The organism is Streptomyces sp. NPDC055287 (genome assembly GCF_053646035.1).
On sequence record NZ_JBSHNE010000008.1, the window covers coordinates 1 to 88,084 of the forward strand.

An 88,084-nucleotide genomic window follows, 5' to 3' on the forward strand; every position below is an offset into this window, starting at 1 on the left:
GGGCACGGAAGCGGCCGTGGAGGCCTCACCGGCGAAGGAGCCGGCCCTCACCTCCTGACCCGCGACTCCTGTACGGCGCCCGTGTCCCTCGGACACGGGCGCCGTCGCCGTACGGGCCCGGATGTGCCCACTCGTGCCCGAATCTGTTTACATGCGCGCAACCTGGCCGTACTCTGCGAGATAAACCACAGGTTCGGGCATCGAACGGATGTAATCCCACATGTACGCACCGGAGCGCCAGCAGGAGATCCTCCGCCTCGCACGCGAGAGCGGACGGGTGGACGTGCTCTCCCTCGCCGACACCTTCCAGGTCACCGCCGAGACCGTCCGCCGCGACCTCAAGTCCTTGGACCGTGCGGGTCTCCTGCGCCGCGTGCACGGCGGCGCCATCCCGGCCGGCCGCCTCGACTTCGAGCCCGACCTGGCCGAGCGCGAGTCCACCGCCGCCGACGAGAAGGACCGCATCGCACGCGCCGCCCTCGCCGAACTGCCGGAGACCGGCAGCGTCATCCTCGACGCCGGCTCGACCATCGGCCGCCTCGCCGCCGACGTACCGCTGGAGTGCGGCCTCACCGTCGTCACCCACGCGCTGCCCGTCGCTGCCCGGCTGGCCGACCACCCGGGCATCGACCTGCACCTCGTCGGAGGCCGGGTGCGGCACCGCACGCGCGCCGCCGTCGACGCGTGGGCGCTGCGGGCGTACGGCGAGATCCGCGCCGACGTCGCCTTCCTCGCCACCAACGGGTTCTCGCCCCCCGGCGGCCTCACCACCCCCGACCTCGCCGAGGCGGCCGTGAAGCGGGCGGTCGTCGCGGGCGCCCGCCGCATCGTCCTGCTGGCCGACTCCGCCAAGTACGGGCAGGAGCACTTCGCCCGCTTCGGCGGCCTGGCCGACGTGGACCTGCTCATCACCGACACCGGCCTGAGCCCCGAAGACGCCGACGCCATCAGGGCCGGCGGCACCGAAGTCCAGTGTGTTTAGGAACCACATGATCCTCACCGTCACCCCGAACCCCAGCCTGGACCGGACGTACGAAGTCCCCGCCCTGGAGCGCGGGGAGGTGCTGCGCGCCACCGCCGACCGGATGGACCCGGGCGGCAAGGGCGTCAACGTCTCGCGCGCCGTCGCGGCGGCCGGCCGCCGCACCATCGCCGTCATGCCGCTGGGCGGGGCGCCGGGCGCGCTCATGGCGGAGCTCCTGCACAAGGAGGGCATCGAGGTGGCGCCGGTGCGGGTAGCCGGCCACACCCGTTCCAACATCACGATCGTCGAGCCGGACGGCACCCTGACCAAGATCAACGCACCGGGCCCCGCGCTCTCGCCCGCTGAATCCGAGTCGCTCCTCACCACGACCCGGAGCCGGTCGGCGGGCGCGTCCTGGATCGCCTGCTGCGGCAGCCTCCCGCAGGGCCTGGCCCCCGAGTGGTACGCCGAACTCGTCGCCCGCGCGCACCGGGCGGGCGCCCGCATCGCCCTGGACACCTCGGGCGCGTCCCTCCTGGCGGCACTCCGCGAGCGCCCGGACGTGGTGAAGCCCAACGCCGAGGAACTGGCCGAGGCGACCGGCCGCCCCCTCGCCACGGTCGGCGACGCCGTCAGGGCGGCGCGGGAACTCCGGGACGCCGGCGCGCGCACGGTCCTGGCCAGCCTCGGCGCCGACGGGCAACTGCTCCTGGGCGACGAGGGCACGTATTACGCCACCGCGCACGTCACCCGGGTGCGCAGCAACGTCGGCGCGGGCGACGCCTCCCTCGCCGGCTTCCTCACGGCGGGCGGCGAGGGCCCGGACGCCCTCGTCTCGGCCGTAGCGCACGGCGCCGCCGCCGTACGACTCCCGGGCAGCGTCATGCCGACGCCCGCCGACCTCGACCCCGCCGCGGTCACGGTGACCGCCGACATCCCCCTCGACCGCGCGCTGGCGGAGCCGGCCGCACGACCCCCACGAAGGAGCCCGCGATGAGCCAGATGATCACCGCGGACCTGGTCGACCTCGACCTGGCCGCCGCTACGAAGGAAGAGGCGGCACGCTCGCTGGCCGCGCGCATGGTGGCGCTCGGCCGTGTGACCGACCTCGACGGCTTCCTCGCCGACGTCGCCGCGCGCGAGGCGCAGATGCCGACCGGCCTGGACGGCGGCATCGGCATCCCGCACTGCCGCAGCGCACACGTCACCGAGCCGACGCTGGCCTTCGGGCGCAGCGCCCAGGGCATCGACTTCGGCGCCCCCGACGGCCCGGCGGACCTGATCTTCCTGATCGCGGCCCCGGCGGGCGCGGACGACGCGCACCTGACGATCCTGTCGGCCCTGGCCCGCCACCTGATGAACGAGGACTTCACGACGGCCCTTCGCGCGGCCGAGGCTCCGGAGGACACGGCGGCCCTGATCCGCGGCGACACCCCGCCGGGCGCGCCCGGCGCCGGTTCGCGGACCGAGGCGCCGGGAGGGGGTGTACCGGGGCGCTCCCCGCAAGGTACCGAACGCGACGAGCCCGGAGATCACGCAGCGGTACCCGAACCTCCGGCACCCGAGGAGACGCCCGAGCGCGTCACCGCCCCCGAAGCCGGCGCTCCCCGGGCCACCGCCGCCGAAGGCACCACCCCACCGGCCGGCCCTGGCCCGGTGCCCCGCTTCAAGATCGTCGCCGTCACCTCCTGCCCCACCGGCATCGCGCACACGTACATGGCCGCCGAGGCGCTGGAACGGGCCGCGACAGCCGATGACATCGAGCTGACCGTGGAGACCCAGGGCTCAGCAGGCTTCACGCGCCTGGACCCCGCCGTGATCGCCGCGGCGGACGGCGTGATCTTCGCGCACGACGTGCCCGTGCGCGACAAGGAGCGGTTCGCCGGCAAGCCGACGGTCGACGTGGGCGTCAAAGCGGGCATCAACCGCCCGGCCGAACTCATGACCGAAGTACGCGCCAAGGCAGAGCGTGGCGAGGTCACCTCACCGGCCAAGGGCTCACCGGTCGACGAGGCCGGAGCCCCGGGCGAAGGCTATGGAACAAAGCTCCGCAAGTGGCTGATGTCCGGCGTGAGTTACATGGTCCCGTTCGTGGCAGCGGGCGGCCTGCTCATAGCCCTGGGCTTCGCCATCGGCGGCTACGAGATCGACAAGGCCCCGTCGGTCATCGAGCACTTCGCCTGGGCGGACACCACCAGCTGGGCCGCCCTGATGTTCCAGATCGGCGGCCTGACCTTCGGCTTCCTGGTCCCGGTCCTGGCCGGCTATATCGCGTACGGGATGGCGGACAGGCCAGGATTGGTCCCCGGTTTCGTCGGCGGCGCGATCGCCGTGGCCATCAACGCCGGTTTCCTGGGCGGCCTGGTCGCCGGTCTGCTCGCCGGCGCGGTGGTGATGGCGATCCAGAAGCTGAGGATCCCCACACCCCTGCGCGGCATCATGCCGGTCGTCGTGATCCCCCTGATCTCGTCGATCGTCGTCGGCTTCCTGATGTTCCTGGTGATCGGCGAGCCGATCGCCAGGCTCCAGAGCGCGCTCACCGACTGGCTGTCCGGCCTCTCCGGCGCCAACGCGATCATCCTCGGCGTCATCCTCGGCCTGATGATGGCTTTCGATCTAGGCGGCCCGCTCAACAAGGTGGCGTACGCCTTCGCGGTGGGCGGCCTCGCCCACCCCAACGAGGGCAGCCTCAAGGTCATGGCCGCCGTGATGGCGGCAGGTATGGTCCCGCCGCTGGCGATGGCATTGGCCACGTCCGTACGCGGCAAGCTGTTCACCAAGACCGAGCGCGAGAACGGCAAGGCGGCCTGGGTACTGGGCGCTTCGTTCATCACGGAGGGCGCGATCCCGTTCGCCGCGGCGGACCCGCTGCGGGTGATCCCGTCGGCGATGGCGGGCGGCGCGGTCACCGGCGCCCTGTCGATGGCCTTCGAGTGCACGCTGCGCGCCCCGCACGGCGGCATCTTCGTGGTCCCGCTGATCGGCAACCCGTTCCTCTACCTGATCGCCGTCCTGGCCGGTACGGCGGTCAGCACGGCCCTGGTCGTCGTCCTGAAGGGCCTGCGCAAGCCCGGGACAACCCTCACGCCCAGCGAGCCGGACGAGCCCAGGGTGGCCGTGGCCGCCTGAGCGGCACCACCCTCAAAGCACCCTTGCCCCACCCTCAAAGGACCCTTGCCTCACCCTCACCCTCACCCGCGCCCGCAGGCCCCCACTCTCAACGCACCCGCCCGCGAAGCTCCATGGCTTCGCGCGCGGCGCGCTCCGTCTCGTACACCTCGCACATGTGACGGCCGTCCGGCGTGGCCGTGTGCTCGACCTCCCAGAGGCTGGCCTCGCTGTGGTCGTGCAGCAGGAACGCGTGCTCGTACAGCGAGAAGCCGGCGTCCCGGCCCTCCACGCTGCACTGCCGCCCGAAGGCCTGGGTGATCTGGTGGGCGACGGCCCCGCTCAGCCGCAGTGCGGTCTCCGGTCCCGGCCGGTCCGCGTTCTCGGCGCGGCGCAGCACCCGGCGCGCGTGGTCGGCGGAGTTGTCCGGGATGAAGATGCGCGGCGCCGTGGACGGCCGCGCCGCCATGAGCGCGGCCAGGATCTCGAGGTCGGTGTCGAGCCCCGTGTCCCCGCCCTCAGGGTCACGCCCGTCCGCATCCCCGCCGGACAGGCCGAACGCATCGCTGCCACCCGGACGAGGCAGTCTGGAGGCGGCGAGCCGGACCTCGTCGGCGTCCGTGTAGAGCTCGTGCTGCGTCGTGCCGTCGCGTCCGGCGTTGTGCGCCAGCTCCCACAGGGTGAGCGAGCTGCCGTCGGACAGCAGGAAGGCATGTTTGAACGTCTCGCGGTGCAGCCCCGCGCTGTGGTGCGAGGAGTGCAGGGAGGTGCTGTGGGCCAGCGCCGATTCGAGCAGCTCGACCGTGGCGTCGGGCAGGTCGAACGAGTTGAGTGCGCGCCCCAGGAGTCGCTCGAGGTGCTCCTCGGTTGTCTCGTACGGATCGCTCAAGGGTTTCTCCAGGCCGTCGCCGCTTGTTACGTGCCGAGTGCTCAACGTAGCCCCTGGGTCTGACAACGTCGCCGGGGTTGAGCAAAACGAAGGGGGCGCACCCGAGGTTCCCGCGCCTCCTGACCAACTCGCCGTGCCAGTACGTCAGTAGAGGTCCCGGTACGCCGGGTAAACACCCCCGGGTCCCTCGACACCCTCCGCCGCCAGCACGGCTTTCACCACCGCACGGGTCAGCGCGTCGGCCCCCGCCCCCAGCACCTCATTGAGCGCGGCAGCCCCCGCCTGCACCGCGAACGCGGGCTCCGTCGACGTGTCCACCAGCGCCTTCGCGCCGGTGGACAACGCGAAGACAGTGTCCCCGTCGGTGAGCAGATGCACCGGCCGCACCGCGCGCGCGAGCCCGTCGTGCGCGGTCCCGGCGAGCTTCTGCGCCTGCGCGCGCGTCAGCTCCGCGTCGGTCGCTACGACAGCCAACGTGGTGTTCAGCGGGGGGAGCGCGGCGCCCGCCGAGCGCCGCTGGGTCTCCGCCCGCGCGTCGGCCAGCGTGAGCTGCGCCGCGGCGTGCACCTCGGCTGTCGGGTACGCGGTCCGGCCCTGGAAGTAGCTGCCGTAGAGAAGGCCGGTCAGCGGATCGACGGTGGAACCGGCGGCGTTGACGACGACGAGCGCCCCCACCGTGATGCCCGAGTCGAGCACGACGGAGGCTGTTCCCACGCCCCCCTTCATCGCACCGGCGACCGCACCCGTCCCCGCGCCCACCCCGCCCTGGGCCACGGGCGCGCCGATGCCGGTACGGGCGGCGTCCTCGGCGGCGGCCCGCCCCGTCGCGGCGTCCGGCCTGGCCCGCCATTCGCCGCCGCGCCCCAGGTCGAAGAGGCAGGCAGCCGGCACGACCGGCACCACCTGAGCCGGGTCGGGCCCGACCCGGAAGCCCCGGCCCTGCTCCTCCAGCCAGGCCATCACCCCGGACGCGGCGTCCAGACCGTAGGCGCTGCCGCCCGTCAGGACGATCGCGTCGACGCGCTGCACCAGATTGCGGGGGTCGAGGGCGTCCGTCTCGCGCGTGCCCGGCCCGCCTCCCCGCACATCCACGGCCGCTACCGCACCGCCCTCCGGCGCGAGCACGACGGTGGTGCCGCTGAGTGCCCGCTCACCCGGCACGCGCGCGTGGCCGACCCTCAGTCCGGCCACATCGGTCAGGGCGTCAGCCCTCGTCTGGTGTCCCATGAAGTCCTGCGTATCACGCGGGAATCCTTATGAGGCAGGTCGCGGAGACTGCCGGGGCTCCAGGACCGGCCATCCGCCGTACCCTGGGAACATGAGCACCGCCCCCGCCCACGGACCGCGAGATCCGGAGCAGACGACCGAGCAGAAGGCCGAGCGCAAGCCGCGGCCGAGGCCGGCGCTGGACTTCGGCGATCCGCTGGACCAGCAATCAGCGGACGACACGGACCGAGGGTGGGGAGAGCGGCCTCCCGGCAGTGGCGGCAGCGCGGCCGACCTCGCCCGGTTCCTGGACGAGAAGCCGCCGCACCACCTCTGAGCGGCCCGGGCTACGGCGTCTTGTCGTGGCCCGATCCGCGCTGCGCGACCAGCGCGTCCCTGATCTCCTTCAGCAGCTCGATCTCGGTGACCTCCATGACTTCCTCGGTCGCTTCCTTCGCCTTGTCCCGCGCCGCGCGCCGCGCCAGGTACTTGGCCATGGGGAGCACCATGAGGAAGTAGACGACCGCCGCCGTGATCAGGAAGCTGAGGACCGCGCTGAGGACGAGCCCCCAGTTGATCGGAATGCCCTGCATCACGCCGTTCGCGTCGGCCTTGCACGGCTGCTTCAGGCAGGAGCTGTACTTCTCCAGGTCCTGCGTGCCGAACGCACCGACCAGCGGGTTGATCACGCCCTTGACGATCGAGTTCACGACGTTGGTGAACGCGGCGCCGATGACCACCGCGACAGCCAGGTCGATCACATTGCCGCGCATCAGGAAGGCCTTGAAGCCCGCCAGAACGCTCTGCTTCTGCTCCTCGCTCACGAATGAGCCTCTTTTCACATGTACCGACGGCGGAACAAACAGTTCCGAAACCTACGTCAGCAGGTGACGGCCCTGTCCAATCGCCGCCCACGTACTGATGACATGAGAGCGCGTCAGTTCTAGTCAGCACAGCGTCACCGCCAGTTGGGACGTCGCGCCCACACCGGCCAGCGCCGCGGCCGTGGTTCGCGGTACGGACAGGACGACCAGCGCCCCGCCACCGTCGGCCGCCGAAGTCCCGTGCGCCTTCGGCACCTCGGCCACGCGCACGCCGGCGGCCACCACCCGGGCGTCCGGGGCCTCCCCGCCCACCGTCGGGGCGCCGGCGGCAGCGATCACGTCGACCCTGTCTCCCCGGCGCAGCAGCCGCACCGTGGCGGCGTCCGCGATACGCACCGGCGCCGACACCATTTCCACCGGCGCCCGGCCGCGCCGCGGCGCCCCCACCGCGTCAGCCTGCTCCCGCCCTTGCCCCTGCTCCTGCTCCTGCTCCTGCCCCGGAGCCTGGGACCGCGCCTGGGTCGCGCCACCCGCGCGCCCCGCGTCACGCGCCCCGGAGGCGGCCAGCGCGGCGGCGGTCATCGCCAGCCCGGCCGCCATCGCCCGCCTCCTGCGGCGCACCGCACGCCGGAGCCGATGCCTGCCCCCGTGCACCCGCAGCGGGGCGAATTCGGGCACCCCGCAGGGATCCGGCCCGGGAACGGGCGTCGGGGGAGTGGGGACGTAGGGATAGAGGGACACGGTGACCACCGCCTGCCACGAGGAGTTCCAACTGAACACTCCTCACGGTCCTCGGTCCGCCCGGATCCCGCCGAGCCCTGTGGACAACCCAGGCCCTGTGGACAACCCGGTCACCCGCACGCCCGGCTCGCAGGCCGGTCCGAGACCGTCACGCAGCCCGGTCCGCGCCTGTCACGCAGCGGGTCCACGCCGCGCCCCCGCCCGATCCGCGCCGGCTACGGCAGCTCGATCCCCGTGTCCAGCCCGTCCAGCGCGCGCGAGCACAGGCAGTCGCGCGCCTCGTCCGCGGGCAGCCCCGCCACCGCGTCGAAGAGCACATCGCGCAGCCGGCCCACATTCGCCCCGAACACCCTGAGCACCTCTTCGTGGGAGACGCCCTCGCCCGTCTCCGCGCCCGCGTCCAGGTCGGTCACCAGCGCCAAGGACGTGTAGCAGAGCCCCAGCTCCCTGGCGAGCACGGCCTCCGGGTGCCCGGTCATGCCGACCACCGACCAGCCCGCCGCCGCGTGCCACCGAGACTCCGCCCGCGTCGAGAAGCGTGGCCCCTCTATGACGACGAGCGTCCCGCCGTCCACCGGCTCCCACGCACGCCCGCGCGCCGCGGCGAGCGCCGCCCTGCGTCCGTCGGGGCAGTACGGGTCCGCGAAAGCCACATGGACGACCTTCGGCAGCTTCCCGTCCACCGGCGTCTCACCGTCGTAGTACGTCTGCACGCGCGCCTTCGTACGGTCCACGAGCTGATCCGGTACCAGCAGAGTCCCCGGCCCGTACTCGACCCGCAGCCCGCCCACCGCGCACGGCCCGAGCACCTGGCGCGCGCCGACGGAACGCAGCGCCCACAGGTTGGCGCGGTAGTTGATGAGGTGCGGCGGCAGGTGATGACCGCGCCCGTGGCGGGGGAGGAAAGCGACCCGCCGCCCCGCTATCTCACCGAGGAAGAGCGAGTCGCTCGGCTTGCCGTAAGGGGTGTCCACCTCGACCTCGGTCACGTCCTCCAGGAAGGAGTAGAAGCCGGAGCCGCCAATCACGCCGATCTCTGCGTTCGCGTTCGCCATGGCGGTCACAGTAGCCGGGCGGAAAAACGCCGAGGACCCCGCCGTCGGAAACGGCGGGGTCACCCAGAAGCGCGGGGCCTAGGCGGCCGAGGTGCTGCTGGAAGAGCTGCTGGAGCCGGAGCTCGAGGACGAGCTCGACGACGCGGCGGCGGGCTTCGAGTCGGATCCCGAGGACGACGAGGACGTCGACGCACCGGCCCCCTTCGAGGACGACGTGGCCGGCGTGCTGCTCGACGAGGAGCCGCGGCTGTCGTTCCGGTAGAACCCGGAACCCTTGAAGACGATGCCGACGGCGGAGAACACCTTCTTCAGGCGTCCCTCACAGCCGGGGCACACGGTCAGTGCGTCATCGGTGAACTTCTGCACCGCCTCGAGGCCTTCGCCGCACTCGGTGCACTGGTACTGGTAGGTCGGCACTTGCTCCTCCTGGCACTCTCACTCAATGAGTGCTAACGACGTTCAATAGTGACGTATTCCGCTCGATCAGTCCACCGTCACAGGCACTCGGTGACTCACGCCACGTGCGGCGACCCGTCCGGGTGTCTTCGGTGCGAGCCGCGAACGCAGCGCCACCAGGGTGGCCAGCGCGAGCGCGGTGCCCACCAGCGGCACCAGGAACCCGGCGCTCGCCCCGTTGGCGTCCGCCAGCCGTCCCGCGACCGTGACCCCCGCGGCCTGGCCGAGCGCGACCGCGCCGGTGAGCCACGTGAAGGCCTCGGTACGGGCCGAAGCCGGCACCAGCGTTTCGACCATCGTGTAGCCGGTGATCAGCGCGGGCGCGATGAACAGTCCGACCACCAGCCCCAGGCCTGCGAGCAGCGGCACGGAGTGCACCGCCCACAGCCCGGAGGCGGCCAGCGTCAGCCCCGCGTACCCCACGATCAGGCGACGGCGGGGGCCGGTCTTCCAGGCGATCGCGCCGCACGCGACACCGGCGAGCATGTTGCCCGCGGCGAACGTTCCGTAGAGCAGACCGTTCACGCCGGGATTGCCGATCTCCTCGGAGAACGCGGTCAGCGACACCTGCATTCCGCCGAAGACGGCGCCGATGCCCAGGAAGGCTCCCGCGAGCACCCGTATGCCGGGCACGGAGAGGGCGGAGGCGCGCGGCCCGTCGGACAGGGACAGGCGTCCCGCCTGCGGCTGCGTACGCCGCTGCACGGCGAAGAACAGGCCGCCGACCAGGGTGAGCGCGGCCTCGGCGATCAGACCGGCCGCCGGGTGCACACCCGTGCACAGCGCGGTCGCGAGGACCGGTCCGACCACGAAGGTGAACTCGTCCGTCACGGACTCGAAGGCCGCGGCGGTCGACATCAGGGGCGAGCCCTCGAGCTTCGCGGCCCAGCGGGCGCGCACCATCGGGCCGATCTGCGGAACGGACGCACCCGTGGGAACGGCCGCTGCGAAGAGTGCCCACATGGGCGCTCCCGAGAGCGCCAGCACCGTCAGCGTGACGACCGAAGCGGTGTGCACGAGAACGCCCGGGATCAGAACGGCGCTCTGTCCGAAGCGGTCGGCCAGCTTGCCGCTCTGCGGAGCGAACAGCGCCATGGAGACGCCGGTGACGGCGGCGACAGCGCCGGCGCTGCCGTACGACCCCGAGGTGTGCTGCACGAGCAGCACGATGCCGATGGTCAGCATCGCGAAGGGCTGCCGTGCCAGGAACCCGGGCAACAGGTACGTCCAGGCTCCAGGGGTGCGGAGCAGTTGGCCGTAACCGGGGCGGGGGGTGGTGACCGTGTCGGACACGGTCCTTGCCTTTCTGCCGCCTGGTGACGCTCCCCTGTGCACGCGTTGGTGAGCGTGCGGGAGCCGCCGAGAGCTGTCCTCTTGCGCAGGACCGGCGGTAGATACCAGGACACCCACTGCGAGGGGGCCGGCCGCCGTACGGTCGCGCCAGCTCTGCGTCAGGCAGAGTTGGTCGATCAGTAGACCTTTATGTTACAGGGCATCTGGCGTGGTGCACCTGTGATTGCGTACGGAATACGTCACACCGCCTGCGAACAGTCCGACCGCAGTCGGTCAGTCCAACTGTGCAGTGCGGCTTCGGTCCGCCCGACCGCTTCGCTCAGTGGTTGCCGTTGCCGCCCGTGCCCAGCCACCCCGCCAGCTTGCCGCCCTGACCGACTGCCCGCAGCCGTCGCTCGGCGGCGTCCCGTACCGGATCGGTCGCCACTACGAGCAGCTCGTCGCCGCGCCGCAGCACGGTCGTCGGCAGCGGTACGAAGCTGGTCCCGCCCCGCACGACCAGGGTGACCGCGGCGCCGTGCGGCAGCCGCAGCTCGGCCACCTCCACGCCGTGCATCCGCGACTTCTCCGGGATCCCGACGGACAGCAGGTGCCCGCGCAGCCGCTCCAGCGGCGCGGACTCGATGCCCAGGTCGGCGGCCTCGGACGGGTCGTCGCCGAGCCGCAGCCACTTCGCCAGCCAGGGCAGCGTCGGCCCCTGCACGAGGGTGTAGACGACCACCAGGACGAAGACGATGTTGAAGATCCGGTCGCTGCCCTCGACGTCCGACACCAGGGGGATGGTCGCCAGGATGATGGGCACGGCGCCGCGCAGCCCCGCCCAGGACATCAGGGCCTGTTCCTGCCACGGGAAACGGAACGGCAGCAGGCTGACCAGTACCCCCAGCGGTCGCGCCACCATCGTGAGCACCAGGCCCACCATCACCGCCGGCCAGAAGTCGGCCAGCAGCTCGTGCGGTGTCACCAGCAGTCCGAGCAGGACGAACATGCCGATCTGCGCGAGCCAGCCGAGCCCGTCCGCGAACCCGCGCGTGGCCGGCCAGTGCGGCAGCTTGGAGTTGCCCAGCACCACGGCGGCCAGATAGACGGCGAGGAACCCACTGCCGTGCGCGATGGCCCCGGCGGCGTATGCCGATACGGCGATGGCCATGACCGCGATCGGGTACAGGCCGGACGCGGGAAGCGCCACATGACGCAGTCCGTACGCTCCGAGCCAGCCCATCGCGATACCGATGCCCGCGCCGATCGCCAGCTCCAGGGCGATCTTGCCGACCAGGACGTACCAGTCGTCCACCGGACCGACCGTCGAGAAAGCGACCACCAGGATCACTACAGGGGCGTCGTTGAAGCCCGACTCCGCCTCCAGCACACCGGTGATCCGGGAGGGCAGCGGCACCTTGCGCAGTACGGAGAAGACCGCCGCGGCGTCGGTCGACGAGACGACCGCGCCGATGATCAGTGACTGCCGCCAGTCGAGACCGACGAGATAGTGCGCACCGGCCGCCGTGACGCCCACGCTCACCGCGACGCCGACGGTCGACAGCACGGCCGCCGCGGGCAACGCGGGTTTGATCTCCTTCCACTTCGTACCCAGGCCGCCCTCGGCCAGGATCACCACGAGCGCGGCATAGCCGATCACCTGCGTCAGTTCGGCGTTGTCGAACCTGACGTCGAAGATGCCGTCCTGCCCTATGGCGATCCCGATCCCGAGGTACAGCAGCAGGCTGGGGAGCCCACTGCGGGACGAGATGCGTACCGCCGCGACGGCGATGAGCAGAACGAGCGAGCAGATGAGCATGAGTTCATTGAGCTGGTGGACAGTCAGCGGCCGTTCCTTCCCTCGCACGCCTGCCGGATCGTTCCTCCGGCGGCCGGTACTTCGTTACCTTACCTAATCTTTAACGTTTCCTTGACGCCCGGGACCATCCGTACGATCGTCGTTCAGTGGCACCGCGTCCGGGGCGCCAGAGCGCTGCGCCTATGGTTGCTCCAGCACTCAAGGACCACCCTGCCCCTCGAAGGACAGCGATGCCCGCCAACACCACCGCCTCTTCCGGCAAGAAGAAGAAGGGGCGCCGCGCCCGCCTGATCGTGATCGTGCTGGTGTTGGCCCTTGTCGCGGGTGTCGGCTACGGCACGTACTGGAGCATCAGCACGGTGCGCGCCTCCTTCCCGCAGACCACAGGGTCGATCGAGCTCGACGATCTGTCGGGGCCCGTCGACGTCAAACGCGACAGTTACGGCATTCCGCAGATCTACGCGGACACCGACGAAGACCTCTTCCGCGCCCAGGGGTTCGTCCAGGCGCAGGACCGCTTCTACGAGATGGACGTCCGCCGTCACATGACGTCGGGCAGGCTGTCCGAGATGTTCGGTTCCGACCAGGTCGACACCGACGCCTTCCTGCGCACGCTCGGCTGGCGCCGGGTCGCGCAGGAGGAGTACGACACCAAGCTGTCGCCGGAGACGAAGAAGAACCTCCAGGCGTACGCCGCGGGCGTCAACTCCTACCTCGAGGGCCGCGAGGGCAAGGACATCTCCGTCGAGTACGCAGCTCTGGGCTTCGTGAACGACTACAAGCCCGAGAAGTGGACACCCGTCGACTCGGTGGCCTGGCTCAAGGCCATGGCCTGGGACCTGCGCGGCAACATGCAGGACGAGATCGACCGTTCGCTGATGACGAGCAGGCTGAGCGCGAAGCAGATCAAGGATCTGTACCCGGCCTATCCGTACGACCGCAACAAGCCGGTCGTCGAAGAGGGCGCGGTCGACGAGACGACGAAGAAGTACGACCCGACGGCATCAGCCACGTCGGGCACGGGCACCGCGTCCAACCCCGGTACGGGCACCGCGTCAAACCCCGGTACGGGCGTGGGCACGGGCGCCGCCGGCAACTCCGCCGCCAACGCCACCCAGGGCTTCCAGGCCCAGCTCTCCGGCATCTCCGACGCCCTCGACGAGATTCCCGCGCTGTTCGGCCCGAACGGCAGCGGCATCGGCTCCAACTCCTGGGTCGTGTCCGGCCAGTACACGACGACCAGGAAGCCGCTGCTCGCCAACGACCCGCACCTCGCGCCGCAGTTGCCGTCGCTCTGGTACCAGATGGGCCTGCACTGCCGGAAGGTCTCCCCGACCTGCAAGTACGACGCCGCGGGCTACACCTTCTCCGGCATGCCGGGCGTGATAATCGGCCACAACGAGAACATCGCCTGGGGCTTCACCAACCTCGGCGCCGACGTCACCGACCTCTACCTCGAGAAGGTCTCCGACGACGGCTACCTCTACGACGGCGGTACGAAGCCCTTCACGACCCGCGAGGAGACCATCAAGGTCGCCGGCGGCAAGCCGAAGAAGATCACCGTCCGCTCCACCAACAACGGCCCGTTGGTCTCCGACCGCAGCGACGAGCTCCGGAAGGTCGGCGAGAAGGCCCCGGTCAACAACGCCGCCCCCGACCGCGGTGAGGGCTACGGGATCGCCCTCAAGTGGACCGCGCTGATGCCCGGCAAGTCCATGGACGCCGTGTTCGAGCTGAACCGGGCGGCGGACTTCAAGAGCTTCCGCGCCGCCGCCGCCCACTTCGAGGTCCCCTCGCAGAACCTCATCTACGCCGACACCAAGGGCAACATCGGCTACCAGGCACCCGGCCGCATCCCGGTCCGGGGCGGGGGCCACGACGGCACCGTGCCCGCCGCCGGCTGGGACTCCCGCAACCGCTGGAAGAGCTTCATTCCGCAGGCGGAGCTGCCGTACGAGTACAACCCGGAGCGCGGCTACATCGTGACCGCCAACCAGGCCGTGATCGACAAGAAGAAGTATCCCTACCTCCTCACCGAGGACTGGGGCTACGGGGCCCGGAGCCAGCGCATCAACGACCTCATCGAGTCGAAGATCGCCGACGGCGGCAAGATCTCCACCGACGACATGCGCACCATGCAGATGGACAACAGCAGCGAAATCGCCAAGCTGCTCACGCCGCACCTGCTGAAGATCGACGTCGACGACCCGAACGTCCGTGAGACGCAGAAGCTCCTCGAAGGCTGGGACTACACCCAGGAGCCGGACTCGGCGGCCGCCGCGTACTTCAACGCGGTGTGGCGCAACGTCCTCAAGCTCTCCTTCGGCAACAAGCTGCCGAAGGAGATGCGGGTCGAGGGACAGTGCCTCAGCGTCCGCCCCGCCGACAGCACGGGCCCGCTCGACGACCTCGACGAGCGCGTACGCGAATGCGGACAGCGGGCCAAGGACTCGGCGCAGCCGGACGGCGGCGACCGCTGGTACGAGGTCGTCCGCAAGATGCTCAAGGACGAGAAGGACGAGTGGTGGCAGACGCCGCGCACCCGCCTGGACGAGGCGACCGACACCCGTGACGAGCTGCTCGCCCGCGCGCTGAAGGACGCCCGCTGGGAGCTGACCGCCAAGCTCGGCAAGGACGTCGACTCGTGGAGCTGGGGCCGTCTGCACCAGCTGGAGCTGAAGAACCAGACGCTCGGTACGAGCGGTCCCGGCCTCGTCCAGTCGCTGCTCAACCGCGGCCCCTGGAACCTGGGCGGCGGCGAGGCCGCGGTCAACGCCACCGGCTGGAACGCGGCCGGCGGCTACGAGGTCATCTGGGTGCCCTCCATGCGCATGGTCGTGAACCTCAACGACCTCGACAAGTCCCGCTGGATCAACCTCACCGGCGCCTCGGGGCACGCGTACAGCGCGCACTACACCGATCAGACCGACATGTGGGCGAAGGGCGAGCTGCTCGACTGGTCGTTCAGCGACGAGGCGGTCGAGAAGAACACCACCGACAAACTGGTCCTCAGGCCGTAGGGGTCAGGCCGTAAAACGCCTGACACCGCCCGGCGTCACCACGGCGCTCACGGGGTGGTCGTGCGGTTCCCTCGGGACCCGCGCGACCACCTCTTCGTCGTACAGGAGAACCACCAGGTGAGGCCGCGCGCCCGCCGCCTCCAGCCGGGCGAGCACCCGGTCGTACGAGCCGCCTCCCCGCCCGAGCCGCGTCCCGCGCCCGTCCACGGCGAGCCCCGGCAGCAGCACCGCGCCGGCCTCCAGGACGGCCCGTACGCCGAGCCGCGCGCCTCCCGGTTCGAGCAGCCCGAGCCGGGCGCGCACCAGCCCCGCCGCGCCCTCGTACTCGGCCCAGTCCAGATCGTTGTCCGCGAGGAGCACGGGAAGCAGCACGCGCACGCCCCGAGCGCGCAGCGCGTCCAGCAGCGCGCGGGTGCCGGGCTCACTCCCGATGGAGACGTACGCGGCGACCGTCCCGGCGTCCGCGAGCTCCGGGAGCTCCAGTGCCCTGCGGGCCAGAACCGCCCCGGCCTTCTCGACGTCATCCCTGGTCAACCGGGATCTCATGGAGAGGAGTTCTCCTCGCAACCCTGCTTTGTCAGGCTCGTCACACATCACATTGGCTCCACAAACGCCTCGTATGAGAATTTATTGACCGGAGCCTAATCTTCCGCCCATACGCAACGGATATCGTTCTGACCATGACTCAGTCGCACTCCGGGATCAGCAAGGCTGTCATCCCTGCCGCCGGCCTCGGCACCAGGTTCCTCCCGGCGACAAAGGCCACTCCGAAAGAGATGCTGCCTGTCGTCGACAAGCCGGCCATCCAGTACGTGGTCGAGGAGGCCGTGACGGCGGGCCTCTCCGACGTCCTCATGGTCACCGGCCGCAACAAGCGTCCGCTCGAGGACCACTTCGACCGCAATTACGAGCTGGAGTCGGCACTCGGCCGCAAGGGCGACGCCGAACGCCTCGCCCGGGTGCAGGAGTCGAGCGACCTCGCCACCATGCACTACGTCCGCCAGGGCGACCCCAAGGGCCTCGGCCACGCCGTTCTGTGCGCCGCGCCGCACGTCGGCGACCAGCCCTTCGCCGTACTCCTCGGTGACGACCTGATCGACCCGCGCGACCCCTTGCTGTCCCGGATGATCGAGATCCAGGGGCAGTACGGCGGCAGCGTCATCGCGCTCATGGAGGTCGACCCCTCCCAGATCCACCTGTACGGATCCGCGGCCGTCGAGCCGACCGCCGAAGGCGACGTCGTACGGATCACCGGCCTGGTCGAGAAGCCCGCCCCGGCCGACGCGCCGAGCAACTACGCGATCATCGGCCGCTATGTGCTGGACCCGGCCGTTTTCGACATACTGCGCAAGACCGAGCCCGGTCGCGGCGGCGAGATCCAGCTCACCGACGCCCTCCAGCACCTGGCCGAGGACGAGAAGGTCGGCGGCCCCGTGCACGGCGTCGTCTTCAAGGGCCGGCGCTATGACACCGGTGACCGGGGCGACTATCTGCGTGCCATTGTCAGACTCGCATGCGAACGTGAGGACCTTGGGCCGGAGTTCCGGACCTGGCTCCGCAGTTACGTGACCGAGGAGATGTAGGCACCTTGAGCAGCACGATCTGGTCTGTCGACGAGCACCTTGAGGACATCCTCGCCGCGGTGAAGCCGCTCGAGCCCATCGAGCTGCAACTCCCCGACGCGCAGGGCTGTGTCCTCGTCGAGGACATCACGGTCCAGATCGCGCTGCCTCCCTTCGACAACAGCTCGATGGACGGGTACGCCGTCCGTACGAGCGATGTCGCGGGCGCCAGCGAGGAGTTCCCCGCCGTCCTCACCGTCGTCGGTGACGTGGCGGCGGGCAGCGGCGGGACGATCGAGGTCGGACCCGGCGAGGCCGCCCGGATCATGACCGGCGCCCCGCTGCCGCCCGGCGCCGAGGCCGTCGTCCCGGTCGAGTGGACCGACGGGGGCACGGGCGGGGGACCGGCCGCCACGATGCGCGCCGCGAGCGGCGCCCCCGAGGGCGCGTCCGGCGAGGTCCGCGTCCACCGTTCCGTCGAGGCCCGGGCGCACGTCCGCGCGCGTGGCAGCGACGTCCAGGCCGGCGACCTGGCCCTGGAGGCCGGTACGGTCGTGGGCCCGCCCCAGATCGGCCTGCTCGCCGCCATCGGTCGCGCCACCGTCAAGGTCCGCCCGCGCCCCCGGGTCGTCGTCCTGTCGACCGGCAGCGAACTGGTCCAGCCCGGCGAACAGTTGGCCGCGGGGCAGATCTACGACTCCAACAGCTTCGCGCTGACCGCCGCCGCCCGCGACGCCGGAGCCATCGCCTACCGTGTCGGCGCCGTCACCGACGACGCCGACACGCTCCGCGCGACCATCGAGGACCAGCTGATCCGGGCCGACATGATCGTCACCACGGGTGGCGTCAGCGTCGGCGCGTACGACGTCGTCAAGGAAGCACTGTCGTCGGTCGGCGACGAGGACGAGCCCGGCAGCGGCGTCGACTTCCGCAAGCTCGCCATGCAGCCCGGCAAGCCCCAGGGCTTCGGCTCCATCGGCCCCGAGCACACCCCGCTGCTGGCCCTCCCGGGCAACCCGGTCTCCTCGTACGTCTCCTTCGAGCTCTTCGTGCGGCCGGCGATCCGTGCCCTGATGGGCCTGAAGGAGGTGCACCGCCCGACGGTCCGCGCCACCCTGAGCGCCGACAAGCCGCTCGGCTCCCCGGCCGGAAAGCGCCAGTTCCTGCGCGGTACGTACGACGAGGCTGCGGGCACCGTCACCCCCGTCGGCGGCGCCGGATCGCACCTGGTCGCGGCCCTCGCCCACGCCGATGCCCTGATCATCGTTCCGGAGGACACCACCGAGGTGGAGCCCGGCGCCGAGGTCGGCGTGGTCCTGCTCCGCTGACCGGGGCCCGGTGGGGGTAGCGTGTCTGCCCTCACAGGCCCTGACCGGGAGCGCCACACGTAATGAGTACGCACGAACGGCTCACGCACATCGACGAGGCGGGGGCTGCCCGCATGGTCGACGTCTCGGCCAAGGACGTCACCGCGCGCACCGCTCGCGCCAGCGGACGCGTCCTTGTCGCGCCGCGCGTCGTCGAGCTGCTGCGCGGCGAGGGTGTCCCCAAGGGCGACGCCCTCGCCACCGCCCGCATCGCGGGCATCATGGGTGCCAAGCGCACGCCCGACCTGATCCCGCTCTGCCACCCCCTCGCGCTCTCCGGCGTGAAGCTGGACCTCGTGGTGGCCGACGACGCCGTCGAGATCGCCGCGACCGTGCGTACGACGGACCGCACGGGTGTCGAGATGGAGGCCCTGACCGCCGTCACGGTGGCCGCGCTCACCGTGATCGACATGGTGAAGGCGGTCGACAAGGGCGCGGTCATCACCGACGTACGGGTCGAAGAGAAGACGGGCGGCAAGTCCGGCGACTGGAGCCGGGAATGAGCCCGCGCGCCGGAGAGGTCTACAGCCACAGCCACGAGCCGGCGGCCGAGCCCGCACCGGGCGCCGGCGGGGCGCAGGCGCCGCGCCGCGCCCTGGTGGTGACGGCCTCCAACCGCGCCTCCGCCGGCGTCTACGCCGACCGGGGCGGCCCGATCCTCGCCGAGGGCCTGCGCGGCCTGGGCTTCGAGGTCGAAGGACCGCAGGTCGTCCCCGACGGCGACCCGGTGGAGCAGGCCCTGCGCGCCGGGGTCGCCGCGGCGTACGACGTCATCCTGACCACGGGCGGCACCGGCATCTCGCCGACCGACCGCACCCCCGACGCCACCCGCCGCGTCCTGGACTACGACATCCCGGGCATCCCCGAGGCGATCCGCGCCGAGGGCCTCGCGAAGGTCCCGACCGCCGCGCTGTCCAGGGGGCTCGCCGGTGTCGCGGGCCGGACCCTGATCGTGAACCTGCCGGGTTCCACCGGCGGTGTACGGGACGGGCTCGCGGTCCTGGAACGCCTCCTGCTCCACGCCGTGGACCAGATCAGGGGCGGCGACCACCCCGGCTCCGGATCCGGCTCGCCCCGACCCGGGAGCCCGAGCTGAACGTCTCGTCCTGGCCCGTCGAGCTGGTGGACGGCGATGTCACCCTCCGCCCGATAAAGCTTCGCGACCAGCGGGCCTGGCGCGAGGTGAACCGGCGCAACCGCGACTGGCTGCGCCCCTGGGAGGCGACCATCCCGCCGCCCGCGCCGGCGGGCCCGGTGGCCCAGCGCCCCACGTACCGTCAGATGGTCCGTCACCTGCGGTCCGAGGCGAACGCGGGCCGGATGCTGCCCTTCGTCATCGAGTACCGGGGGCAGCTGGTCGGCCAGTTGACGGTCGCCGGGATCACCTGGGGGTCGATGTGCTCCGGGCACGTCGGTTACTGGGTGGACCGTGAAGTGGCGGGCCGGGGCGTGATGCCGACGGCCGTCGCCCTCGCTGTCGACCACTGCTTCCGTACGGTCGGCCTGCACCGCGTCGAGGTCTGTATTCGGCCCGAGAACGCACCCAGTCGCAGGGTCGTGGAAAAGCTCGGATTCCGCGAGGAGGGGCTGCGTCCCCGATATCTCCACATCGACGGCGGGTGGCGTGACCATCTGGTCTACGCGCTCACGGCGGAGGAAGTACCGGAGGGGATGCTGAACCGCTGGCACCGGGCACGACCCGGTACATCGCGTAAATGAAATAAGTGTTCGAATTCAATCGGCTGCTGACCGTAAAGGCACCCACTAAGCAGCCTGTTGATCCGATCAGTCACAAAAAAAGTTCGAGTTATCAGCCAGATCGTGCGACACACCGGCTCAATTGGCGGATGGGCTTGCGCGAACCCCTCTACGGTGTGGGGTGTGAGCAGCAGCGGCCTGATTTACGCAGTCATTGTCGGGGCCTGGGCCGCCTACTTGGTGCCGATGTGGCTCCGCAGGCAGGACGAGCTCAACGAGGCCCGTCCGACGGAACGCTTCAGCACCGCCATCCGGCTGCTGTCCGGACGGGCGGCAATGGAGCGCCGATACGCCAGGGAGCTGCGGGACCGCGCCGCGGATGAGGCGGAGCCCGACGTGGACCCGGACGCCGTGACGGACCGATTGAGTGTCGTCGACGTCCGGGCCTTCGCCGTGCCCCCGACGCAAGCGACCGAACGTCCTCCTGTGCGGGAGGACGAGCGGGAGCAGGCGCGCGAGAGCGCCCGGGACAAGGCGCGGGAGGAAAGGCGCCTGCGCACAGCCGGCGCCGCCGCCGAACGCGCGCGGCGTTCGAAGGTCCTCGCGCGCCGTCGGCGCACCACCGTGATCCTCTTCCTCGCCTTCACCCTCGGCGCGATCGTCGCGGCGGTCGGCGGGCTGCGGTTCCTCTGGGCGCCGGCCGTCCCCGCCGTGCTGCTGAGCACGTACATCGTGCATCTGCGGACCACCGAGCGGCGGCGCTTCGCCTTCACCATGGACCGTCGCAGGGCCGAGGCGGCGGCGCAGCGGCTGCGCGAGCGCCGCCCGCATCCGGGCCGCCGACCGGCGTCCGCGGAGCCGGACGAGGAGTCTGTCGTACGCCCGGAACCCGAGCCGGCGCCCGCGGTCTCACCGCAGGAGGCGGGCCGCCGCGCGCTGGTGGAGCAGACGGACCACGCGGAGTGGGTGGACCACCAGCGCGAGCGTGAGCGCGGCGCTGCCCGGGGCGAGAGCTGGGACCCGGTCCCGGTCCCGCTGCCGACGTACGTCACCGCTCCGGTCGCCCCGCGCGCCACCGGCAGCGTGGACTTCGGCGACCCGGGCACCTGGAGCTCGGCCCGCTCGAGCACCGCCGAGCCGACGTCCGCGGCCGAACCCCCGCCCGCCGCCGACCCGCCCCCGGGCCGCCGGGCGAACCCCGGCCGCCGCGACCGGGGCCGGGGCCGCACGCCCCTCTTCGATCAGTACGAGGACGGGGAGCGGCCGCGGGCGGCCAACGAGTGACCTGCGAGTAACGGATTACCGAGCACCCCGATCGAGGTGCTAAAGTTTCACTCGTTGCAAGGGCCTGTGGCGCAGTCTGGTAGCGCACCTCGTTCGCATCGAGGGGGTCTGGGGTTCAAATCCCCACAGGTCCACCGCAGCTCAGAGCCCCAGTCGGAGAGATCCGGCTGGGGCTCTTTGGCGTGCGGCGGCAAGGGGCGCGTCGAAGCAGCCGTACGAAGCAGCCGTACGGCGCAGGAGATGTTGCGGCCGGGCGGCAGAGGACTTGAAGTTGAGCGGGATGCCACCGGATCACCAGTGAGCGCGGACGGATCCGTGCAGATCGCGGTGTGCGAGGAGAGCCTGCGATGCGCATGATGATGAAGGCCCGCATGGACACCCAGATCTCGAATCAGGTGACGAAGGGCGGAGCGATTCCCCAGTCGGTGCGGGGAGCCATCGAGCGGCTGAGGCCGGAGGCGGCCTACTTCACTCCCGAGGGCGGCCGCACCATGATCCTCGTCTTCGATATGCAGGACAGCTCGCAACTGCCGTCCGTCGCAGATCCGTTCTTTCAGGAAATGGGCGCGGATGTGACCTTTCAGCCGGTGATGAACCTCGAGGAGCTGCAGCGAGGCCTCGCTGCCCTGGAGTAGCCGAGGGGAAGCGCCGCACGTCGGTGCCTCACGTCAGCGCCTCTTGAACTCCACCGGGCCGCCGTTCATCTCGATGGTGCCGTCCGCGTGCAGAACCGGGCGGCGTTCCGCGCTGTAGGCCTCGATGTGGCGGATGGCCGCCCCGTCGGGGTCGGTGAAGTCGACGAGGGCGATCACGACCCAGCCCGGTCCACGCCGGGAGGCAGGGCGGCCGGGTGCACTTCGACGCGTTCAGGGCCTTCGGCGTCAGCGGGGAGGTGGCGAACCGCACCGGACTCGGCGACGGGCTGGTTGCAGAACACCATGTCGTCGTCGGACCTGACCTTGCCGTCCGCGCCGATCAGCAGGGCGCCGAGGTCGACGGGGGCGCCCACGCGGTGCAGTGCGGCGGTGATGCGCCCCTCGCCCACGGTCGTGTTCCCGCCCTTGCCGAGCTCCGGCAATGCCCGTCCACCTCCGCGCGCGTTCCCTGACTGGCCTAGGTCACCTTGTCACGCCGTGCCGGGCCCGGGCGCCGTGCCTGCCGGCTCCGGTGGGTCCGCCGGACCCGTCACGGCTCCAGTGGCTTGGCGAAGCAGCGGCTGTCCTCGTACTCGCGGAAGTGGCCGAATTTCCCCGTAGGGGTGTAACCGCTCGACAGGTAGAGGGCGATGGCCTCCGGCTGCTCCGTGCCCGTCTCCAGGACCATCCGTCTGCGGCCGGCCGCGCGGGCGTCGTCCTCCAGGGCGGCGAGGATGCGGCGGGCCAGCCCGATGCCGCGGTTCCCGGGCCGCACGTACATGCGCTTGATTTCGGCGTCGCCGTCCGAGTAGCCCTCGCCGTTCGCGTCCTGGGTGCGCCAGGCGCCGGTGGCGACGGGGCAGTCCTGGTCGTCGTACGCGACGAGGAAGAGGCCGCCCGGCGGCCGGAACATGGCGGGGTCGAGCGGCGTCGTGTCGCCTTCGCCCTTGTAGCGCTCGATGTACTCCTGCTGCACCTCGGCATCGAGTTTCACGGAGTCGGGGTGGTCGTAGGGGCGCGGCTGTATATTCATGCGGGTTAGCGTACTTCTATGCGAGGTTCGGTGTCGGGAGATTTCCGGTGTCTGTATTGTGCCGGGATGCTCACTGTGACCTCCGTGAATGTTAACGGCCTGCGCGCCGCCGCCAAGAAGGGCTTCGTGCCGTGGCTGGCCGGGACCTCGGCCGATGTGATCTGCCTCCAGGAGGTACGGGCCGAGCCGCAGCAGCTCCCGGAGGAGGTCCGCGACCCGGAGGGCTGGCACGTCGTACACGCCCCGGCGGCCGCCAAGGGGCGGGCGGGTGTCTCGCTCTTCACCCGGCGTGAGCCGGAGCGGGTGCAGGTCGGATTCGGCAGCACCGAGTTCGACGGGAGTGGGCGGTACGTCGAGGCGGACCTGCCCGGGGTCACGGTCGCCAGCCTGTATCTGCCCTCCGGTGAGGTCGGCACGGAGCGGCAGGACGAGAAGGTGCGGTTCATGGACGAGTTCCTGCCGTACCTGAAGGGGTTGAAGGAGCGCGCGGCGGCGGACGGGCGCGAGGTGCTGGTCTGCGGCGACTGGAACATCGCCCACCAGGAGGCCGACCTCAAGAACTGGAAGGCCAACCGGAAGTCCTCCGGGTTCCTGCCGGAGGAGCGGGGGTGGCTGACGCGGGTGTTCGATGAGGCGGAGTACGTCGACGTGGTGCGCGCGCTGCATCCGGAGCAGGAGGGCCCGTACACGTGGTGGTCGTACCGGGGGAAGGCCTTCGACAACGACTCGGGCTGGCGCATCGACTACGCGGTGGCGACGCCGGGGCTGGCGGGCCGGGCGGTCAAGGCGTACGTCGAGCGGGCGGCCGGCTATGACCTGCGCTGGTCGGACCACGCGCCGGTAACGGCCGTCTTCGAGCAGCCGCTGGGGGGCTAGGCGTTCGGGGGAAGTGCCTCTGGCGGCTGCGCGCCCGGACGGTGGACGGTGGCGTCCGTGCGTCCGAGTGGCCAGGCGTCCTTCTCGGCTCTGATCAGGCGGTCCAGGGCCATCGAGAGCTCCGCCTCGACCACGCTCTTCGCGAGCGGGCGCAGGCGCTCCAGGGGCGCGGTGTCCCGAGCACCCGGGTCCGCCGCGTCCTGGTCCGTTGCGTCCTGGTCCGCCGCGCCCCGGGCCCTCGGGTCGTGGTCTTCCGCGCCCTGCTTGCCCCGGCCCGCCTCCTCCTCGCCCAGGTGGGAGCGGACCATGGCCGCGAAGATCTCCGCCATGGCCGTGGTGTGCTTCCGTACCTCCCGGCCCGCTTCGAGTACTGCGGCCAGCGGCACTCCCTCGCGGACCAGGGCCGCCGACACGTCCAGCAGCCGGCGGCTGATGTGGACGATCTCCTCGCCGTCGGTGGCGAGATAGCCGAGGTCGAGCGCCGCGGCGAGGTTCTCCGTGGTGACCTCGCCCGCGAAGTGGTCCGCGAGGTCCTCGGGGGTGAGCCGGACCGGCGTCTCCTCGGTCCAGGTGGCAGGAGTGGCGTCTTCGCCGACGCCGAACAGCTCGCCGACACCGCGGCCGCTCTCGAAGGTGGTGGCGAGATCCGCGATGCCGTTCAGGGTGTGGCCGCGCTCCAGCAGGGCGGCGATGGTGCGCAGCCGGGCCAGGTGGTGGTCGTCGTACCAGGCGATACGGCCCTCGCGGCGCGGTGGTGGCAGCAGTTTGCGTTCGCGGTAGAAGCGAAGGGTGCGCACGGTGATGCCGGCCTCCCTGGCCAGGTCCTCCATACGGTACTCGCGGGCTCCTGCGGCTTTGTCCACGGGAGAAAGCCTATGTTGTACCGACGGTAACTTTCTGCCGTCCGCCCCCTACCCATGAGTACGCCACTGCTCTACTCTCCGAATCGTGCCAGTGATTGCTGGCAGAGTCGTGGGACCGCGGGAGGCGTCGGCATGGCCGAGCACGAGCACGTACGAGTGGCGGTGATCGGATCCGGATTCGGCGGCCTGGGCGCCGCGGTCCGGCTGCGCCGCGAGGGGATCACCGACTTCGTCGTCCTGGAGCGCGCCGATTCGGTGGGCGGCACCTGGCGCGACAACAGCTACCCGGGCTGCGCGTGCGACGTACCGTCCCATCTGTACTCGTTCTCGTTCGCGCCCAACCCCGACTGGCCGCGCACCTTCTCGGGGCAGGAGCACATCAGGGCGTACCTGGAGCACGTCACGGACACCTTCGGGCTGCGGCCGCACATCCGGCTGAACCACGAAGTGAAGATGATGCGCTGGGACGGCGACGGCCTCCGCTGGGAGATCGAGACCGCGCAGGGGACGATCGCCGCGGATGTGGTCGTGTCCGCGACCGGGCCGCTGTCCGACCCGAAGATTCCCGAGATCCCGGGCCTCGACAGCTTCCCCGGCAAGGTCTTCCACTCGGCGAAGTGGGACCACGACTACGACCTGCGCGGCAAGCGCGTCGCGATGATCGGGACCGGCGCGTCCGCGATCCAGATCGTGCCGTCGATCCAGCCCGACGTCGCGAAGCTGACGCTCTTCCAGCGGACACCGCCCTGGGTGATGCCGCGCATGGACCGGGCGATCACCGGGCCGGAGCGCTGGCTGCACCGGCAGCTGCCGTTCACCGGGAAGGCGCGGCGCGGACTGCTCTTCGGAATACGGGAGTTGCAGGTCACCGCCTTCACCAAGCACCCCAACCAGCTGGGGGCCATCGAGTCGCTCGCCAAGGCCAACATGGCCAAGGCGATCAAGGACCCGGAGCTCCGGGCCAAGCTGACACCCTCGTACCGGATCGGCTGCAAGCGCATCCTCCTGTCGAGTGCGTACTACCCGGCACTCGCGGAGCGCAATGTGGATGTGGTGGCTTCAGGGCTCAGGGAAGTGCGCGGCTCCACCGTCGTGGCGGCCGACGGGACCGAGGCCGAGGTCGACGCGATCGTCTTCGGTACGGGCTTCCATGTCACCGACATGCCGATCGCCGAGCGGGTGGTGGGCGCGGACGGCATCACGCTCGCCGAGGCGTGGAAGGACGGGATGGAGTCGCTGCGCGGCGCGACGGCGGCCGGCTTCCCCAACTGGATGACGATCATCGGGCCGAACACCGGGCTCGGGAACAGCTCGATGATCCTGATGATCGAGTCGCAGCTCAACTACCTGGCCGACTACCTGCGGCAGTTGCGGGTCCTGGGCGGCAGGGCGGCCCTCGGGGCGCGGGCTTCTGCCGTGCACGCCTGGAACCGGCGGGTGCAGGACCGGATGAAGCGGACCGTGTGGAACACGGGAGGCTGCGACAGCTGGTACCTGGACGCGAACGGGCGCAACACCACCATCTGGCCGGGCACGCCGAGCGAGTTCCGGCGTGCGACGCGGGAGGTGAATCTCGCGGAGTACGAGGTCATCCGGGCACGCGCGGAACAGGAGACGGCCGGCGACAAGGCCGGCGCCGCGGAGGTCGTCGCATGAGCCGGCTGATGAAGGTCGCGGGCGAGCCGCTCGTCGCCTCGCGCGAGCTGACCGCCGTCTCCGCCGACGGATCGCGCCTGCATGTCGAGGTGTACGGGCCCGAAGGCGCCCCCGCGCTCGTCCTGGCGCACGGCTGGACCTGCTCGACGCTGTTCTGGTCGGCGCAGATTCGGGAGCTGGCAGGCTCCGGCGAGTACCGGGTCGTGGTCTACGACCAGCGGGGGCACGGGCGTTCGCCGGCCGTCGGGCATGACGGCTACAGCACCGACGCCCTCGCCGACGACCTCGAAGCGGTGCTCGCCACCGCACTCGCGCCGGGCGAGCGGGCCGTAGTGGCCGGGCACTCGATGGGCGGCATGACGATCATGGCCGCCGCCGGGCGGCCGGGCTTCCGCGAGCACGCGGCGGCCATTCTGCTGTGCAGCACGGGCAGCGCACGGCTGGTGGCCGAGTCGCTCGTACTGCCGATGCGGCCGGGGCGGCTGCGGACGCGGATCACGCGGGCGGTGCTGGGGGCGCGGGCGCCGCTGGGGCCGGTCACGCCGCTCTCGAAGAAGATCCTCAAGTACGGGACGATGGGGCCCGGGGCGTCACCGGAGCGGGTGGCGGAGTGCGCTCGTATCGTCCACGCGTGCCCCAGGGCGTCGCGGGTCGCGTGGTCGCATGTGCTCGCGGAGCTCGACCTTGCCGCGGGGATAAGTGAGTTGACCGTACCCACCGCCGTCATTGCGGGGACCGCCGACCGGCTGACGCCGCGCGTGCACGCCCGCGAGATCGAGGCCGCGCTGCCGCACTCGCTGGGCCTCACCGAGCTGACCGGCGTCGGGCACATGACGCCGGTGGAGGCCCCGGAGGCTGTCACGGCGAAGCTGCGGGAGCTTGTGAACGAGTACGTTGCCGTCCCGGCTGTGGTGAGTGCGGAAGAGAAGGAGCAGGCCGTATGAGCAACAGGCAGAGCCTCGAAGGACAGGTCGCGGTCGTCACGGGCGCGGCACGGGGGGTCGGCGAACTGCTGGCCCGCAAGCTGTCGGCGCGTGGCGCGAAGGTGGCACTGGTCGGCCTGGAGCCGGACGAGCTGAAGCAGGTGGCGGGGCGGCTGCACTCCGAGGCGGACTGGTGGTACGCCGACGTCACCGACCACGAGGCGATGGCGCAGGTCGCGCGGGAGGTGAAGGAGCGGTTCGGGAAGGTCGACATCGTCGTTGCCAACGCGGGCGTCGCTTCCGGGGGGCCGTTCGTCGACTCCGATCCGGTCGCGTGGCGGCGGGTCATCGAGGTCAACCTGATCGGCGGGGCGGTGACGGGGCGGGCGTTCCTGCCGGTACTCATGGAGAGCCGGGGCTACTTCCTCCAGATCGCGTCGCTGGCCGCGATCACGCCGGCGCCGATGATGACGGCGTACTGCGCGTCGAAGTCCGGCGTCGAGGCGTTCGCCCATTCGCTGCGGGCCGAGGTCGGATACCGCGGGGTGCGGGTCGGGGTCGGGTACCTGTCCTGGACCGACACGGACATGGTGCGGGGCGCGGACGAGGACGACGTGATGCGGGAGCTGCGGCAGCGGCTGCCGTGGCCCTCGAACCGGACGTACCCGCTCGGTCCGGCCGTCGACCGGATCGTCGCCGGGATCGAGCGGCGCTCGTCGCACGTGTACGCGCAGTGGTGGCTGCGCGGGATGCAGTCCGTGCGGGGGTACTTGCCGGCTCTCATAGGGGCGGTCGGGCAGCGGGAGATGAAGCGGTTCGAGCCCCGGCTGGCGGGGGTCTCGAAGGGGCTCGTGGGGGCGGGGGGCGAGGCGGACGAGAAGGCGCGTACGCAGCGTAACTGATCGAAATGCGTTGTATGTCCGGTCGTGTCAGTCTGGTCGAGGCCCAAGGGGCGACACCGCCCCGCATCCCCCTCACACCCCAGTAGGAGTGAACCTCATGGGTATCAAGGACCAGTTCAAGGACAAGGCGCAGGAGATCGCCGACCAGGCGAAGCAGGCCAAGCAGGCGAAGCAGGGCGGCCAGGGCGCTCAGCGCGCTCCCGGCGAGCGGACCGCGCGCGGTGCGCAGGACGAGTCGTCGGAGCGACTGCGTCGGGCCCGGGAGGACCGGGACCTGGGGATGGGGCAGGGCCAGGACACGCTGGACGACGAGATGGGCGAGGGTCCGGAGCGCTACCGGGCCTGACGCGGGTCGCGTTGCCGCGTCTTCGTGGAGTAGGGAGAGCGCACCCGGTCGTCGCCGGGTGCGCTCTTTCGTGTGTGCGCGGGGTTGAGTGCGGAAGTGGGGTGCCGCCGCTGCGCGGGGCGGGCGGCGCGGGGCTTCGCCCCGGCCCCCGAGCGACGCTGCGCCGCGCGCCGGGCACCCTTTCCCACTCCGCCCGCCCGTCGGGGCCGCCCTGGCCCACCCGCCCGCCCGTCGGGGGAGAGCTGCGGAAGTCTTCGCCTCCGCAGCCTCTTTCGACGGGTGGGCGGGGTGGGCCAGGGTGGGCAGGTTCGGCGCGAGTCGGCGCGTTCGCCCGCAGGCCCGCAGTCGTCGGCGGTGCCGGCCGTCCGGCCGGGGGCCCGCCCCCGCAGCGGAGGCTCTCGCTGCCCCGTTACTCCGGCCTCGGCGGCAGTTCCGGGCGGGACTTGTCCGGGACGTTCGTGTACGTCGGGGGAGTCGCCGCCGGGCGCTCCGCCAGGAGTTCCAGCGCCACCTGGACCGCGTCGCCCAGCTGCGCCTGACGCCCCTCCGCCCAGTCGAGCGGTGTACGCAGCACCGCTATGTCCGGCTCCACGCCGTGGTTCTCCACCGACCAGCCGTACGCGTCGAACCACGCCGCGTTCATCGGCACCGTGATCACCGTTCCGTCGCCGAGCGTGTGGCGGCCGGTCATGCCGACCACCCCGCCCCACGTGCGCTGGCCCACCACCGGTCCCAGGCCCAGGAGTTTGAACGCCGCCGTGATCATGTCGCCGTCCGACGACGTCGCCTCGTCGGCCAGCGCGACCACCGGCCCCCGGGGGCCGTTCGACGCGTACGACACCGGTTCCGCGTCCCGCGTCAGGTCCCAGCCGACGATGGTGCGGGTGAGCTTCTCGACGACCAGCTCGCTGATGTTGCCGCCCGCGTTGCCCCGTACGTCGACGATCAGCGCCGGGAGCGACACCTCCATCCGCAGGTCGCGGTTGAACTGAGCCCAGCCGGAGCCGCCCATGTCGGGGATGTGCAGGTAGCCGCACTTGCCGCCGCTCAACTCCCGCACCACTTCCCGGCGCTTGGCCACCCAGTCCTGGTAGCGCAGCGGACGCTCGTCGATCAGCGGGACGATCGCGACCCGGCGCGCCGGGCCTTCCCCCTCCGCCGGCCCGAACGTCAGCTCCACCGTCGTGCCCCCCGCCGCCGCGAGCAGCGGGGACGGGCCCGCCACCGGGTCCACCGGCCGGCCGTCCACGTGCGTGAGGACCGCGCCCTCCCGGATGCCCGTACCGGCCAGCGGCGACCGCGCCTTGGAGTCGGACGACTCGCCGGGGAGGATGCGGCGTACCAGCCACTGCCCGTGCCGGCACACGAAGTTCGCGCCCAGCAGCCCCATCGCCCGCTGGTAGTGGGGCGGGCCCTCGTTGCGGCGCGCGGCGGCGACGTACGCGTGCGAGGTGCCCAGCTCACCCAGGACCTCGCGGAGCAGATCCGCGAACTCGTCGGGGGTGGCCACCCGTTCCAGCAGGGGGCGGTACTGGTCGAGGATCGCGTCCCAGTCGACGCCGCACATGTGCGGCTCCCAGAAGTACGCCCGGACGATACGGCCCGCCTCCGCGTACGCCTGCCGCCACTGCGCCTCCGGGTCGACCTGGTGCAGGATGCGGCGCAGGTCCAGGTAGACCGTCGTGTCGGTGTCGCCGGACTCGGTGGCGGGGACCGCGCGCAGCTCGCCCTCGTCCATCACCACCAGGCGCGTCCCGTCGCCGCTCACCGCGAACCAGTCGAGGTGGTCGACCAGTTCCGTCTTGCGCGCCTTGGTGAGGTTGAAGTGTTCGAGCGTGGGGCGGCCCGACATGTCCGCCGGGTTGGCGAACGTCTCGCCGAGCGCTCCCGAGATCGGCCAGCGCAGCCACACCAGCCCGCCGCCGGAGACGGGTTGCAGCCCCGAGTACTTGGACGCGGACACGGGGAACGGCGTCACCCGGTTCGGCAGGCCCTCGACCTCCACCAGGACCGCCGTGCTGTCGGTGCTCTCGCCCTCCTCTCCCTCCACCGGGTCAAGGCCGCCCGCCGCCGGGCGGCCCTCGGCGGACAGGGCGAAGGGGGACGGTGTCGCCGAGGACAGGGGGACGAGGTACGGGCGGCAGCCCAGGGGGAACGAGAGGTCCCCGGTGTGGACGTCGTACACCGGGTCGAAGCCCCGCCACGAGAGGAAGGCCAGGTAGCGGCCGTCGCTCGTGAAGACCGGATTCTCGTCCTCGAAGCGGCCGTTGGTGACTTCGACGATCTGCTTCGTCTCGATCTTGGCCATCTTGATCTGGCGCAGCGTGCGGCCGATGCCGGGATGCGACCAGGTCAGCCAGGCTCCGTCCGGGGAGAAGGCGAGGTCGCGGACCGGGCCGTTGGTGGAGCGGATCAGTTCGGTGACCTCGGGGACGTCGGCCGCTTCGCCTTCCGGTTCCTCCAGCGTGTGCACCAGGAGGAGCCGGCCGTCGTGCGAGGCGATCGCGATCCGTTCGCCCTCCGGGTCCGACACCAGCTCGTGTACGCGCCCGAGCTTCCCGCACGCCAGGCGGCGCGGCTCCCGGTCGCCACTCGCGCGCGGCAGGTACGCGATCTCGATCGCGTCCTCGCCCTCCGCGTCCGTGATGTACGCGACCTGGCCGCCGCCGCCCAGCATCTGGGGCAGGCGGGCCCGTACGCCCGGGACGTCCGTGATCGTGCGGGCCGGGCCGTCGCGGTGGGTCAGCCAGTACAGGCTGCCCCGGACCACTACCGCGCTGGCGCGGCCCGTCGTGTCGACCGAGAGGCCGTCCACGTTGGCTGCCGCCGGGATGTGGTACTTGCGCCGGCCGGCGCGGGGGCCGCCGAGGCGGACGTCCAGGCGGCGCGGTTTCGCGTCGGGGGACAGGTCGTCGACCAGCCACAGGTCGCCGGCGCACTGGTAGACCACACGGGTGCCGTCGCTGGAGGCGTGCCGGGCGTAGAACGCGTCGTGGTCGGTGTGGCGGCGGAGATCAGTGCCGTCGTACCGGCAGGAGTAGAGGTTGCCCACGCCCTCGTGGTCGGACAGGAACGCGATGCGGCCGTTCACGAACATCGGGCAGTCGAGATGGCCGTCGAGGCCGGGGAGCAGCTGCTTGCCGTGCAGCCACAGGCGGCCGGTCGCGCCGCCCCGGTAGCGCTTCCACGCGGCGGGCTCGTGCGGGGGCTTTCCGGTGAGCAGGAGCGTACGGCGCTCGCCCTCGATGTCCGCGACCGCGATGTCGGAGACCGGGCCCCAGGGCAGTTTGGCGCCGGGGCTGCCGTCCGTGGGGAGGGTGTACGCCCAGGAGTAGTGCGAGAACGGCTGGCCGTGCGAGGCGACGGCGAGGATGTGCGAGGGGTGGTCGGGCGACTCAGGGGTCCAGCCGCAGACGCGGGTGTCGAGCGAGCCCCAGTGGCTGAGCCTGCGGGCGGGGCCGCCGTCCACGGGGGCGAGGTGGACCTCGGGGTCGAGGCTGCGCCAGGTCGTGAACGCGATGTGGCGGCCGTCGGGGGAGAAGCGGGGGTGGGAGACCTTCGTACGGTCGACGGTGATGCGCCAGGCGCGGTCGGGCTGCTTGCCCGGCGGGACGACGGGGGCCAGCCAGAGGTCGTCCTCGGCGGCGAAGCAGAGGAGGTCGCCGTGGAGGTGGGGGAAGCGGAGGTACGCGGGGGCGGTGCCGTTGTGTCCGACGCCCTGCCGGGAGCGCCCCGGCGCGTCCCCTTCCGGCACCTCGGGAGGGGCAGCGGCGCCGGGGCGCAGTGAGTCCCCTCGCGGTGATGCGGCGTCGTCGGCCGGAGCGGCCGGAGGTATGCCCTCCGCGCCCAGAGGCTCGGTGGGTGTGGTCTCTTGCGGGCCGACGGACCCGGGTGCGTCGCTCACGCCCCAATGCTTTCCGCACGGCGGGGGCGCGGCAACTTGTGGTGCAGAACACCACCGAAACGGTTTCGTTTCGAGCGGGTGCGGGCGTAGCGTGTGGTGTACGAAACCGTTTCGTTCGGCAGGAGGTGGTTGGTATGGCACGTACGCGGCTCACGCCCGAGCGCGAGAGCGAGCTGTACGAGGCCGTGCTGGATCTGCTGCGCGAAGTCGGTTACGACGGGCTGACCATGGACGCTGTGGCGGCCCGTACGCGGTCCAGCAAGGCCACCCTCTACCGCCAGTGGGGGAGCAAGCCGGAGCTCGTGGCGAGGGCGCTCAGGCACAACAAGCCGGTCAGCGTCGCCGACATCGACACCGGGACGCTGCGGGGCGACTTCCACGCCCTGGTGGAACGGACCGACGACTGCCAGCTGGAGAAGGACTCCGCGCTGATGCGGGGTCTCGCCCAGGCCGTGCACCAGAACCCCGATCTCCATCAGGCGCTCAGGGAGCTGCTGATCGCGCCGGAGCTCACCGGGCTGGACGGCTTGCTGCGGCGCGCTGTCGACCGGGGAGAGATCCCCGCCGAAACGGGCGCCCTGCGGTACGTCCCGCACATGCTGGTCGGCGCCTTCGTCGCCCAGGAGCTCATCGAGGGCCGGTCGCCCGACCGGGCCTTCCTCTCCGACTACGTCGATGCCGTGGTGCTGCCCGCGCTGGGCGTCCCGGTGTAGTCCCGCAGCGGCGCCGTGGACTCTCCCCGCCCCGGCGTCCGTCCCCGCAGAAACGCTCCACCTGACGCGCACCGCTCTCGTCGTCGGGCTGGTCACCCATGCCCTGTTCGCACCAACGACCTGACCGGGAGTACGCCCTCGTGGCCACATTCCTTTACAAGCTGGGCCGGTTCGCCTTCCGCCGCCGCCCCTTCGTCGCCCTCGCGTGGATAGCGCTGCTGGTACTCGCCGGCGTCGGCGCCGCCTCCGCGTCCACTGCCACGTCCAGTTCCTTCTCCATACCGGGGACGGAGGCTCAGAAGGCCTTCGACCTGCTCGACGAGCGCTTCCCCGGTGCCGCTGCGGACGGCGCCACCGCCCGCGTGGTGTTCAAGGCTCCCGAGGGGGAGCGGATGACCGACGCCGGCCACCGCGCCGAGGTGGAGAAGGTCGTCGAGGGGCTCAAGTCGGGCGCCGGCGCCGATCAGATCGCCTCGGTCGTCGACCCGTACGCGGGCAAGGCCGTGAGCCGCGACGGTACGACGGCCTACACCCAGGTCTCGTACAAGGTCAGCGGGATGGAACTGACCGAGGAGGCACGGGAGGCGCTCACCGAAGCGGGTGACGAGGCGCGGGACGCCGGGCTGACCGTCGAGATCGGCGGTGACGCCCTGCAGGCCGTGCCCGAGACCGGGTCGGGCGAGATCATCGGAGTCGCCGTCGCCGCGATCGTGCTCGTGATCACGTTCGGGTCGCTGGTCGCCGCCGGGCTGCCGCTGCTCACCGCGATCATCGGTGTGGGGATCGGCGTCTCCACCATCACCGCGCTCGCGAATGTTCTTGATCTCGGTTCCACGACCTCCACGCTCGCGATGATGATCGGACTCGCGGTCGGCATCGACTACGCGCTGTTCATCGTGTCCCGCTTCCGCGCCGAACTGGCCGAGGGGCGTGAGCCGGAGGACGCCGCCGGGCGGGCCGTCGGAACTGCCGGGTCCGCCGTCGTGTTCGCCGGGCTCACTGTCGTGATCGCGCTCGTCGGGCTCGCCGTCGTCAACATCCCGATGCTGACGAAGATGGGCTTCGCCGCGGCCGGCACCGTCGTGATCGCCGTTCTCATCGCGCTCACGCTGGTTCCCGCGCTGCTCGGGTTCGCGGGCAAGAAGGTCTTCGGGCGCAAGGCCCGCACGCGTCAGGCGCAGCCCGCCGAGGCGGACAAGCCCAACATGGGCACGCGCTGGGCCCGCTTCGTCCTGCGTCGGCCGGTCGCAGTCCTGCTCACCGCCGTGGTCGGTCTCGGTGTGGTCGCCGTACCCGCCGCCTCGCTGGAGATGGGGCTCCCCGACGACGGTTCGCAGCCGGTCAGTACGACGCAGCGCAAGGCGTACGACCTCCTCTCGGACGGCTTCGGGCCGGGCTCCAACGGGCCGCTGATGGTGGTCGTCGATGTGGAGGGGGCCGGAAAGCCCAAGGACGCGGTGGGCCGGGTCACCAAGGTCGTGAAGGGCATGGACGGCGTTGCCGCCACTGTGCAGGGGCCGCTGAACAAGGCCGGCGACACGTCGGTCATCACCGTCGTCCCGAAGGACCGGCCCAGCTCCGAGGGGACCGAGGAGCTCGTGCGGTCCATCCGCGACGCGGGTCCGGGCATCACGTCCGACACCGGCGCCGAGGTCCTGGTGACCGGCGCCACCGCCATGAACATCGACTTCTCGCAGAAGATGAACGACGCGCTGCTGCCCTATCTCGCGCTCGTCGTCGGCCTCGCGTTTCTGCTGCTGATGCTGGTGTTCCGCTCGGTCCTCGTCCCGCTCAAGGCGGCGCTCGGGTTCCTGCTGTCCGTGGTGGCGGCGCTCGGCGCGGTGGTCGCCGTCTTCCAGTGGGGATGGCTGGCGAGCCTGTTCGGTGTGGAGCAGACCGGGCCTGTCATGTCGATGATGCCGATCTTCATGGTGGGTGTCGTCTTCGGTCTCGCCATGGACTACGAGGTCTTCCTCGTCACCCGCATGCGTGAGGCGTACGTCCACGGGGAGCGGCCGGGACAGGCCATCGTCACCGGGTTCCAGCACGGCGCGCGGGTCGTCACCGCGGCGGCCGTGATCATGATGGCTGTCTTCGCCGGGTTCATCGGGTCCAGCGAGTCGATGGTCAAGATGATCGGCTTCGGGCTGGCGATCGCCGTCTTCTTCGACGCCTTCGTCGTACGGATGGCCATCGTGCCCGCCGTGCTGGCGCTGCTCGGCAGGAAGGCCTGGTGGTTGCCGCGCTGGCTCGACAAGGCGCTGCCGAACGTGGACGTCGAGGGCGAGCAGCTGCGCAAGGAGCTGGGTGACGATGCGGGCGACGCCTCCGAGCGGGAGCTGGTGCGCGCCTAGGCACTGAGAAGCTCCGGGGCCGCTCCATGAGCGGAAGGCGGCCCCGGTCGCGCACCGGCTCGTGGGGACGGGACCGGTGCGGCGGTGGGGTCCCCCCGGCGGAAAGCCGGGGGGACCCCACCGTTTTCAGCGGGCGACTTCGGGGGTGACGGGCTCCTCGGCCGCGTGCGTACGGCGCAGGAAGCGCAGCAGTGGTGCCCGGTCGAACTGGATCACCGCCATGCCGTCGTCCGAACGCAGCTCGATCACGGCCTGCACCCTGCCGCACGGCCACACCCGTACATCGCCGCTCTCGGTTTCGGCCGGACGGGTCATGCCCGCCTCCAGGAGGGCCCGGGTGAAGATCCATTCGTTCTCGGAGCCGTCGGGCGAGACGGCCGGCGGGAAGACCAGGCGGACGGCGAGCGGGTCCCGCTCCGGGTCGTAGCGGAGGGCTACGGGGACGGCGTGGCGCTGGGGGCCGTCCGTGACGAGGCAGGCCCGTGCGTGGTCCTCAATTGCGGGGTGCATCGGGCGGCTCCTCAGTTTCGGGGGCTTTGTCCTCTAATGTCCCATATTTTGGGGCGCGCGCTCCGCTTTATTTGTGACCAGTGCGCTCTTGCGACCTCTTTGCAAGAGGGCACTATCATCGAACGGTTCGCCACACCGCAGGAAGCGGAGCCTCCCCATGCATGTCCCCGACGGATTCATCAGTACACCTGTCTCAGCTGTGGCGGGTGTCGCAGCCGTGGCCGCCGTCGCCGTCAGCCTGCGCGGAGCGCGCCGTGAGCTGGACGAGCGGACCGCCCCGCTCGCCGGGCTCGTCGCCGCGTTCATCTTCGCCGTACAGATGCTCAACTTCCCCGTAGCGGCCGGCACCAGCGGGCATCTGCTCGGTGGCGCGCTCGCCGCGATACTCGTCGGCCCGTTCACCGGTGTGCTCTGCATCTCGGTCGTGCTGCTGATGCAGGGCATCCTGTTCGCGGACGGCGGGCTCACCGCGCTGGGCGTCAACATCACCGTCATGGGCGTCGTGACCGTGATCGTCGCGTACGCGCTCTTCCGCGGGCTCGTGAAGGTGCTGCCGCGCCGCCGCTCATCGGTCACCGCCTCCGCGTTCGTCGCCGCCCTCGTGTCCGTGCCCGCGGCCGCCGCGGCCTTCACGCTGATCTACGCCGTCGGGGGTACGACGGACGTACCGCTCGGCAAGGTACTGACCGCGATGGTCGGCGTACACGTCCTCATCGGCATCGGCGAGGCCGCGATCACCGCGCTGACCGTGGGCGCCGTCATCGCCGTACGCCCGGACCTCGTGCACGGCGCGCGCGGTCTGTCCGCGCCGCTCAAGCTGCTGGTGGGCGGTGAGCTGGTGGACGCGGCCCCGGCGGAGGCCCCGGCTCCGGCCGCCGCGCGCTCCACCCGCAAGGTCTGGGGCGCGGGGCTGGCCTCCGCGGTCGTCCTCGCCGGGTTCGTCTCGTTCTATGCGTCCGCCAGCCCCGACGGACTGGAGAAGGTCGCCGCCGACCAGGGCATCGACAAGAAGGTCGAGGAGCACGCCGTCGCCGATTCCCCGCTCGCCGACTACAGCGTCAGCGGCATCAGCGACGGCCGGATCTCCGGCGGCCTCGCGGGCGTCGTGGGCGTCGGCGCGACCGTCGCCGTCGGCAGCGGCGTCTTCTGGACGGTGCGGCGCCGCCGCGGGCAGCATGAGTCGGCGGTCGTGGTCACGCCGGCGCGCACCGAGGAAAAGGAAACCGCCTGACATGGGCGCGGGCCACGCCCACAAGCTCTACCGGCACGGGCACAGCCCGGTGCACGCGCTGCCGCCGCACTGCAAGCTCGCCGCCGTGTTCTGCTTCGTGCTCGTCGTCGTCTCCACGCCGCGCGAGGCGATGTGGGCGTTCGCGCTGTACGCCGCGCTGCTCGGCGGGGTCGCGTACGCGGCGCGCGTACCGGCCGGGTTTCTGCTGAAGCGGCTGCTCATCGAGGTGCCCTTCGTGGCGTTCGCGGTGCTCATGCCCTTCGTGGCGCAGGGGGAACGCGTGGAGGTGCTCGGCGTGTCGCTGAGCGTCTCGGGCCTGTGGGGCGCCTGGAACGTCCTGGCCAAGGGCACACTGGGCGTCGCCGCGTCCGTGCTCCTCGCGTCGACGACGGAGCTGCGCTCGCTGCTGCTGGGCCTCCAGCGGCTGAAGTTGCCGCCGCTCCTCGTACAGATCGCGTCGTTCATGATCCGGTACGGCGATGTGATCACCGACGAGATGCGCCGGATGTCGATCGCCCGGCGCTCGCGCGGATTCGAGGCGCGGGGCGTGCGCCACTGGGGCGTCCTGGGCAAGACGGCGGGTGCGCTCTTCATCCGCTCGTACGAGAGAGGCGAGCGCGTGCATCTGGCCATGGTCAGCAGGGGGTACACCGGCACCATGCCGGTGATCGACGAAGTGACCGCGACACGGGCGCAGTGGTCGTACGCGGCGGCGCTCCCGGTGTCGGCGTTCGCGGTCTGTCTGCTGGGATGGACGCTATGACCACCACCATGTCCCTTGAGGTCAGCGGCCTCGCGTACGCCTACCCCGACGGCCACCAGGCCCTCTTCGGCGTCGACCTGAACGTCGCGCGCGGGGAGCGTGTCGCGCTGCTCGGGCCGAACGGCGCGGGCAAGACCACGCTCGTACTGCACCTCAACGGCATCCTCACGGCCGGCGCGGGTTCCGTGACCGTGGCGGGGCTGCCCGTCGGGAAGCGGCACCTCGCCGAGATCCGGCGCAGGGTCGGCATCGTCTTCCAGGACCCCGACGACCAGCTCTTCATGCCGACGGTCCGCGAGGACGTGGCCTTCGGACCGGCGGCGGCGGGGATGCGCGGCGCGGAGCTGGAGGCGTGCGTGACGGCGGCGCTGGAACGGGTGGGCATGGCGCGGTACGCGGACCGGCCGCCGCACCATTTGTCGTTCGGGCAGCGGCGGAGAGTGGCTGTCGCGACCGTGCTCGCGATGGAGCCGGAGATCCTGGTACTGGACGAGCCGTCGTCCAATCTGGACCCGGCGTCGCGGCGCGAACTGGCGGACGTCCTGCGGTCGTTGGACGTGACGGTGCTCATGGTCACGCACGACCTGCCGTACGCGCTGGAACTGTGCCCGCGCTCCGTGATCCTCAGCGGAGGCGTGATCGTGGCGGACGGTCGGACGCAGGAGCTGCTGTCGGACGACGCGGTGATGCGGGAACACCGGCTGGAGCTGCCGTTCGGGTTCGACCCGGGGTCGGTGCGGGTGGAGGCGTAGGGCCGAGGGGCGACCCCGGGACGCCCTCCGGGCTGCCCTCAAACGCCGGACGGGCCGGATGCTGCCGCACCCACACCCCCACGCCACCCCGCCCGGCAGGGCCGTTGCACCATGGGGGGATGAGCGCGAGCGCAGTAGTGGATGCACGGGGCACGGTGGCTGCCGGATTCGAACCGGTCAGGGACGCGTTCGTACGCAACTTCGGGCAACGCGGCGAGCGCGGCGCCGCGGTCGCCGTCTACCGCCACGGCCACAAGGTGGCCGACCTCTGGGCCGGAACCCGCGACGTGGACGGCACGGAGCCGTGGGCCGTCGACACCGCCCAGATCGTACGGTCCGCGACCAAGGGAGTCGCCGCCGCCGTGCCTCTGCTCCTCCACCAGCGTGGCCAGATCGACCTGGACGCCCCCGTGGCCACGTACTGGCCCGAGTTCAAGGCGAACGGCAAGGAGCGCGTGCTCGTACGCCATCTGTTGTCCCACCGGGCGGGTGTACCGGCGCTCGACCGCCCGTTGACGCCCGTCGAGGCGATCGACGGCGAGTCCGGGCCCCGCGCCGTCGCCGCTCAGGCGCCCGCCTGGGAACCCGGCACCGAGCACGGCTACCACGCGCAGACGTACAGCTGGCTCGTCGGTGAGCTCGTGAAGCGCGTGACGGGCCGCACCGTCGGGCGTTGGATCGCCGAGGAGATAGCCCGGCCGCTGGGCCTCGATTTCTGGGTCGGGCTGCCGGCGGACGAGGCACACCGGGTGGGCCGGATCGGACCCGTCGAGGCGCCGCCCCTGGGCGGCGGGACGCTGCGGCTGCGGCCCAAGCGGAGCGTGAGCGAGGCGTACGCGGACCCGGGCTCGCTCACCCGGCGCGCGTTCGGGGCGATCGATCCGCTCGCGGACGAGAACGACCCGGCGTACCGGGCGGCCGAACTCCCCGCGTCCGGCGGCATTTCCACCGCGCGGGCGCTCGCGCGGTGCTACGCGGCGATGATCGGCGAGGTCGACGGGCACCGGCTGTTCGCCCCGGCCACACTCACGCTGGCCCGCACCGAGGAGTCGGAGGGCCCGGACCGGGTCCTGGTCGTCAACACCCGTTTCGGCCTCGGGTTCATGCTGCACGGCTCCGGTGCGCCCCTGCTCGCGCCCGGCTCGTTCGGACACCCGGGCCGGGGCGGCTCGCTCGGGTTCGCCGATCCCGAATCGGGGATCGCCTTCGGGTACGTGACCAACGGGCTCCAGAAGGGGGTCACCGCCGACCCGCGCGCACAGGCGCTGGTCGCGGCGGTGCGGTCCGCCGTCCGGTCCGCCGGGTGACCACGGGGCGATCGGCGATCCGCTGCGTGCTCCGGCGTGATCCGCCGTCTGATCCGCCGCGTGATCCGGTGAGATGCCGACGGGTCAGCCCGTGTGGAGCATCAGGCCGATTCCGATCACCATCAGGCCCGCCGCCGCGATTCTCGGCGCACCGAAGCGTTCCTTGAAGAACAGCGCGCCGATCGCCGCGCCCACGATGATCGACGACTCCCGCAGCGCCGCGATCGGCGCCAGCGGAGCGCGCGTCTGCGCCCACAGGACCAGGCCGTACGCCGCGACGGACAGGGCCGCGCCCAGCAGGCCCCGCCCGGCCAGCGGCCGCAGCTGGGCCAGGAGTTCGGAGCGGCGGCGGTAGAAGGTGTACGCCGGGATCGCGAGGCCCTCGAGGATCATCAGCCACGCGATGTACCCCAGCGGTGAGCCCGACGCGCGCACACCCACGCCGTCCACCACGGTGTACGCCGCGATCGACAGGCCGGTGGCGAGCGCCGCCACCAGCGCCGGCCAGTGCGGGCGCGAGCCCCGGATACCCCACAGGGCCACGCCGACCAGGCCCGCGCACGCCACCGCCACGCCCGCCGTCTGCCAGCCGCCCGGGACCTCTCCGACGAACACCGCCGCCAGCACCGTCACCACCAGCGGCGCCGTGCCCCGCGCGATCGGGTACATCTGCCCGAAGTCCCCGAGCGTGAACGACCGCATGAGCAGCGCCATGTACGCCACGTGGAGCGCGGCGGAGGCGAACAGGTAGGGCCAGGCCCCCGCCGCCGGGAACGGCACGAACGCGGCCGCCGCCAGGCCGATCAGTGCTCCGCCGCCCGAGATGAGCGTGAAGGAGAGCAGCTGGTCCTTGATGTGGTGCGCGAGGGCGTTCCAACTGGCGTGCGTGAACGCGGCGATCAGGACCGCCGCCGCGACGACGGGCGTCACTTGCGCTGCTCGCGTATGTCCACCGGCGCGCCGCCCGCCCGGGCGACGAGGGTCTTCGGCTCCATCGGGAAGACGGTGGGCGAGGTACCCGCCGCCGCCCGCACCACCGCGCGGCCGGGCAGCCCCCGGTCGGCCGGCACCCGCGCCTTCGTACCGGGCGTGGGCGGGGCTTCGGCGAACCGGGGGCGGGCCGCCGTCCGGTGCGTGGATTGCGGAGTGCTCATGGCCCGCACGCTAGCGGTAGTTGTACGGGCCATGCGAGCCGGTTGTGCGGCCGCCGGTCAGCCGGCCCGCAGTACCGCCGCCACCAGCGGTCCCGCAGCGTCGCCGCCGTGGCCGCCCGACTCGACGGACGCCGCTGCCGCCACGTCGTCGCTGAACCCGGCGAACCAGCTGTTGGACCTGCCCTGCCCGTCGACCTCCGCCGAACCGGTCTTCGCGCCCTTGTCGCCGCCGACCGAGGCCATCGCCTGCGTGCCCGTACCCCAGGACGCCGTGGCCGTCTGCCGCATCATGGCGACCAACTGGCTGTGCACGGAAGGGGACATGGAACGGGATGCCTCGGCCAGCTCCCGGCCGTCGAGCGACCGCGGCACGATGATCGGCTGCCTGAACGTGCCGGCCTTGGCAGTGGCGGTGACCGACGCCATGTTGAGGGCGTTCATCTGGACCGTGCCCTGCCCGATGTACTGCGCCGCCGCCTCGCCACCGGAGGCTTCCGGGATCGTACCGTCGGCCGTGATGATCCCGGTCTGCCAGTCGAGGCCGAGCCCGAAGACCTCACTCGCCGTTTTGGGGAGCGCCGCGTCGTCCTTGGTGTCGTCGATCAGCTTGATGAAAGCGGTGTTGCAGGAGCGGGCGAAGCTGGTGGAGAAGGTGCCGTCCGGGATGTCGAAGTCGTCCAGGTTCTTGAAGGTGGTGCCCTGATACATCGCGGTCTTCGGGCATTCCGCCTTGCGGTCCGCGCCGGCCAGGCCCTTCTCCATCAGCATCGTGGCCGTCACGATCTTCAGGGTGGAGCCCGGCGCCTGCTTGCCGAGGACCGCCGCGTTGTAGGCGTCCTCGCGATTGTTGGCGATCGCCAGGATTTCGCCCGTGCTCGGCTTCACCGCCGCGACCGAGGCCTCGCTGTGCTGCTTCACCGCCGTCTCGGCCGCAGCCTGCACGCCCGCGTCCAGCGTGGTCGGCAGCCTGCCCGGCTTGCCCTTGGTGAGCGTGAGCACCGTGCGAGGGGCGACGCCGTTGTCGCTGCCGCTCTCGATCGCCAGCTCCACGCCCGGCGTCCCGCCCGCCTTCTCGCCGTACTTCTCCCGCAGGGCGTCCAGAACGGGCCCGAGCGACGGGAACTTCGCCGCCGTCAGCTCGTTGCCGTCGCGGTCGACCGCCTTGATGGGCGGGGCCGAGGCCTGGCCCGTCCGCAGTATCTCGCCGTCCTTCAGGTCCGGATGGAGGACGGTCGGCTTCCAGTCGACCAGCGCCTTGCCCGAGGTGAGCCCGCGCACGACCGTCAGTTCCGACTCGTACGAGAACGCCTTGCTTCGGCCCTTGTACGTCACCGTCGCCTCGGCGGTGAACGGCACCTTCGTCCCCACCGCCGTGCCCGGCGTCAGCTTCACCTCACTGATGTGCGCCTCGTCGCGGTAGGCGGACAGCGCGGGCCGCGCCGTGGCGGCGTTGTCGGTGAGTTCCGCGGCCGCGAGGGCATCGCCCTTCGCCCAGGCGGCGAGGAAATCCTTCGTGGTCCGCGCGATCTCGTCCGCGCTCGGCGGTCCCGACTTCTTCGGCGCCGAGACGGTGTTGACGTCCGGACCGCCGGTCTCCCCGCTCACCATGGAGTACGCCGCGTAGCTCACGCCTCCGGCCGCTACCAGGAAAACTCCGCCGACTATGGCGACTTTCGCTCCACTGCGCATGGTGTGCAGTCCCCTCCCCAGGAGTCCCTCCTGAACTGAACGTGTTCAAGAAGTGCAGTACCGCACTCTACGGGACGGAAGGGACGCCCGGGGTGACCGTTACAGGACCGGGACGGACGCCCGGCGCCGACGTGCGGTCAGTGGTGGTGCCCGTCCCGGCCGAGGGTCTCCACGGGGGTCGCGCCGGGGCGGGTCCACTGCGGCACGGGCCGGCTGGTCGGGCCCCAGGTGGCGACGCCGTCGGCGTCCGAGCGCCAGTACCAGCAGGCCTGGCGGGCCTCGGACGGGTACCCCTCGTGGACATCGCCGATCACGGGCCGGCCCTCGGGGTTGTCCTCCCACGCCTCGCCGCGGCCGTAGGGCGTCATGTCGAGCAGGCCGAGGGACCCGTTGACCGGCTCGTTGCCGCGGCCCGTCGTGGAGTAGGTGAGGAACACGCGGTCGCCGTCGCGCAGGAAACAGGCGATGTGCCCCATTTCTCCGCCGACCGGCGCCTCCACGCCCCGCACCGAGTACCAGGGCTGGGTGTAACCCATGAACGCGCCGTAGGGAGCCACCTCGTCCCAGGGGCCCGAGGTCAGGACGGCGAACGAGACGCCCCGGGCGTTGAGGTAGACGGCGTCCTTCACGTGCCAGGCCGTGGTGGTGCAGCCCTCGCACTGCCCCTGGTGCGGCGCGCCGTCGTACCACATGTGCTTGTAGACCACGAGCTCGTCGCGACCCCGGAACAGACCGAGGAACGGGACCGGCCCGTCAACGCCGGTGACCTCGACCGCGCCGTCGAGCTCGACCATCGGCAGCCGCCGCCGGGCCGCGGCGATCGCGTCGCCCTCACGGGTGTGCGCCTTCTCGCGGACCAGCAGCTCCTCGCGTGCCGCCTGCCAGGTGGACAGGCCGACGACCGGCGGCTTGCCGGGGAGGTTGCTGCTCGCGCTGCCGGGCGTCGTCGTCATGGTGTCCTCCGTGGTGTCTCGTGCCGGGCAGCGTCGTACGACGTCCTACGACCCTCACCAGAGCAGACCCGCGACCAGGCCGGAACTCATCGCGGCAGGGGGAGCCCCGCCCCTCGGCCGAGCCTGCGGACCCCGTCGGAGCCGAGGAGTTCACAGACCTTTGGTGCTCCCGCCCAGCTAAACCCAGGTGTCCAGCCAGATGCGGTTGCGCCACTCGTCCATCGGGAGCGTCTGGCCGGTGTAGATCGGCCAGAAGTAGATGAAGTTCCACATGATGAGGAGTACGAGCACTCCCGCGCCGACCGCCCCCGCCACCCGCCGCCGCTCATGAGCGCCCGGTCGTCCCAGCATCGCGCCGAGCATCATCGCCAGCGCCAGGCACAGGAACGGCACGAACACGACGGCGTAGAAGAGGAAGATCGTCCGCTCCTGGTAGAAGAACCAGGGCACCCAGCCCGCCGCGATGCCGCACGCGATCGCTCCCGCCCGCCAGTCGCGCCGGAACGCCCAGCGCCACAGCACATACAGGACGGCGAAGCACGCCGCCCACCACAGCAGCGGGGTGCCGAGCGCCAGCACCTCCTGGGCGCAGTCGCTCGTCTCGCTCGCCGGGCAGCCCTCCTCGCCGGGTTTCGGCGACTCGTAGAAGTACGAGACCGGGCGGCCCACCACGATCCAGCTCCACGGGTTGGACTGGTAGGTGTGACCGGACGTCAGGTTGACGTGGAAGTTGAAGACCTCGGTCTCGTAGTGCCACAGGCTGCGCAGCCAGTCGGGCAGCCACGTCCAGTTGCCGCCCTTGCCGGCGCCCTGCGCCCAGTCCCGGTAGTAGCCCTCCTTGGTGACGATCCAGCCCGTCCAGGAGGCGACGTACGTCACGAACGTGACCACGACCGTCGACACGAACGCCGGCGTGATGTCCCGCTTCAGTACCGCGAGGTACGGCTGCATCGCGCCTGCCGTCCGGCGCGCGCCCACGTCCCACACCACGGTCATCAGGCCGAACGCCGCCAGGATGTACAGGCCGTTCCACTTCGTACCGAAGGCCAGGCCCAGGCACAGCCCCGCCGCGATCCGCCACGGCCGCCACCCGAGCCGCAGCCGGTCCGCGACCCCGACGTCCGGGCGCAGTACCCCGTCGTCGTCCGACGGGAGCGCCGCCGCGAGCCTGCGCCGCGCCCAGTCCCGGTCGATGAGAAGGCAGCCGAACGCGCCCAGTACGAAGAACATCAGCACCTGGTCGAGCAGCGCCGCGCGGCTCATCACGAAGTGCAGGCCGTCCACCGCCAGCAACGCGCCCGCCAGGCACCCCAGGAACGTCGAGCGGAAGAGCCGGCGGCCGATCCGGCAGAGCATCAGGACCGACAGCGTGCCGAGTACGCAGACCATGAAGCGCCAGCCGAACGGCGTGAACCCGAAGAGCTGTTCGCCGAGCCCGATGACCCACTTGCCGACCGGCGGATGCACCACATAGCCCGGCTCGACCGGGACCGGGACCCCCGACGGGTCGGCGAGGACCGACTTGTCGATGTCCTTGGGCCACTGCCCCTCGTACCCCTGGTGAATGAGCGCCCAGGCGTCCTTCGCGTAGTACGTCTCGTCGAATATCACCGCCTTGGGGCTGCCCAGATTCCAGAACCGCAGCAGCCCCGCGACCAGCGCCACTAGCAGCGGCCCGCCCCACGCGGCCCACCGCACCAGGTGTCCCGCGAGTACGGGCGGCACACCGAGCACTCTCCAGATCTGGGTGCCGGGCGCACTGTACGGCGGCACGAGCCGTTCGCGCAGCCCGATGACGGGCCTGGGTACGTAGCCGAATCGCCGCAGCCGCTGCTGCCACGACGGCGGCTGCTCCCCGGGGGCCCGGCCCTGCTGGGCTTCTGACGCGGTACTGGTCACCGCGCCATCGTAGGGAACACATCTGTGCGCGTCGTGTGCGCGCCCTGCGAGGATGGCTCTTGTGACTGGAACGACTGGAACGACCGGAACGACCCGAACGACGGCGGCGCCTGGAACGGCCGGAACGCTCGTGCTCGCGGGAACGCCCATCGGCGATGTGGCCGACGCGCCGCCCCGCCTCGCCGCCGAACTCGCGACGGCCGACGTCGTGGCAGCCGAGGACACCCGGCGGCTGCGCCGGCTGACGCAGGCGCTCGGCGTACAGACGACGGGGCGTGTCGTGTCGTACTTCGAGGGCAACGAGAGCGCCCGTACGCCCGAACTCGTCGAGGCGCTGGAGGACGGCAAGCGGGTGCTGCTCGTCACCGACGCGGGCATGCCGTCGGTCTCCGACCCCGGCTACCGGCTGGTCGCCGCCGCCGTCGAGAAGGACATCAAGGTCACGGCGGTGCCCGGCCCCTCCGCCGTACTGACCGCCCTCGCCCTGTCCGGCCTGCCCGTCGACCGCTTCTGCTTCGAGGGCTTCCTGCCCCGCAAGGGCGGTGAGCGCCTCGGCAAGCTGAAGGAGGTCGTCGGTGAGCGGCGGACGATGGTGTTCTTCGAGGCCCCGCACCGCCTCGACGACACCCTCGCCGCGATGGCCGAGGTCTTCGGCGACGAGCGCAGGGCCGCCGTGTGCCGCGAGCTGACCAAGACGTACGAGGAAGTGAAGCGGGGCCCGCTCAAGGCGCTCGCCGAATGGGCCGCCGAGGGGGTACGGGGCGAGATCACCGTCGTCGTCGAAGGCGCCTCCGACGCACCGCAGAATCTGGAGCCGGCGGAGCTGGTGCGCAGGGTGCAGGTGCGCGAGGAGGCAGGGGAGCGGCGCAAGGAGGCGATCGCCGCGGTCGCCGCCGAGGCGGGGCTTCCCAAGCGCGAGGTGTTCGATGCCGTTGTCGCGGCAAAGAATGCGGCACGGACGGGCTCCGCGGACGGTAAAGGACTATCGTGAATAGTTAAAGCTAGCTAAAGCGCAGACCGCGCACCGGGCCTTTTTCCATGGAAAGGCCAAGACCGGTCCATATCTCGACAGGCACCGATGCGCTCCCGCCGAAACAGGCGTCCACTGGACCAGTGGAAAGGAGCTGGCATGAGCGAGATCGCAGACACCGCCGGCGCAGGAACCACCGTTCACGAGGCCTATGCCTTCGCCTGCATGAGGTGCGGGCACGGCTGGGAGCAGTCCTTCGAGATACACCACCACGTCGACGGCAATGGCCACGAATTCGTGGTCTACACGGCTGACGGCGAGCGGGTGCCCTCGCCGCTGTCCCGTCCCACCTGTCTCAATTGCGGCGGGCATGTCGTGCGGATCATGCAGGCGGGGCAGGTCTCGTCGATCAGGGAAATGCTGCGGTCTGCCGTCGTGGACGCGCCCATGCTGGGACCGGTCGTGGGAATCCCGGGACCGGTGATGGAGGAGGCCCCCGGTCCGGTGCGGGTGAAGCACGCCTGGCGCCCGTCGGATCTGCTGCATCCCTTCCAGCACCGGAAGTGACCGGCACCACCACCGCGGCACGTGAGGGCCGGGAGGGGCACCCGGCTTTCGTACGATCGTGACCATGAGCCCCAAGGACGCACTCCCACCGCTGCCCGAGCCCCTCCGGGGAGAGGTAGCCGATTCGCACACCCACCTGGACATGCAGGACGGCACCGTCGAAGAGGCCCTGACGAAGGCCGCCTCGGTCGGTGTCACCACCGTCGTCCAGGTGGGCTGCGACGTGAAGGGCTCGCAGTGGGCGGCCGAGACCGCCGCGGCCCACGAGAACGTGCACGCCGCCGTCGCACTGCACCCCAACGAAGCCCCGCGCATCGTCCTGGGCGACCCCGACGGCTGGTCGCGCCAGGGCGCGCGCATCCCGGGCGGGGACGGCGCCCTCGACGACGCGCTCACCGAGATCGACCGGCTGGCCTCCCTCCCGTACGTGCGGGGCGTCGGCGAGACCGGCCTCGACTACTTCCGTACGGGGCCCGAGGGCATGGCCGCCCAGGAGCGGTCCTTCCGGGCCCACATCGAGATCGCCAAGCGGCACGGCAAGGCACTCGTCATCCACGACCGCGAGGCGCACGAGGACGTACTGCGCGTCCTCGACGAGGAGGGCGCCCCCGAGCGCACCGTCTTCCACTGCTACTCCGGCGACGCCGCCATGGCGGAAATCTGCGCCCGTAAGGGCTACTTCATGTCCTTCGCCGGAAACATGACCTTCAAGAACGCCCAGCCCCTGCGGGACGCGCTCGCCGTCGCGCCGTTGGAACTGGTGCTCGTCGAGACGGACGCGCCGTTCCTGACCCCGGCGCCGTACCGCGGACGGCCCAACGCCCCGTATCTCATTCCGGTCACCGTACGCGCGATGGCGGCGGTCAGGGGCATCGAGGAGGACGTCCTGACGGCTGCCCTCGCCGCGAACACGGCACGCGCGTTCGACTACTGACGGCCCTCCTCAGGCAATGTCGCGACTCTTCGTGGTCGTGTTGCTTTGGAGAGTGACGACGGCTCCGCTAGTGTCCCGGCCCGCAGCGTCATCGGGACGGACCGGACTTCTGGAGCGTCGTGGGCAATTCGCAGGGCAGTCACCGGGCGACGCGCGGCAGCGACCGCCGCACGGTGGAGTACGGCGCGGTGGGGTACGACGCGGCTGAGTGCGACACGGTGGGGTATGGCGCGGTGGGGTACGGGGCGGTGGGGTACGGCGCCGACGTGGCGGAGTGCGACACGGTGGAGTACGGGGCGGTGGGGTACGGCCCGGACGGGTACGGCGCCGACCCGTACGTGCCGGCGTACGAGCTCCAGCGGCTGCCGCGTCAGAACCCCGGCACGCTCACGGCCACCCTCGTGGGCGTCGGGCACGGCGGCCGGGCGGCGGCCCGGCGGGCCGCCAGGCGCCGCAAGGGCGCCGAGCGGCCCGAGAGGCTGCGCCGACTCCTCCCGCAAGCGCTCGTCGTCGCGTTCCTGGCAGGCGGCACCTCGGCGTTCGTGGCGAGTGACAAGGCGGTCAAGCTCAGCGTCGACGGCGTACCCCGCACGATGCACACCTTCGCCGACGACGTCACCGAGCTGCTGGAGGACGAGGGTGTGGAGGTGGGGGCGCACGACCTGGTGGCCCCCGCCCCCGGCGCGGCTCTGGCCAGCGGCGACGAGATCGTGGTCCGGTACGGGCGTCCCGTCACGCTGACCCTGGACGGGCAGCGGCGCCGGGTGTGGACCACCGCCCGTACGGTCGAGGGCGCACTGCGCCAGCTCGGGGTGCGCGCGGAGGGCGCGTACCTCTCCGCCTCGCGCTCCCTGGAGATCGGGCGCGCCGGGCTCGCTCTGGACGTACGCACCGAGCGGACCGTGACGTTCATGGCGGACGGGCGCGAGCGGACGATCCGTACGAACGCCGCGACGGTCGGCGAGGCGCTCGCGGAGGCAGGCATCAGCCTGCGCGGCCAGGACACCACGTCCGTGCCGCCCGGCAGCTTCCCGCGCGACGGGCAGACGGTCACGGTGATGCGGATCCGGGGCGCGGAGGAAGTACGCGAGGTACCCATTCCGTTCGACGTGGTGAGGACCGAGGACGCTTCGCTGTTCAAGGGGACCGAGGTGGTGGTCCAGGCCGGCGAGCAGGGGGCGAGGAGGGTGACGTACTTCGTGCGGACCGTCAACGGTGTCCGGCAGCAGCCCAGGAGGGTCGGGGAGGAGATCGCACGCGAGCCGGTCGCGCGGCGGGTGAAGGTGGGTACGAAGGAGAGGCCGGCGTCCGTGGCCGGGGCCGACGGGCTCAACTGGCACGGGCTGGCCCACTGCGAGTCCGGGGGGCAGCCCGGTGCGGTGGACCCGACGGGCAACTACGGCGGCCTCTACCAGTTCGACACGCAGACCTGGCAGGCACTGGGCGGCAGCGGGCGGCCGCAGGAGGCCAGCGCGAGCGAGCAGACGTTCCGGGCGAAGAAGCTGTACGTCCAGCGGGGGGCCAGTCCGTGGCCGCACTGCGGCGGCAGGCTGCGGGGGTGAGGCGGGCGGGGCCGACGGTTCGGTTCACGGGGCGTGGTGGAGCGGTGGCTCCGGCGTCGGTGCCGCGCCGCGGCGTCTCCTCGGGTGCCGGCGGGGGTCGGCGCGCGATGCCCAGGCTGTGTTCGACACCCTGCGGGGAGCGCCCCGGCACGTCCCCTCCTGGCAGCTCGGAGTGTGTGCGGTGTGGCGGTGGCGGTAGCGGGGGTGGTGGCCCCGGTTGTGTTCGGCGCCCTGTGGAAGTGCCGGGGCGTGTCCCCTCCTGGCACCTCGGGGTGTGCGGGGGTGCCGGGGTGTACCGGGGGCTCGGTGTGCGGGGCGGAGGCGGGTGCCGGGGCCTTTAGGCTTGAGCGGTGAGCAGCACTGAGCCTTCTGAGACGCCTCCTGAGCCCCTGCACGACCTCCTGGGCCCCGCCGACATCCGGGAACTGGCGGCGGCGCTCGGCGTACGCCCGACCAAGCAGCGCGGCCAGAACTTCGTCATCGACGCGAATACCGTCCGCAGGATCGTGCGGACGGCCGGCGTGCGGCCCGACGATGTGGTGGTCGAGGTCGGGCCCGGGCTCGGTTCGCTGACCCTGGCGCTGCTGGAGTCCGCCGAGCGCGTCGTCGCGGTCGAGATCGACGACGTGCTCGCCTCCGCGCTGCCCGCCACGATCGCGGCCCGGATGCCCGACCGGGCCGAGCGGTTCGCGCTGGTCCACTCCGACGCGATGCAGGTGACCGAGCTGCCCGGGCCCGCCCCCACGGCGCTGGTCGCGAATCTGCCGTACAACGTCGCCGTCCCCGTGCTGCTCACCATGCTGGAGCGCTTCCCCAGCATCGAACGGACGCTGGTCATGGTCCAGGCCGAGGTCGCCGACCGGCTCGCGGCCCGGCCCGGCAACAAGGTGTACGGCGTGCCGTCGGTGAAGGCCTGCTGGTACGCCGACGTGAAGCGGGCCGGATCCATTGGGCGGAACGTCTTCTGGCCCGCGCCGAATGTGGATTCCGGGCTCGTTTCGCTGGTGCGCAGGAGCGAGCCGATCAAGACGTCGGCTTCGAAGGCGGAGGTCTTCGCCGTGGTCGACGCGGCGTTCGCGCAGCGGCGCAAGACGCTGCGGGCCGCGCTTGCCGGGTGGGCCGGATCGGCCCCGGCGGCCGAGGCGGCACTGGTCGCGGCCGGCGTATCGCCCCAGGCGCGGGGCGAGTCGCTGACCGTGGAGGAGTTCGCCCGTATCGCCGAGAACAAGGGAGCGGCGGCATGACGGTCACGGTCCGGGTCCCCGCGAAGGTCAACGTCCAGCTGGCGGTGGGCGGGGCGCGCCCCGACGGCTTCCACGACCTGGCGAACGTCTTCCTGGCGGTGGGGCTGTACGACGAGGTCACGGTCACGCCGTCGGACTCGCTGCGCGTCACCTGCTCGGGCCCGGACGCCGGGCAGGTTCCCCTGGACCGTACAAACCTCGCCGCGCGGGCGGCGATCGCGCTGGCCGCACGTCACGGACTGTCGCCGGACGTGCACATCCACATCGCCAAGGACATTCCGGTCGCGGGTGGCATGGCGGGCGGCAGCGCGGACGGCGCGGGCGCGCTGCTGGCGTGCGACGAGCTGTGGGGTACGGGGTCCTCGGCGGCCGAGCTTCTGGAGATCTGCGCCGAGTTGGGCAGTGACGTGCCGTTCAGTCTGGTCGGCGGGGCCGCGCTGGGTACGGGCCGTGGCGAGAACCTGACGCCCCTCGACGTCGGCGGCGCCTTCCACTGGGTGTTCGCGGTCGCGGACGGCGGGCTGTCGACGCCGGCCGTGTACGGCGAGTTCGACCGCCTGACGGCCGGCACCGACGTCCCGGCCCCGGTGGCGTCACCGGCTCTCCTGGACGCCCTGCGCACGGGCGACGCGACGGCCCTGGCGGGCGCCCTGCTCAATGACCTCCAGCCCGCGGCCCTTTCTCTGCGCCCGTCGCTCGCCGCCACCCTGGCGGCCGGTACGGAGGCGGGGGCCCTGGCCGCCCTGGTCTCGGGCTCGGGCCCGACCACGGCGTTCCTGACGAAGGACCAGGAGTCGGCGGAGTCGGTGGCCGCGGCCCTCACCGCCTCCGGCACCTGCCGCACGGCCCGGGTGGCGCAGTCGCCCGCGGCGGGCGCGACCGTGGTCGGCGGCTGACGTCCGGGGCTCTCGTACTCAGGCGGGAGATGAGTACGGGAGCCCTGTCGGACAGCTGTGCGGGGGCGAGAGCGTACCCGCATGGGAAACAGTGTTCGCGAGCTCGCCGACCGGACGCCCGCCGGGCGCGACCGGTACACCGACCTGCTGCGCGTCGCCTCGCTCGGCACCGTCGTCGCCGGGCACTGGCTGATGGCCGCCGTCTCCGCCGACGGCGGCGTGGGCAATCTGCTGGCCGTCGTGCCCGAGCTCCAGGTCTTGACCTGGATGCTTCAGGTCATGCCCGTCTTCTTCTTCGTCGGCGGCTTCTCGCACGCGCTCTCGTACCGGTCTCTGCGGCGCAAGCACCCGGGGGCCGCGGTGTACTCCGTGTTCGTACGGGCCCGCCTCCAGCGGCTGCTGCGGCCCACCATGGTCTTCGTCCTGGTCTGGGGCGCCGCCGCTCTCGCGATCCTGCTCCTCGGCGGCCATGGGGGGCTGACCGGCGTCGCGCTTCGCCTCGTCGCCCAGCCGCTGTGGTTCATCGGGATCTACCTGGCGATGGTCGCCTTCACGCCGCCCCTGCTCAAGCTGCACGAGCGCCACGGCTGGGCCGCCTTCGGCGTGCTCGCCCTCGCCGCCGCGGGCGTCGATGTCCTGCGGTTCGCGTTCGGGGTGCCGTACGTCGAGTTCCTCAACTTCGCCTTCGTCTGGCTCGCCGTCCACCAGCTGGGGTTCCTGCGCGCCGACGGCCGCATCCGGATGCCGGCCGCTCTCGCGGCCGCGGGCCTGGCGGGCGCCGCCGCGCTGGTCGCGTTCGGCCCGTACCCGCTGAGCATGGTGGGAATGCCCGGCGAGAAGGTCAGCAACATGGCCCCGCCCACGCTCGCCCTCCTCGCCCACGGGCTGTGGCTGGTCGGCGCGGTCGAGCTGCTGCGCGCCCCCGGCGCGCGCCTCGTCGCGCGGCCGCGCGTGTGGCGCACCGTCGTGGCCGCGAACGGCATCGCGATGACGGCGTTCCTGTGGCACCTGACCGCGATGCTCGGTGTGTACGGCGCGATGCTCGCCCTGGACGTGCCGCTGCCGGCACCGGCCGGTGCGGCCTGGTGGGCGCAGGTGCCGGTGCGGTTCGCGGCGGCGGCGGCCCTGACCGCGCTGTGCGTGGCGGCGTTCAGGTCCTTCGAGCGGACCGCGCCCGGGAATCCGCCGGCGGCTTCCCCCGGGCGCCTGGCCGGCCCCGCCGCCGCTGTCGGGGTCACGCTGTGCCTGCTCGGCGTCCTCGGCCTGTCGATGGTGGGCTTCGGCGGCCTCCTGGAAGGCCGTACGGCCATGCTCATCGCCGTACGGGTCAGCGCCCCCACGGCGGTCGCCATGGCCCTCGCCGGCTGGCTGCTGGTCGAGACGGCAGGCCGGGTGACGCGGGCGCGGGCCGTCTGACCCGGGGATACGGGCCACGGCGTACCGGGTGGGCGTCAGGGAGGCGGCGGGGGCGACTACGCTGGAGCGTCTATCCCTTTCCCGTCCCTGGAGCGCGCACCCATGGCCGTCAACCTCGTCAACGTCGAGGCCGTCAGCAAGGTCTACGGCACCCGTGCCCTGCTCGACGGCGTGTCCCTCGGCGTCTCCGAGGGGGACCGGATCGGTGTCGTCGGCCGTAACGGCGACGGCAAGACGACCCTCATCCGGATGCTCGCCAAGCTGGAGGACGCCGACGGCGGCCGCATCACGCACAGCGGCGGCCTGCGTCTGGGCGTCCTCACGCAGCACGATTCGCTCGACCCCGCCGCGACCGTCCGGCAGGAGATCATCGGCGATCTCGCCGACCACGAGTGGGCGGGCACCGCCAAGATCCGCGACGTACTGAACGGCCTCTTCGGCGGGCTCAGCCTGCCCGGGTTCGAGCACGGGCTCGAAACGGTCATCGGGCCCCTGTCCGGCGGTGAGCGCCGCCGCATCGCGCTGGCCAAGCTCCTCATCGACGACCAGGACCTGCTGGTCCTCGACGAGCCGACCAACCACCTCGACGTCGAGGGCATCGCCTGGCTCGCCAAGCACCTCCAGTCGCGCCGCTCCGCGCTCGTCTGCGTCACCCACGACCGCTGGTTCCTCGACCAGGTCTGCACCCGCATGTGGGACGTGCAGCGCGGCGCCGTCCACGAGTACGAGGGCGGGTACTCCGACTACGTCTTCGCCCGCGCCGAACGCGAGCGCATCGCCGCGACCGAGGAGACCAAGCGCCAGAACCTGGTCCGCAAGGAGCTGGCGTGGCTGCGCCGCGGCGCGCCCGCCCGTACGTCGAAGCCGCGCTTCCGCGTCGAGGCGGCCAACGAGCTGATCGCCGACGTGCCGCCGCCCCGCGACACCTCCGCGCTGATGAAGTTCGCCAACTCGCGGCTCGGCAAGACGGTCTTCGATCTCGAGGACGTCACCGTCCAGGCCGGGCCCAAGGTGCTGCTCAAGCAACTCACCTGGCAGCTCGGCCCCGGCGACCGCGTCGGCCTCGTCGGAGTCAACGGCGCCGGCAAGACGTCGCTGCTGCGCGCCCTGGCCGACGCGTCCCGCACCCAGGGCGACACCCAGCCGGTCGCCGGCAAGGTCGTCGTGGGCAAGACCGTGAAGCTCGCGTACCTCTCCCAGGAGGTCGGCGAGCTCGACCCGAACCTGCGCGTGCTCGAAGCCGTTCAGCGCGTACGGGACCGGGTGGACCTCGGCACCGGACGCGAGATGACGGCGGGTCAGCTGTGCGAGCAGTTCGGGTTCACCAAGGAGAAGCAGTGGACCCCGGTCGGCGACCTGTCCGGCGGTGAGCGGCGCCGACTGCAGATTTTGCGGCTGCTGATGGACGAGCCGAACGTGCTCTTCCTCGACGAGCCGACCAACGACCTCGACATCGAGACGCTGACGCAGCTCGAGGACCTTCTCGACGGCTGGCCGGGGTCGATGGTCGTCATTTCGCACGACCGATTCTTCATCGAGCGGACCACGGACAAGGTGTACGCGCTCCTCGGCGACCGGACGCTGCGCCACCTGCCGCGCGGCCTGGACGAGTACCTGGAGCGCAGGCGGCAGATGATCGAGGCCGCCGCCCCGGCCCCCGCCGCCGTCGCCGCACCCGTGAAGAAGAAGGCGTCCGGTGACGCCCGCGCCGCCCAGAAGGAAATGCAGAAGATCGAGCGTCAGCTCGGCAAACTCTCCGACAAGGAGACCAAGCTGCACGCCCAAATCGCGGACAACGCCACCGACTTCGAGAAGGTCGCCCTGCTCGACGCCGAGCTGCGGGAACTCGTCGCCGGGCGCGACGAGCTGGAGATGCGCTGGATGGAACTCGCCGAGGACGCGTAGCAGATACGCGAGGCCGAATAACGAGCGCGTCACGGCCCGGTCCTCCCTTGGGAACAGGGGCGGACCGGGCCCTCGTTCGCAGGGGTTCAAGTGATAGAAAGAAGCCCCGCTCGACTGACGTAGATCTGCGGGGCTCAAGCCCGATTCGCTCCTTTCTGGGGGAATTACGCCGCCGGAATTGCGGGGGAGACCGAACGGGCGGCGGTCTCGTGTGAAGAGGTAAGCGCTGATGTCTCAGCCGCCCAACCAGCCGCCGCAGGGCGGCTTCGGAGCCCCCCAGGACCCCCGGCAGCAGCCGCCCCAGCCGCCTGCCCAGCCGCCGCAGATGCCGCCGGCCCCGCCGACGCCCCCGGCCGCCCCGCCCCAGCAGCCCCCGGCCCAGCCCGGATACGGCTACCCGCAGGCGCCGCCGCAGCAGGCGCCGCAGCCGGGGTACGGCTACCCGGGCCAGCCGGGCCAGCAGCCCGGCCAGGCGGGTCCGTACGGCCAGCAGCCGGGCCAGGCAGGTCCGTACGGTCAGCAGCAGCCCGGCCCCTACGGTCAGCAGCAGCCGGGCCCGTACGGTCAGCAGCAGGCGGGTCCCTACGGCGGCTACCCGGGCGCACCCGCCCCGGGCTCCGGCGGTGGCGGGCCCTTCAAGGGCAAGCCCGCGATCATCATCGGCGCGGCCCTCGCGGCGGTCCTGGTCGTCGTCGGCGGCATCTACATCGCCACCAGCGGTGACGACGGCGGCAAGAAGCAGCGGCCCATCGCCGACAGGAGCAAGGACAACAAGCCGGACGGGCTGCCCACCGGCGACACCGGTGACGACTCCGCCGACGGCCGTGACGCCGGTGACGACCTGAACGCCGGGCGCCAGGCGGGCGAGTCCAAGGTGCTGTGGCTCCAGAAGAACGACATCGACCTGCCGCGCAACGGCTCCGACGTCTACGGCCCGTGGTTCACCGACGGACTCGTCGTCAAGGCGATGTACAAGCAGGTCGCCGCCTACAACACCACGGACGGCAAGGAGAAGTGGAAGCTTCCGCTCTCCACCGAGGTCTGCGCGGCGCCCGTGAAGGCAGCCGACGACGGCAAGATCGTCATCGGCGTCAAGGACGGCACCACCGACAAGGCCAAGTGCAGCCAGCTGCAGATGATCGACCTCAAGACCGGCAAGGCGGGCTGGAAGGCCGAGGTGAAGAAGGAGGGGCTGTTCGACCTCCTGTCCGACATCACGATCGCCATCAGCGGCAACACCGTCACCGCAGGCCGCACCGGCCACTCCACCGCCTTCAGCATGAAGGACGGCAAGCAGCTGTGGGGCAAGCTCGCCGGTGAGTGCCAGCCGTACGCCTTCACGAGCAGCGCCAAGCTGATCGCCGCCGCGGCCTGCTCCACCGGCGAGGCCGCCAAGCATCACGAGCGGATCCAGGAGCACGACCCGGCCACCGGCAAGGTCAAGTGGAGCTACCCGCTGGCCAAGGGCTGGGAGGTCGACAAGGTCTACTCCGTCTCCCCGCTCGTCGTGTCCGTGACCGAACGCGAGAAGAAGACCTGGAGCGTCATCGCGCTCACCGACGGCGGCAAGCTGCGTTCCGAGATCGACGGCGGCAAGGACAAGTTCCAGCCCCGGTGCGGCGGCAGCTTCGTCATCTTCGGCCAGAACCTCGAGGGCTGCACAGGTGTCGCCGCCGACGCGAACACCTTCTACATGGCGACCGCAGAGAAGTCGAGCGGCCTGGAGAAGAGCAACGAGGTCGTCGCCTTCAACCTCGACACCGGCAAGCCCAAGTGGCGTACCCCGAGCACCGACCGCGCCATGATGCCGCTGAAGATGGAGGGCGGCGAGGTCCTGGTCCACATGGAGGCCTCGTACGACAAGGGCGGCGCGCTCGCGACCATCCCCGCGTCGGGCGCCAAGAAGCCGAAGACGCTGCTCCAGAACCCGCAGTCGACCGCCGAGATCGAGAACGGCTTCTTCACGACGAAGGTCGCCTACGAAGGCGGTCAGCTCTACGTCGTCGCCTCCCGCGTCAGCGCCAGCAACGACGAGGAGGAGAAGGAGGCGAAGACCATGATGGTCTTCGGCAAGTGACGACCGGTGACTGAACCCACGGTCCGCCCCCACGTCCTCGACTCCCCTTCTCCAGAGGTACGCACCCCATGACGCAGCCACCGCCCCCGCCGCCGAACGAGCCCCCGCAGGGCGGGTTCGGCGCTCCGACGCCCCCGCCCGCGGGCGGCTTCGGCGCCCCCACCCCGCCCCCGCCCGCCGGCCAGCCGGGCTACGGCTACCCGCAGGCGCCCCCGGCGCCGCCCGCCCAGCCGGGCCAGCAGCCGGGCTACGGCTACCCCGCCCAGCCCGGCCAGCAGCCCGGTTACGGCTACCCGGGGCAGCCCGGCCAGCCCAACCCGTACGGACAGCAGCCGCCTTACGGTCAGCAGCCGCAGTACGCCCACCCGCAGGGCATGCCCCCGCAGGGCGGTGGCGGCAAGAAGGTCAACACCACCACCGTGATCGTCGTCGCGGCGGTCGTCGCGGTGGCGCTGATCGTCGGCGGCGGCGTCTGGTACGCCTCCGGCACCGACGAGGGCGGCAAGGACGACCGGACCCGGAACTCCTCCGCCGGCCCGACCGGCGGCGGTGGCGGCGACGACGACGCCAAGCCCGCCCCCGACGGCGAGGGCAAGGAGGAGAAGCCGGGCAACACCAACTCCAAGGTCCTCTTCCAGCTGCCCGCCCCGAAGGTGAAGGAGTCGGTCGCCGGCGTCAACGGCTCCTGGATCACCGACAAGGCGTACGTCAAGAGCGGCCTCAACGAGGTCGTGGGCCGTGACCTGGACAAGGGCACGGAGCTGTGGACGATTCCGCTCCAGGGCGAGGTCTGCGCGGCGTCGCAGCACGTCACCAAGGACAACAAGACCGCGATCCTCTTCGCCGGGCCGATGCCGTCGGGCGCGACGTACTCGCCCTGCACCGAGGTCGGTGTGATCGACCTCGACGCGGGCAAGCTGCTGTGGCAGAAGTCGGTCAAGGACGGTGACGACAAGGTCATCTTCAGCGAGATCACGATCGGCGGCGACGCGGTCGGCGCCGGCGGCACCCGCGGTGGCGCGGCCTTCGACGTGGCCACCGGCAAGGTCCGCTGGCAGCCGAAGGCCAACGCCGAACAGTGCCGAGACGTGGGGTACGCAGGCGGCGAGGCCCTCGCCACCGTGCGCAGCTGCGGTTCGGTCAGCACGCCCCAGCTCTCCATCGAATACCTGAACCCGAAGACCGGCGCGCCGCTCTCCAAGTACAAGATGCCCAGCGGTGTGGACCAGGCGAGCATCGTCTCGACCAAGCCGCTGGTCGCCGCCGCCGATGTCGGCGACACGGCGGGCGACGGCAGCGGGGTGTCCGACTTCTTCTCGATCGACGAGAAGACCGGCACGCTGCGCGCCAGAATCTCGGCCGACGCCGAGAAGTACGCCCCGAGGTGCCGGGACACCGAGGGCTGCACCAAGGTCGTCGTCGGCAACGGCAGGATCTACATGCCGACCGAGGAGCACGAGGGCGGCAGCCAGGGCGGCCGTACGAACGAGATCGTCTCCTTCGACCTCGCGACCGGCGAGCTCACCGGCGACCGGGCCGACGCGGGCGACCGCTACACGATGCACCCGATCCGTATGGACGGCGGCAACATCATCGCGTACAAGTACCCGCCGTACGACAAGGGCGGCCAGGTGGTGAGCATCAACGGCGGTTCCATGAAGGAGACGCTGCTGCTGGAGAATCCGGCAGACCGGGCGGTCCGTGATGTGGCGACGTCCTTCACGGTGGACGCGGCCGAATTCCGTTACGCCGACGGCCGCCTGTTCATGGCGACGCGCCTCATGAGCCCGGAGCGCGACGGCTTCAAGCGGTACCTGGCGATCGGCTTCGGCCCGAGCTGACGCACCTGACACCCGGTTCACAACGGCCCCGGCAGTGGCTCTCCACCCCTGCCGGGGCCGTCCCATGTCATACCCGGACCGGCAAGTAGTCCTGAATCGCGTGGAATTCGACAATCCGAGGGGCTTCTGACCGTAAGGGGCGCGCAACCTCGAACAAGCGTGTAGCTTGCCGGGTCAGGAGGGCCGGGGGGCCAGCTCCAGGGGCAGGGGTATGGGGGTTTCTCTAATGGGCGTGCGGCTCATGGTGGTCGACGACCACCGATTGCTCGCCGAAGCGCTCGCTTCGGCACTCAAGTTGCGCGGGCACCGGGTGCTCGCGGCGGCCGCCCCGACCTCGGGGGCGGCGGAACTGGTCGTCAGCAGGGCACCCGAAGTGTGCCTGTTCGGTACGGCGACCCCCGCCGAAGCGGGGGTCTTCGACCCGATCGTCCGCATCAAGCGGGAACGGCCGCAGGTCGCCGTCGTCGTGCTCGGCCCGGTACCGAACCCGCGCGGCATCGCCGCCGCGTTCGCCGCCGGGGCGTCCGGGTACGTACGCCACGACGAGCGCATCGAAGGTGTCGAGCGCGCCATGGTGAAGGCACGCGCGGGGGAGGCGGCGGTGGCGCCGCAGCTCCTCCAGGGGGCCTTCGCGGAGCTGCTCAACCCGGCCGCCCAGCCCGACGACGAGGGGCAGCGGCTGCTCCGGATGCTGACACCGCGCGAGGTCGAGGTGCTGATGCGGGTCGCGGACGGCGAGGACACCCGGCTGATCGCGGCCGGCATGGGCATCGCGCCGAGTACCGCCCGTACGCACGTCCAGCGGGTTCTCATGAAGCTCGGCGTCGGCTCCCGCCTGGAGGCGGCGGCCCTCGCGGCCCGGACGGGCCTGCTGGACCGCGCGGCGGCGGATCACAACTGACCGCCGCGCGGGGCTCCTTCCTGCCCCTACTCGGCCGGCTCGGCAGCCGGCGGGGCCAGCGGGCGCAGCTTGAGCCAGATGAGGAAGAACAGGCCGAGCGCCAGCATGGCCAGCCCCGTCCACAGGTTGATGTTGATGTCCTGGGCCTTCTTCAGGTCCGCGTCGGACGCCGTGATCCCGGCGATCGTGACGATCACGCCGTACACGGCGAACAGGCCGCCGATGATGCGCCGGATGTCGAAAAGGCGTGCCGCGGTCGCGGACTTGCGCTCCAGCTCGGAGACTTCGTGGTGCAGCTCGGACATGGTGTCGGCCTCCGGTCGGAAGGTCAGAAGGAGTAGGGGACGTAGCACAGGGCGGCGATGACGATCGCGCTCCAGCCGAGCAGCGCGGGCTTGCGGTACCAGGCGTCGTCGCCCTCGCCGGGCGGCTCCTCCAGCCCCGGCGAGCGCGTGCCGTACACGAGGCCCGCCAGCTCGGCCTCCGGCTTCGGCGCGGTGAAGAGGGTGACGACGACCATGACCACCGCACCGGCGACGAAGCCGACGATCGCGGAGACGAAGTTGGCGCCCTGGTCGGTCGGGATGTCGACGATTCCCTGCTTGTAGACCCAGAAGTAGTTGAGCATCGCGGCGCCGGTGCCCGCCACGAGGCCCCACACGCCGGATTTCATCGAGGCCCGCTTCCAGAACATGCCGATGATGAAGACCACGAACATCGGGACGTTGAAGAAGGAGAAGAGCGTCTGGAGGTAGCTCATGATGTTGGAGAAGCTGGAGGCGATGAAGGCCGTGCCGATGGATGCCAGTACGCCGATCGCCGTGATCAGGCGCCCGAAGCGCAGGTAGTACGCGTCCTCACGGCCCGTCTTCACGTACTTGGCCCAGATGTCGCTCGTGAAGACGGTGTTGAACGACGACACGTTCGCCGCCATCCCCGCCATGAACGCCGCGAGCAGACCCGTCACCGCGATGCCCAGGACTCCGTTCGGCAGCAGCTCCTGCATGAGCAGCGGTATCGCGTCGTTGTACGTCAGGTCCGAGCCCGCGGTGCCGATCTTCGGTACGAGTACGGCGGCGACCAGACCCGGGATCATCACCAGGAACACGATGAAGATCTTCGGGAAGGCGGCGATCAGCGGAGTGCGCTTGGCGGCGGAGAGGTTCTTTGCGGACAGGGCGCGCTGGACCTCGGCGAAGTTGGTCGTCCAGTAGCCGAAGGAGAGCACGAAGCCGAGGCCGAGGACGATCGTCAGCCAGTTCGCGCCGAGCGGGTTGGCGTCACCTATGCCCGTACCGCCCCAGGCGGTGAGGAAGTTGTCGCCGTGGCTCTTCTCCAGTGAGCCGGTCAGGCCGTCCCAGCCGCCGACCCGCTTCAGGCCGAGGATGGTGAGCGGGATGAGGGCCGCGAGGATCACGAAGAACTGCAGCACCTCGTTGTAGATCGCCGAGGAGAGGCCGCCGACCGTGATGTACGCGAGGACGAAGAAGCCGGCGACGACGATCGACACCCACTGCGGCCAGCCGAGCAGCGCCTCGACGACGATCGACAGGGCGTAGAGGTTCACGCCCGCGATGAGGATGGCGGCGAAGGCGAAGAGGACCGAGCTCAGCAGGTGCGCGGACTTGTCGAAACGCTGGAGCAGGTACTCGGGGACCGAGCGGACCTTGGAGCCGTAGTAGAACGGCATCATCACCAGGCCGAGGAAGACCATGGCCGGGATGGCGCCTATCCAGTACCAGTGGACGACCGCGACGCCGTACTGCGCGCCGGTGGCGGCCATGCCGAGGATCTCGGTGGCGCCGAGATTCGCGGCCACGAAGGCGAGTCCGGTGACCCAGGCCGGCAGTGACCGGCCGGAGAGGAAGAAGTCGAGGCTGGTCTTCACGCTGGCCCGGGCGGCGAATCCGATGCCGAGGACCACGGCGAAGTAGATCGCCAGAATCGTGTAGTCGAGCCCGTTGGTGGGGAGCCGTAGCCCTTCGGCCAGGTAGTGCATGGGGACCTGCTTCGTCGTCGGGGACACGGACCGAGACGGGAACCTACGCCTCCGGGTAGCGAAACTGAATACTTCTGGTGGTGTTCTTTGTTTGATTGTGATCGACCGGCCGTGGCGCATCGCGGTGTGGGCTGTTGACTGCGCTGTTTGCTCATGGTTAGTTGTGTTCGGTTATGTTGGATAGGGGTGGTGAGGAGCCTGCGCGTGAAGAAGACGTCGACTCGGCTGGCCGACGGTCGCGAGCTGCTCTACTACGACTCCCGCGACGACGCCGTGCGCGACGCTGTCGACCCGCGCCCCCTCGAAGCGGTCGCGACCACCTCGCAGATCCGCCGCGACCCGCTCCTCGGTGACGCCGTCGCCATCGCCTCGCACCGCCAGGCCCGCACGTACCACCCGCCCGCCGACGCATGCCCGCTCTGCCCGTCGCGCGACGGGCGGCACAGCGAGATCCCGGCCACCGCGTACGACGTGGCCGTCTTCGAGAACCGCTTCCCCTCGCTGGCCGGCGACTCCGGTCGCTGCGAGGTGGTCTGCTTCACCTCCGACCACGACGCGTCCTTCGCCGACCTCACCGAGGAGCAGGCGGGCCTCGTCCTGGAGGCGTGGACCGACAGGACGGCCGAGCTGGCCGAGCTGCCCGGGGTCCGGCAGGTGTTCTGTTTCGAGAACCGGGGCGCGGAGATCGGCGTCACCCTCGGCCACCCGCACGGCCAGATCTACGCCTACCCGTTCGTCACCCCCCGCACGGCCCTTATGCTGCGCTCCATGGCCGGGCACCTGGCGAAGACCGGCCGGAACCTTTTCGACGACGTCGTGGCGCGGGAGCGCGCCGAGGGCACCAGGGTGGTCCTGGAGTCCGAGCACTGGGTGGCCTTCGTGCCGTACGCCGCGCACTGGCCGTACGAAGTGCACCTCTACCCGAAGCGGCGCGTGCCCGACCTGCGCGGCCTCGACGACGACGCGCGCACAGAGTTCCCACAGGTCTATCTGGAACTGTTGCGCAGGTTCGACCGGATCTTCGGCCCCGGTGAGCCCCCGACGCCGTACATCTCCGCCTGGCACCAGGCGCCGTTCGGCACGGTGGACTTCGCACCCGAGTTCGGGCTCCACCTCGAGCTTTTCACCATCCGACGCACTTCGGGCAAGCTGAAGTTTCTCGCGGGTTCCGAATCCGGCATGAATGTGTTCATCAACGATGTGCCGCCGGAGACCGCGGCAGCGCGACTGCGAGAGGTAGCGAGCGAGTGAGTCAGCACAAGTACTTGGTCACGGGCGGTGCGGGGTACGTCGGCAGCGTGGTCGCGGCGCATCTCCTGGAGGCCGGCCACGAGGTGACCGTCCTCGACGACCTCTCCACCGGCTTCCGCGAGGGCGTCCCGGCCGGCGCGACGTTCATCGAGGGCCGCATCCAGGACGCCGCGCGGTGGCTGGACCCCTCGTACGACGGCGTCCTGCACTTCGCCGCGTTCTCGCAGGTCGGCGAGTCCGTCGTCGACCCCGAGAAGTACTGGACGAACAACGTCGGCGGGACGATGGCGCTGCTCGCCGCGATGCGGGACGCGGGCGTCCGCACGCTCGTCTTCTCCTCGACGGCCGCGACGTACGGGGAGCCGGTCTCCACGCCCATCACGGAGACCGCACCGACCGCGCCCACCAGCCCGTACGGCGCCTCCAAGCTCGCCGTCGACCACATGATCAGCGGCGAGAGCGCCGCGCACGGCCTCGCCGCGGTCTCGCTGCGCTACTTCAACGTCGCGGGCGCGTACGGCGCCTGCGGCGAGCGCCACGACCCCGAGTCCCACCTCATCCCGCTCGTCCTCCAGGTCGCGCAGGGCCGGCGCGAGTCGATCGCGGTCTACGGCGACGACTACGCGACCCCCGACGGCACCTGCGTCCGCGACTACATCCACGTCGCCGACCTCGCCGAGGCGCACCTGCTGGCGCTGGGCGCGGCCGAGCCGGGGAACCACCTGATCTGCAACCTCGGCAACGGCAACGGCTTCTCGGTCCGCGAGGTCGTGGAGACCGTACGGAAGGTCACGGGCCACCCGATCCCCGAGACCCCGGCGCCGCGCCGGGCCGGAGACCCGGCGGTGCTGGTCGCGTCCGCCGACGCGGCACGCGAGAAGCTCGGCTGGAAACCGTCCCGCGCGGACCTCGCGGGCATCGTCGCGGACGCGTGGGCCTTCGCCCGCCGGGAGGAACAGGACGTATGACAGACGCAGTCGCCGTCGCACGGGCGTTCACCGAGCTGTACGGCGCCGAGCCGGACGGCGTCTGGGCGGCGCCCGGCCGGGTGAACCTCATCGGCGAGTACACCGACTTCAACGACGGCTTCGTGATGCCGCTCGCCCTGCCGCACACGGCGGTCGCGGCGGTCGCGCGGCGCGACGACGGTGTACTGCGGCTGCACTCGGCGGACGTCGACGGCGGCATCGTCCAGCTGCGCACCGACGACCTCACGCCGCCGCTGGGCGGCGGCAGCTGGGCGGCGTACCCGGCGGGAGTGGTGGGGGCGCTGCGGGAGGCGGGTCACGCGGTCGGCGGCGCCGACATCCACCTGACCTCGACGGTGCCGACCGGCGCCGGCCTCTCGTCCTCCGCCGCGCTTGAGGTGGTCACGGCACTGGCCCTGAACGACCTGTACGCACTGGGGCTTTCCGGCGCCGGGCTGGCGGTGGTCGCCCAGCGGGCCGAGAACGCGTTCGTCGGGGTGCCCTGCGGGATCATGGACCAGACGGCGGCGGCCTGCTGCACGGAGGGCCACGCGCTTCACCTGGACACGCGGGACCTGGCGAGCCGCCAGGTCCCGTTCGACCTGGCCGCCCACGGCCTCGAACTGCTGGTCGTCGACACGCGCGTCAAGCACGCCCTGGGCGACGGGGCGTACGCGGAACGCCGGGAGGGGTGCGAGGCGGGCGCGCGGGCGCTGGGGGTGGCGGCGCTGCGGGACGTTCCGTACGACGGGCTGGCGGCGGCGCTGGGCTCGCTGGCCGATGAGCGGATACGCCGCTACGTGCGCCACGTCGTGACCGAGAACCAGCGGGTGGAGAAGGTGATCGCCCACCTGGACGCGGGCGACCCGCGAGCGGTGGGCGCGCTGCTGACCGAGGGGCACGCGTCGCTCCGCGACGACCTGCGGGTCTCGTGCGCCGAGCTGGACCTGGTGGTCGGGACCGCCGACGCGGCGGGGGCGCTGGGGGCGCGGATGACGGGGGGCGGATTCGGGGGCTCGGCGATCGTCCTGGCGGAGTCGTCGGCGTCGGACACGGTCACGAAGTCGGTGAAGGCGGCGTTCGAGGCGGCCGGCCTGACACCGCCCCGCGTCTTCCCCGCGGTCCCGTCGCGCGGCGCGCACCGCTTGGCATGACGACGGGTCCGGTGCGCGGGGCGCTGCCCCGGACCCCGCCCCTCATCAGCGTGCCGAGCGCTCCGTGTTCGTGTCCTCGAGCCGTTCGCCCACCACAGTGCGTCGTTCTTTGTCGACTTCTGTCTCATTGCGAAACATGTGGCTCACCTTGAACAGCTCGGCCCATCAGTTCTGTGAATAACCTTCCGCTCCCCGCCCTCGCCCGTACGCTGAAGCAGAGCGCCGGTGGGGGCCGGTGCTTGATCAGGGGGCGAGACAGTCGGGTGCGTCGCCCGGGGTGGGCAGTTGGTCAGTGCGTCACGGCGGCGGCCGTGCGGCTGCGGTTGCCCCTCACCCCGGGCGTCGTACCCGCACACGGTCCGCCTCCCCGGGGGTCCAGGGGGGACACCCGGAACAACGCAGCGTGGGGGTGTCTGTGGCTCGTATCCGGGTACTCGTGGTGGACGATCACCGCATCTTCGCCGAGTCGCTCGCCGCGGCGCTCGCGGCCGAGCCCGACGTCGAAGTGTGCGCGGCCGGCAGCGGTCCGGCCGCCCTGCGCTCCCTGGAGCGGGGAGCGGCGGAGGGCCGCAGGTTCGACGTCATGCTCGTCGATGCCGACCTCGGCGCCTCCGCGGCGCCGCAGCCCGCCCGCGCCGTGCGCGTGCCCGAGCCGGGCGAGGACGGCCCGGTGGACGGCATCTCGCTGGTGGCGGGCGTCCGGTCCGGACAGCTCGCCGTCCGTTCGGTCGTACTGGCCGAGAAGGACGACCCGCGCCGCGCCGCCCTCGCCCTCCAGGCAGGTGCCGCCGGCTGGGTCGCCAAGGACTGCTCGCTGCAACGCCTGTTGACCGTCATCCGCGGCGTACTGCGCGACGAGACGCACCTTCCGCCCGCGCTCCTGACCGGCGTACTGAGGGAGCTGACGGCCGCGCGCAAGCACCGCACCGAGAGCGAGCGGCTCGTGGAGTCGCTGACTCCGCGCGAGCGCGAGGTGCTGCGGTGCATGGTGGCCGGGCTGGGCCGCAAGGCCGTGGCCGAGCGGCTCTTCCTCTCCCCGCACACCGTCCGTACGCACATGCAGAACGTGCTGGGGAAGCTCGGCGTGCACTCGACGCTCGCCGCCGTCGCGCTCGCGCGCCGCGCAGGCGTCGGCCCGGTGGACCTAGCCCGGGATGTTGTCGAACGGGGCGGTCAACTGGCGTAGCAGTCCGGCGAGTTCGCCGCGCTGTGCGCGCGACAGCTCGCTCAGGATGGCCCGCTCCTGAGCGAGCAGCCCGGCGAGCGCCTGGTCGGCCCGGTCGCGGCCCTCGGCGGTGAGCCGCACGAGCACCCCGCGGCGGTCACTCGGATCGGGCAGCCGCTCGACGAGGCCCTTCTTGGCGAGCCGGTCGATGCGGTTGGTCATGGTGCCCGAGGTGACCAGAGTCTGGGTCAGCAACTGGCCCGGCGAGAGCTGGTACGGGTCCCCGGCGCGCCGCAGCGACGTCAGTACGTCGAATTCCCACGGCTCCAGCTGATGCTCGGAGAAGGCGATGCGGCGGGCGCGGTCGAGGTGGCGGGCCAGCCGGGAGACACGGCTGAGGACCTCGAGTGGTTCCACGTCGAGGTCGGGGCGCTCGCGGCGCCATGCAGCGACCAGTCGGTCGACCTCGTCCTCCATGGCGATCAGTGTAGTTGGTCTGTCGACATGAAGTCTCTTGGCATCAAGTCTCTTGACGTCAAGAGACTTGTGCGGGGAAGCTGCTGTGCATGACCGATCGACCGATCTGGGACCCCCAGCAGTACCTCCGGCACGCCGGGCACCGCACCCGGCCCTTCCTCGACCTCCTCGCACGCGTCGACTCCCCCGCCCCCGCCCGCGTCGCCGACCTCGGCTGCGGCGCCGGCAACGTCACCGTCCTGCTGGCGGACCGCTGGCCCGCCGCCCGCATCACCGGCTACGACAACTCCCCGCAGATGCTGGAGCGGGCCCGGCGATACGCGGGGCCGCACCTCGAATTCGCCCACGCCGACGCCGCGACCTGGGCGCCCGGGAAGGCGGCGTACGACCTGATCGTCTCGAACGCCCTGCTCCAGTGGGTGCCGGACCACGCGAGCCGCTTCCCGGTCTGGCTGGACGCCCTCACTCCGGGCGGCACCTTCGCCTTCCAGGTGCCGGGCAACTTCTCCGCCCCCAGCCACACCGTCCTGGCCGCGCTGCGTGAGTCGCCGCGCTGGCAAGGCCGCCTGGGTGGTGCGGGTGACCGGGCGGCGGCGGTGCTCGAACCGGAGGAGTACCTCACCCGCCTCACCGTGCTGGGCTGCGAGGCCGACGTGTGGGAGACGACGTACCTTCAGATCCTCCACGGTGTGGACCCGGTCCTGGACTGGGTGAAAGGCACGGCCCTGCGGCCGGTCCTGACCGCGCTCGCGGACGATCCGCAGGCGAGCGAGGGCTTCGTCGCGGAGTACGCCGAGGCGCTGCGCGACGCTTACCCCGCGGGCCCGCACGGCACGGTTTATCCCTTCCGGCGCATCTTCGCCGTCGCCCGGAAACCGGACGCCTGAGCTGACCGCCGGTCAGGCGGGAGCTGTTCTGTCGTCAACAAAAGGAGACTTATTCGCGCTGACCTGCGGTAGTTTTCTACCAGTTGCGGCCATTTTTGACTCATGTGACGCTGGTTGAACCAGCCGAGCCGCACATAAGGAGATGGTTCCATGATCATGGACCGCACTTCGGCCGAGACAGGCACACTGACCACCGAGGTCGAGAGCCTGCTGGACCCCGCCGAGCCGCAAGGCGTCTTCCACGACACACGCGAGTGCGAAGGCAAGTTGCTGCTTGCCGCACTGCTGCTGATCTCGCCGCCCACGCCGCGCCCGAAGACGGAAACCCGTTAAGGAGCACGCGTTGGCTGCAGAAGAGGCGGCGCAGGTGCCACTGAGTTCCGTGGTCGCCGACGTCGCAACCGGAGTCGTCCTTGCCCTGCGGGGCGGGGGCGACCCTTACGTGCTCTCCCGCGTCCTGCCGCGCGGCGATGCGCTGGCGCCGGCCGCGATCCGGGTGCTGGGGGCGGACGCGCTCGCGCCGTACGCGCTGGACCACCGGTCAGGACCCGTCGGCGCGGACGACGAGACGGTGGTGCTGCAGGCACTCACGGCCTACCCGCCCGGTCCTGACGCCTCGGAGGTGTCGGTGTGGAGCTATCGGGGCCTGGTCGAGGCCTCGCACGCCTTCCTGCCCAGCGGCGCGGACCGGTGGCCGCAGGCGCCACTGGCCGGGGCGGCCTGGGTGACCGCCGACCCCTGGCCCAAGTTCGCCTACCGCGCGTCACAACTGGCCGCGCTGGCGCTCCCGGGGCTCGCGCCGGATCTGGCCGACGGGCTGGCGGCGCGCACCGACGATCTGGCTCGCGGATTCGTCCGCGCGGTACGCCGGCGGGATTGGCTTCAGGCCGCCGGTCTGGGCCGTTGGCTGGCCCGGCTGCCCCACGTGCCGCCGACTCTGGGGCTCGACAACGGGCTGGCGTTCGTGCGGCAGATGAGCGAAGGCGACACCCGGGTGGCACTGCACGTCGCGGCCGCCGGGCAGTTCTACGGGCGAGGCTGACACCGGTGGCAGGCGAGCGGGGCGGCGCCCCGGAGCTGCTCGACCGAATGGTCCGGGACAGCCTCGGATGGCTCGACGGTGCGCGCCCGTACTTCCGGCTGCCTGCCGACGTGGCGACGGACGCCGATCCCAACCTCACCCTCAAGCCTCTCGGCGAACTGGCCGAACTGACGCACGTGATCAGGACGACGCACCCCCGCGACGACATCCGCGCCGCGGCGGACGGCCTGTTCACCTTCGCCTGGAACGAGACCCGCGACGGGGAACTGTTCGCCGAACTGATCCGCGGCGAACCGCACGCGACATACCCTGTGGAGCTCTACGCGGCCTTCGCGCAGGCCGGTCTGCGCAACACTGCCGTGGAGGCCCTGCTGCCCGCCACGACAGGGCTGCGCAGCTGGCGGGTGGCCCGTGAGGACCACACCCGTACGCTCGGTGTCCTCGACGCGGAGCGGCGGATCGGCCTGCGGCAACACGCCGACTTCCAAGCCGTACTGGGCCTCACCGGCCTGGGTCTCATGCCGGAGCCGTGGGCGCTGGACCGCAAGGCGGTGTACGGGCTGACGCACGATGTCTTTCACCTCACGGACTGGGGGCGCGCCCGCCGCCGACTGCCCCGGGCGCTCGCCGACTACCTGCGTCTGTGGCTCCCTTCCTGGCTGGAGAGCTGGCTGGAGGAGCAACTGTGGGACCTGGCCGGCGAACTGCTGGCCGTGACCGCATGCCTGCCCGCGGCTCCGTACGATCCGGTGGCCTGGCAGCGGCTGGCCGACGTGCAGACGGCCGACGGCAGCGTGCCCGAAATGGGCGCCGCGCCGGACGCGGGCGACGGCGCCAAGGCCTTCACCGCCTGCTACCACTCCACCCTGGTGTCCGCCTTCGCAGGCACGCTCGCCCGCATCGCCGCACACGAGGCAGCCCCCTACGAAAGCGACGTGGCCCCGTGACAACAGCCGCACCCGCACCTCCCGCGCTGCTGCACGCTGTCGGCGACCGGGCCCTGACCTGGCTCGACGACCACCGTGAGTACTTCCGGCTGACCACCGAGGAACGCGCCAGGGGCACTGTCCTCGAACGGCTCAAACCCATCGGGGAGTTGGCGCTCAACATGCACGTGCTGTTCCGGGAGGGCGTGGCAGGCTCGCGCCAGCACACCCGTGCCGGCCGGTTGCTGGACTTCGCCTGGCGGGAACTGCTCGACGGCGGCTCTGTACTGGCCGAGCTCCAGCGTGACGAGCCGCTCTCGCCCGTGGCCCTGGAGATCTATGCGACCTTCCACGAACTGAGCTATCGCCACCCCGCCCTGGAGGCGGCCGTGGAAGTCTGCCGCAGGACCACCACATGGCAGGCGCTGGAGATGGTGCCCAACCGGCGACTCGGTGTGCTCAACGCCGAACGCAAGGCGGGCCTGGCCCCCAGCGAAGACTTCGACCGGGCCGTGAGCCGTACCTGGCTCGGCCGGCTGCCAGAGCCGTGGACGGTGCAGTACAACATCGCGTACGACCTCACGCACACCGTCTTCCACCTCACGAACTGGGGCGAGACGCCGGACCGCATCCCTCCGGAGATCACCTCCTACCTCACGCTGTACCTGCCGGCCTGGACCGAGGACTGGGCGGACGCCGAACACTGGGACCTGCTCGGCGAACTCCTCGCCGTCGACGCGTGCCTGCCGCGCCCCACGCTGGACGCCCGGATGTGGGAGCGGTACGCCGCCGCACAGTCGCAGGACGGTGCGATGCCTGTTCAGCGTGGAATGCCCGAAGGCGACGCGACCGAGGTGTTCGACCTCGTCCACCACCCCACCCTGGTCGCCGCCTTCGCCTCCGCGATGGCCACCTCCCGGGCGATGTCCGCCGCGTGACGACTCGCTTCCCACCGGCCAGGACGCCTGCCGACGCGCTCGCGCTGTGCCTCGCGGACGCCGTCACCGCGATCGACGCCCCCGACGTCGTACTCGCCGTCACCCGCCACGGCCGGCGCACCACCGTCACCGGCGGCGCCGCGTCCGCCCCGGCCGTGCCGCGCCACGCACTGCGCTACGAACTCGGATCGGTCAGCAAGACCTTCACCGTTCTGCTCCTCGCCGGCCTGGCACGCTCCGGGGTCCTGGGCCTCGACGACCCGCTCGCCGCGCACCTGCCGGAGCTGCCGCTGCCCCACCCCGACTCGCGGCGCATCACCCTGCGCCACCTGGCCACCCACACCGCGGGGCTGCCCCGCATCCCGGCAGACCTGTTGGCCGGCGCCCTGCTGCACCCGTACACCAGCGGTTACGCCCGCTACGACACCGAGCGCCTGCTGCGCACCTTCGCCCGCACCCGGCCCCGCCACCGGCCCGGAACCCGCCGGCATTACTCCAACTTCGGGCTGGCGCTGCTCGGCCCCGTCATGACCAGAGCCTCGGGAACCGACTACCCCACGCTGCTCGCCGACCGTGTGCTGCGCCCCCTCGGGCTGACCGGTACCACACCGGTGCCCGACGACGCCGGCGACGATGCCGTCGGGCACCGTACGGACGGCCGCACCTCGGCCCCCGGCGCCGACCTGGGCGCCTTCGCCGCCGCCGGGTCGCTGCGCTCCACCCCCGGCGACCTGCTCACGTACGTGGAGGCGCACCTCGACCCCAGCGCCACGCCCCTGAGCCTGCCGCTGAGCGACGTCCAGATCCCCCAGCTGCGGCACGGCCGAGGGCGGTGGCGCGAGACCCACACGCTGACCTGGTATCACCACCCCGGACCGGGCGGCCCGTTGCTCTTCCACGGCGGAGCCACCTTCGGCCAGCAGGCATTCCTCGGCTTCCACCCGGCGTCCGGAACCGGCCTTGCCGCGACCGCGACCCGCCGGGGACGCGCCTGCGGCTTGGTGGCCACGGCCTACGAGCTGCTCTACGCACTCGCCGCCGACCCCGCGTACTGAGAACCGCCGGGTCAGCTCTTCCTGTGACCTATGAGACGGGGCTTCGCCTCCAGGTTCTCCAGGCCGTGCCAGCACAGGTTCACCAGGTGCGCCGCGACCTCCGCCTTCTTCGGCTTCCGGACGTCCAGCCACCACTGGCCCGTCAGCGCGACCATGCCGACCAGGGCCTGCGCGTACAGCGGGGCCAGCTTCGGGTCGAAGCCCCGGGCCTTGAACTCCAGGCCCAGAATGTCCTCCACCTGGGTGGCGATGTCGCTGATCAGGGAAGCGAACGAGCCCGTGGACTGCGCCACGGGAGAGTCCCGGACCAGGATGCGGAAGCCGTCCGTGTACGTCTCGATGTAGTCGAGCAGGGCGAACGCGGCCTGTTCCAGGAGCTCACGCGGATGGCCGGCCGTCAGCGCGCCGGTGACCATGTCCAGCAGACGTCCCATCTCACGGTCGACCACGACGGCGTACAGCCCCTCCTTGCCGCCGAAGTGCTCGTACACGACGGGCTTGGAGACACCGGCCTTCGCCGCGATCTCCTCCACCGACGTGCCTTCGAAACCCTTCTCCGCGAAGAGGGTGCGGCCGATGTCCAGCAGCTGTTCGCGGCGTTCCTTGCCGGTCATGCGGACGCGTCGGGCACGCCGGCTCGGAGTGGGCCTGCTCTTCTCGCTGTTCATACTGCTGCCGTCGATCGCCACGTCACCCATCATGCCGCTTCGGAGGGCTCACTCTTGCGTCGGGAGTCGATCCGGTCCGCGCTCGGCCACCGGACGTCGTACGCCCAGCCGGCCTTCTCGAACCAGCGGATCAGCCGGGCGCTCGAATCGATCTGTCCCCGCATCACGCCGTGGCGCGCCGACGTCGGGTCGGCGTGGTGCAGGTTGTGCCAGGACTCGCCGCAGGACAGCACGGCCAGCCACCAGACGTTGCCGGACTTGTCACGCGACTTGAACGGGCGCTTGCCCACCGCGTGACAGATGGAGTTGATCGACCACGTGACGTGGTGCAGCAGCGCCACGCGGACCAGCGAACCCCAGAAGAACGCCGTGAACGCGCCCCACCAGGACATCGTGACCAGGCCACCCACCAGCGGCGGGATGGCCAGCGACAGGATCGTCCAGTACGCGAAGTCGCGCGAGACACGGCGGATCGCCGGGTCCTTGATCAGGTCCGGGGCGTACTTCTCCTGCGAGGTCTGCTCCTCGTCGAACATCCAGGCGATGTGCGCCCACCACAAGCCCTTCATCAGAGCCGGCAGGGTCTCCCCGAACCGCCAGGGGGAGTGGGGGTCCCCTTCGGCGTCCGAGAACTTGTGGTGCTTGCGGTGGTCCGCGACCCAGCGGACCAGGGGCCCCTCGACCGCCATCGAGCCCATGACCGCCAGGGCGATGCGCAGCGGGCGCTTGGCCTTGAAGGAACCGTGGGTGAAGTAACGGTGGAACCCGATCGTGATGCCGTGGCAACCGAGGTAGTACATGAAGACCATCAGGCCCAGGTCGAGCCAGCTCACGCCCCAGCCCCAGGCCAGCGGCACAGCCGCGAGCAGCGCGAGGAAGGGGACGGTGATGAAGAGGAGAAGCGCGAGCTGCTCGATGGAGCGCTTGGACTCCCCGCCGCGGGTCGCAGTGGGAGCCGAGGTGTCGTTACCCGCCTCGCGGGCGTCTTCGAGCACGTCGGAAGGAGTGGTCATGGGGTCCCCTGTGGGGTGAGGGAAGTGTCGGAAGCTCTTGCCGCGAAAGCTCTGGCTACGGATGCGTAACCTACGGCGTCGTAAGTATGGCAGCGCTTTGCCCGGCGGCAAGAGGCCGCGGGGAACGCGTTCGGCCGCGCCGCATATCCTGGGTGTCGTCGGACAGCGTGGTCCACAAAACCTCCAGACGTGCTGAAACACTGCAAGGAGCCGCACCTGTGAGCAGTGCCGACCAGAACTCCAACACCAGCGCGGAGCTCCGTGCCGACATCCGCCGCCTCGGCGACCTGCTGGGCGAGACGCTCGTAAGGCAGGAAGGCCCGGAACTCCTCGAGCTGGTCGAGCAGGTGCGCGCCCTGACGCGCACCGACGGCGAAGCCGCCGCCGAGCTGCTCGGAGACACCGACCTGGAGACCGCAGCCCGGCTGGTGCGCGCCTTCTCCACGTACTTCCATCTTGCCAACGTCACCGAGCAGGTGCACCGCGGCCGGGAAATGCGGGCGAAGCGCGCCGAAGAGGGCGGGCTACTCGCCCGTACGGCGGACAGGCTCAAGGACGCCGACCCCGAACACCTGCGCCACACGGTCAAGAACCTCAACGTCAGGCCCGTCTTCACGGCGCACCCGACCGAGGCCGCGCGCCGGTCCGTACTGAACAAGCTCCGGCGCATCGCCGAGCTCCTGGAAACCCCCGTGATTGCGTCCGACCGGCGCAGGCACGACCTCCGTCTGGCCGAATCGATCGACCTCATCTGGCAGACGGACGAGCTGCGCGTCGTACGCCCCGAGCCGGCCGACGAGGCGCGCAACGCCATCTACTACCTCGACGAACTGCACGCCGGCGCCGTCGGCGACGTCCTGGAGGACCTCGCCGCCGAGCTGGAGCGCGTCGGCGTCGAGCTGCCCGCCGGTACCCGGCCGCTCACCTTCGGCACCTGGATCGGCGGAGACCGCGACGGCAACCCGAACGTCACACCCGCCGTGACCTGGGACGTACTGATCCTCCAGCACGAGCACGGCATCACCGACGCCCTGGAGCTCGTCGACCAGCTGCGCGGGCAGCTGTCGAACTCCATCCGCTACACCGGCGTCACCGAGGAACTGCTGGCCTCCCTCCAGGACGACCTGGAGCGGCTGCCCATCAGCCCCCGCTACAAGCGCCTGAACGCCGAGGAGCCCTACCGGCTCAAGGCCACCTGCATCCGGCAGAAGCTCCTCAACACCCGTGAGCGCCTCGCCAAGGGCACCGCGCACCAGCCCGGCATCGACTACCTCGGCACCGGCGAGCTCATCGCCGACCTCGCGCTCATCCAGACGTCGCTGCGCGAGCACCGCGGCGGCCTCTTCGCCGACGGCCGCATGGACCGTACGATCCGCACCCTCGCGGCGTTCGGCCTCCAGCTCGCCACGATGGACGTACGCGAGCACGCCGACGCGCACCACCACGCCCTCGGGCAGCTCTTCGACCGCCTCGGCGAGGAATCCTGGCGTTACGCCGACATGCCGCGCGACTACCGCCAGCGGCTCCTCGCCAAGGAGCTGAGGTCGCGCCGGCCGCTGGCCCCGACCCCGGCGCCGCTGGACGCCGCAGGGCAGAAGACGCTCGGCGTGTTCAACACCATCAGGGAAGCGCTGGAGCGCTTCGGACCCGAGGTCATCGAGTCGTACATCATCTCGATGTGCCAGGGCGCCGACGACGTCTTCGCCGCCGCCGTCCTCGCCCGCGAAGCGGGTCTGGTCGACCTGCACGCGGGCTGGGCGAAGATCGGTATCGTGCCGCTGCTCGAAACCACGGACGAGCTGCGCGCGGCCGACGTCATCCTCGACGAGATGCTCGCCGACCCGTCGTACCGGCGGCTCGTATCGCTGCGCGGCGACGTCCAGGAGGTCATGCTCGGGTACTCCGACTCCTCCAAGTTCGGCGGCATCACCACCTCCCAGTGGGAGATCCACCGCGCCCAGCGCCGCCTGCGTGACGTCGCGCACCGGTACGGCGTACGGCTGCGCCTCTTCCACGGCCGCGGCGGCACCGTCGGCCGCGGCGGCGGCCCCTCGCACGACGCGATCCTCGCGCAGCCGTGGGGCACCCTGGAGGGCGAGATCAAGGTGACCGAGCAGGGCGAGGTCATCTCCGACAAGTACCTCGTGCCGTCCCTGGCCAGGGAGAACCTGGAGCTGACGGTCGCCGCCACGCTCCAGGCGTCCGCGCTGCACACCTCGCCCCGCCAGTCCGACGAGTCGCTCGCGCGCTGGGACGCGGCGATGGACACGGTGTCCGAGGCCGCGCACACCGCGTACCGCAAGCTCGTCGAGGACCCGGACCTGCCGGCGTACTTCTTCGCCGCCACGCCCGTCGACCAGCTCGCCGACCTGCACCTGGGCTCCCGCCCCTCGCGCCGCCCCGACAGCGGCGCCGGCCTCGACGGCCTGCGCGCCATCCCGTGGGTCTTCGGCTGGACGCAGTCACGGCAGATCGTGCCGGGCTGGTACGGCGTCGGGTCCGGCCTGAAGGCGCTGCGCGAGGCGGGACTCGACACGGTCCTGGACGAGATGCAGGAGAAGTGGCACTTCTTCCGGAACTTCCTCTCCAACGTGGAGATGACGCTCGCCAAGACCGACCTGCGCATCGCACAGCACTACGTCGACACCCTCGTCCCGGACGACCTGAAGCACGTCTTCGAGACGATCCGCGCCGAGCACGAGCTCACGGTGGCCGAGGTACTGCGGATCACGGGCGGCGAGCAGCTGCTCGGCTCCAGCCCCGGGCTCCAGCAGACCATCGCGATCCGCGACGCCTACCTGGACCCGATCTCCTACCTCCAGGTCTCGCTGCTGGCCCGCCAGCGCGCGGCGGCCGAGCGGGGCGAGGAGGCGGACCCGCTGCTGGCGAGGGCGCTGCTGCTCACGGTCAACGGTGTGGCCGCCGGCCTGCGCAACACCGGCTGACCTGCCCGGCCGACGAAACGCCCGCTGCCCCGCACCGTCCGGTGCGGGGCAGCGGGCGTTTCGCTTCCCGTTGCTCGGCTTCCTGTTGCCCGGCTTCCCGTGCGGCGCCGCTTGCCGTCACAGCGCCAGGAACGCCGCGCCCAGCAGCGCCCCGCCCGCCAGGGCCGCACCCCACGCCAGGCGCGTCAGGCGCAGGCCGCCCGCGATCACCAGCGCCGCGAGCAGCAGCGCGCCGCCCAGCGGCGCCCAGGCGTGGAGGATGCCGGGCGCACCGGCCCGTACCGCTTCGGTCGTGCCCGGCTTCAGGACGACCGGGAGCCTCGCCCCCTTCTTCGCCGCGACGGACTTGTCGATCGTCACGCGCGGGTGGTCGGGCGTACGGCCCTCGGGGGTGTACGTGCCGGTGCACGTCTCGCCGTGGCATGCCGCGACCGTCAGCGTCCCGTGCTCCCGCCCCTTGGCGAGCATGACGTGCTGGGCAGTGCCCCAGGAGGAACGGACGCCGGCGACGAGCAGCAGCAGGGCGATGGCGGTCATCGCCGCCCGTCGGGCGTACAGGAGGGCTTGGGTCCGCTTCGTGGCCATGAACCGCGATCCTTGGCCATGTGACAGCGCTCGGTCAACCTGTGGCCAAGGTGTCCGGGCGGATTGTTATGAGTTGTACGTGGTCTGCGCGCGCTCCAGCCCCTCGGTGACCAAACACTCCACCGCATCCGCCGCCCGGTCCACGAAGTAACCCAGCTCCTTGCGCTCCGCCGAGGAGAAGTCCTTCAGCACGAAATCGGCCACCTGCATACGACCCGGCGGCCGCCCGATCCCGAAACGCACCCGGTGGTAGTCCGGCCCCATCGACTTGGTCATCGACTTCAGACCGTTGTGACCGTTGTCGCCGCCGCCCAGCTTCACGCGCAGGGTCCCGTAATCGATGTCCAGCTCGTCATGGACCGCCACGATGTTGGCCGTCGGCACCTTGTAGAAGTCGCGCAACGCCGTCACCGGCCCACCGGACAGATTCATGTACGACTGGGGCTTCGCCAGCACCACACGCCGGTTCGCGGGACCCGGCGGACCCATACGGCCCTCGACGACCTGGGCACGCGCCTTGTGCGCCTTGAACTTGGCCCGCATGCGCTCCGCGAGCAGGTCGGCCACCATGAAGCCGACGTTGTGCCGGTTGGCCGCGTAATCAGGACCCGGATTGCCCAGACCCACGATCAGCCAGGGCTCGGCTGCGTCCGTCATCTGCATGTCTCCTTCATACGCCGGATCCGCGACCGGATCCCCACCGGTTCATACGCCAGCCGCCGCCCCGCGCACAAAGGCACGGAACGGCGGCTGGACAAAAACTACGAGCCGAGCGGCGAGGCTCAGGCCTCGGCGCCCTCGGACTCACCCTCGGCAGCGGCCTCCTCGGCCTGCGGGGCCAGGACCTGGATGACGATGGCGTCCGGGTCGGTGACCAGGGTCGTGCCCTCGGGCAGCGGAACGTCCTTCGCGTGGATCGAGGCACCGGCCTCGAGGCCCGCGATGGAGACCGTGACGGACTCGGGGATGTGCGTGGCCTCGGTCTCGACCGACAGCGTGTTCAGCACGTTCTCGAGCAGGTTGCCGCCCGGGGCCAGCTCGCCCTCGGTGTGGACCGCGACCTCGACCGTGACCTTCTCGCCCAGCTTGACCGCGAGCAGGTCGACGTGGGTGATGTTGCGCTTGATGGCGTGACGCTGAATGGCCTTGGGGATGACGAGCTCGGTCTTGCCGTCCACGTCGAGGCTGAGCAGCGCGTTGCTGGTCTTGAGCGCCATCATGAGCTCGTGACCCGGCAGGGTGACGTGTACGGGCTCGGCGCCGTGGCCGTAGATGACACCGGGAACCTTGTTGGCACGGCGGGTCTGACGGGCAGCGCCCTTGCCGAACTCGGTACGGACTTCAGCGGCGATCTTGATCTCAGCCATGGCTGCACTCCTCGCAGGTGACGAAAAACGGATGGGTCACCCGGCCACGAAACGGCCTGCTACGAAGAGCGCGTCGATAACGGATGCGCCGTACTGCATGAGTACGGCCTCCCTCGCCGAGCAACTCAGGGAGTCTACCCGGCGGGGAGGCCGTACCAGAAATCGATCTACGGATCAGACGGTGATGCTACGACTGCTCCTCGAAGAGGCTCGTGACCGAACCGTCCTCGAAGACCTCACGCACCGCACGCGCGATCGTCGGCGCGATCGAAAGCACCGTGATCTTGTCGAGCTCCAGTTCGCCCGGGGTGGGCAGCGTGTCCGTGAACACGAACTCGCTCACCTTGGAGTTCTTCAGGCGATCGGCCGCCGGGCCGGACAGGATGCCGTGCGTGGCCGTCACGATGACGTCCTCCGCACCATTCTCGAACAGCGCCTCGGCAGCGGCGCAGATCGTGCCACCGGTGTCGATCATGTCGTCGACGAGGACACAGATACGGCCCTCGACGTCACCCACGACCTCGTGGACCGTGACCTGGTTGGCGACGTCCTTGTCGCGACGCTTGTGGACGATCGCCAGCGGCGCGTCCAGACGGTCGCACCAACGGTCGGCGACCCGCACACGGCCGGCGTCCGGAGAAACAATCGTCAGCTTCGAACGGTCCACCTTCGCGCCCACATAATCCGCGAGAACCGGCAGCGCGAAAAGGTGGTCGACCGGGCCGTCGAAGAAACCCTGGATCTGGTCGGTGTGCAGATCGACCGTGACAATGCGGTCCGCACCGGCGGTCTTCATCAGGTCCGCGATCAGACGGGCCGAGATCGGCTCACGGCCACGGTGCTTCTTGTCCTGACGGGCATAGCCGTACGACGGCACGACCACGGTGATGCTCCGCGCGGACGCCCGCTTCAGAGCATCCAGCATGATCAGCTGTTCCATGATCCACTTGTTGATCGGAGCCGTGTGGCTCTGGATCAGGAAGCAGTCGGCACCGCGCGCCGACTCCTGGTAGCGGACGTAGATCTCACCATTGGCGAAGTCGAAAGCCTTCGTCGGCACGAGGCCGACACCCAACTGGTGCGCGACCTCCTCGGCCAGCTCGGGGTGGGCGCGGCCGGAGAAGAGCATCAGCTTCTTCTCGCCGGTCGTCTTGATCCCGGTCACAGCACTGTCTCCTCGGACGTGAATCATTGCTGCTGCGCCCGCACGCCTATGAATCGCATACGAGCCAGCCGAATTGTGTGCACCTATCACGGTACGCCGTCAGTGGCGCACCCGTTTCCGGTCAGCTTTCGCCTTCGACCACTTCGGCCGCCGACTGAGCCGCCTGCGCAGCGGCACTTCCCGGACGCTTACGAGCCACCCAACCCTCGATATTCCGCTGCTGCCCACGGGCGACAGCGAGCGAACCGGGCGGCACATCCTTGGTGATGACGGAGCCGGCAGCGGTGTACGCGCCGTCCCCGACCGTGACAGGCGCCACAAACATGTTGTCCGAGCCCGTCCGGCAGTGAGAACCGATCGTGGTGTGATGCTTCGCCTCACCGTCGTAGTTCACGAAGACGCTCGCAGCGCCGATGTTCGTGTACTCGCCGATGGTCGCATCACCGACGTACGACAGATGCGGCACCTTCGTGCCCTCACCGACGACAGCGTTCTTCATCTCCACATACGCACCGGCCTTGGACTTCGCGCCGAGCTTCGTACCGGGCCGCAGATAGGCGTACGGGCCCACATTCGCACCCGCACCGACCACCGCGCCCTCCGCGACCGAGTTGTCCACGCGAGCACCCGCGTGAACGACCGTATGCGTCAGCCGCGTGTTGGGACCCACCTCGCACCCCTCACCCAGATGCGTCGCACCCAGCAGCTGCGTACCCGGGTACACCACAGCGTCCTGATCGAACGTCACCGTCACATCGATGAACGTCGACACCGGGTCGACCACCGTCACACCACCGAGCATCGCGCGCTCCAGCAGCCGCCCGTTCAGCAGCCGGCGCGCCTCGGCCAGCTGGACACGGTTGTTGATCCCCAGAATCTCCCGGTGATCGGCCGCGACCGCCGCGCCCACCCGATGACCGGCCTCCCGCAGGATGCCGAGCACATCGGTGAGGTATTCCTCACCCTGGCTGTTGTCCGTACGGACCTTGCCCAGCGCATCCGCGAGCAGCTGCCCGTCGAACGCGAACACACCGGAGTTGATCTCCCTGATCGCACGCTGCGCGTCCGTGGCGTCCTTGTGCTCGACGATCGCGGTCACCGCGCCACTGTCCCGGTCCCGCACGATCCGCCCGTACCCCGTCGAATCGGGGACCTCGGCGGTCAGCACGGTGCACGCGTTGCCGTCGGCGGCATGCGTCCCCGCGAGACGGGCCAGTGTGTCGCCGGTCAGCAGCGGCGTGTCGCCGCAGACGACGACCACAGTGCCTTCGATCCCGTCGGCGAGCTGCTCCAGGCCCATGCGCACGGCGTGGCCGGTGCCCTTCTGCTGCTCCTGTACGGCGGTACGGACCTCGGCGTCGATCTCGGAGAGGTGTGCGGCGACCTGCTCGCGGGCGTGGCCGACGACCACGACGAGGTGCTCGGGGTCCAGCTCGCGGGCGGCGGCGACGACATGCCCGACGAGCGAGCGCCCGCTGATCTCGTGCAGGACCTTCGGGGTGGCCGACTTCATGCGGGTGCCCTCACCCGCTGCGAGGACGACGACGGCGGCCGGGCGATTGGCGCTCACGGTGATGCCCTTCGGCTTCGGGTGGTGGACACCCGCAGGATACCGGGGGGTGTCATGCCCGAAACGCGCGCGGGTCCTGACCAGTGTGGTCAGGACCCGCGCGCAGATGCTCCCCTGCCAGGACTTGAACCCGGACTTAAGGCACCAAAAGCCTCAGTGCTGCCAATTACACCACAGGGGAACAAACCGAACGAACCGGACATTTGGTCAGGCCGCCCGATCGGCACCCAACACTATGCCGTACCAGGCACCCTCCACGCGACGGTACAGTTCGGCGCTCTTCGTGACGTAGATGATCAGGCATCCCCGGTACTCATCGGCGGTGGTGTTCTTCCGTGTGGTTTTCGGCAGGTGCTTCTTGAGCGTCGCGCGACGAAAGTCGGTGACATCGACGCCGGTCAGGTCGGCCCAGAACCGCTCGGCTTCGGGGACGTCTGCCGACTCGTGGATGCTGAGGCGAAACTGCATGCGCTCGCGCGTGACCCCAAGAATCTCGAGCCAGCGCAGGTAGACCCGGATCATGTTTGGGTCGCTGTTGATGAACTGGAGAACCTCCGAGCGGCGGTACGCCTTGTCCTTAGTTCCCTCGGCCCAGTAGAGGCTGACGCCGATCAGGAACAGCTCCCGATCTGAAATCTGGCCGACCTCGTCCTGTGCCATGCGCTTCGTTTCCTGGCGCTTCTGATCTTGGGCTGCCCGCAGGCGGGCGAGGCCTGCATTCATGAGGGCGTGGCGTTCCTCGTCTGTGTAGCGAGGCTCTGGCTTCGGGAGATCCCGTACCCAGAGCGAGATAGAGCTCTTCGAGCATCCCAACTGAGCCTGGATCTGGTCGTAGGTCAGGCCCTGGAGGCGCAGATCACGCGCTTTGGCTCGAAGGTCGTCCTTGGCGTTCGGACGCTTGGTCCACTCCGGTGCGGGCTCGCCGTTCACCAGACGCTGGAGAATGTCGTTGTTGTAGACCTTCAGTCGATCGCGGATCTGCCGCAAACTGAGACCTTCCCTGCGAAGTTGGACGGCCTGTTCGCGGAGGCTTTCGAAGTCGGCGTACTTGCCGAGGGTTTCCGTCATGCGAGCAGCCTTGTTCGGTATGCGGACTCCCGGGTCGAAAATACGGGCGATTCAACTGTTCGTGTGGACAACGCGTGTTTCGTGGGCGCGGGCCGCTTTCGTACTCGTCCGGTCTCCGGATATTGGGTGGCGGCCGCCCGTAGGGTGGATGGCATGACCGTAACGGGGGCAGATCAGGACGCCACGGGCATGACCGCCCGGCGCTACTGGTGGTGGGACAGGCGGCGCAGTGTCGTCCTGGATGTGGGGCTGGCGCTGGTTTCGGCGCTCGAATGTGCTGTGGAGGGTGTGAGGTTCGCGGGGGACGCGGGGCTGCCGGTTCCGGTCGGTGTGGTGTTCGGGCTGGTCGCGGGGTCCGTGCTGGTGGTGCGGCGGCGGTGGCCGATCGCGGTGGTGCTGGTGTCGATCGCTGTGACGCCGGCCGAGATGGCGTTCCTGATGGGGATCGTGTCGCTGTACACGCTGGCCGCGTCGGAGGTGCCGCGCCGGATCATCACGGTGCTGGCGGGGATGTCGCTGGCCGGGACGCTGATCGTGACGTTCGTACGGACCCAGCAGGACGTGGCGAACGCGGCGGAGGGGGATTTCAGGCCCGGCCCTTGGTACGTGCCGCTGGTTTCGCTCTTTTTGTCGCTGGGGCTGACCGGGCCGCCGGTGCTGTACGGGCTCTATATAGGGGCGCGCCGGCGGTTGATGGAGAGCTTGCGGGAGCGTGCGGATTCGCTGGAGCGGGAGCTGTCGCTGCTGGCGGACCGGGCGGAGGAGCGGGCCGAGTGGGCGCGTACGGAGGAGCGGACGCGGATCGCGCGGGAGATGCATGACGTGGTCGCGCATCGGGTGAGTCTGATGGTGGTGCACGCGGCGGCGCTTCAGGCGGTGGCGCTGAAGGACCCCGCCAAGGCGGTGAGGAACGCGGCGCTGGTCGGGGACATGGGGCGGCAGGCGCTGACGGAGCTGCGCGAGATGCTCGGGGTGCTGCGTTCGGGGGATGCGGCAGAGCGGCGGCGGCCGGTGGCGTCGGGTGTTCCGTTGGCGGCTGTGGGGGCGGCGGCCGCGGCGGTGGCGGCTGCCGGGGTGGAGGACGGGCCGTGTCTGGCGGATCTTGAGGCGCTGGTGGGGCAGTCGCGGCAGGCGGGGATGGTGGTGGAGTTCTCGGTGGAGGGTGATCCGGTCGCCTGCGGGGCGTTGGTGGAGCAGACGGCGTACCGCGTGGTGCAGGAGGCTCTGACGAATGTGCACAAGCACGCGGCGGGTGCGAAGACGTGGGTGCGGCTGGCGCACCGGGGGTCGGAGGTCGCCATGCAGGTGGAGAACGGGCCGTCGGACGGGGGTACGGCGGACGCGGATTTGCCGAGTGGGGGAAATGGTCTGGTGGGGATGCGGGAGCGGGTGACGGCGCTGGGTGGTGTGTTCGTGTCCGGCCCGACGGACGCGGGTGGTTTCCGTGTCTCGGCGGTGCTTCCGGCGCGGCCGCGGCAGGCGGCGTAGGCGGCCGACGGCCGATGGCTGATGGGTTGTCCGGCCGTGGGGGAGCGTGGGGCCGTTCAGTGGCCGAGGCGGGGTGAGTGCCTGGCTGGTCGGTCCCCGCGGTGTGCGTTCCGGCCCGTCCGGGGGAGGGGTGTGGTCGGCCGCGGCGGATGTCGTCCCGTCGGTGGGGCGAGCCGGGGTTCCGTGGTGCCGTGGCCTACGCCGGTGTGAGCCGGTTCGGCTGGGTGCCGGTGACCAGGGTGGACAGGGCGTGGTCGAGGTCCGGGCCGAGGTACCAGTCGCCGGTGTGGTCCAGGCTGTAGACGCGGCCTTCCGTGTCGATCGCGAGTAGGGCCTGGCTGTCGTCCCCTTCGCCGCCGAGTTCCGTGCCGAGTGGGCATACCTCGGTACCGAGTGCCCGGCCGAGGTCGGCGAGGGTACGGGCGTGGTGCAGGCCGCTCAGGGGGTCGAAACGTACGGGTGTGGGCGCGATCTGCCGGCCGGGGCCCGGCGGTGCGATGTGCAGGCCGCCGAATTCGGCCCATGCCTCGACGGCTGCCGGGAAGACGCTGTGGCGGTGGCCCGCCGGTGAGGTGTGCGCGCGCAGTGTGTCGGCCCAGTGCTCCGCCTGCCGTATGTCCCAGCGTCCGGGCTGCCAGCCGGCTGCGCGCAGGGCGGCGTCCACGGCCACGGGGAAGCGGGTGGTGCTGGTGTTGCTGCTGGGGCCGGGCATCGGCTGCGGATCAGCCCTTCTCGTTCGAGGTCGCGGTGGGGTCTACTGCGCGTACGCCGAAATGGGCGAGCATCGGCGTACAGGAGCGGCACGGCGGGGCGTAGCTGCCGTGCAGTGGGTCGCCGTCCTCGCGGATGCGGCGTGCCGTGAGTTTGGAGTGTTTGAGGGAGCGGCGGGCTTCGCCCGTGGTGAGGGGTTTGCGGGAGGCGCGTTTGGAGCGCGCTGCCTCGGTGGCGGTGATGTGCCGGGAGAGGAGGATCGCTTCCGGGCAGCGGCCGGTGAACCGCTCGCGCTGCCCGCTGGTGAGGGTGTCGAGGAAGTCCTGGACGAGTGGGTGCAGCGGGGGTGGCTGGTCGCCCCGGCCGGCGGTGCACGTCAGTGTGTCGCTGCCGCGCACGGAGAGTGCGGCGGCGACCGTCGGCAGGATGCCGTCGCGGCGGTGGCCGAGGGCGGGCACAGGGGCGGGTTCGCTGCTGCTCCAGCTGAGGCGGGGGTCTCCGGACGTGGCCGTTGCCGTGGCCGGCGTCCCTGCCGTCGTTGTCGTGGTCGTGCCTGTCGGTTTTGTCGTAGCGGCTGTCGGTGCAGTGTGCATGGTGGTGCTCCCCTCCCGTGCCCGCGGCGGGGTAGCCGCTGGTGTGCACGCCCCCGCGTTGCTGGGACAGCCTGCCAAATGTGTCCACTGGTACGGAAGCTGGGTCGGTGAATCGTGTACGTGTGTCGCCGAGCGGTGACCCCGGTGTGACGGTTCGTTACGCAAGGCCAGGGGCGGGACCGCCTGTTGCCCCAGCGCATAGGCTGTGCGAACCAGCCAGACGCAGCAGGGGGCATTCGCCATGACGACAGGTCGGCTCGGGCAGCAAGCCGCGCCACCGAATGCGGCCTACGCCGGGCAGCTCGTGCATTTCCCGGACCCGGTCCGGGCCTCCCGCCATCCGCAGGGTGTGCGTGTGGACGAAGCCGGCTTTCCCGTTTTCACGCCGTACGCGCGTGCCGCCGCGGAGATCGCCGAGCCCCCGGAGGGCTTCGGCGTCGACGAACTGCGGCTCACCGACTATGTGTCCGCCAATGCGGCGCTTGCCGCCGACGGGCACGACCTGTGGGACACCATTCCGGCGGTCGCGACTCCGCACGGGTGGACGTGGCATCACGTGCCGAACAGCCGGCGCATGGAGCTCGTACCCGTGGAGGTGAAGGCGCTGTTGCGCCACCATGGCGGGCTGACGACGGCCGCCGTGGACCAGGACAAGCGCGGCACGCGCCCGCTGCAGGAGACGCGGCCGGCCCACTTCGGGCTGCCGAAGGGTTCCGTATCGGTCAGTGAGCAGCAGATCCTGGGCGTGGAGGAGGATCTCGGCTACCGGCTTCCGGGTGCGTACCGTTCCTTCCTGAAGGCGGCGGGCGGGTGCGCGCCGGTGGGTGCGGCGCTGGACGCGGAGCTGGGGCTGCTGGTCGACCAGCCGTTCTTCACGGTGCGGGACGAGGCCGCGGTGAACGACTTGGTGTACGTGAACAAGTGCCTGCGCGACCACATGACCAAGGACTTCCTGGGTGTCGCCTTCGTGCAGGGCGGCCTGCTGGCCGTGAAGGTCAGGGGCGAGGCGGTGGGCTCGGTGTGGTTCGTCGCGTACGACGACGCGCGGGACCGCGACGGCTGGACGGTGCACGAGCGTGTGGACCGGCTGCTGCTGCCCTGCGGTGACGACTTCGACGCCTTTCTGCAGCGGCTGGCGGGCAATCCGCCGGAGCTGGAGACCGTGGCGAATCTGATGGTCGACGGCGGCTTCGCGCGCGCCGTCCCGGTTTCGGACGAGAGGTGACGGTCCGATGGTGACGTTCGCGCAGGCGCAGGAGCGCGCGGAAGAGTGGGTCAACGGGGATGTGCCCGTGCCGTCGCACCGTGAGGTGCGGGTGCGGGAGTTCGAACTCGGCTTCGTGGTGTGGGCGGAGGACCGTGCGGACGGTCCCGCCTCGGACGGTGGCAGGCACCGCCTGGTCATCGCCCGGGACAGCGGTGAGGCCACGCTGTGGCCCGGGCTGCCGGTGGGTGAGGTGATCCGCCGGTACGAGGAGGAGTACGGGACGCCGGACGTGTCACCGGCGGTGGACGCGGGGCCGGCTCCGGCGCAGCGGGTGGATCTGGAGCAGACGTCGTTCCTGTTGACGCCGCCGGAGTGGCTCCAGGACGCGGCGGACAAGATGGGCATTCCGGACCGACGTGAGGCTGGTCCTGGCCCTGGCCCTGGTGCGGATGCCGGTGCGGGTGCGGGTGCGGGTGCCGTGGCCGGTGCGCCTGCGGACGCGGTTCCTGCGGACGCGGGGGCGGCTTCCGCTGCTTCCGCTGTTGCGGGTTCGCCTTCTGACGGTGGTGACTGGCCTCTCGCCGGTGCGGGCGTCGGGCCGCAGGCCGGGGTCGGTTCGCCCTCGGCGGCCGGCTGGGCCGACGCCGTGAGCGCGGGGGCGGCTTCGCCTTCGGCGGGCGGTGCCGGTGGTATCAACGGGCTTCAGGCGGGGGCGGGTTCGCCCTCCGGTGTGGGTCCGGCTTCCTCTTCGGCGGGTGGCGATTCGGCCGGTAGCGACGCCGGCGCCGGTGCTCGAGGGCCGCAGGACGGGGTCGGTGCGCCCTCTGCCGACGGTGGTTGGGGCTCTTCCGGGCCCCACGGGGTGTCGGGTGACGCCAGTGCCGCGACCGGCGCCGGGAGTTGGGGCGGGCCCGGGAGCGAGAACGCTTCGCAGGCCGAGCGCGGGTCCGGAGGCACTCCCTGGCCCAGCGCCAACGGGCCCGACTACGAGCCCACCGCGTCCGACGGTGTGCCCGCGACGCCCGCCGGGGCGACCCCATGGGCCGGGACCGACACCAATTCGGCCACCGGTTCCGACGATGCGTCCGTCCCGCTGCCGGCGACGGTTTTCGCTCCGCCTCTCTCCGGGTCCGACGAGGACGACGCTCCGCCGCCCGGTGTGCCGCCGGAGGCCAGGACGGCGCTGATGTCGGGCGGCAGCCGCCTGCCCTCGACCACGGTCGCCCCCGCGGTCCCGGGCCCGGCTCCGGAGCCGCCGGTGGCTCCGGGGGGCCCCGGCGGGCCCCGGCCCGGTGCCGGTGACATCGCCGACGCAGCGACCAGCAAGGCCGCTGTGCCGCGCGGTGCGCGTGGGGGCGGTGCGACGCCTCCGCCGCCGCCCGGCGCCCCCGGTACGCCGGGTACGCGGCCCGGTGCGGTTCCGCCGCCTCCCTCGGGGCCGGGCACGCCCGGCGCCCCGGCGGGCGGTTACGTACCGACGCAGCTCGTTTCGGCGCTGGGGCCCGACGGGCCGCAGCCTCCCGGTCCTCCGGGTCCGCCCGGTGCGCCGACGCCGCCTCCCGGTGGGGGTGTTCACCATGCGGCGACGATGTTCGCCGACCCGAGTCAGGGTGGCGGTATGCCGGGGGTCCCGCAGCCGCCGGGTCCTCCTGGTCCGCCCGGTGCGCCCGGTCAGGCGACTCCTCCCGGTCCCCCCGGTCCTCCTGGTCCGCCCGGTGCGCCGACGCCGCCTCCCGGTGGGGGTGTTCACCATGCGGCGACGATGTTCGCCGACCCGAGTCAGGGTGGCGGTATGCCGGGG

The 88,084-nt window shown here is 71.1% G+C and carries 78 protein-coding genes, 2 tRNA genes and 3 pseudogenes; 49 read left to right on the forward strand and 34 right to left on the reverse strand.

The window, feature by feature from the left end; translation table 11 throughout:
* The first annotated feature begins 220 nt into the window (after window positions 1-220).
* The 3 genes from ACWIHY_RS14855 to ACWIHY_RS14865 are packed head-to-tail and all read left to right on the forward strand — an operon-like array spanning window position 221 to window position 4,093.
* Window positions 221-982: a DeoR/GlpR family DNA-binding transcription regulator gene (locus ACWIHY_RS14855; RefSeq protein WP_454376055.1), complete on the forward strand. Its 762-nt coding sequence runs from the start codon at window positions 221-223 to the stop codon at window positions 980-982.
* A gap of 7 nt (window positions 983-989) precedes the next feature.
* Window positions 990-1,961 carry a 1-phosphofructokinase gene (pfkB, locus tag ACWIHY_RS14860; protein WP_454376056.1) on the forward strand — a complete coding sequence of 324 codons (972 nt, stop codon included), beginning with the start codon at window positions 990-992 and terminating at the stop codon, window positions 1,959-1,961.
* Window positions 1,958-4,093, forward strand: coding sequence for a PTS fructose transporter subunit IIABC (locus tag ACWIHY_RS14865; RefSeq protein ID WP_454376057.1), 2,136 nt, complete (start codon window positions 1,958-1,960; stop codon window positions 4,091-4,093). Before pfkB ends, ACWIHY_RS14865 begins: the two co-directional genes overlap by 4 nt.
* 88 nt (window positions 4,094-4,181) lie before the next feature.
* Here the strand turns inward: ACWIHY_RS14865 and ACWIHY_RS14870 are convergent, their stop codons facing one another.
* Window positions 4,182-4,961: a DUF6227 family protein gene (locus ACWIHY_RS14870; protein ID WP_454376058.1), complete on the reverse strand. Its 780-nt coding sequence runs from the start codon at window positions 4,959-4,961 to the stop codon at window positions 4,182-4,184.
* 144 nt (window positions 4,962-5,105) lie between these two features.
* Window positions 5,106-6,188 (reverse strand): P1 family peptidase, encoded by a 1,083-nt coding sequence (locus ACWIHY_RS14875; RefSeq protein WP_454376059.1) that lies wholly within the window; start codon window positions 6,186-6,188, stop codon window positions 5,106-5,108.
* A gap of 91 nt (window positions 6,189-6,279) precedes the next feature.
* Between ACWIHY_RS14875 and ACWIHY_RS14880 the strand changes: the two genes are divergently transcribed.
* The gene (locus tag ACWIHY_RS14880) at window positions 6,280-6,504 is read left to right on the forward strand and encodes a hypothetical protein (RefSeq protein ID WP_454376060.1); all 225 of its coding nucleotides are present in this window, start codon (window positions 6,280-6,282) and stop codon (window positions 6,502-6,504) included.
* 10 nt (window positions 6,505-6,514) lie between these two features.
* Here ACWIHY_RS14880 and mscL read toward each other — a convergent pair whose 3' ends face one another.
* The 6 genes from mscL to ACWIHY_RS14910 form a co-directional block, all read right to left on the reverse strand.
* Window positions 6,515-6,991, reverse strand: a complete 477-nt coding sequence (mscL, locus tag ACWIHY_RS14885) for a large conductance mechanosensitive channel protein MscL (protein WP_454376061.1) — start codon at window positions 6,989-6,991, stop codon at window positions 6,515-6,517.
* 123 nt (window positions 6,992-7,114) lie between these two features.
* On the reverse strand, window positions 7,115-7,591 hold the full coding sequence (locus ACWIHY_RS14890; RefSeq protein ID WP_454376062.1) for a hypothetical protein: 477 nt from the start codon (window positions 7,589-7,591) through the stop codon (window positions 7,115-7,117).
* A 356-nt stretch (window positions 7,592-7,947) separates the two neighbouring features.
* Window positions 7,948-8,787: an S-methyl-5'-thioadenosine phosphorylase gene (locus ACWIHY_RS14895; protein ID WP_454376063.1), complete on the reverse strand. Its 840-nt coding sequence runs from the start codon at window positions 8,785-8,787 to the stop codon at window positions 7,948-7,950.
* Window positions 8,788-8,865: 78 nt separating this feature from the next.
* A complete protein-coding gene (locus ACWIHY_RS14900; RefSeq protein WP_454376064.1) occupies window positions 8,866-9,204 on the reverse strand; it encodes an FmdB family zinc ribbon protein in 339 nt (112 codons plus the stop codon).
* 66 nt (window positions 9,205-9,270) lie between these two features.
* Window positions 9,271-10,536 (reverse strand): MFS transporter, encoded by a 1,266-nt coding sequence (locus ACWIHY_RS14905; RefSeq protein ID WP_454376065.1) that lies wholly within the window; start codon window positions 10,534-10,536, stop codon window positions 9,271-9,273.
* A gap of 319 nt (window positions 10,537-10,855) precedes the next feature.
* A complete protein-coding gene (locus tag ACWIHY_RS14910; RefSeq protein WP_454376292.1) occupies window positions 10,856-12,334 on the reverse strand; it encodes a potassium/proton antiporter in 1,479 nt (492 codons plus the stop codon).
* Between the two features lie 230 nt (window positions 12,335-12,564).
* On the opposite strand from ACWIHY_RS14910, the gene ACWIHY_RS14915 reads away from it, so the two are divergent.
* Window positions 12,565-15,354: a penicillin acylase family protein gene (locus tag ACWIHY_RS14915; protein WP_454376066.1), complete on the forward strand. Its 2,790-nt coding sequence runs from the start codon at window positions 12,565-12,567 to the stop codon at window positions 15,352-15,354.
* A 3-nt stretch (window positions 15,355-15,357) separates the two neighbouring features.
* Here the strand turns inward: ACWIHY_RS14915 and ACWIHY_RS14920 are convergent, their stop codons facing one another.
* Window positions 15,358-15,948, reverse strand: a complete 591-nt coding sequence (locus tag ACWIHY_RS14920; RefSeq protein ID WP_454376067.1) for a 5-formyltetrahydrofolate cyclo-ligase — start codon at window positions 15,946-15,948, stop codon at window positions 15,358-15,360.
* An 86-nt stretch (window positions 15,949-16,034) separates the two neighbouring features.
* On the opposite strand from ACWIHY_RS14920, the gene galU reads away from it, so the two are divergent.
* The 8 genes from galU (at window position 16,035) to ACWIHY_RS14960 (ending at window position 21,900) form a co-directional block, all read left to right on the forward strand.
* Window positions 16,035-16,937 (forward strand): UTP--glucose-1-phosphate uridylyltransferase GalU, encoded by a 903-nt coding sequence (gene galU, locus ACWIHY_RS14925; protein WP_454376068.1) that lies wholly within the window; start codon window positions 16,035-16,037, stop codon window positions 16,935-16,937.
* Between the two features lie 5 nt (window positions 16,938-16,942).
* Window positions 16,943-18,244, forward strand: a complete 1,302-nt coding sequence (gene glp, locus ACWIHY_RS14930; protein WP_454376069.1) for a molybdotransferase-like divisome protein Glp — start codon at window positions 16,943-16,945, stop codon at window positions 18,242-18,244.
* 62 nt (window positions 18,245-18,306) lie between these two features.
* On the forward strand, window positions 18,307-18,786 hold the full coding sequence (moaC, locus tag ACWIHY_RS14935) for a cyclic pyranopterin monophosphate synthase MoaC (RefSeq protein ID WP_454376070.1): 480 nt from the start codon (window positions 18,307-18,309) through the stop codon (window positions 18,784-18,786).
* Window positions 18,783-19,379, forward strand: a complete 597-nt coding sequence (locus ACWIHY_RS14940) for a MogA/MoaB family molybdenum cofactor biosynthesis protein (protein ID WP_454376071.1) — start codon at window positions 18,783-18,785, stop codon at window positions 19,377-19,379. Before moaC ends, ACWIHY_RS14940 begins: the two co-directional genes overlap by 4 nt.
* Window positions 19,376-20,002, forward strand: a complete 627-nt coding sequence (locus ACWIHY_RS14945) for a GNAT family N-acetyltransferase (protein WP_454376293.1) — start codon at window positions 19,376-19,378, stop codon at window positions 20,000-20,002. Before ACWIHY_RS14940 ends, ACWIHY_RS14945 begins: the two co-directional genes overlap by 4 nt.
* Before the next feature lie 162 nt (window positions 20,003-20,164).
* The gene (gene sepX / locus ACWIHY_RS14950) at window positions 20,165-21,265 is read left to right on the forward strand and encodes a divisome protein SepX/GlpR (RefSeq protein ID WP_454376072.1); all 1,101 of its coding nucleotides are present in this window, start codon (window positions 20,165-20,167) and stop codon (window positions 21,263-21,265) included.
* A 60-nt stretch (window positions 21,266-21,325) separates the two neighbouring features.
* Window positions 21,326-21,399 (forward strand) — tRNA-Ala (locus ACWIHY_RS14955).
* Window positions 21,400-21,612: 213 nt separating this feature from the next.
* Window positions 21,613-21,900, forward strand: a complete 288-nt coding sequence (locus ACWIHY_RS14960) for a DUF3303 family protein (protein WP_454376073.1) — start codon at window positions 21,613-21,615, stop codon at window positions 21,898-21,900.
* A gap of 33 nt (window positions 21,901-21,933) precedes the next feature.
* Here the strand turns inward: ACWIHY_RS14960 and ACWIHY_RS14965 are convergent, their stop codons facing one another.
* From ACWIHY_RS14965 to ACWIHY_RS14975, 3 genes are all read right to left on the reverse strand, one after another.
* Window positions 21,934-22,077, reverse strand: a complete 144-nt coding sequence (locus tag ACWIHY_RS14965) for a hypothetical protein (protein ID WP_454376074.1) — start codon at window positions 22,075-22,077, stop codon at window positions 21,934-21,936.
* Window positions 22,074-22,343 (reverse strand): TerD family protein, encoded by a 270-nt coding sequence (locus ACWIHY_RS14970; RefSeq protein WP_454376075.1) that lies wholly within the window; start codon window positions 22,341-22,343, stop codon window positions 22,074-22,076. Before ACWIHY_RS14970 ends, ACWIHY_RS14965 begins: the two co-directional genes overlap by 4 nt.
* Window positions 22,344-22,450: 107 nt before the next feature.
* Window positions 22,451-22,933 (reverse strand): GNAT family N-acetyltransferase, encoded by a 483-nt coding sequence (locus ACWIHY_RS14975; RefSeq protein WP_454376076.1) that lies wholly within the window; start codon window positions 22,931-22,933, stop codon window positions 22,451-22,453.
* A gap of 66 nt (window positions 22,934-22,999) precedes the next feature.
* Between ACWIHY_RS14975 and ACWIHY_RS14980 the strand changes: the two genes are divergently transcribed.
* A complete protein-coding gene (locus ACWIHY_RS14980) occupies window positions 23,000-23,809 on the forward strand; it encodes an exodeoxyribonuclease III (protein ID WP_454376077.1) in 810 nt (269 codons plus the stop codon).
* Here ACWIHY_RS14980 and ACWIHY_RS14985 read toward each other — a convergent pair.
* Entirely contained in the window at window positions 23,806-24,639 is an 834-nt protein-coding gene (locus tag ACWIHY_RS14985; RefSeq protein ID WP_454376294.1) for a MerR family transcriptional regulator, read from the reverse strand. The two genes, ACWIHY_RS14980 and ACWIHY_RS14985, sit on opposite strands and share 4 nt — an antisense overlap.
* Before the next feature lie 165 nt (window positions 24,640-24,804).
* Here ACWIHY_RS14985 and ACWIHY_RS14990 point away from each other — a divergent pair, with 165 nt between their 5' ends.
* The 4 genes from ACWIHY_RS14990 to ACWIHY_RS15005 all read left to right on the forward strand — a co-directional run bounded on the left by ACWIHY_RS14990 (window position 24,805) and on the right by ACWIHY_RS15005 (window position 28,499).
* Window positions 24,805-26,328 (forward strand): flavin-containing monooxygenase, encoded by a 1,524-nt coding sequence (locus tag ACWIHY_RS14990; RefSeq protein ID WP_454376078.1) that lies wholly within the window; start codon window positions 24,805-24,807, stop codon window positions 26,326-26,328.
* Entirely contained in the window at window positions 26,325-27,272 is a 948-nt protein-coding gene (locus ACWIHY_RS14995; protein ID WP_454376079.1) for an alpha/beta fold hydrolase, read from the forward strand. The genes ACWIHY_RS14990 and ACWIHY_RS14995 overlap by 4 nt, the downstream gene beginning before the upstream one ends.
* Window positions 27,269-28,153 (forward strand): SDR family oxidoreductase, encoded by an 885-nt coding sequence (locus tag ACWIHY_RS15000; RefSeq protein ID WP_454376080.1) that lies wholly within the window; start codon window positions 27,269-27,271, stop codon window positions 28,151-28,153. Before ACWIHY_RS14995 ends, ACWIHY_RS15000 begins: the two co-directional genes overlap by 4 nt.
* 97 nt (window positions 28,154-28,250) lie before the next feature.
* On the forward strand, window positions 28,251-28,499 hold the full coding sequence (locus tag ACWIHY_RS15005) for a hypothetical protein (RefSeq protein WP_454376081.1): 249 nt from the start codon (window positions 28,251-28,253) through the stop codon (window positions 28,497-28,499).
* 409 nt (window positions 28,500-28,908) lie between these two features.
* Here ACWIHY_RS15005 and ACWIHY_RS15010 read toward each other — a convergent pair whose 3' ends face one another.
* Window positions 28,909-32,253, reverse strand: a complete 3,345-nt coding sequence (locus ACWIHY_RS15010; RefSeq protein WP_454376295.1) for a S41 family peptidase — start codon at window positions 32,251-32,253, stop codon at window positions 28,909-28,911.
* 284 nt (window positions 32,254-32,537) lie between these two features.
* Here ACWIHY_RS15010 and ACWIHY_RS15015 point away from each other — a divergent pair, with 284 nt between their 5' ends.
* A complete protein-coding gene (locus ACWIHY_RS15015) occupies window positions 32,538-33,116 on the forward strand; it encodes a TetR/AcrR family transcriptional regulator (RefSeq protein ID WP_454376082.1) in 579 nt (192 codons plus the stop codon).
* Window positions 33,117-33,256: 140 nt separating this feature from the next.
* A complete protein-coding gene (locus ACWIHY_RS15020) occupies window positions 33,257-35,470 on the forward strand; it encodes an MMPL family transporter (RefSeq protein WP_454376083.1) in 2,214 nt (737 codons plus the stop codon).
* Between the two features lie 126 nt (window positions 35,471-35,596).
* On the opposite strand, the gene ACWIHY_RS15025 is transcribed toward ACWIHY_RS15020, so the two are convergent.
* Complete coding sequence (locus ACWIHY_RS15025; RefSeq protein WP_454376084.1) at window positions 35,597-35,980, reverse strand: SsgA family sporulation/cell division regulator; 384 nt, start codon at window positions 35,978-35,980, stop codon at window positions 35,597-35,599.
* Window positions 35,981-36,060: 80 nt separating this feature from the next.
* Between ACWIHY_RS15025 and ACWIHY_RS15030 the strand changes: the two are divergent.
* The 4 genes and pseudogenes from ACWIHY_RS15030 to ACWIHY_RS15045 all read left to right on the forward strand — a co-directional run bounded on the left by ACWIHY_RS15030 (window position 36,061) and on the right by ACWIHY_RS15045 (window position 40,033).
* Window positions 36,061-37,211 (forward strand): annotated as a pseudogene (locus tag ACWIHY_RS15030) (energy-coupling factor ABC transporter permease).
* A gap of 1 nt (window position 37,212) precedes the next feature.
* Complete coding sequence (gene cbiQ / locus ACWIHY_RS15035) at window positions 37,213-37,974, forward strand: cobalt ECF transporter T component CbiQ (RefSeq protein ID WP_454376085.1); 762 nt, start codon at window positions 37,213-37,215, stop codon at window positions 37,972-37,974.
* On the forward strand, window positions 37,971-38,726 hold the full coding sequence (locus tag ACWIHY_RS15040) for an energy-coupling factor ABC transporter ATP-binding protein (protein ID WP_454376086.1): 756 nt from the start codon (window positions 37,971-37,973) through the stop codon (window positions 38,724-38,726). Before cbiQ ends, ACWIHY_RS15040 begins: the two co-directional genes overlap by 4 nt.
* A gap of 137 nt (window positions 38,727-38,863) precedes the next feature.
* Complete coding sequence (locus tag ACWIHY_RS15045) at window positions 38,864-40,033, forward strand: serine hydrolase domain-containing protein (RefSeq protein ID WP_454376296.1); 1,170 nt, start codon at window positions 38,864-38,866, stop codon at window positions 40,031-40,033.
* An 84-nt stretch (window positions 40,034-40,117) separates the two neighbouring features.
* Here ACWIHY_RS15045 and ACWIHY_RS15050 read toward each other — a convergent pair whose 3' ends face one another.
* The 5 genes and pseudogenes from ACWIHY_RS15050 to ACWIHY_RS15070 form a co-directional block, all read right to left on the reverse strand.
* Window positions 40,118-40,963: an EamA family transporter gene (locus ACWIHY_RS15050; protein ID WP_454376087.1), complete on the reverse strand. Its 846-nt coding sequence runs from the start codon at window positions 40,961-40,963 to the stop codon at window positions 40,118-40,120.
* A pseudogene (locus ACWIHY_RS15055) lies at window positions 40,960-41,115 on the reverse strand (YbaK/EbsC family protein); the annotation flags it as partial. The gene ACWIHY_RS15050 and the pseudogene ACWIHY_RS15055, both read right to left, overlap by 4 nt.
* Before the next feature lie 129 nt (window positions 41,116-41,244).
* Window positions 41,245-42,876: a penicillin-binding transpeptidase domain-containing protein gene (locus ACWIHY_RS15060; protein WP_454376088.1), complete on the reverse strand. Its 1,632-nt coding sequence runs from the start codon at window positions 42,874-42,876 to the stop codon at window positions 41,245-41,247.
* 137 nt (window positions 42,877-43,013) lie between these two features.
* Window positions 43,014-43,829, reverse strand: coding sequence for a DUF899 family protein (locus tag ACWIHY_RS15065; RefSeq protein WP_454376089.1), 816 nt, complete (start codon window positions 43,827-43,829; stop codon window positions 43,014-43,016).
* 177 nt (window positions 43,830-44,006) lie between these two features.
* The gene (locus ACWIHY_RS15070; protein ID WP_454376090.1) at window positions 44,007-45,728 is read right to left on the reverse strand and encodes a dolichyl-phosphate-mannose--protein mannosyltransferase; all 1,722 of its coding nucleotides are present in this window, start codon (window positions 45,726-45,728) and stop codon (window positions 44,007-44,009) included.
* Between the two features lie 61 nt (window positions 45,729-45,789).
* Between ACWIHY_RS15070 and rsmI the strand changes: the two genes are divergently transcribed.
* The 11 genes from rsmI to ACWIHY_RS15125 all read left to right on the forward strand — a co-directional run bounded on the left by rsmI (window position 45,790) and on the right by ACWIHY_RS15125 (window position 60,041).
* Window positions 45,790-46,719: a 16S rRNA (cytidine(1402)-2'-O)-methyltransferase gene (gene rsmI, locus ACWIHY_RS15075; protein WP_454376091.1), complete on the forward strand. Its 930-nt coding sequence runs from the start codon at window positions 45,790-45,792 to the stop codon at window positions 46,717-46,719.
* A 138-nt stretch (window positions 46,720-46,857) separates the two neighbouring features.
* Entirely contained in the window at window positions 46,858-47,265 is a 408-nt protein-coding gene (locus tag ACWIHY_RS15080) for a hypothetical protein (protein ID WP_454376092.1), read from the forward strand.
* 64 nt (window positions 47,266-47,329) lie between these two features.
* Window positions 47,330-48,199 (forward strand): TatD family hydrolase, encoded by an 870-nt coding sequence (locus tag ACWIHY_RS15085; RefSeq protein WP_454376093.1) that lies wholly within the window; start codon window positions 47,330-47,332, stop codon window positions 48,197-48,199.
* A gap of 188 nt (window positions 48,200-48,387) precedes the next feature.
* The gene (locus tag ACWIHY_RS15090; RefSeq protein ID WP_454376297.1) at window positions 48,388-49,761 is read left to right on the forward strand and encodes a ubiquitin-like domain-containing protein; all 1,374 of its coding nucleotides are present in this window, start codon (window positions 48,388-48,390) and stop codon (window positions 49,759-49,761) included.
* A 350-nt stretch (window positions 49,762-50,111) separates the two neighbouring features.
* Window positions 50,112-51,005 carry a 16S rRNA (adenine(1518)-N(6)/adenine(1519)-N(6))-dimethyltransferase RsmA gene (gene rsmA, locus ACWIHY_RS15095; RefSeq protein ID WP_454376094.1) on the forward strand — a complete coding sequence of 298 codons (894 nt, stop codon included), beginning with the start codon at window positions 50,112-50,114 and terminating at the stop codon, window positions 51,003-51,005.
* Complete coding sequence (locus ACWIHY_RS15100) at window positions 51,002-51,901, forward strand: 4-(cytidine 5'-diphospho)-2-C-methyl-D-erythritol kinase (RefSeq protein WP_454376095.1); 900 nt, start codon at window positions 51,002-51,004, stop codon at window positions 51,899-51,901. Before rsmA ends, ACWIHY_RS15100 begins: the two co-directional genes overlap by 4 nt.
* 81 nt (window positions 51,902-51,982) lie before the next feature.
* Entirely contained in the window at window positions 51,983-53,317 is a 1,335-nt protein-coding gene (locus tag ACWIHY_RS15105; protein WP_454376096.1) for an acyltransferase family protein, read from the forward strand.
* Window positions 53,318-53,419: 102 nt separating this feature from the next.
* Window positions 53,420-55,222, forward strand: a complete 1,803-nt coding sequence (locus ACWIHY_RS15110; protein WP_454376097.1) for an ABC-F family ATP-binding cassette domain-containing protein — start codon at window positions 53,420-53,422, stop codon at window positions 55,220-55,222.
* Window positions 55,223-55,451: 229 nt separating this feature from the next.
* The gene (locus ACWIHY_RS15115) at window positions 55,452-57,299 is read left to right on the forward strand and encodes an outer membrane protein assembly factor BamB family protein (protein ID WP_454376098.1); all 1,848 of its coding nucleotides are present in this window, start codon (window positions 55,452-55,454) and stop codon (window positions 57,297-57,299) included.
* A 68-nt stretch (window positions 57,300-57,367) separates the two neighbouring features.
* The gene (locus ACWIHY_RS15120; protein WP_454376099.1) at window positions 57,368-59,140 is read left to right on the forward strand and encodes an outer membrane protein assembly factor BamB family protein; all 1,773 of its coding nucleotides are present in this window, start codon (window positions 57,368-57,370) and stop codon (window positions 59,138-59,140) included.
* Between the two features lie 226 nt (window positions 59,141-59,366).
* Window positions 59,367-60,041, forward strand: a complete 675-nt coding sequence (locus tag ACWIHY_RS15125) for a response regulator transcription factor (RefSeq protein WP_454376298.1) — start codon at window positions 59,367-59,369, stop codon at window positions 60,039-60,041.
* Between the two features lie 26 nt (window positions 60,042-60,067).
* On the opposite strand, the gene ACWIHY_RS15130 is transcribed toward ACWIHY_RS15125, so the two are convergent.
* Both ACWIHY_RS15130 and ACWIHY_RS15135 read right to left on the reverse strand, forming a co-directional pair.
* Entirely contained in the window at window positions 60,068-60,346 is a 279-nt protein-coding gene (locus tag ACWIHY_RS15130; protein WP_454376100.1) for a hypothetical protein, read from the reverse strand.
* A 23-nt stretch (window positions 60,347-60,369) separates the two neighbouring features.
* Window positions 60,370-62,040, reverse strand: coding sequence for a sodium:solute symporter family protein (locus ACWIHY_RS15135; protein WP_454376299.1), 1,671 nt, complete (start codon window positions 62,038-62,040; stop codon window positions 60,370-60,372).
* A 204-nt stretch (window positions 62,041-62,244) separates the two neighbouring features.
* On the opposite strand from ACWIHY_RS15135, the gene galT reads away from it, so the two are divergent.
* From galT to ACWIHY_RS15155, 4 genes are all read left to right on the forward strand, one after another.
* Window positions 62,245-63,291: a galactose-1-phosphate uridylyltransferase gene (galT, locus tag ACWIHY_RS15140; RefSeq protein ID WP_454376101.1), complete on the forward strand. Its 1,047-nt coding sequence runs from the start codon at window positions 62,245-62,247 to the stop codon at window positions 63,289-63,291.
* A complete protein-coding gene (gene galE, locus ACWIHY_RS15145; RefSeq protein ID WP_454376102.1) occupies window positions 63,288-64,259 on the forward strand; it encodes a UDP-glucose 4-epimerase GalE in 972 nt (323 codons plus the stop codon). Before galT ends, galE begins: the two co-directional genes overlap by 4 nt.
* Entirely contained in the window at window positions 64,256-65,413 is a 1,158-nt protein-coding gene (gene galK / locus ACWIHY_RS15150) for a galactokinase (protein ID WP_454376103.1), read from the forward strand. The genes galE and galK overlap by 4 nt, the downstream gene beginning before the upstream one ends.
* Window positions 65,414-65,828: 415 nt before the next feature.
* Window positions 65,829-66,599: a LuxR C-terminal-related transcriptional regulator gene (locus ACWIHY_RS15155; protein ID WP_454376104.1), complete on the forward strand. Its 771-nt coding sequence runs from the start codon at window positions 65,829-65,831 to the stop codon at window positions 66,597-66,599.
* On the opposite strand, the gene tamR is transcribed toward ACWIHY_RS15155, so the two are convergent.
* Complete coding sequence (tamR, locus tag ACWIHY_RS15160; RefSeq protein ID WP_453402980.1) at window positions 66,558-67,055, reverse strand: MarR family transcriptional regulator TamR; 498 nt, start codon at window positions 67,053-67,055, stop codon at window positions 66,558-66,560. The two genes, ACWIHY_RS15155 and tamR, sit on opposite strands and share 42 nt — an antisense overlap.
* 89 nt (window positions 67,056-67,144) lie before the next feature.
* Between tamR and ACWIHY_RS15165 the strand changes: the two genes are divergently transcribed.
* The 6 genes from ACWIHY_RS15165 to ACWIHY_RS15190 all read left to right on the forward strand — a co-directional run bounded on the left by ACWIHY_RS15165 (window position 67,145) and on the right by ACWIHY_RS15190 (window position 71,903).
* A complete protein-coding gene (locus ACWIHY_RS15165) occupies window positions 67,145-67,942 on the forward strand; it encodes a trans-aconitate 2-methyltransferase (RefSeq protein WP_454376105.1) in 798 nt (265 codons plus the stop codon).
* A 150-nt stretch (window positions 67,943-68,092) separates the two neighbouring features.
* On the forward strand, window positions 68,093-68,275 hold the full coding sequence (locus ACWIHY_RS15170; protein WP_454376106.1) for a hypothetical protein: 183 nt from the start codon (window positions 68,093-68,095) through the stop codon (window positions 68,273-68,275).
* Between the two features lie 10 nt (window positions 68,276-68,285).
* Window positions 68,286-68,984, forward strand: coding sequence for a hypothetical protein (locus ACWIHY_RS15175; protein WP_454376107.1), 699 nt, complete (start codon window positions 68,286-68,288; stop codon window positions 68,982-68,984).
* Window positions 68,985-68,989: 5 nt separating this feature from the next.
* Complete coding sequence (locus ACWIHY_RS15180; RefSeq protein ID WP_454376108.1) at window positions 68,990-69,931, forward strand: DUF6895 family protein; 942 nt, start codon at window positions 68,990-68,992, stop codon at window positions 69,929-69,931.
* Window positions 69,928-70,848, forward strand: a complete 921-nt coding sequence (locus ACWIHY_RS15185; RefSeq protein ID WP_454376109.1) for a DUF6895 family protein — start codon at window positions 69,928-69,930, stop codon at window positions 70,846-70,848. The genes ACWIHY_RS15180 and ACWIHY_RS15185 overlap by 4 nt, the downstream gene beginning before the upstream one ends.
* Window positions 70,845-71,903 (forward strand): serine hydrolase domain-containing protein, encoded by a 1,059-nt coding sequence (locus ACWIHY_RS15190; protein WP_454376110.1) that lies wholly within the window; start codon window positions 70,845-70,847, stop codon window positions 71,901-71,903. Before ACWIHY_RS15185 ends, ACWIHY_RS15190 begins: the two co-directional genes overlap by 4 nt.
* A gap of 11 nt (window positions 71,904-71,914) precedes the next feature.
* Here the strand turns inward: ACWIHY_RS15190 and ACWIHY_RS15195 are convergent, their stop codons facing one another.
* Both ACWIHY_RS15195 and ACWIHY_RS15200 read right to left on the reverse strand, forming a co-directional pair.
* Complete coding sequence (locus tag ACWIHY_RS15195) at window positions 71,915-72,604, reverse strand: TetR family transcriptional regulator (protein WP_454376111.1); 690 nt, start codon at window positions 72,602-72,604, stop codon at window positions 71,915-71,917.
* Window positions 72,601-73,584, reverse strand: coding sequence for an acyl-CoA desaturase (locus tag ACWIHY_RS15200; protein WP_454376112.1), 984 nt, complete (start codon window positions 73,582-73,584; stop codon window positions 72,601-72,603). The genes ACWIHY_RS15195 and ACWIHY_RS15200 overlap by 4 nt, the downstream gene beginning before the upstream one ends.
* Before the next feature lie 218 nt (window positions 73,585-73,802).
* Between ACWIHY_RS15200 and ppc the strand changes: the two genes are divergently transcribed.
* A complete protein-coding gene (ppc, locus tag ACWIHY_RS15205) occupies window positions 73,803-76,529 on the forward strand; it encodes a phosphoenolpyruvate carboxylase (RefSeq protein ID WP_454376113.1) in 2,727 nt (908 codons plus the stop codon).
* A 117-nt stretch (window positions 76,530-76,646) separates the two neighbouring features.
* Here ppc and ACWIHY_RS15210 read toward each other — a convergent pair whose 3' ends face one another.
* From ACWIHY_RS15210 to ACWIHY_RS15240, 7 genes are all read right to left on the reverse strand, one after another.
* Window positions 76,647-77,114, reverse strand: coding sequence for a hypothetical protein (locus tag ACWIHY_RS15210; protein ID WP_454376114.1), 468 nt, complete (start codon window positions 77,112-77,114; stop codon window positions 76,647-76,649).
* A 66-nt stretch (window positions 77,115-77,180) separates the two neighbouring features.
* Window positions 77,181-77,771: an aminoacyl-tRNA hydrolase gene (gene pth, locus ACWIHY_RS15215; protein WP_454376115.1), complete on the reverse strand. Its 591-nt coding sequence runs from the start codon at window positions 77,769-77,771 to the stop codon at window positions 77,181-77,183.
* A 125-nt stretch (window positions 77,772-77,896) separates the two neighbouring features.
* Window positions 77,897-78,481, reverse strand: a complete 585-nt coding sequence (locus tag ACWIHY_RS15220; RefSeq protein ID WP_454376116.1) for a 50S ribosomal protein L25/general stress protein Ctc — start codon at window positions 78,479-78,481, stop codon at window positions 77,897-77,899.
* Window positions 78,482-78,668: 187 nt separating this feature from the next.
* The gene (locus tag ACWIHY_RS15225; RefSeq protein WP_454376117.1) at window positions 78,669-79,646 is read right to left on the reverse strand and encodes a ribose-phosphate diphosphokinase; all 978 of its coding nucleotides are present in this window, start codon (window positions 79,644-79,646) and stop codon (window positions 78,669-78,671) included.
* 121 nt (window positions 79,647-79,767) lie between these two features.
* Window positions 79,768-81,216, reverse strand: a complete 1,449-nt coding sequence (gene glmU, locus ACWIHY_RS15230; RefSeq protein ID WP_454376118.1) for a bifunctional UDP-N-acetylglucosamine diphosphorylase/glucosamine-1-phosphate N-acetyltransferase GlmU — start codon at window positions 81,214-81,216, stop codon at window positions 79,768-79,770.
* Window positions 81,217-81,325: 109 nt separating this feature from the next.
* Window positions 81,326-81,397: transfer RNA gene (locus tag ACWIHY_RS15235), tRNA-Gln, on the reverse strand.
* A 26-nt stretch (window positions 81,398-81,423) separates the two neighbouring features.
* Entirely contained in the window at window positions 81,424-82,284 is an 861-nt protein-coding gene (locus ACWIHY_RS15240; protein WP_454376119.1) for a hypothetical protein, read from the reverse strand.
* Window positions 82,285-82,437: 153 nt separating this feature from the next.
* Here ACWIHY_RS15240 and ACWIHY_RS15245 point away from each other — a divergent pair, with 153 nt between their 5' ends.
* Entirely contained in the window at window positions 82,438-83,772 is a 1,335-nt protein-coding gene (locus tag ACWIHY_RS15245) for a sensor histidine kinase (RefSeq protein WP_454376120.1), read from the forward strand.
* Window positions 83,773-83,968: 196 nt separating this feature from the next.
* On the opposite strand, the gene ACWIHY_RS15250 is transcribed toward ACWIHY_RS15245, so the two are convergent.
* Window positions 83,969-84,484, reverse strand: coding sequence for an SUKH-3 domain-containing protein (locus ACWIHY_RS15250; RefSeq protein WP_454376121.1), 516 nt, complete (start codon window positions 84,482-84,484; stop codon window positions 83,969-83,971).
* Between the two features lie 10 nt (window positions 84,485-84,494).
* Window positions 84,495-85,076, reverse strand: coding sequence for a YwqJ-related putative deaminase (locus ACWIHY_RS15255; RefSeq protein WP_454376122.1), 582 nt, complete (start codon window positions 85,074-85,076; stop codon window positions 84,495-84,497).
* 241 nt (window positions 85,077-85,317) lie between these two features.
* Here ACWIHY_RS15255 and ACWIHY_RS15260 point away from each other — a divergent pair, with 241 nt between their 5' ends.
* Both ACWIHY_RS15260 and ACWIHY_RS15265 read left to right on the forward strand, forming a co-directional pair.
* On the forward strand, window positions 85,318-86,301 hold the full coding sequence (locus tag ACWIHY_RS15260; RefSeq protein WP_454376123.1) for an SMI1/KNR4 family protein: 984 nt from the start codon (window positions 85,318-85,320) through the stop codon (window positions 86,299-86,301).
* A 7-nt stretch (window positions 86,302-86,308) separates the two neighbouring features.
* A pseudogene (locus ACWIHY_RS15265) lies at window positions 86,309-88,084 on the forward strand (SUKH-4 family immunity protein); the annotation flags it as partial.

Excerpts from the sequence above, each read along its gene's own strand:
- ACWIHY_RS14855 (WP_454376055.1), top strand. The coding sequence starts at position 221 with ATGTACGCACCGGAGCGCCAGCAGGAGATCCTCCGCCTCGCACGCGAG.
- pfkB (WP_454376056.1), top strand. The coding sequence starts at position 990 with ATGATCCTCACCGTCACCCCGAACCCCAGCCTGGACCGGACGTACGAA.
- ACWIHY_RS14865 (WP_454376057.1), top strand. The coding sequence starts at position 1,958 with ATGAGCCAGATGATCACCGCGGACCTGGTCGACCTCGACCTGGCCGCC.
- ACWIHY_RS14875 (WP_454376059.1), bottom strand. The coding sequence starts at position 6,188 with ATGGGACACCAGACGAGGGCTGACGCCCTGACCGATGTGGCCGGACTG.
- ACWIHY_RS14880 (WP_454376060.1), top strand. The coding sequence starts at position 6,280 with ATGAGCACCGCCCCCGCCCACGGACCGCGAGATCCGGAGCAGACGACC.
- ACWIHY_RS14890 (WP_454376062.1), bottom strand. The coding sequence starts at position 7,591 with ATGGCGGCCGGGCTGGCGATGACCGCCGCCGCGCTGGCCGCCTCCGGG.
- ACWIHY_RS14895 (WP_454376063.1), bottom strand. The coding sequence starts at position 8,787 with ATGGCGAACGCGAACGCAGAGATCGGCGTGATTGGCGGCTCCGGCTTC.
- ACWIHY_RS14910 (WP_454376292.1), bottom strand. The coding sequence starts at position 12,334 with ATGCTCATCTGCTCGCTCGTTCTGCTCATCGCCGTCGCGGCGGTACGC.
- ACWIHY_RS14915 (WP_454376066.1), top strand. The coding sequence starts at position 12,565 with ATGCCCGCCAACACCACCGCCTCTTCCGGCAAGAAGAAGAAGGGGCGC.
- ACWIHY_RS14920 (WP_454376067.1), bottom strand. The coding sequence starts at position 15,948 with ATGTGTGACGAGCCTGACAAAGCAGGGTTGCGAGGAGAACTCCTCTCC.
- galU (WP_454376068.1), top strand. The coding sequence starts at position 16,035 with ATGACTCAGTCGCACTCCGGGATCAGCAAGGCTGTCATCCCTGCCGCC.
- moaC (WP_454376070.1), top strand. The coding sequence starts at position 18,307 with ATGAGTACGCACGAACGGCTCACGCACATCGACGAGGCGGGGGCTGCC.
- ACWIHY_RS14940 (WP_454376071.1), top strand. The coding sequence starts at position 18,783 with ATGAGCCCGCGCGCCGGAGAGGTCTACAGCCACAGCCACGAGCCGGCG.
- ACWIHY_RS14960 (WP_454376073.1), top strand. The coding sequence starts at position 21,613 with ATGCGCATGATGATGAAGGCCCGCATGGACACCCAGATCTCGAATCAG.
- ACWIHY_RS14975 (WP_454376076.1), bottom strand. The coding sequence starts at position 22,933 with ATGAATATACAGCCGCGCCCCTACGACCACCCCGACTCCGTGAAACTC.
- ACWIHY_RS14980 (WP_454376077.1), top strand. The coding sequence starts at position 23,000 with ATGCTCACTGTGACCTCCGTGAATGTTAACGGCCTGCGCGCCGCCGCC.
- ACWIHY_RS14985 (WP_454376294.1), bottom strand. The coding sequence starts at position 24,639 with ATGGAGGACCTGGCCAGGGAGGCCGGCATCACCGTGCGCACCCTTCGC.
- ACWIHY_RS14990 (WP_454376078.1), top strand. The coding sequence starts at position 24,805 with ATGGCCGAGCACGAGCACGTACGAGTGGCGGTGATCGGATCCGGATTC.
- ACWIHY_RS14995 (WP_454376079.1), top strand. The coding sequence starts at position 26,325 with ATGAGCCGGCTGATGAAGGTCGCGGGCGAGCCGCTCGTCGCCTCGCGC.
- ACWIHY_RS15000 (WP_454376080.1), top strand. The coding sequence starts at position 27,269 with ATGAGCAACAGGCAGAGCCTCGAAGGACAGGTCGCGGTCGTCACGGGC.
- ACWIHY_RS15005 (WP_454376081.1), top strand. The coding sequence starts at position 28,251 with ATGGGTATCAAGGACCAGTTCAAGGACAAGGCGCAGGAGATCGCCGAC.
- ACWIHY_RS15015 (WP_454376082.1), top strand. The coding sequence starts at position 32,538 with ATGGCACGTACGCGGCTCACGCCCGAGCGCGAGAGCGAGCTGTACGAG.
- ACWIHY_RS15025 (WP_454376084.1), bottom strand. The coding sequence starts at position 35,980 with ATGCACCCCGCAATTGAGGACCACGCACGGGCCTGCCTCGTCACGGAC.
- cbiQ (WP_454376085.1), top strand. The coding sequence starts at position 37,213 with ATGGGCGCGGGCCACGCCCACAAGCTCTACCGGCACGGGCACAGCCCG.
- ACWIHY_RS15040 (WP_454376086.1), top strand. The coding sequence starts at position 37,971 with ATGACCACCACCATGTCCCTTGAGGTCAGCGGCCTCGCGTACGCCTAC.
- ACWIHY_RS15060 (WP_454376088.1), bottom strand. The coding sequence starts at position 42,876 with ATGCGCAGTGGAGCGAAAGTCGCCATAGTCGGCGGAGTTTTCCTGGTA.
- ACWIHY_RS15065 (WP_454376089.1), bottom strand. The coding sequence starts at position 43,829 with ATGACGACGACGCCCGGCAGCGCGAGCAGCAACCTCCCCGGCAAGCCG.
- ACWIHY_RS15080 (WP_454376092.1), top strand. The coding sequence starts at position 46,858 with ATGAGCGAGATCGCAGACACCGCCGGCGCAGGAACCACCGTTCACGAG.
- ACWIHY_RS15085 (WP_454376093.1), top strand. The coding sequence starts at position 47,330 with ATGAGCCCCAAGGACGCACTCCCACCGCTGCCCGAGCCCCTCCGGGGA.
- ACWIHY_RS15100 (WP_454376095.1), top strand. The coding sequence starts at position 51,002 with ATGACGGTCACGGTCCGGGTCCCCGCGAAGGTCAACGTCCAGCTGGCG.
- ACWIHY_RS15105 (WP_454376096.1), top strand. The coding sequence starts at position 51,983 with ATGGGAAACAGTGTTCGCGAGCTCGCCGACCGGACGCCCGCCGGGCGC.
- ACWIHY_RS15110 (WP_454376097.1), top strand. The coding sequence starts at position 53,420 with ATGGCCGTCAACCTCGTCAACGTCGAGGCCGTCAGCAAGGTCTACGGC.
- ACWIHY_RS15115 (WP_454376098.1), top strand. The coding sequence starts at position 55,452 with ATGTCTCAGCCGCCCAACCAGCCGCCGCAGGGCGGCTTCGGAGCCCCC.
- ACWIHY_RS15120 (WP_454376099.1), top strand. The coding sequence starts at position 57,368 with ATGACGCAGCCACCGCCCCCGCCGCCGAACGAGCCCCCGCAGGGCGGG.
- ACWIHY_RS15125 (WP_454376298.1), top strand. The coding sequence starts at position 59,367 with ATGGGCGTGCGGCTCATGGTGGTCGACGACCACCGATTGCTCGCCGAA.
- ACWIHY_RS15130 (WP_454376100.1), bottom strand. The coding sequence starts at position 60,346 with ATGTCCGAGCTGCACCACGAAGTCTCCGAGCTGGAGCGCAAGTCCGCG.
- ACWIHY_RS15135 (WP_454376299.1), bottom strand. The coding sequence starts at position 62,040 with ATGCACTACCTGGCCGAAGGGCTACGGCTCCCCACCAACGGGCTCGAC.
- galK (WP_454376103.1), top strand. The coding sequence starts at position 64,256 with ATGACAGACGCAGTCGCCGTCGCACGGGCGTTCACCGAGCTGTACGGC.
- tamR (WP_453402980.1), bottom strand. The coding sequence starts at position 67,055 with ATGGAGGACGAGGTCGACCGACTGGTCGCTGCATGGCGCCGCGAGCGC.
- ACWIHY_RS15165 (WP_454376105.1), top strand. The coding sequence starts at position 67,145 with ATGACCGATCGACCGATCTGGGACCCCCAGCAGTACCTCCGGCACGCC.
- ACWIHY_RS15170 (WP_454376106.1), top strand. The coding sequence starts at position 68,093 with ATGATCATGGACCGCACTTCGGCCGAGACAGGCACACTGACCACCGAG.
- ACWIHY_RS15195 (WP_454376111.1), bottom strand. The coding sequence starts at position 72,604 with ATGATGGGTGACGTGGCGATCGACGGCAGCAGTATGAACAGCGAGAAG.
- ACWIHY_RS15200 (WP_454376112.1), bottom strand. The coding sequence starts at position 73,584 with ATGACCACTCCTTCCGACGTGCTCGAAGACGCCCGCGAGGCGGGTAAC.
- ACWIHY_RS15210 (WP_454376114.1), bottom strand. The coding sequence starts at position 77,114 with ATGGCCACGAAGCGGACCCAAGCCCTCCTGTACGCCCGACGGGCGGCG.
- pth (WP_454376115.1), bottom strand. The coding sequence starts at position 77,771 with ATGACGGACGCAGCCGAGCCCTGGCTGATCGTGGGTCTGGGCAATCCG.
- ACWIHY_RS15220 (WP_454376116.1), bottom strand. The coding sequence starts at position 78,481 with ATGGCTGAGATCAAGATCGCCGCTGAAGTCCGTACCGAGTTCGGCAAG.
- ACWIHY_RS15240 (WP_454376119.1), bottom strand. The coding sequence starts at position 82,284 with ATGACGGAAACCCTCGGCAAGTACGCCGACTTCGAAAGCCTCCGCGAA.
- ACWIHY_RS15245 (WP_454376120.1), top strand. The coding sequence starts at position 82,438 with ATGACCGTAACGGGGGCAGATCAGGACGCCACGGGCATGACCGCCCGG.
- ACWIHY_RS15250 (WP_454376121.1), bottom strand. The coding sequence starts at position 84,484 with ATGCCCGGCCCCAGCAGCAACACCAGCACCACCCGCTTCCCCGTGGCC.
- ACWIHY_RS15255 (WP_454376122.1), bottom strand. The coding sequence starts at position 85,076 with ATGCACACTGCACCGACAGCCGCTACGACAAAACCGACAGGCACGACC.
- ACWIHY_RS15260 (WP_454376123.1), top strand. The coding sequence starts at position 85,318 with ATGACGACAGGTCGGCTCGGGCAGCAAGCCGCGCCACCGAATGCGGCC.